At 46.5% G+C, this 108,885-nt stretch carries 109 protein-coding genes; 79 read left to right on the top strand and 30 right to left on the bottom strand.

Annotation, left to right across the window (positions count from 1 at the left end):
* Nucleotides 1–162 precede the first annotated feature (162 nt).
* From MOC09_RS14440 to glxB, 9 genes are all read left to right on the top strand, one after another.
* Nucleotides 163–540, top strand: a complete 378-nt coding sequence (locus tag MOC09_RS14440) for a carboxymuconolactone decarboxylase family protein (protein ID WP_003222796.1) — start codon at nt 163–165, stop codon at nt 538–540.
* Between the two features lie 192 nt (nt 541–732).
* A complete protein-coding gene (locus tag MOC09_RS14435) occupies nt 733–870 on the top strand; it encodes a hypothetical protein (RefSeq protein ID WP_003228600.1) in 138 nt (45 codons plus the stop codon).
* 192 nt (nt 871–1,062) lie between these two features.
* A complete protein-coding gene (gene sufC / locus MOC09_RS14430) occupies nt 1,063–1,848 on the top strand; it encodes a Fe-S cluster assembly ATPase SufC (protein ID WP_003151872.1) in 786 nt (261 codons plus the stop codon).
* 17 nt (nt 1,849–1,865) lie between these two features.
* Nucleotides 1,866–3,179: a Fe-S cluster assembly protein SufD gene (sufD, locus tag MOC09_RS14425; protein ID WP_268362938.1), complete on the top strand. Its 1,314-nt coding sequence runs from the start codon at nt 1,866–1,868 to the stop codon at nt 3,177–3,179.
* On the top strand, nt 3,179–4,399 hold the full coding sequence (gene sufS, locus MOC09_RS14420) for a cysteine desulfurase SufS (RefSeq protein WP_268370947.1): 1,221 nt from the start codon (nt 3,179–3,181) through the stop codon (nt 4,397–4,399). The genes sufD and sufS overlap by 1 nt, the downstream gene beginning before the upstream one ends.
* Nucleotides 4,389–4,832 carry a Fe-S cluster assembly sulfur transfer protein SufU gene (gene sufU, locus MOC09_RS14415; protein WP_268370945.1) on the top strand — a complete coding sequence of 148 codons (444 nt, stop codon included), beginning with the start codon at nt 4,389–4,391 and terminating at the stop codon, nt 4,830–4,832. The genes sufS and sufU overlap by 11 nt, the downstream gene beginning before the upstream one ends.
* A gap of 20 nt (nt 4,833–4,852) precedes the next feature.
* Nucleotides 4,853–6,250, top strand: a complete 1,398-nt coding sequence (gene sufB, locus MOC09_RS14410) for a Fe-S cluster assembly protein SufB (RefSeq protein ID WP_003228608.1) — start codon at nt 4,853–4,855, stop codon at nt 6,248–6,250.
* A 264-nt stretch (nt 6,251–6,514) separates the two neighbouring features.
* A complete protein-coding gene (locus MOC09_RS14405; protein WP_268370943.1) occupies nt 6,515–6,793 on the top strand; it encodes an ArsR/SmtB family transcription factor in 279 nt (92 codons plus the stop codon).
* 109 nt (nt 6,794–6,902) lie between these two features.
* The gene (gene glxB / locus MOC09_RS14400; protein ID WP_003240869.1) at nt 6,903–7,286 is read left to right on the top strand and encodes a methylglyoxalase; all 384 of its coding nucleotides are present in this window, start codon (nt 6,903–6,905) and stop codon (nt 7,284–7,286) included.
* Nucleotides 7,287–7,349: 63 nt separating this feature from the next.
* Here glxB and MOC09_RS14395 read toward each other — a convergent pair whose 3' ends face one another.
* Both MOC09_RS14395 and MOC09_RS14390 read right to left on the bottom strand, forming a co-directional pair.
* Nucleotides 7,350–7,622 (bottom strand): hypothetical protein, encoded by a 273-nt coding sequence (locus tag MOC09_RS14395; RefSeq protein WP_268360966.1) that lies wholly within the window; start codon nt 7,620–7,622, stop codon nt 7,350–7,352.
* Nucleotides 7,622–7,771, bottom strand: coding sequence for a spore protein (locus MOC09_RS14390; RefSeq protein ID WP_268360968.1), 150 nt, complete (start codon nt 7,769–7,771; stop codon nt 7,622–7,624). The genes MOC09_RS14395 and MOC09_RS14390 overlap by 1 nt, the downstream gene beginning before the upstream one ends.
* A 158-nt stretch (nt 7,772–7,929) precedes the next feature.
* Between MOC09_RS14390 and MOC09_RS14385 the strand changes: the two genes are divergently transcribed.
* The 7 genes from MOC09_RS14385 to MOC09_RS14355 all read left to right on the top strand — a co-directional run bounded on the left by MOC09_RS14385 (nt 7,930) and on the right by MOC09_RS14355 (nt 14,782).
* A complete protein-coding gene (locus MOC09_RS14385) occupies nt 7,930–9,048 on the top strand; it encodes an NAD(P)/FAD-dependent oxidoreductase (protein ID WP_268360970.1) in 1,119 nt (372 codons plus the stop codon).
* A 101-nt stretch (nt 9,049–9,149) separates the two neighbouring features.
* Entirely contained in the window at nt 9,150–9,524 is a 375-nt protein-coding gene (locus MOC09_RS14380; RefSeq protein WP_268360971.1) for a nucleotide excision repair endonuclease, read from the top strand.
* 214 nt (nt 9,525–9,738) lie between these two features.
* Nucleotides 9,739–10,725, top strand: a complete 987-nt coding sequence (gene frlB / locus MOC09_RS14375; protein WP_268360973.1) for a fructosamine deglycase FrlB — start codon at nt 9,739–9,741, stop codon at nt 10,723–10,725.
* 80 nt (nt 10,726–10,805) lie between these two features.
* The gene (locus MOC09_RS14370; protein ID WP_268360974.1) at nt 10,806–12,074 is read left to right on the top strand and encodes an ABC transporter substrate-binding protein; all 1,269 of its coding nucleotides are present in this window, start codon (nt 10,806–10,808) and stop codon (nt 12,072–12,074) included.
* A 56-nt stretch (nt 12,075–12,130) separates the two neighbouring features.
* Nucleotides 12,131–13,009 (top strand): carbohydrate ABC transporter permease, encoded by an 879-nt coding sequence (locus MOC09_RS14365; protein ID WP_268370941.1) that lies wholly within the window; start codon nt 12,131–12,133, stop codon nt 13,007–13,009.
* 3 nt (nt 13,010–13,012) lie between these two features.
* A complete protein-coding gene (locus MOC09_RS14360) occupies nt 13,013–13,915 on the top strand; it encodes a carbohydrate ABC transporter permease (protein ID WP_268360978.1) in 903 nt (300 codons plus the stop codon).
* A 12-nt stretch (nt 13,916–13,927) separates the two neighbouring features.
* Nucleotides 13,928–14,782 (top strand): fructoselysine 6-kinase, encoded by an 855-nt coding sequence (locus MOC09_RS14355; protein ID WP_268370939.1) that lies wholly within the window; start codon nt 13,928–13,930, stop codon nt 14,780–14,782.
* 24 nt (nt 14,783–14,806) lie between these two features.
* Here MOC09_RS14355 and frlR read toward each other — a convergent pair whose 3' ends face one another.
* Nucleotides 14,807–15,535, bottom strand: coding sequence for a transcriptional regulator FrlR (gene frlR, locus MOC09_RS14350; RefSeq protein WP_268360982.1), 729 nt, complete (start codon nt 15,533–15,535; stop codon nt 14,807–14,809).
* A gap of 181 nt (nt 15,536–15,716) precedes the next feature.
* Here frlR and MOC09_RS14345 point away from each other — a divergent pair, with 181 nt between their 5' ends.
* Nucleotides 15,717–16,820 (top strand): sn-glycerol-3-phosphate ABC transporter ATP-binding protein UgpC, encoded by a 1,104-nt coding sequence (locus MOC09_RS14345; RefSeq protein ID WP_268360983.1) that lies wholly within the window; start codon nt 15,717–15,719, stop codon nt 16,818–16,820.
* A gap of 32 nt (nt 16,821–16,852) precedes the next feature.
* On the opposite strand, the gene MOC09_RS14340 is transcribed toward MOC09_RS14345, so the two are convergent.
* The 3 genes from MOC09_RS14340 to MOC09_RS14330 all read right to left on the bottom strand — a co-directional run bounded on the left by MOC09_RS14340 (nt 16,853) and on the right by MOC09_RS14330 (nt 18,851).
* Nucleotides 16,853–17,719: an endonuclease gene (locus tag MOC09_RS14340; protein ID WP_268370937.1), complete on the bottom strand. Its 867-nt coding sequence runs from the start codon at nt 17,717–17,719 to the stop codon at nt 16,853–16,855.
* 137 nt (nt 17,720–17,856) lie between these two features.
* Nucleotides 17,857–18,564, bottom strand: a complete 708-nt coding sequence (locus MOC09_RS14335; RefSeq protein WP_268370935.1) for a hypothetical protein — start codon at nt 18,562–18,564, stop codon at nt 17,857–17,859.
* Entirely contained in the window at nt 18,480–18,851 is a 372-nt protein-coding gene (locus MOC09_RS14330) for a hypothetical protein (protein ID WP_268360988.1), read from the bottom strand. Before MOC09_RS14330 ends, MOC09_RS14335 begins: the two co-directional genes overlap by 85 nt.
* 212 nt (nt 18,852–19,063) lie before the next feature.
* Here MOC09_RS14330 and allC point away from each other — a divergent pair, with 212 nt between their 5' ends.
* The 7 genes from allC (at nt 19,064) to pucE (ending at nt 26,983) form a co-directional block, all read left to right on the top strand.
* A complete protein-coding gene (gene allC, locus MOC09_RS14325; protein WP_268370933.1) occupies nt 19,064–20,302 on the top strand; it encodes an allantoate deiminase in 1,239 nt (412 codons plus the stop codon).
* A gap of 16 nt (nt 20,303–20,318) precedes the next feature.
* Nucleotides 20,319–21,569, top strand: a complete 1,251-nt coding sequence (locus MOC09_RS14320) for a pyridoxal-phosphate-dependent aminotransferase family protein (RefSeq protein ID WP_268370931.1) — start codon at nt 20,319–20,321, stop codon at nt 21,567–21,569.
* Between the two features lie 227 nt (nt 21,570–21,796).
* Nucleotides 21,797–22,789: an XdhC family protein gene (locus tag MOC09_RS14315; protein ID WP_268360993.1), complete on the top strand. Its 993-nt coding sequence runs from the start codon at nt 21,797–21,799 to the stop codon at nt 22,787–22,789.
* On the top strand, nt 22,786–23,403 hold the full coding sequence (pucB, locus tag MOC09_RS14310) for a xanthine dehydrogenase accessory protein PucB (protein WP_268360995.1): 618 nt from the start codon (nt 22,786–22,788) through the stop codon (nt 23,401–23,403). The genes MOC09_RS14315 and pucB overlap by 4 nt, the downstream gene beginning before the upstream one ends.
* Entirely contained in the window at nt 23,400–24,233 is an 834-nt protein-coding gene (gene pucC / locus MOC09_RS14305) for a xanthine dehydrogenase subunit C (protein ID WP_268360996.1), read from the top strand. The genes pucB and pucC overlap by 4 nt, the downstream gene beginning before the upstream one ends.
* On the top strand, nt 24,234–26,471 hold the full coding sequence (pucD, locus tag MOC09_RS14300) for a xanthine dehydrogenase subunit D (RefSeq protein WP_268370993.1): 2,238 nt from the start codon (nt 24,234–24,236) through the stop codon (nt 26,469–26,471). It abuts the gene before it with no gap.
* On the top strand, nt 26,462–26,983 hold the full coding sequence (gene pucE / locus MOC09_RS14295) for a xanthine dehydrogenase subunit E (RefSeq protein ID WP_268370929.1): 522 nt from the start codon (nt 26,462–26,464) through the stop codon (nt 26,981–26,983). Before pucD ends, pucE begins: the two co-directional genes overlap by 10 nt.
* Before the next feature lie 216 nt (nt 26,984–27,199).
* On the opposite strand, the gene MOC09_RS14290 is transcribed toward pucE, so the two are convergent.
* Nucleotides 27,200–27,325, bottom strand: coding sequence for a YjcZ family sporulation protein (locus MOC09_RS14290; protein WP_268360998.1), 126 nt, complete (start codon nt 27,323–27,325; stop codon nt 27,200–27,202).
* 290 nt (nt 27,326–27,615) lie between these two features.
* Nucleotides 27,616–28,368, bottom strand: a complete 753-nt coding sequence (locus MOC09_RS14285) for an ABC transporter permease (protein ID WP_268361000.1) — start codon at nt 28,366–28,368, stop codon at nt 27,616–27,618.
* A 422-nt stretch (nt 28,369–28,790) separates the two neighbouring features.
* Between MOC09_RS14285 and MOC09_RS14280 the strand changes: the two genes are divergently transcribed.
* From MOC09_RS14280 to MOC09_RS14270, 3 genes are read left to right on the top strand one after another with little or no spacing between them, the layout of a single operon-like run.
* The gene (locus tag MOC09_RS14280) at nt 28,791–30,014 is read left to right on the top strand and encodes a lantibiotic dehydratase (protein WP_268370927.1); all 1,224 of its coding nucleotides are present in this window, start codon (nt 28,791–28,793) and stop codon (nt 30,012–30,014) included.
* Entirely contained in the window at nt 30,005–30,235 is a 231-nt protein-coding gene (locus MOC09_RS14275) for a hypothetical protein (protein WP_268370925.1), read from the top strand. The genes MOC09_RS14280 and MOC09_RS14275 overlap by 10 nt, the downstream gene beginning before the upstream one ends.
* Nucleotides 30,232–31,116, top strand: a complete 885-nt coding sequence (locus MOC09_RS14270) for a thiopeptide-type bacteriocin biosynthesis protein (RefSeq protein WP_268370923.1) — start codon at nt 30,232–30,234, stop codon at nt 31,114–31,116. The genes MOC09_RS14275 and MOC09_RS14270 overlap by 4 nt, the downstream gene beginning before the upstream one ends.
* Before the next feature lie 34 nt (nt 31,117–31,150).
* Here MOC09_RS14270 and MOC09_RS14265 read toward each other — a convergent pair whose 3' ends face one another.
* From MOC09_RS14265 to pucR, 8 genes are all read right to left on the bottom strand, one after another.
* A complete protein-coding gene (locus MOC09_RS14265; protein WP_268358079.1) occupies nt 31,151–31,786 on the bottom strand; it encodes a hypothetical protein in 636 nt (211 codons plus the stop codon).
* 4 nt (nt 31,787–31,790) lie between these two features.
* Entirely contained in the window at nt 31,791–32,081 is a 291-nt protein-coding gene (locus MOC09_RS14260; protein ID WP_268358078.1) for a hypothetical protein, read from the bottom strand.
* Entirely contained in the window at nt 32,078–32,626 is a 549-nt protein-coding gene (locus MOC09_RS14255; protein WP_268358076.1) for an RNA polymerase sigma factor, read from the bottom strand. Before MOC09_RS14255 ends, MOC09_RS14260 begins: the two co-directional genes overlap by 4 nt.
* A gap of 175 nt (nt 32,627–32,801) precedes the next feature.
* Nucleotides 32,802–33,146: a hydroxyisourate hydrolase gene (gene uraH / locus MOC09_RS14250; protein ID WP_268358074.1), complete on the bottom strand. Its 345-nt coding sequence runs from the start codon at nt 33,144–33,146 to the stop codon at nt 32,802–32,804.
* The gene (gene pucL / locus MOC09_RS14245; protein WP_268370921.1) at nt 33,146–34,630 is read right to left on the bottom strand and encodes a factor-independent urate hydroxylase; all 1,485 of its coding nucleotides are present in this window, start codon (nt 34,628–34,630) and stop codon (nt 33,146–33,148) included. Before pucL ends, uraH begins: the two co-directional genes overlap by 1 nt.
* A 12-nt stretch (nt 34,631–34,642) precedes the next feature.
* Nucleotides 34,643–35,935: a uric acid permease PucK gene (pucK, locus tag MOC09_RS14240; RefSeq protein WP_268370919.1), complete on the bottom strand. Its 1,293-nt coding sequence runs from the start codon at nt 35,933–35,935 to the stop codon at nt 34,643–34,645.
* A gap of 5 nt (nt 35,936–35,940) precedes the next feature.
* Complete coding sequence (locus tag MOC09_RS14235; protein WP_268370917.1) at nt 35,941–37,293, bottom strand: nucleobase:cation symporter-2 family protein; 1,353 nt, start codon at nt 37,291–37,293, stop codon at nt 35,941–35,943.
* Between the two features lie 146 nt (nt 37,294–37,439).
* Nucleotides 37,440–39,035: a purine catabolism transcriptional regulator PucR gene (gene pucR, locus MOC09_RS14230; protein WP_268358056.1), complete on the bottom strand. Its 1,596-nt coding sequence runs from the start codon at nt 39,033–39,035 to the stop codon at nt 37,440–37,442.
* 174 nt (nt 39,036–39,209) lie between these two features.
* On the opposite strand from pucR, the gene MOC09_RS14225 reads away from it, so the two are divergent.
* From MOC09_RS14225 to yunB, 7 genes are all read left to right on the top strand, one after another.
* Entirely contained in the window at nt 39,210–40,550 is a 1,341-nt protein-coding gene (locus MOC09_RS14225; protein ID WP_268370915.1) for an allantoinase, read from the top strand.
* A 96-nt stretch (nt 40,551–40,646) separates the two neighbouring features.
* Nucleotides 40,647–40,994 carry a YunG family protein gene (locus MOC09_RS14220; RefSeq protein ID WP_268370914.1) on the top strand — a complete coding sequence of 116 codons (348 nt, stop codon included), beginning with the start codon at nt 40,647–40,649 and terminating at the stop codon, nt 40,992–40,994.
* Nucleotides 40,995–41,031: 37 nt separating this feature from the next.
* Entirely contained in the window at nt 41,032–41,880 is an 849-nt protein-coding gene (locus tag MOC09_RS14215) for a DUF72 domain-containing protein (RefSeq protein ID WP_268358070.1), read from the top strand.
* A gap of 17 nt (nt 41,881–41,897) precedes the next feature.
* The gene (locus MOC09_RS14210) at nt 41,898–42,719 is read left to right on the top strand and encodes a sulfite exporter TauE/SafE family protein (protein WP_268370912.1); all 822 of its coding nucleotides are present in this window, start codon (nt 41,898–41,900) and stop codon (nt 42,717–42,719) included.
* A 19-nt stretch (nt 42,720–42,738) separates the two neighbouring features.
* Nucleotides 42,739–44,127, top strand: coding sequence for a bifunctional metallophosphatase/5'-nucleotidase (locus MOC09_RS14205; RefSeq protein WP_268370910.1), 1,389 nt, complete (start codon nt 42,739–42,741; stop codon nt 44,125–44,127).
* 64 nt (nt 44,128–44,191) lie between these two features.
* Nucleotides 44,192–44,497: a YunC family protein gene (locus MOC09_RS14200; protein ID WP_268370908.1), complete on the top strand. Its 306-nt coding sequence runs from the start codon at nt 44,192–44,194 to the stop codon at nt 44,495–44,497.
* A 71-nt stretch (nt 44,498–44,568) separates the two neighbouring features.
* Entirely contained in the window at nt 44,569–45,336 is a 768-nt protein-coding gene (gene yunB / locus MOC09_RS14195) for a sporulation protein YunB (RefSeq protein WP_268358049.1), read from the top strand.
* Between the two features lie 27 nt (nt 45,337–45,363).
* Here yunB and lytH read toward each other — a convergent pair whose 3' ends face one another.
* Nucleotides 45,364–46,344: an L-Ala--D-Glu endopeptidase gene (gene lytH, locus MOC09_RS14190; protein WP_268358048.1), complete on the bottom strand. Its 981-nt coding sequence runs from the start codon at nt 46,342–46,344 to the stop codon at nt 45,364–45,366.
* A 234-nt stretch (nt 46,345–46,578) separates the two neighbouring features.
* Between lytH and lipA the strand changes: the two genes are divergently transcribed.
* Nucleotides 46,579–47,475 (top strand): lipoyl synthase, encoded by an 897-nt coding sequence (lipA, locus tag MOC09_RS14185; RefSeq protein ID WP_003222888.1) that lies wholly within the window; start codon nt 46,579–46,581, stop codon nt 47,473–47,475.
* A gap of 15 nt (nt 47,476–47,490) precedes the next feature.
* Here the strand turns inward: lipA and MOC09_RS14180 are convergent, their stop codons facing one another.
* Nucleotides 47,491–48,126, bottom strand: a complete 636-nt coding sequence (locus tag MOC09_RS14180) for a YhcN/YlaJ family sporulation lipoprotein (RefSeq protein WP_268370906.1) — start codon at nt 48,124–48,126, stop codon at nt 47,491–47,493.
* A 113-nt stretch (nt 48,127–48,239) separates the two neighbouring features.
* Here MOC09_RS14180 and MOC09_RS14175 point away from each other — a divergent pair, with 113 nt between their 5' ends.
* The 3 genes from MOC09_RS14175 to nucF are packed head-to-tail and all read left to right on the top strand — an operon-like array spanning nt 48,240 to nt 49,771.
* Entirely contained in the window at nt 48,240–48,515 is a 276-nt protein-coding gene (locus MOC09_RS14175) for a YutD family protein (RefSeq protein ID WP_003228682.1), read from the top strand.
* Nucleotides 48,516–48,538: 23 nt separating this feature from the next.
* Entirely contained in the window at nt 48,539–48,973 is a 435-nt protein-coding gene (locus MOC09_RS14170) for a DUF86 domain-containing protein (RefSeq protein WP_268358045.1), read from the top strand.
* Nucleotides 48,974–49,000: 27 nt separating this feature from the next.
* Nucleotides 49,001–49,771, top strand: a complete 771-nt coding sequence (nucF, locus tag MOC09_RS14165; RefSeq protein ID WP_268370904.1) for a 5' nucleotidase NucF — start codon at nt 49,001–49,003, stop codon at nt 49,769–49,771.
* Nucleotides 49,772–49,799: 28 nt separating this feature from the next.
* On the opposite strand, the gene MOC09_RS14160 is transcribed toward nucF, so the two are convergent.
* Complete coding sequence (locus tag MOC09_RS14160) at nt 49,800–50,300, bottom strand: phosphatidylglycerophosphatase A (RefSeq protein WP_268358043.1); 501 nt, start codon at nt 50,298–50,300, stop codon at nt 49,800–49,802.
* Between the two features lie 152 nt (nt 50,301–50,452).
* Here MOC09_RS14160 and cotNH point away from each other — a divergent pair, with 152 nt between their 5' ends.
* From cotNH to MOC09_RS14135, 5 genes are all read left to right on the top strand, one after another.
* Nucleotides 50,453–51,481, top strand: coding sequence for a spore coat-associated protein CotNH (gene cotNH, locus MOC09_RS14155; protein ID WP_268358068.1), 1,029 nt, complete (start codon nt 50,453–50,455; stop codon nt 51,479–51,481).
* 167 nt (nt 51,482–51,648) lie between these two features.
* Nucleotides 51,649–52,950, top strand: a complete 1,302-nt coding sequence (locus MOC09_RS14150) for a homoserine dehydrogenase (RefSeq protein WP_268370902.1) — start codon at nt 51,649–51,651, stop codon at nt 52,948–52,950.
* Nucleotides 52,950–54,008 carry a threonine synthase gene (gene thrC, locus MOC09_RS14145; protein WP_268358067.1) on the top strand — a complete coding sequence of 353 codons (1,059 nt, stop codon included), beginning with the start codon at nt 52,950–52,952 and terminating at the stop codon, nt 54,006–54,008. Before MOC09_RS14150 ends, thrC begins: the two co-directional genes overlap by 1 nt.
* Nucleotides 54,005–54,934 carry a homoserine kinase gene (thrB, locus tag MOC09_RS14140; protein ID WP_268370900.1) on the top strand — a complete coding sequence of 310 codons (930 nt, stop codon included), beginning with the start codon at nt 54,005–54,007 and terminating at the stop codon, nt 54,932–54,934. The genes thrC and thrB overlap by 4 nt, the downstream gene beginning before the upstream one ends.
* A 106-nt stretch (nt 54,935–55,040) precedes the next feature.
* Complete coding sequence (locus MOC09_RS14135) at nt 55,041–57,014, top strand: alpha/beta hydrolase family protein (RefSeq protein ID WP_268358040.1); 1,974 nt, start codon at nt 55,041–55,043, stop codon at nt 57,012–57,014.
* 41 nt (nt 57,015–57,055) lie between these two features.
* Here the strand turns inward: MOC09_RS14135 and MOC09_RS14130 are convergent, their stop codons facing one another.
* The gene (locus MOC09_RS14130) at nt 57,056–57,391 is read right to left on the bottom strand and encodes a NifU family protein (RefSeq protein ID WP_171017000.1); all 336 of its coding nucleotides are present in this window, start codon (nt 57,389–57,391) and stop codon (nt 57,056–57,058) included.
* Between the two features lie 100 nt (nt 57,392–57,491).
* Between MOC09_RS14130 and MOC09_RS14125 the strand changes: the two genes are divergently transcribed.
* Complete coding sequence (locus MOC09_RS14125) at nt 57,492–57,818, top strand: YuzD family protein (RefSeq protein WP_268358039.1); 327 nt, start codon at nt 57,492–57,494, stop codon at nt 57,816–57,818.
* Between the two features lie 25 nt (nt 57,819–57,843).
* Here MOC09_RS14125 and MOC09_RS14120 read toward each other — a convergent pair whose 3' ends face one another.
* Entirely contained in the window at nt 57,844–58,911 is a 1,068-nt protein-coding gene (locus MOC09_RS14120) for an NAD(P)/FAD-dependent oxidoreductase (protein WP_268370898.1), read from the bottom strand.
* A gap of 261 nt (nt 58,912–59,172) precedes the next feature.
* On the opposite strand from MOC09_RS14120, the gene MOC09_RS14115 reads away from it, so the two are divergent.
* The 4 genes from MOC09_RS14115 to MOC09_RS14100 all read left to right on the top strand — a co-directional run bounded on the left by MOC09_RS14115 (nt 59,173) and on the right by MOC09_RS14100 (nt 62,178).
* Nucleotides 59,173–59,409 (top strand): YuzB family protein, encoded by a 237-nt coding sequence (locus tag MOC09_RS14115; protein ID WP_003222913.1) that lies wholly within the window; start codon nt 59,173–59,175, stop codon nt 59,407–59,409.
* A 136-nt stretch (nt 59,410–59,545) separates the two neighbouring features.
* Nucleotides 59,546–60,760, top strand: a complete 1,215-nt coding sequence (locus MOC09_RS14110; RefSeq protein ID WP_268358037.1) for a NupC/NupG family nucleoside CNT transporter — start codon at nt 59,546–59,548, stop codon at nt 60,758–60,760.
* Nucleotides 60,761–60,882: 122 nt separating this feature from the next.
* Nucleotides 60,883–61,737: a diaminopimelate epimerase gene (gene dapF / locus MOC09_RS14105; protein ID WP_268358035.1), complete on the top strand. Its 855-nt coding sequence runs from the start codon at nt 60,883–60,885 to the stop codon at nt 61,735–61,737.
* Between the two features lie 78 nt (nt 61,738–61,815).
* Entirely contained in the window at nt 61,816–62,178 is a 363-nt protein-coding gene (locus MOC09_RS14100; protein ID WP_268370896.1) for a HesB/IscA family protein, read from the top strand.
* Nucleotides 62,179–62,230: 52 nt separating this feature from the next.
* Here MOC09_RS14100 and guaC read toward each other — a convergent pair whose 3' ends face one another.
* Complete coding sequence (gene guaC / locus MOC09_RS14095) at nt 62,231–63,211, bottom strand: GMP reductase (protein ID WP_268370895.1); 981 nt, start codon at nt 63,209–63,211, stop codon at nt 62,231–62,233.
* Nucleotides 63,212–63,484: 273 nt separating this feature from the next.
* Between guaC and MOC09_RS14090 the strand changes: the two genes are divergently transcribed.
* Nucleotides 63,485–63,625 carry a hypothetical protein gene (locus MOC09_RS14090; protein ID WP_268370893.1) on the top strand — a complete coding sequence of 47 codons (141 nt, stop codon included), beginning with the start codon at nt 63,485–63,487 and terminating at the stop codon, nt 63,623–63,625.
* 36 nt (nt 63,626–63,661) lie between these two features.
* On the opposite strand, the gene yumC is transcribed toward MOC09_RS14090, so the two are convergent.
* Nucleotides 63,662–64,660 (bottom strand): ferredoxin--NADP reductase 2, encoded by a 999-nt coding sequence (yumC, locus tag MOC09_RS14085; protein ID WP_010329948.1) that lies wholly within the window; start codon nt 64,658–64,660, stop codon nt 63,662–63,664.
* Between the two features lie 331 nt (nt 64,661–64,991).
* Between yumC and MOC09_RS14080 the strand changes: the two genes are divergently transcribed.
* The 4 genes from MOC09_RS14080 to spsC all read left to right on the top strand — a co-directional run bounded on the left by MOC09_RS14080 (nt 64,992) and on the right by spsC (nt 67,661).
* Entirely contained in the window at nt 64,992–66,212 is a 1,221-nt protein-coding gene (locus tag MOC09_RS14080; RefSeq protein ID WP_268358030.1) for an NAD(P)/FAD-dependent oxidoreductase, read from the top strand.
* Nucleotides 66,213–66,383: 171 nt separating this feature from the next.
* A complete protein-coding gene (locus tag MOC09_RS14075; RefSeq protein WP_003243733.1) occupies nt 66,384–66,527 on the top strand; it encodes a YuiA family protein in 144 nt (47 codons plus the stop codon).
* A 53-nt stretch (nt 66,528–66,580) separates the two neighbouring features.
* Nucleotides 66,581–66,901, top strand: a complete 321-nt coding sequence (locus MOC09_RS14070; RefSeq protein ID WP_268358029.1) for a YuiB family protein — start codon at nt 66,581–66,583, stop codon at nt 66,899–66,901.
* A 103-nt stretch (nt 66,902–67,004) separates the two neighbouring features.
* On the top strand, nt 67,005–67,661 hold the full coding sequence (gene spsC, locus MOC09_RS14065; protein ID WP_268370891.1) for a stationary phase survival protein SpsC: 657 nt from the start codon (nt 67,005–67,007) through the stop codon (nt 67,659–67,661).
* Nucleotides 67,662–67,882: 221 nt separating this feature from the next.
* On the opposite strand, the gene MOC09_RS14060 is transcribed toward spsC, so the two are convergent.
* Nucleotides 67,883–68,359, bottom strand: coding sequence for a divergent PAP2 family protein (locus MOC09_RS14060; protein ID WP_268370889.1), 477 nt, complete (start codon nt 68,357–68,359; stop codon nt 67,883–67,885).
* 157 nt (nt 68,360–68,516) lie between these two features.
* Here MOC09_RS14060 and MOC09_RS14055 point away from each other — a divergent pair, with 157 nt between their 5' ends.
* Nucleotides 68,517–70,010 carry a leucyl aminopeptidase gene (locus MOC09_RS14055; protein WP_268370887.1) on the top strand — a complete coding sequence of 498 codons (1,494 nt, stop codon included), beginning with the start codon at nt 68,517–68,519 and terminating at the stop codon, nt 70,008–70,010.
* A 143-nt stretch (nt 70,011–70,153) separates the two neighbouring features.
* Nucleotides 70,154–71,482, top strand: coding sequence for a Na+/H+ antiporter family protein (locus MOC09_RS14050; RefSeq protein WP_268358025.1), 1,329 nt, complete (start codon nt 70,154–70,156; stop codon nt 71,480–71,482).
* A gap of 69 nt (nt 71,483–71,551) precedes the next feature.
* On the opposite strand, the gene MOC09_RS14045 is transcribed toward MOC09_RS14050, so the two are convergent.
* A complete protein-coding gene (locus MOC09_RS14045; protein ID WP_268358023.1) occupies nt 71,552–72,154 on the bottom strand; it encodes a biotin transporter BioY in 603 nt (200 codons plus the stop codon).
* Nucleotides 72,155–72,256: 102 nt separating this feature from the next.
* Here MOC09_RS14045 and MOC09_RS14040 point away from each other — a divergent pair, with 102 nt between their 5' ends.
* From MOC09_RS14040 to MOC09_RS14005, 8 genes are all read left to right on the top strand, one after another.
* On the top strand, nt 72,257–72,853 hold the full coding sequence (locus MOC09_RS14040; RefSeq protein WP_268358022.1) for a sulfite oxidase-like oxidoreductase: 597 nt from the start codon (nt 72,257–72,259) through the stop codon (nt 72,851–72,853).
* 213 nt (nt 72,854–73,066) lie between these two features.
* Nucleotides 73,067–73,936 carry a ferri-bacillibactin esterase BesA gene (besA, locus tag MOC09_RS14035; RefSeq protein WP_268358021.1) on the top strand — a complete coding sequence of 290 codons (870 nt, stop codon included), beginning with the start codon at nt 73,067–73,069 and terminating at the stop codon, nt 73,934–73,936.
* 213 nt (nt 73,937–74,149) lie between these two features.
* Nucleotides 74,150–74,935 carry a 2,3-dihydro-2,3-dihydroxybenzoate dehydrogenase gene (locus MOC09_RS14030; RefSeq protein WP_268358065.1) on the top strand — a complete coding sequence of 262 codons (786 nt, stop codon included), beginning with the start codon at nt 74,150–74,152 and terminating at the stop codon, nt 74,933–74,935.
* A gap of 25 nt (nt 74,936–74,960) precedes the next feature.
* Nucleotides 74,961–76,157 carry an isochorismate synthase DhbC gene (gene dhbC / locus MOC09_RS14025; RefSeq protein WP_268358019.1) on the top strand — a complete coding sequence of 399 codons (1,197 nt, stop codon included), beginning with the start codon at nt 74,961–74,963 and terminating at the stop codon, nt 76,155–76,157.
* Between the two features lie 28 nt (nt 76,158–76,185).
* Nucleotides 76,186–77,805: a (2,3-dihydroxybenzoyl)adenylate synthase gene (locus tag MOC09_RS14020; protein WP_268370885.1), complete on the top strand. Its 1,620-nt coding sequence runs from the start codon at nt 76,186–76,188 to the stop codon at nt 77,803–77,805.
* Between the two features lie 27 nt (nt 77,806–77,832).
* The gene (locus MOC09_RS14015) at nt 77,833–78,762 is read left to right on the top strand and encodes an isochorismatase (protein ID WP_268370883.1); all 930 of its coding nucleotides are present in this window, start codon (nt 77,833–77,835) and stop codon (nt 78,760–78,762) included.
* 20 nt (nt 78,763–78,782) lie between these two features.
* The gene (locus MOC09_RS14010) at nt 78,783–85,922 is read left to right on the top strand and encodes a non-ribosomal peptide synthetase (RefSeq protein ID WP_268370881.1); all 7,140 of its coding nucleotides are present in this window, start codon (nt 78,783–78,785) and stop codon (nt 85,920–85,922) included.
* A gap of 14 nt (nt 85,923–85,936) precedes the next feature.
* Nucleotides 85,937–86,146 carry an MbtH family protein gene (locus MOC09_RS14005; protein ID WP_014115006.1) on the top strand — a complete coding sequence of 70 codons (210 nt, stop codon included), beginning with the start codon at nt 85,937–85,939 and terminating at the stop codon, nt 86,144–86,146.
* Nucleotides 86,147–86,189: 43 nt separating this feature from the next.
* Here the strand turns inward: MOC09_RS14005 and MOC09_RS14000 are convergent, their stop codons facing one another.
* The 3 genes from MOC09_RS14000 to adeR form a co-directional block, all read right to left on the bottom strand.
* Nucleotides 86,190–86,867, bottom strand: coding sequence for a YukJ family protein (locus MOC09_RS14000; protein WP_268358013.1), 678 nt, complete (start codon nt 86,865–86,867; stop codon nt 86,190–86,192).
* Between the two features lie 112 nt (nt 86,868–86,979).
* Entirely contained in the window at nt 86,980–88,116 is a 1,137-nt protein-coding gene (gene ald / locus MOC09_RS13995) for an alanine dehydrogenase (protein WP_268370879.1), read from the bottom strand.
* 101 nt (nt 88,117–88,217) lie between these two features.
* On the bottom strand, nt 88,218–89,447 hold the full coding sequence (gene adeR, locus MOC09_RS13990) for a sporulation transcriptional activator AdeR (RefSeq protein WP_268358011.1): 1,230 nt from the start codon (nt 89,445–89,447) through the stop codon (nt 88,218–88,220).
* Nucleotides 89,448–90,014: 567 nt separating this feature from the next.
* Between adeR and MOC09_RS13985 the strand changes: the two genes are divergently transcribed.
* From MOC09_RS13985 to MOC09_RS13945, 9 genes are all read left to right on the top strand, one after another.
* Nucleotides 90,015–90,308, top strand: coding sequence for a WXG100 family type VII secretion target (locus tag MOC09_RS13985; RefSeq protein ID WP_003220661.1), 294 nt, complete (start codon nt 90,015–90,017; stop codon nt 90,306–90,308).
* A gap of 69 nt (nt 90,309–90,377) precedes the next feature.
* Nucleotides 90,378–90,617 (top strand): ESX secretion system protein YukD, encoded by a 240-nt coding sequence (gene yukD, locus MOC09_RS13980; RefSeq protein ID WP_003220663.1) that lies wholly within the window; start codon nt 90,378–90,380, stop codon nt 90,615–90,617.
* 14 nt (nt 90,618–90,631) lie between these two features.
* Nucleotides 90,632–91,996: a type VII secretion protein EssB gene (gene essB / locus MOC09_RS13975; protein WP_268358010.1), complete on the top strand. Its 1,365-nt coding sequence runs from the start codon at nt 90,632–90,634 to the stop codon at nt 91,994–91,996.
* Nucleotides 91,997–92,056: 60 nt separating this feature from the next.
* Nucleotides 92,057–96,544 carry a type VII secretion protein EssC gene (essC, locus tag MOC09_RS13970; RefSeq protein WP_268370878.1) on the top strand — a complete coding sequence of 1,496 codons (4,488 nt, stop codon included), beginning with the start codon at nt 92,057–92,059 and terminating at the stop codon, nt 96,542–96,544.
* Complete coding sequence (gene esaA, locus MOC09_RS13965) at nt 96,541–99,774, top strand: type VII secretion protein EsaA (protein WP_268370877.1); 3,234 nt, start codon at nt 96,541–96,543, stop codon at nt 99,772–99,774. The genes essC and esaA overlap by 4 nt, the downstream gene beginning before the upstream one ends.
* A gap of 31 nt (nt 99,775–99,805) precedes the next feature.
* Complete coding sequence (gene essA / locus MOC09_RS13960) at nt 99,806–100,261, top strand: type VII secretion protein EssA (protein WP_268370992.1); 456 nt, start codon at nt 99,806–99,808, stop codon at nt 100,259–100,261.
* A gap of 63 nt (nt 100,262–100,324) precedes the next feature.
* Nucleotides 100,325–101,056: a (S)-benzoin forming benzil reductase gene (locus tag MOC09_RS13955; protein WP_268370875.1), complete on the top strand. Its 732-nt coding sequence runs from the start codon at nt 100,325–100,327 to the stop codon at nt 101,054–101,056.
* 196 nt (nt 101,057–101,252) lie between these two features.
* Nucleotides 101,253–101,783, top strand: coding sequence for an HD domain-containing protein (locus MOC09_RS13950; protein ID WP_268358004.1), 531 nt, complete (start codon nt 101,253–101,255; stop codon nt 101,781–101,783).
* 190 nt (nt 101,784–101,973) lie between these two features.
* Nucleotides 101,974–102,210 carry a YuzF family protein gene (locus tag MOC09_RS13945; protein WP_010329921.1) on the top strand — a complete coding sequence of 79 codons (237 nt, stop codon included), beginning with the start codon at nt 101,974–101,976 and terminating at the stop codon, nt 102,208–102,210.
* 40 nt (nt 102,211–102,250) lie between these two features.
* On the opposite strand, the gene MOC09_RS13940 is transcribed toward MOC09_RS13945, so the two are convergent.
* On the bottom strand, nt 102,251–102,640 hold the full coding sequence (locus MOC09_RS13940) for a DUF2283 domain-containing protein (protein WP_268358003.1): 390 nt from the start codon (nt 102,638–102,640) through the stop codon (nt 102,251–102,253).
* 114 nt (nt 102,641–102,754) lie between these two features.
* Here MOC09_RS13940 and MOC09_RS13935 point away from each other — a divergent pair, with 114 nt between their 5' ends.
* From MOC09_RS13935 to pdeH, 7 genes are all read left to right on the top strand, one after another.
* Nucleotides 102,755–103,864: an AI-2E family transporter gene (locus tag MOC09_RS13935; protein WP_268358001.1), complete on the top strand. Its 1,110-nt coding sequence runs from the start codon at nt 102,755–102,757 to the stop codon at nt 103,862–103,864.
* A 59-nt stretch (nt 103,865–103,923) separates the two neighbouring features.
* Nucleotides 103,924–104,145, top strand: a complete 222-nt coding sequence (locus tag MOC09_RS13930; RefSeq protein WP_268358000.1) for a spore germination protein — start codon at nt 103,924–103,926, stop codon at nt 104,143–104,145.
* Between the two features lie 73 nt (nt 104,146–104,218).
* Nucleotides 104,219–104,467 (top strand): YueH family protein, encoded by a 249-nt coding sequence (locus tag MOC09_RS13925; RefSeq protein ID WP_268357999.1) that lies wholly within the window; start codon nt 104,219–104,221, stop codon nt 104,465–104,467.
* Between the two features lie 70 nt (nt 104,468–104,537).
* Nucleotides 104,538–104,936: a YueI family protein gene (locus tag MOC09_RS13920; protein WP_268357997.1), complete on the top strand. Its 399-nt coding sequence runs from the start codon at nt 104,538–104,540 to the stop codon at nt 104,934–104,936.
* A gap of 96 nt (nt 104,937–105,032) precedes the next feature.
* Nucleotides 105,033–105,584 carry a cysteine hydrolase family protein gene (locus MOC09_RS13915; RefSeq protein WP_268370874.1) on the top strand — a complete coding sequence of 184 codons (552 nt, stop codon included), beginning with the start codon at nt 105,033–105,035 and terminating at the stop codon, nt 105,582–105,584.
* A 15-nt stretch (nt 105,585–105,599) separates the two neighbouring features.
* Nucleotides 105,600–107,072 (top strand): nicotinate phosphoribosyltransferase, encoded by a 1,473-nt coding sequence (locus MOC09_RS13910; RefSeq protein WP_268357993.1) that lies wholly within the window; start codon nt 105,600–105,602, stop codon nt 107,070–107,072.
* A 136-nt stretch (nt 107,073–107,208) separates the two neighbouring features.
* Nucleotides 107,209–108,438 (top strand): cyclic di-GMP phosphodiesterase, encoded by a 1,230-nt coding sequence (gene pdeH, locus MOC09_RS13905; RefSeq protein ID WP_268357991.1) that lies wholly within the window; start codon nt 107,209–107,211, stop codon nt 108,436–108,438.
* Here the strand turns inward: pdeH and MOC09_RS13900 are convergent.
* On the bottom strand, nt 108,414–108,782 hold the full coding sequence (locus tag MOC09_RS13900) for a hypothetical protein (protein ID WP_268357990.1): 369 nt from the start codon (nt 108,780–108,782) through the stop codon (nt 108,414–108,416). The genes pdeH and MOC09_RS13900 overlap by 25 nt on opposite strands.
* Between the last annotated feature and the right edge of the window lie 103 nt (nt 108,783–108,885).

Raw genomic sequence — 108,885 nt, 5'->3', positions numbered from 1 at the left:
GAGCATTGGAGCGGAGCGAATGTTGCAATTCGTGAGCACCAACGCGCAGGTCTGACAACGAATGCGAGGGTTTGCTGACACGGTGAACCCCGGATGATAAATCCGGGGTTTTTTCGGGTATTTTCCTAAAAGCTGTTCATAATAAAAAGGAATGTTAAACAGATGGAGGGATTTTCTTTGAATCAAGACAGAGGAAGCATGCAGGACGCGCTAAAACAATATAAACTTGGTTTAGGCACATTTGAACAAAAGATGCCGCTGATGGGAAGAAAGTTTAACGAGTTTACTGAACAATGCTTTGCCGGGAATTCCCTGACTGAAAGAGAAAAACAGCTGATCGCCCTCGGAATCGCCATCAATGCTCAGGACGAATATTGCATGATCTATCATACAAAAGGCTGTCTTGATGAGGGAGCGACGGAAGAAAATATTCTCGAAGCCGTCAGTGTGGCAGCGGCGTTTGGAGGCGGCGCAGCTCTCAGCCAAGGCGTGACAGTTGTCCAGCAGTGCATAGAGGAATTCGGAAACACCACGCATTAAGAGAAGGAATATTCCGAAAAACCATTCTCAATTGATCTGAAAGGATGCTTTCGTCTCATCTGCCGCTATTTCAAGCCATATCCTTTTTGCGGCATTCATGGCGACGCTGATACAATAGAAGCAAATAAATGAAGGGATTGATTCATTATTTGCAGCAGCCATGACAGACTGGACCTCGATTATACGTCAGAAATGGAAAAAGCGATGCAGCTGTCACACGGAATAGGATACGAGGAATACGGACGCCGGCTGGAAACAAGAATGAAAGTAGAGCGGCAGAGAGAGCTTGATTATGAAAAAAGCAAGCGGATTTCTGCGGGAGCTTATTGAGAAAATCAATCTTTAAAAAAGGGTGGGAATCCACTCTTTTTCTTTTTCAATCGCTTTAATAAAGTGCTGATCTTTGTTAAACTTGATGAATGTGCAAGGCACGATAAAAAGTTGTATTTACTTTTCATTTGTTATAAAATTAGAATGAGAATAAAATGAGAATAATGATTATATATTTTTGGAGGTATAGATATGGCTGCTTCAACATTAACGATCAAAGATCTTCACGTTGAAATCGAAGGAAAAGAGATCTTAAAGGGTGTAAACCTTGAAATAAAAGGCGGAGAGTTCCACGCAGTAATGGGACCGAACGGAACTGGTAAATCCACTCTGTCAGCTGCTATTATGGGGCATCCTAAATATGAAGTAACAAAAGGCAGCATCACGCTTGACGGCAAAGATGTACTGGAGATGGAAGTGGACGAGCGTGCGCAGGCAGGCTTATTCCTTGCGATGCAGTACCCAAGTGAAATCAGCGGTGTGACAAATGCCGACTTCCTTCGTTCAGCAATCAATGCGCGCAGAGAAGAAGGCGATGAAATTTCTCTTATGAAATTCATCCGCAAAATGGACGAAAACATGGAATTTCTTGAAATGGACCCTGAAATGGCTCAGCGCTACCTTAACGAAGGTTTCTCAGGCGGGGAGAAAAAACGCAACGAAATTCTTCAATTAATGATGATTGAACCAAAAATCGCCATCCTTGATGAAATCGACTCAGGTCTTGATATTGATGCCCTGAAAGTTGTATCTAAAGGGATCAACAAAATGCGCAGCGAAAACTTCGGCTGCCTGATGATCACTCACTATCAGCGCCTGTTAAACTACATCACTCCGGATGTTGTTCACGTTATGATGCAAGGCCGCGTTGTAAAATCCGGCGGTGCAGAGCTTGCACAGCGTCTTGAAGCAGAAGGTTATGACTGGATCAAACAAGAACTTGGCATTGAAGACGAAACTGTTGGCCAAGAAGCGTAAGCGTTAGGGGGATTAACATGACACTAGGTACAAAACTATCCGTAGATCAGGAGTATCTCAAAAGCTTTTCCGAAAAGCATCAAGAACCTGCCTGGCTGAAGAACCTGCGCTTACAGGCTCTTGAAAAAGCTGAGGATCTGCCGATGCCGAAACCTGACAAAACAAAAATCACAAACTGGAACTTCACGAATTTCGCGAAGCATACAGTTGATAACGAACCGCTTTCTTCATTAGAAGATTTGACTGATGAAGCAAAAGCGCTGATCGACGTTGAAAACGAAGATAAAACATTATACGTACAGCGTGACCAGACGCCGGCATACCTTTCTCTTTCTCAAGAATTGAAAGACAAAGGCGTCATCTTCACTGATATTCTGACTGCTGCACGCGAGCACAGCGACTTGGTGGAGAAATACTTTATGAAGGACGGCGTGAAGGTTGATGAGCATAAATTAACTGCACTTCACGCGGCTCTTGTTAACGGAGGAGCATTCCTTTATGTTCCGAAAAATGTTCAGGTGGAGACGCCGGTTCAGGCTGTTTACGTCCATGAAAGCAACGATACAGCTCTATTCAACCACGTGCTGATTGTGGCTGAAGACCACAGCTCTGTAACATATGTAGAAAACTACGTCAGCACTGTAAACCCGAAAGATGCTGTATTCAATATTATCAGTGAGGTCATCACAGGTGATAATGCCAGCGTGACATACGGTGCGGTGGATAATCTGTCCAGCGGTGTGACAACTTATGTGAACCGCCGCGGCGCTGCGCGCGGACGCGACAGCAAAATCGAGTGGGCTCTCGGCCTGATGAACGATGGCGACACAATTTCCGAAAACACAACAAACCTTTACGGTGACGGCACATATGGCGATACGAAAACGGTTGTTGTCGGAAGAGGAGAGCAAACAGAAAACTTCACAACACAAATCATTCATTTCGGTAAAGCTTCTGAAGGATATATCTTGAAGCATGGTGTGATGAAGGATTCCGCTTCTTCTATCTTTAACGGAATCGGCAAAATCGAACATGGCGCTTCTAAAGCGAATGCGGAGCAAGAATCACGCGTGCTGATGCTCAGCGAAAAAGCACGCGGAGACGCAAACCCTATTCTTTTAATTGACGAAGACGATGTAACTGCAGGACATGCGGCATCTGTCGGCCGTGTAGACCCTATTCAGCTTTACTACCTGATGAGCCGCGGAATTCCGAAAGAAGAAGCAGAACGCTTAGTCATTTACGGATTCCTTGCACCGGTAGTAAATGAGCTTCCGATTGAAGGCGTTAAGAAACAATTGGTTTCTGTAATCGAAAGGAAAGTGAAGTAATGAATATCACAGATATTCGTGAACAGTTCCCGATCCTTCATCAGCAAGTGAACGGACATGATCTCGTTTATCTCGATAGCGCGGCGACTTCCCAGAAGCCGCGTGCTGTCATTGAAACACTGGATAAGTATTATAACCAATACAATTCCAATGTTCACCGGGGCGTCCATACACTTGGAACCAGAGCGACAGACGGTTATGAAGGAGCGCGTGAAAAAGTCCGCAAGTTTATTAACGCGAAGTCAATGGCTGAGATTATTTTCACAAAAGGCACGACCACATCACTGAATATGGTGGCGTTAAGCTATGCGCGCGCTAACCTGAAACCGGGTGATGAAGTGGTCATCACCTATATGGAGCATCATGCGAATATCATTCCGTGGCAGCAGGCTGTCAAAGCGACTGGCGCCACATTAAAATATATTCCGCTGCAGAAAGACGGAACGATTTCTTTAGAAGACGTCAGAGAAACGGTCACAAGCAACACAAAAATTGTTGCGGTGTCTCATGTATCTAATGTTCTCGGCACGGTCAACCCGATTAAAGAAATGGCGAAAATTGCTCATGACAATGGAGCTGTCATTGTGGTGGACGGTGCGCAAAGCACGCCTCACATGAAAATTGACGTGCAGGATCTCGATTGTGACTTCTTTGCGCTTTCTTCCCATAAAATGTGCGGCCCTACCGGTATTGGGGTGCTGTACGGAAAGAAAGCCCTGCTGGAAAACATGGAGCCTGCCGAATTCGGCGGTGAAATGATCGACTTTGTCGGACTTTATGAATCAACTTGGAAAGAGCTTCCGTGGAAATTCGAAGCAGGCACGCCGATTATCGCAGGAGCAATCGGTCTCGGTGCTGCCATTGATTTTCTTGAAGAAATTGGTCTTGATGAGATTTCCCGCCACGAGCACAAGCTTGCAGCTTATGCGCTTGAACGCTTCAGCCAGCTTGACGGCGTAACGGTTTACGGTCCGGAAGAGCGTGCCGGGCTTGTTACATTTAACCTTGATGATGTTCATCCTCACGATGTGGCGACTGTGCTTGATGCGGAGGGAATCGCTGTCAGAGCCGGCCATCATTGCGCGCAGCCGCTGATGAAATGGCTGGATGTAACTGCTACTGCAAGAGCAAGCTTTTATCTGTATAATACAGAGGAAGAGATTGATAAGCTTGTGGAAGCTCTTCAAAAGACAAAGGAGTATTTTACAAATGTCTTTTAATGCAAATTTAGATACATTGTACAGACAGGTGATTATGGATCATTACAAAAACCCACGCAATAAAGGGGTTTTAAATGACAGCATCGTCGTGGATATGAACAATCCGACATGCGGCGACCGAATCAGACTGACAATGAAGCTTGACGGAGACATCTTGGAAGATGCGAAATTTGAAGGGGAAGGCTGTTCCATTTCAATGGCGTCCGCTTCGATGATGACTCAGGCGATTAAAGGGAAAGATATTGAAACAGCCCTTTCCATGTCTAAGATTTTCTCGGATATGATGCAAGGGAAAGAATATGATGATTCTATAGATCTCGGGGATATTGAAGCCCTTCAAGGCGTTTCAAAATTCCCGGCCCGTATCAAATGTGCAACCCTGTCATGGAAAGCACTTGAAAAAGGAGTCGCAAAAGAAGAAGGCGGCAATTAAAAGGATTGGAGTGAAAATGGATGGCTAAAAAAATGCCTGATATTGGTGAATACAAGTATGGTTTTCACGACAAGGACGTTTCCATTTTCCGTTCAGAGCGCGGATTAACAAAAGAAATCGTAGAAGAAATTTCTCGCATGAAAGAAGAGCCTCAATGGATGCTTGATTTCCGCTTGAAATCACTTGAGCATTTCTACAACATGCCGATGCCTCAATGGGGCGGAGATTTAAACTCACTGAACTTTGACGAAATTACGTACTACGTAAAACCGTCTGAGCGTTCAGAGCGTTCTTGGGATGAAGTTCCTGAAGAAATTAAGCAAACATTCGACAAGCTCGGTATTCCTGAAGCTGAACAAAAATACCTTGCGGGTGTTTCTGCTCAGTACGAATCTGAGGTTGTTTACCACAACATGAAAGAAGATCTTGAAGCGCAAGGCATCGTCTTTAAAGACACTGACAGCGCGCTGAAAGAGAATGAAGATATTTTCCGTGAGCACTGGGCAAAAGTGATCCCGCCGACTGATAACAAGTTCGCGGCGCTTAACTCAGCTGTTTGGTCCGGCGGATCTTTCATCTACGTTCCTAAAGGCGTGAAGGTGGAAACACCGCTTCAAGCTTACTTCCGCATCAACTCTGAAAACATGGGTCAGTTCGAACGTACGCTGATCATCGTTGACGAAGAAGCAAGCGTTCATTATGTTGAAGGCTGTACTGCCCCTGTTTACACAACAAACTCACTTCACAGTGCCGTTGTTGAGATCATCGTGAAAAAAGGCGGCTACTGCCGTTATACAACGATCCAAAACTGGGCGAACAACGTTTACAACCTTGTAACGAAGCGTACAGTCTGTGAAGAAAACGCAACAATGGAATGGATCGACGGCAACATCGGTTCTAAACTGACAATGAAATATCCGGCTTGTATCCTAAAAGGCGAAGGCGCGCGCGGTATGACGCTTTCTATCGCTCTTGCGGGTAAAGGCCAGCATCAGGATGCGGGTGCGAAAATGATTCACCTTGCACCTAACACATCATCCACAATCGTATCAAAATCGATTTCAAAACAAGGCGGTAAAGTAACGTACCGCGGAATCGTCCACTTCGGACGCAAAGCGGAAGGCGCCCGCTCTAACATCGAGTGCGATACGCTCATTATGGATAACAAATCAACTTCAGACACCATTCCTTACAATGAAATCTTAAATGATAACATTTCATTGGAGCACGAAGCGAAAGTGTCTAAAGTATCTGAAGAGCAGCTTTTCTACTTGATGAGCCGCGGCATTTCCGAAGAAGAAGCAACTGAAATGATCGTAATGGGCTTCATCGAGCCATTCACAAAAGAGCTTCCAATGGAATACGCAGTTGAAATGAACCGTTTGATTAAGTTCGAAATGGAAGGCTCTATCGGTTAATGATGAAAACCCCTTTGTTTATCAAGGGTTTTAGAGATAGTTATCAATTTTAAAATGGCCAGCGTGCCGAATTTGATGTAGAAGACGAACTTTTGAAGTTCGTCTTCTTTTATTTTTCAGATACATATCCACTGTTATTTTGATGGTTTTAATTCCTTATCGATTAGAATATTTCAGACCGCCGGAAGATTCAGTTCCTATATCACGCAACCATACAGTTGCTTATGCTTGACATGCAACTAATGAGTTGCTTATACTCAATATATGAATTGGAACAAAGACGCTATATTCAAAGCACTCGGCGATTCGACTCGGCGGCTTATATTAGACGAATTATCTGAACGCAACGAGCTGACGTTGTATGAACTTACGATACGTCTCATTACGAAGCATAACCTTTCTATTACGCGACAGGCGATAGCTAAACACCTTTCTGTACTGGAGGATGCAGGACTCGTAACATCAAAACGAAAGGGAAAATATCGAGTACTTATATTTAACAACGAACCACTTAAAAATTTGCTGAAAGGATGGATAGAGTAATTTTATAAAACCAGTACTGAGTTTCTGACAAAGGTTGGGTTGTTTTGCTTGAAGCCGGATTGTTTGCATAGTACCATGCAACATAAATATCAAAGGAGGCAACAACAATATGAAAATCATTGTGACCAGTATATTCGTGCAAGATCAAGACAAGGCACTGAAGTTTTATACAGAAAAACTGGGGTTTGTAAAAAAGGAGGATGTTCCCATGGGGAAATTCAGGTGGATAACGCTTGTTTCTCCTGATGATCAAGACGGAACCGAGCTTTTACTTGAACCGAATGAACATCCTGCCGCCAAGGAGTATCAAAAGAAGATATTCTCCGAAGGCTTCCCGGCCACAATGTTTGGCGTTGCAGATATTCAAAAAGAGTACAACCGATTAAAGGAAAAAGGCGTGACGTTTACGATGGAACCGACAAAAATGGGCGAAGTCACAATAGCTGTCTTCGACGATACATGCGGTAACCTTATTCAAATTGTACAGAAGTAACCGATTCAGTCGCGTCCTTTTTGTATGCAGAAGAAAAACCGCTGGCCGAGGGGCCGCGGTTTTTTACTCTTCTTCTATCTCCTGATTGTTGATTTGCTTTACAGATGTTTTGCTGTTATCCCTGTTCATCTCTTGTAATTGTGTATAGGCTGTGTCGAATTCTTCCTTTGTCATCTGCTTTGCGGCTAATGCAGAGCATAATATAGCAAAGGCGATCGGCATTGTATCAATGTGAATGTCGATATAGACCTTTGAGTTCCCGCTGTTTTCAATCATGGATCCATTGTGAGGCATCTCTTGGGTATGTCTGTTGATAGGAATAATATTTTCGTTCATTACTCTTCTCCGTCTTGTGACTGCGCCTGTGCCTGATCCTGATCTGTATTCACGTTGACCACGACTTTTGCATTACCGCTGTTTTGGACTTTTGCGACTGCCGGATTGCGGTCTGTGTTTTCTTCATTTTCATGACGATTTTCGCTCATGGTATCATCCTTTCTCTATTGATAGTGACAGGATATTCGATAGGAGAGTAAAGAGATTGGACGGACTTCGCGGTTTTTCCACATTAGGGCAAAAGGTCGAAGGAAAGCATTCTATTTGGTAAAATGAATAGACATTATAGTAGAAAAGGTGTTTGCATATGAAATCATACATCATCGTTGGCGCAGGGATTCTCGGCGCGTCGACGGCTTATCATCTCGCCAAATCAGGCGCTCGAGTTACCGTCATTGATCGGAAAGAGCCGGGACAAGCGACTGATGCGGCGGCGGGGATCGTCTGTCCTTGGCTCTCGCAGCGCCGTAATCAGGATTGGTATCAGCTTGCTAAGGGAGGGGCACGGTACTATACGGATTTAATCCATCAATTGGAAGATGACGGAGAAACGGATACAGGATATAAACGTGTCGGGGCAATCAGTATTCATACTGATGCGTCAAAGCTTGATAAGATGGAAGAACGGGCGTATAAGAGACGGGAGGATGCGCCGGAGATCGGCGACATTACCCGCTTGTCTGCAAGTGAAACGAAAAAGCTGTTTCCGATTTTAGCTGATGGCTATGAATCGGTTCATATCAGCGGTGCCGCCCGCGTGAACGGAAGAGCGCTGTGCCGGTCGCTTTTAAGCGCTGCAGAGAAACGCGGCGCAAAGATCATCAAAGGAAATGCGTCCCTTCTTTTTGAAAATGGAACGGTCACCGGCGTACAAACAGACACACAGCAGTTTACGGCTGACGCGGTAATTGTGACAGCGGGGGCTTGGGCTAATGAGGTTATGAAGCCCCTTGGGATTCATTTTCAAGTGTCCTTTCAGAAAGCGCAGATCATGCATTTTGAAATGACAGACACGGATACAGGATCATGGCCGGTTGTCATGCCGCCAAACGATCAGTACATTCTTTCTTTTGATAACGGCAGAATCGTAGCCGGCGCCACACACGAAAATGATGCTGACCTCAATGATCTGCGTGTGACAGCAGGAGGCCAGCTCGAAGTATTGAGCAAAGCATTAGCTGTTGCGCCGGGTCTAGCTGATGGCGCTGCCATTGAAACAAGAGTGGGCTTTAGGCCGTTTACACCGGGATTCCTGCCTGTTGTCGGCGCCGTGCCGAATATCCAAGGGCTTTATGCCGCAAACGGTTTAGGCGCCTCGGGATTAACGATGGGGCCATTCCTAGGTTCAGAGCTCGCAAAGCTCGTTCTCGGAAAGCAGACGGAAATCGACCTTGGCCCGTATGATCCAGCCGGAGCGCTTGCATAATAAATAAAGGCTTAACAAACAAATATATAAAGCGATAGTGGCTTTTCTCTTCTGTCTGTGTTAGCATTTATCTTTAATGAAAAAGAGGACGTGAACTGATTTTGATAAAAATTGATATACCCGCACCGAATGTCACCATCACCGAACGACAGCAGTCAGCTGCGCATAACGAGCCGAAAATAAAGCCGATTCACGGATTTATTGACTTTCATCAGATACCACGGGATAAAGGCGGCATCTTCATGTTTTACAACATTCATGACGAGCTGCTGTTTGTCGGTAAAGCCAGAAAGCTAAGACAGAGAATTAAGAAGCATTTTGAAGACACTGTTTCACCGATCAAACATCACAGAGACGAAGTATATAAAATTGAAGTGTGTGTAGTCGATGACCCAATGGAAAGAGATATTTACGAGACATATATCATCAACACACAGCACTCGAAATACAATATAGACAAGGCATTTTTTAAATAAGACGTCAGTCAGCGGACTGAACAGCCGGGCCAGAGCTTATGTTAAGCTCTGGCTTTTGATTTGGGCATTTTTCCGCATTAAGCCCGTTGTCTATCTTCCAAATAAATTATTGAGAAATTTCAGAAAATAATATTGACAATCCCGGCTGTGGACTTTAATATAACAATATATAACGTTATATAACGTTATATAATAAAAATGAGGAGTGAAGGATTTGAGTCAAGCCACAGCAAAAGTTAATCGTGAGGTTCAAGCTTTCTTGCAGGATTTGAAAGGGAAAACCATTGACCATGTATTCTTTGTCGCATGCGGAGGGTCTTCGGCCATTATGTATCCGAGTAAGTATGTGTTTGACAGGGAGTCAAAATCAATGAACTCTGACCTTTACAGCTCTAATGAGTTTATTCAGCGGAACCCTGTTCAGCTTGGTGAAAAGTCTCTCGTTATTTTGTGCTCGCATTCGGGTAATACCCCGGAGACAGTCAAAGCTGCTGCGTTTGCGAGGGGCAAAGGCGCACTTACAATTGCGATGACGTATAAACCGGAGTCTCCTTTAGCGCAGGAAGCGCAATATGTTGCCCAGTACGATTGGGGTGATGAGGCGCTTGCGATCAATACGAACTATGGCGTTCTGTATCAAATCGTTTTCGGAACCCTGCAAGTTTTAGAAAACAACACAAAATTCCAACAGGCAATTGAAGGCTTAGACCAATTACAGGCTGTGTATGAAGAAGCCCTTAAGCAGGAAGCTGACAACGCACAGCTATTCGCAAAAGCTCATGAAAAAGAAAGCATAATTTATACAATGGCAAGCGGTGCAAACTACGGTGTCGCTTACTCCTACAGCATCTGCATTCTCATGGAAATGCAATGGATTCATTCCCACGCCATTCATGCCGGAGAATATTTTCACGGACCGTTTGAAATTATTGATGAATCCGTGCCGTTTATCATCCTGCTCGGTTTAGATGAAACAAGACCTCTTGAAGAGCGGGCGCTTACCTTCTCGAAAAAGTATGGCAAAAAGCTCACAGTGCTTGATGCCGCAACTTATGACTTCACTGCAATTGACGATTCAGTTAAAGGCTACCTTGCTCCGCTTGTTCTCAACCGTGTGCTGAGAAGCTATGCGGACGCGCTGGCAGAGGCGAGAAATCATCCTTTATCTCATAGAAGATACATGTGGAAAGTTGAGTATTGATCTAAAAATGAGGAACCATTATGCATTAGACTATAATGTTATATAACATTATAGTCTAATGTCCAGAGGAGGCCAACCCTTTGAAGAAAATGTTGTTGTTTTTGATCATTGCAGCTGTCAGTATGCTCACCATTGCGGGCTGTTCGAGCCAAAGCAGTTCGGCGGACGGAAAGGTGACATTGAAATTTTTCCACAGATGGCCGAAGGAGCCAGAAAAAAGTTATTTTGAAGAGGTTGTTAAGGAATTTGAAAAAGAACACCCGGATATCGACATTCAAATTGAAGCCGTTTTAAATGACTCCTATAAAGATAAAATTAAGGTCATGCTGGGAACCACCAGCCCTCCTGACATTTACTTCTCTTGGAGCGACGAGTTTGCGTTTAAATTTATCAGAGGCAATAAAGCCCTTGATCTCTCGTCCTACTACAAAAATGATTCAGATTGGTCATCACAGCTCGTTCAATCGCAAATTACACCATTCACTTATGAAAACAAGCAATATGGCGTGCCGTGGCAAATGGATGCTAAATCATTTTTCTATAATAAAGACATTTTTCAAAAGCTGAACCTTGATCCCCCGAAGACATGGGATGAATTAATTGAAGTGTCAAAGAAGCTGAAAGAAAACGGCTATACACCGATCAGCTTCGGAACAAAGGCGACTTGGACAATCTCGCACTATATCGGCACGCTCAATCAGCGGATGGTCAATGAAAAAACGCGAGACAAGGACTATAACGCCAAAACGGGTGAATTTACTGATGAAGGCTATGTAAAAGCCCTTGAAAAGCTTCAGGAGCTGATGCCTTATTTTAATAAACATGTAAACTCCGTCGACCACGAATATGTGAGACAGCAATTTAAGAGTGGAAAGTCGGCGATGATATATGCGGAAACAGCGGAAATCAAGCTGGTTGAACCAGTAAATTTGGGGATGTTCCCATTCCCTGAAATCAGCGGGCAAAAAGGATCTTCAGACGCGTTAACGGGCGCGCCGGAAGGGTTCATGATTTCCTCAAGAACAAAACATCCGAAGGAAGCGATGGAATTTTTGCAGTTTCTGACGTCGAAAAAAATGGGTGAAAAGCTCGTGAAAGAGGTCGGGAAATATAGTGCCGTACAAGGAACGGCTACTGAAGAAAATTCTACAGCCATTCAGCGTGAAGCAGTTCAGCAAATTGTTGATGCCGAATCAATGGTTCCGTGGTTTGATATGGATGTCGATGTTGAAATTGCAGATGCGTACTTAACAAGCGTCCAGCAAATGCTTGGCGGCGACATGACACCGGAGCAGGTCATGAAAGCTGTTCAAAAAGCGGCGAAGCAAGTGAGGGCGCAAGCTGAATAAATCAAAGAAAAGGTGAACCTCGCACCTTTTCTTTTTATAAAGGAGATGAGATATCCTTGGTCAACCAGAATAAGATAATCCCCTATTTGTTTTTGGTGCCCGCTCTCGTTTTTTTACTTTTCGTTTATATCCCGATTTTTGAGAATGTCTTCCTCAGCCTGTTTCAGTGGAGCTCTTTTTCTCCGGAAAAAACGTTTATTGGCTTAAATAACTATGTTGAATTATTTCATGATCCTGTCTTCTACCAGGCACTTACCAATAATGTGCTTTATGCAGTGATCTCAATTGTATGCCAGGTATTTGGCGGTTTGATTTTGGCGGCGGTGCTTGAGGATAAGCTGGTCAGAAAATGGTCGCCGTTTTTTCGCACCGTTTTCTTTTTGCCGGTTGTCATCTCAATGACGGTGATCGCGCTTTTGTTTGATTTTATTTACAACCCGGAGACAGGGCTTTTGAATCAGCTGCTTCAGGCTATTGGCCTTGATCAGCTGACAAGGGCTTGGCTCGGGGATGACAGCACGGCTATGCTTTCTGTCATTTTTGTGTCTCAATGGCAGTCTGTCGGTTATATTGCGATGCTGTACATTGTGTCGATTCAAAAAATACCGGATGAACTGTATGAAGCAGCCCGTCTTGACGGTGCGGGGAAAATTCAGCAGTTTTTTCATATTACCGTTCCCCAGACGAAAGAGATGTCTTTTGTTGCAGTAGTGATGACGCTGACCGGCGCCTTTACGGTATTTAATGAACCGTACATATTGACTGGCGGCGGGCCGGGAAATGCTTCAGAAGTCTTAAGCACGTTTTTATATAAAAGCGCCTTTACAAAGGATATGATGGGCTATGCTTCAGCAATTGCCACTGTGGTGTTAATCATTACGCTCGCATTGTCGCTCATGCAAATGAAGTTCTTTAAAACCGGAAAGGAGGAGTAACAGATGCTGCCTCAGAAGAAGACAGATTCGTTCAGATTGGAGCCTGTGCCTGACCGGCACATTGAGGTAAAAAGAAAGCCTAGACGAAAATGGAACATCGGGGAAACGTCTGTGTGGGTTTTTCTGTTTCTATATCTGATTGCGATTGCCTATCCGCTGTTATGGATGGTCATGAGCGCCTTTAAAAGCTCGGACGATATTTTTGAGCACAGCTGGTCGCTGCCGTCTTCGTGGCATCCGGAAAACTTTGTGTCCGCCTGGAATCAAGGAATTTCTTCTTATTTCATGAACAGTGTGATCGTGACGGCGCTGACGTGTGTGATCACTGTCTTTATCAGTGCATGGGCGGCGTATGGCCTTTCCCGGTTTGAGTTTAAAGGAAAAGGATTCTTTTTGGTGCTTTGTCTTGGCGGTTTGATGCTGACGCCGCAGGTCAGTTTAGTGCCGCTTTATTCTATTATTCAGTCGCTGGGCCTTTACAATACGTATTGGGCGTTGATCCTCCCGTATGCGGCTTACCGGATCCCATTCACCATCATTTTGATCCGCTCTTATTTTCTTTCTATTTCCAAAGAATTGGAGGAGGCGGCTTATTTAGATGGGTGTACGAGTTTCGGAGTATTTTTCAGAATTTTCTTACCAATGAGCGTGCCGATTTTGGTGACATCCGGCATTTTGACGGCTTACCATACGTGGAATGAATTTATGTTTGCGATTATTTTCATAGATGATGAGAATTTGCGGACCATTCCAGCTGGGCTGATGCAGTTCAGAGACGCGCTTCAGACAGATTGGGGAGTCCTGCTGGCGGGATTAACGATTTCAGCCGCGCCGATTATTATTCTATTTTTATTGATGCAGAAATATTTTGTCCGCGGAATTGCAAGCGGAAGTGTAAAAGGATAAGGGGGAAGCATAATGAAATTGATTGCGGTTGGAGATAACGTTGTTGATTACTATCAGGATCAAGAAACGTTCTACCCGGGTGGAAATGCCTTAAACGTTGCTGTGCTGGCCAAACGGCTCGGGCATGAGACTTCCTATATTGGAATCGTCGGCAATGACGAAGCAGCGGCACATCTTTTGAACGTACTGAAAATGGAGAAGGTCAATGCTGATTATATCCGTCAGGCGCACGGAGAAAATGGAATGGCGATTGTCACCCTTGATGAACAGGGGGACCGTATTTTTGTCAGATCAAATAAAGGCGGCATTCAGTCTCGGCTTCGCCTCGTGTTTCAGGAGAAAGATCTAGACTTTATCAGCAGCCATGATCTGCTGCATACGAGTGTGTACAGCCGGCTTGAGAATGATCTTCCGCAGCTGTGCGGGCTGCTTCCGGTCTCATTTGATTTTTCAACCAATCGGAAGGATGATTATCTGAGAAGGGTTTGTCCTTATGTGACGTATGCGTTTTTTTCTGGAAGCGATTTGAGTGAGTCGGAATGCGGCGAGCTTGCGAAAACAGCTCATGGGTACGGAGCAAAGTTCGTTTGTCTGACCCGCGGGGGCCAGGGGGCGATCCTGTCTGCGGGAGACCGAATCTATCATCAGCCGATCGTGGAAACTGATATAATAGATACACTTGGAGCGGGAGATTCATTTATAGCGGGTTTTTTGACAGCGTTTTGCGAGAAGCAGGACATGACACATGCTTTGCGCCAAGCGGCGGAAACGGCTGCAAAAACATGCGGTGTGTACGGGGCATTTGGCTATGGCCATCCTTTTCGCTTGGAGGATGGGGGAAGCAGTGAAAAAACGAGAATACTATAAGCAGTGTCTCGTTTTTTATGCCGGTTATGTGTAGGGGCTGTTGATCGTAAAAGTGACACGGTTCGTGTGCATCAGAAACAGTGAGCAGTAGATTGGCTGGTCGTTTGATGTAAAAGCCGTTTTATCGATTTCAAACAGCGCATCCCCGATATCGCAATCCAGGTATTTGCTTTCCTCCTGCTGGGCATACACAACATTTAGTAGCTTTGTATTGTGGGCGGGAACAACTTGGTATTGCTGTTTCAAAATATCATGCATGGATACGCCGTCAGCAATAAAGGCATCAATGCCGGGAAACAAATCCAGCGGATAATGCGTCACTTCAAAGGAGAGCGGCTGATCATCATTATATAAAATCCGTTTTAATTCAACGACAGGGGACTCAGGATCGATTTGAAGCTTCTCGGCAATGGGTTTTGCCGCCGGAATGATCTCATGGGACAGCACTTGATGCTTCGGTTTTTTGCCGGTTGATTCCATAAATTCTGAGTAGCCGTTTACTGCGATCAGCTCTCGTTTTAATTTAGGGCTTTTAACGAACGTTCCTTTTCCCTGCTGCCTGATCAGATAGCCTTCTTCGACTAAATCAAGAATGGCTTTCCTGACGGTAATGCGGCTGACATTATACTTGCTGCAAAGCTCGTTTTCGGTAGGCAGCTTGGCGGTTGGGGAATACACGCCTTTTTTAATGTCATCAGTGATGATTTGTTTTAGCTGAATGTATAAAGGTGTAGAACTTCCGTTGTTTAACAAGGGGTAGCCTCCTTTTAACCTATTATTCATATTATAATGTATTATGACGTTATAATACAAATTTACATTTTTTATTTTAGAAATATAGCAAAAATAGGAATCGATTACTCTAAAAATAACAGAAAGACCAAGTTGTTTCCAGTGGCGAAATAACAGATCAAAAGATAGGGGGACATTTCTGATGGCTTCATTAACATTTGAGCATATCAAAAAATCATATCACTCACAATTAACGGTGAAGGACTTTGATTTAGATGTAAAGGATAAGGAGCTTTTGGTGCTGGTGGGGCCGTCAGGATGCGGAAAATCGACAACACTGCGGATGGTGGCGGGGCTGGAAAGCATCTCTGAAGGAAACCTCCTCATCGATGGAGAACGGGTCAATGATCTTCCGCCGAAAGAACGTGATATTGCGATGGTATTTCAAAACTATGCGCTTTATCCGCATATGACGGTTTTTGATAATATGGCGTTTGGACTAAAGCTCAGAAAGTTGCCGAAACACGAAATTGCCGAGCGGGTTCATGCGGCAGCCAGAATTTTAGAGATTGAGCATTTGCTGAAGAGAAAGCCGAAGGCGCTCTCCGGCGGGCAGCGGCAAAGGGTGGCGCTTGGCAGATCGATTGTGAGGGAACCAAAGGTCTTTTTAATGGACGAGCCGCTTTCCAATCTGGATGCGAAGCTGAGAGTCACAATGCGGACAGAAATCAGCAAGCTGCACCAGCGTTTAGAGGCAACCATTATTTATGTCACGCATGATCAGACCGAAGCGATGACAATGGGCGATCGGATTGTTGTAATGAATGAAGGGGAAATCCAGCAAGTGGCGAAACCTCATGACATTTATCATTACCCTGCGAATCTATTCGTCGCAGGCTTCATCGGTTCCCCGGGAATGAACTTTCTAAAAGGCACCATTGAGGAGCAGCATGGCGAGCTGTTTTTCACAAACCCTTCGATCCGGCTTCATATTCCTGAAGAAAAAGCGAAGCGGCTGAAGGAAAAGGGATATGCCGGAGAGCAGATGATTGCCGGCGTCCGGCCGGAGCATCTGGCACAATTGACGGGCAGTCATCAGCTGTTTGATTCAGTGTTTAATGCGAAGGTGGAAGTGAGTGAAAATCTGGGGTCGGAGCTGATTGTGCATGTCACGGCTGGGGACGAGCGGCTCACAGTCCGCCTTGATGGAAACACGCGAATCGCCGCAGGCGATTCGATCCAGCTGTCAGTGAAAATGGACCACGTTGTCTTTTTCGATGCGGAGACGGAAGAGGCTGTGTATTAGAAAAGGTGCTCCTTAAGAGGAGCACCTTTTTCTTACGGCCAAATCTCATCTGCCCATTCAGGGTGGTCGATAAATGGATTGCGGTTGTGCTGATATTTCTCATAAATGATTTCATTTCTTTTTCGCTCGCGGTCATCGACCGGGTCCTGCCTGTTCCATTCGAGCAGGGCAGATTGTTTTCCGTGAAATGGGGCTGAGCCGTTGCCAGTTTTATCATTAAGTTCAAGATCAGGGTAGCCGTCATCACCCTCGTAACGGACAGCCATGTAAAACAACATGCGGGCTACATCACCCTTCACATCATCACGGGGCTCCCATGAATCACCGTCATAATAATTTCCGGGTGCCTTCGCATATTCAGTGCCGCCATTGTCAAAATCCATATTTCCTCTTGCGCTGTTCACTTGAACATCAGCCGGACGCAAATGGTGAATGTCTGTGCCAGGCCCCTTGCTCGTACCAAAATCGCCATGGGATTTCGCCCAGACGTGCTCGCGGTTCCAATCGCCGACATTTCCGCCGTTCAGATTTTTTGACCGCGATTCGTTCGTATAGAGCAGGATGACATGATTCGGATTTGCCGGATCTTCATCGGTTTCCTTCAGCGCGTTCCATACTTCACTGTAGGACAGCATTGTATGTCCGCTGATGATGCGGTGCAGGGCACTTTTTAGCGATTCTCCTGTTTTGTTTTCAGCATCTTCATAATAGGTATCTGTGTCAGCGTAGGGTGCAGCGGGAGCGGCTAATGAGAGAAGGCCCTCTGTTCCTGAAGGGGAAGACGCCAATCGGCCGTTCAGGTTCAATGCGGTTTGCGCGCTTGCTGAAGCGGCAGGCGCAAACCATCCGGAAATCAGTAACACACAGACGAGCGGCAGAAACCTTGCTTTTTTTGTCATCACTTGCCCTCCTTTTATCAGATCATGTCTATTATCTAAAATTGAAATAAAGGATAGAAGTGTCATTTTGTATATTTTTCATTAAAATTGTAAATTAGTTCCTTTGGGGGAGGGAGATATCCACTGTTCCAATATCTTTAGGCCCCTTTTTGCTCCAGCTGAGATTTGGCAAGGTCTGCTCCTTCTTCAATTGATGTGGTATGTCCGAATAAATAGTAACGCAGTCCCGCATTCATGATGACTTGTTTTCTCTCATAGTCCAATCCGGATTCCTCGCTGCCGCCGAGGATCGCCGTGATTTTTTCTGCCTGTCCGGCCGGACTCATTGTTTGATCCCATGCTGCTTCGTCCGCTTTCAATCCATAGTCCTCCGGTTTTAAGATGAATGCTTCCATTTCGCTCTCATTGATCGTAAACACGAAGCTGTTGCGGTGGACAGGGACATCCTCAGAGCCTTCTGCTCCTTGAACGATAAACGCCTGCTGATAGCCCAGTCTTTGAAACACGGGAAAGATATGCTGGATGGCTGTCCGGTGAAAGGCGCCCATCATGATTCGAGAGGCTCCGGCATAATTCAGGAGCTTCTCTGCGGTGTTCAAAACGGTTCGCACGCCCATTTCCTCACGAATGGTTTTCAGCCGTTGAAATGGACGGCAACATAACTCGGCTGATGCAAATCCGATGTGTAATTCGGAGAGGAATTCTTCAATATGTTCCTGTGTGCCTTCTGTCTCAATGCCGAGCTCCCGCAAAACGGCTTTTATGTTGTTTGCGTATTTCGGCGGAAGTGCCTCGCTGCTGTGAAGAAATGCCGGTATGCCGCTTTCTGCGAGTAAAAGAGACACTGGAATGGTGGCGAGAAAAGAGTATAAGGTCCGGCAAAATCGACGGCATGCCCGCTGATGTGCGGCGGCAATTGAAGCACCGAAGAATGTGCCCGCATCGCTTCTGTGATGCCAAGCAATTCGTCTGACGTTTCTGTTTTGATCCGTTCCGCGATCAGAAACGCCGCGATCTGCACATCGCTTGCCTCGCCGGAGAACATCGCCTCTCCTGCAAGTTTAGCCTGTTCATATGAAAGGTGTTTTGATCCCCTTTTTCCTCTAGCTGCTTCTTTAATCCATTGCTGCATATTGGCGCTGCATATTGGCTCTCTCCCTTGCTGTGTTTTCTTTTGACTTTACATGAAAAAGGGGACTGAGAGGTAGGAGGTTTTGTGGCCGCTTTGCTGACAGGATAGATACTGTGACTAAAAAATAAACGTTTTTTTGGTTAATCTGCCAATGAACTATCGAGTTCCTCCTTCTATAATGAAGTCACCATAACGGCCAGAGGGGGGAGTACATGGAAAAGCAGAAGCTTTCAGTAAAAAGCGGCATCGCAGATTATATCGAATGGCTCGCCCAATACGGCGCATCCGCTGACGGCGGCGTGACGAGACTTTTGTATACAAAAGAATGGATGGACGCGCAGCTCGCCGTGAAGACGGAAATGTCGGCATTCGGACTTGATACAAGATTCGACGATGTCGGCAATGTGTTTGGAAGGCTTTCGGGCACTCAGTCCCCGGGTGAAGTGATTGTAACCGGTTCACATATTGATACTGTCATCAATGGGGGGAAGTATGACGGCGCCTATGGCGTTCTTGCGGCAATGCTCGCGATAAAGCAGCTTAAAGAAACATACGGAGCGCCGAAAAAAACACTCGAAGCAGTCTCCTTATGTGAGGAGGAGGGCAGCCGTTTTCCAATGACCTATTGGGGATCAGGAAATATGACGGGTGTTTTTTCAGTACAGGATGCAGTCGAACCGAGAGATGAAACAGGCGTCTCTCTGCAAGCTGCGATGTATGAGTGCGGTTTTGGCAAAGGTATGTTTCAGGCGGCGAATAGGACAGATATCAGCGCTTTTGTCGAGCTTCATATAGAACAGGGACAGACATTGGAGATGTCAGGACGGGATCTTGGCATTGTGACTAGCATTGCGGGGCAAAGGCGATATCTCGTCACACTGGAGGGGGAATGCAACCATGCGGGAACCACCTCTATGAAATGGCGCAAGGACCCGCTTGCAGCAAGCAGCCGTATTATTCACGAGCTGCTGCTGCGTTCGGAAGAGCAGCCGGATGAGCTCCGTCTGACATGCGGAAAAATAACGGCAGAGCCTAACGTGGCCAATGTCATACCGGGACGCGTACAGTTTTCAATCGATATTCGCCATCAGCATCAGCACGTGCTGGAGCAATTTCATGAAGACATGGCTGCTCTGATCAACAGCATTTGCCATCAAAAAGGGATTCGCGCATCAATTGATGAATATATGCGGATAGAGCCTGTGCCGATGGACGAAAGGCTGAAGGCTGCGGCTCTTGAAACAGCGGCAGAAAACGGCATCAGCTGTGAAGAAATGGTGAGCGGAGCAGGACATGACGCGCAAATGATCGGAAGGCGCCATCCGGCTTGTATGCTGTTCGTGCCAAGCCGCGGCGGCATCAGCCACTCACCGAAGGAATATACCAGAGCCAGACAGCTTGAGATCGGCGTCCGCGCATTGACTGATTTATTATACAAACTGGCTTACTGATAAAGGAGGAATGGCTGTGTCAGGCAGAAAAGAATTATGTACTCCGTTAAGAACGATTATGACGCCGGGGCCTGTTGAGGTTGATCCGCGTGTATTAAGAGTGATGAGCACCCCGATTCTCGGCCAATTTGATCCGGCGTTTACAGATATCATGAATGAAACGATGGACATGCTTCGGGAGGTATTTCAAACGAAAAATCGCTGGGCATATCCGATTGACGGCACTTCTCGGGCGGGAATCGAAGCGGTGCTGGCGAGTGTGATTGCGCCGGGAGATGATGTGCTTATTCCGATTTACGGCCGCTTCGGTTATTTGCTGACTGAAATCGCTGAGCGGTATGGGGCGAATGTTCATACACTTGAGTGTGAGTGGGGAACGGTCTTTGATCCGGAGGACATTATTCAGGATATAAAAAAAGTGAAGCCAAAAATCGTGGCGATGGTGCACGGAGAAACATCGACAGGGCGGATTCACCCGCTGACATCCATCGGTGAAGCCTGCCGCGCCGAGGATGCATTGTTTATCGTCGATGCAGTTGCAACGATCGGGGGCTGCGAAGTCAAAGTCGATGAATGGAAAATTGACGCGGCCATCGGCGGCACGCAGAAATGCTTGTCTGTGCCATCAGGAATGGCGCCGATTACATATAATGAGCGGGTGGCGGATGTGATTGCGTCCCGAAAAAAAGTGGAGCGCGGGATTGCAACACAAGCTGACAGGTCAACACTTTCAGGAAACCTGCCGATCACAAGCAATTATTTTGATTTGAGCCAGCTTGAGGATTATTGGAGCGAAAGACGGCTCAATCATCATACAGAAGCGACGACGATGCTGTACGCCTTGCGTGAGGGCGTCAGGCTGGTGCTTGAAGAAGGTCTTGAAGCCCGATTTGAGCGGCATCGCCACCATGAGAACGCACTAGCAGCTGGGATTAAGGCGATGGGGCTGGAGCTGTTTGGAGATGCAAGCTGCAAAATGCCTGTCGTCACCTGTGTAGAAATCCCCGATGGTATTGACGGCGAGTCTGTCCGCCGCATGCTGCTGGCGCAATTCGGCATCGAAATCGCCAGCTCATTCGGGCCTCTGGCGGGGAAGATCTGGAGAATCGGTACGATGGGTTACAGCTGCAGAAAAGAAAACGTATTGTTCGTGCTTGCCGGTTTAGAGGCTGTGCTGCTGAGACATGGCGCAGGAATTGAGGCGGGGAAAGCGCTTCAGGCGGCGCTTGATGTGTATGAAACCGCTGGCCGTCAGGCAGCGGTGTAAAGAAAAGCTTGCGGACCTCCGCAAGCTTTTTAAGTTATAATTTCTTGTTTTCTCCAATTTGATTTTCTTCGTTTGACTCTTTTTACAAATCCTCTTTCTATGTGTTTCATTTTCTGACAAATCATGAGTCATTTTCTCTTCCATCATCTATTCTTTATACAAGTTACCTATAAAATCACGCTGAACCTATTGTATCTCACAGTAATTTTTGAGAGGAGGATGCAGCATTGGAAAATTTGCACATGATGTTAGATGTGCTCCTGAAAGATCGTGAGGAGGCTGTGCTGGCGACAATTGTTCAAGTGGAAGGCTCCGCATATCGAAAAGCAGGCGCCTCTATGCTCTTTAAGAAAAATGGCGAGCGGGTCGGCTTGTTGAGCGGCGGGTGTGTGGAAGAAGATTTATTCCAAAGAATTCGTGAAATGGGTGATCAGTTGACATCAGCGCTAATTCCCTACGACATGCGTGCGGAGGATGATCTTTCCTGGGGCATGGGGGCGGGGTGCAACGGCATTATTCATATTTATGTAGAGCGAATCACGCAGGAAAAAAGGCGGCACTACAAAATAGTGAGGGACTGCCTTCATTCAGGCAAAGCTGTTACATCCGTTACGCAGCTTGACTCCTCCCATTATATATTTCTGTCAGATAGTGGGCATTTCGGGAACTGGCCTGACGTGCCTCTGCAAGACATTCAATGTACGGCTTCAACGCTTCATTTACCGCATTTTGATCCATCAACGAACATGTTTATTCAGCGAATTGAACCGAAACCGCGTCTTATTTTGTTCGGAGCGGGACCGGATACGGTGCCGCTTGCCAATTTGGCGGCTGATACAGGATTTTCTGTTATCGTCACTGATTGGCGTCCGGCTTATTGTACATCCTCTCTTTTTCCAAAAGCAGATCAGCTGATCACCGCTTTTCCGGAACAAATGCTCAGCAAATTTCAATTTTTTCCGCATGATGCAGCCGTTGTGGCAACCCATCATTATCAGCACGATCAAGCGATCATCAACTTCTTATTTTCTCAACATCTTCATTATATCGGACTGTTGGGTTCAGCAAGCCGCACGAAGAGACTGCTGAAAGGAAAGCAGCCGCCGTCTCATTTTTACAGTCCGGTCGGGCTGAAAATCGGTGCGGAAGGCCCCGAGGAAATTGCCGTCAGCATTGTCGCGGAAATCATTCAAACAAGAAAACGGCTGGCGGTTGTATGAGAAGCCCTTATTTGATCGGAGTATTTCTTGCTGCCGGAAAAAGCAAAAGAATGGGCCAAAACAAGCTGGCTTTGCCGCTAAAAGGAGAAACGATCGGGTCGCTCTCTTTGAAAACGGCTTTGCTGTCCCGCCTGAATCACGTTCTGATCGTCGAACGGACAGAACGTGATTCCCTTGAGTGGATAGGAGCGCCCTATCATGCTCCGCCCTTCCGAAAACGCTGGAGCCTGCACGTATGCAAAGACGCAGAAAAGGGGCAGGGGCATTCAGTCAGCAGCGGGGTGAGAAAAGCAGAAAGCATGGGAGCGGACGGCGTTGTCATTTTGTTAGCTGACCAGCCGCAGCTTTCCGTCAATCATCTGAACGCCCTTGTGGAGATGGCTTCTGAGTCATTTGTTGTGTCTGCATCTTTAGGCGCGCTCACCCCGCCAATCTATTTCTCATCGACTTGTTTTCCTTATGTAAAGGAGTTAAAGGGAGATGAGGGAGCTCGCAGGCTCCTGAAAAACGGACAGCTTGGAGGAGGAGCGGTTTTGGAGGCAAAGGAAAGCGTGGAGCTGAACGATATTGATACGCCGGAGGAATACGACATGGCAAGGAGGTTGATGGTTTGAACGGCCAAGTGACAAAAGCTAGGATGAATCTTCAATTATGGAGGCCGTCAGCGCTCGATGAGGCCTATTTGCTTTTGCAGCAGCTTGCACCGGATGTGTGTGCCGCATCGGGAAGCACGCTGCTTCAGCTTCAGTGGGACAAAGGGGTTCTTCCGAAACAGCATCTCGTCAGCCTTGAAGGAATTGACGAGATGAGAGGGATCACCGCCAGTGACACCCACCTGTCGATCGGAGCGCTCACAACCCTAAGGGAATGCAGAAAGAATCCCCTGATCAAGAGTGCGCTTGGTTGTTTCAGCGATGCTGTTTCTGCTGTTGCCGCACCCGGAATCCGCAGCCGGGCCACAATTGGCGGCAACATCGCGAGTAAAGTCGGCGATTTGCTTCCGCTCTTGCTTGTGCTTGATGCTGATCTTATGGTGTACCAAAGGGAGCTTGTCAGGGTGCCGCTTGGTGATTGGCTCGTGGATGAAGGCTATGGATCTGCCATTGTGACGCGTGTCATCATTCCGCGTGCGGAGGGAGAGCGTGTGTTTTACCGCAAGCTTGGGAGGCGCCAGGCCTTTACAGGAGCGGCTGCTGTTGCCGCTGGCCATTTTTTGAAAGACGGCGGCATCCGTCTTGCCGCTGGCCATGCCGATATCACACCGAAAAGGTTAACGGAAAGCGAAGCAAAATGGCTGGCACAGGACTGGAATCCGCATGAGCTATACGAGACGCTTATCCATGAACTGCCGTTTTCCGCAGATGCTTTTATGTCAGCGGCATACAGAAAAAAAGCTGCTGCCAACGTCATCATGGCAGAGCTGATGGCTGAGGGAGGGACATAAATCATGATCAACAAACCGTCAAGAGTCAGGCCGGACGGAAGGGGAAAGGTCACAGGGGAATTGAAATATATGACCGATCTCAGCTTTCCCGGAATGCTGTACGGCAAAGTGCTGAGAAGCGCTTATCCTCATGCGGAGATCGTGTCGATTTGCACCAAGGAAGCTGAAGAAATGGAAGGTGTGCGGGCCGTCGTCACGCATAAAGACGTTCCCGGCTTAAACCGATTTGGCATTGTTATCCCTGATCAGCCGGTTTTATGTGAGAACAGGGTGCGGTATGTGGGGGATGCGCTCGCCGCTGTTGCTGCAGAATCGGAGGAAATCGCAGAAGCAGCGCTGGAGCTGATTCACGTTACGTATAAAGAACTGGAGGTCATTGATTCACCCGAAAAAGCGCTTCAGCCGAACGCGCAAAGACTGCATGAGGACGGCAACATTCTACACCGTGCGTTTTTTGCACACGGTGATGTGGAAGAGGGCTTTCGAGCTTGTGACACAGTCCTTGAAGAAACCTACGAGCTGCCACGGCAGATGCATACGTATATGGAAACAGAGGGAGGCGTAGCTGTTCCGGAAGACGATGGGGGCTTTACGATGTATGCAGGAACGCAGCACGGCTATAAAGACCGATTTCAGCTTTCCCGTGTGTTTGACATTTCTGAAGAGAAGATCAGAGTTGTGTCAAGTCCGATGGGCGGCTCGTTTGGCGGGAAGGATGAGCTGAATATCCAACCGTATGCGGCGCTTTTGGCCCTGAAAAGCGGACTGCCTGTCAAAATTCATCAGAGCAGAAAGGAATCTGTACGCTCTGGCATTAAGCGCCATCCGATGAAGATTAGAATCAAAACAGGTGCGGATCAATCAGGAAAAATTTTGGCTCATGATGTGAAAATTGTGGCGGACACAGGCGCTTACGCCACGCTTGGACCCGCCGTTCTTGACTTTTCTGTCGAGCATGCCGCGGGTCCTTACCGTATTCCAAATATCCGGACGGAAGGGATCTCGGTGTTTACGAACAATGGGGTGGCAGGAGAATTCCGAGGATTTGGCGGCAATCAAATCACATTTGCTCTCGAAACCCATCTCGATCGCCTCAGTGATCGGATCGGTATCGACCCGCTGGAGCTGAGAAGAAAAAATATCAGAAAACCGCATGATGTAGGGCCGCTTGAGCATCGGATTGCGCCGACTGACGGAGCGGCGCAAGTATTGAATGCCATTTCTGAATCTCCCATTCTCACAAGAAAACGCAAGCACTCCGGGTATATACGGAGAGGGACGGGAGCGGCCATAACGATGCATGGAGGCGGGCTGGGGTATGGCCGAATGGATTCGGCAGGAGGCCGTTTGTCTCTTTCGAGTGACGGCAAAATCACAGCTTCGTTTGGATTTGAAGAATGCGGACAGGGGATACTGGCGGCAATTGAACAGATTGTCATGGAGGAGCTGGGTTGTGCGGCGGAGGATATATCTATTGTTATTGGAGATACCGCAAAAGTGCCGAAGTCAGGCTCCTCTACTGCATCCCGCGGCACAAGCATGGTGTGGCACGCGATCCAGCGTTTGAAGAAGCCGTTTCTAGCTCAGTTGAAAAAACGGGCGGCGGAACAGAGCGGCTGTTCAGCAGAAAATCTTGCTCTTGGCGCCGGAGGCTTGCATGATCAAAACACAAAGGAAATCGTGGTGACGTATAGAGAGCTGGCTGAAAAAGGCCCTTTGGCAGAGGAAACGGCATTCGATTTCCCGACAACGCCTGATCCTGTAGTGGGCGGCCATTTTCTCTACTCATTTGGAGCGGCTGCCGTTGAAGTGGAGGTAGATCTACTAACAGGCGACGTCAAAGTGATAGATTGTGAGCACGCCATTGCGGCAGGTCCGGTTGTCAGTCCCCAAGGTTATCGAGGTCAAATCGAAGGCGGCGCTGCCATGGCACTCGGCTACACACTGATGGAGGAAGCGAAAATGACGGACGGCCGTTACGCGGCGGATAATCTCGACCAGTATGTCATACCCGGTGTGAAAGATGTTCCTGCTATGAAGCTGACCGTGATAGAAGAGCTGATGGAAGGAGATTCCTACGGCCCGCGCGGTGTTGGCGAAATAGGAACGATCGCCATCACTCCGGCAATTGTAAAGGCAGTACATGATGCGGTCGGCTGCTGGATAAACAAGCTGCCGATTTCAAGAGAAGAGCTGCTTGAAGCAATAGACAGAAAGGGGCTGAAGCAATGGACGTAAAAGAGGCCGGACCATTTCCTGTAAAAAAGGAACAGTTCCGGATGACCGTGAATGGACAGGAGCGGGAGGTTACAGCCGTTCCTACGACACGTCTGAGTGACCTGCTTAGAAAGGAATTTCAGCTGACCGGGACAAAGGTTTCCTGCGGAATCGGCCGCTGCGGAGCCTGCTCTATTTTAATCGACGGAAAGCTGGCCAATGCGTGTATGACCATGGCTTACCAAGTGAACGGCCATTCCATTACAACAATCGAGGGAGTACAAAAAGAAGAACTGGATATCTGCCAAACCGCTTTCCTGGAAGAAGGCGGCTTCCAATGCGGCTACTGCACCCCGGGAATGACAATTGCGCTCAAAGCGCTGTTTAAAGAAAAACCGCATCCCACAGAGGAAGACATAGAAGAAGGGCTGGCGGGGAATTTGTGCCGATGTACCGGGTATGGCGGGATTATGCGGTCAGCTTGGAGGATTAGAAAAGAGTTGAACGGAGATAGACGGGAGTCCGGCTTTTAAAAGCCGAACTTTTTTAGCCTGACATTTTACTATGGAAAAGCAGTCAGACAGCGTATGGGTAAACATACGATAAATTTCTAGAGTTTGATAGCATCATCTTCAGAAAATTAGCCAGGTATCATTAGTGAATCACATAGCAAAGACGCCATAAAAATTTCTTATGGCGTCTGCCGGACAGGGAGGTGCTGATCCGCAGAGGATTAGGCAAAGTCAAACTTAATAGCCACTAAAGAAAGAAGCTCCAACAATGATTAACAAAATGAATAGCACTACGATTAAAGCGAAAGAGCTGCCGAGACCGTTTGAATAACCAGAGTTTCCGCCAGAGTTGTAGAATCCCATAATGTCACCTCCTTTAGTGGAGATAGAATAAGATATGCCAAACGATCATTGTCGACATAGATTTAAGTCTAAAAAAGATAAAATGAATATTTTGTCTAAAGGTGTAAGAAAGATTAAACACTATTAAAACAGACTCAAATGCTGCTGCATACCAGGAGGGTGATGTTTGCGTTCTGTTTGGAAAAAAGTAAATCATAAAGAAGGGCCAACAGGGATTTGTCCTGTCGGCCTGGGTATGGTGGGATTAGGCAGCGGGCTTGCGGCAAGAGATGGTCTGGTTTTTTATGATGTTATCCGCGGATATTATCCCAGCGAAACAAACGGACAGCTGCAAAAGCCAGAAGTGCAGTTGAAGCGATTAAAATAAGATAGCTGAATAACAAGCCAAGAGATGGACTGTCTCCATTTAAATAATAACGAAGAAGTTCTCCAAAGTAGGTGAGAGGGATAAATTTCGACACTGTTTCAAGCCAAGAGGGAAGCAGGTTCATCGGCATAATTAATCCGCACACGATCAGCAGAGGGGCGAGCATGCCACCGGAAAGCCCATTTACAGCTTCAATAGAGAGACGCATGCTTCCCACAGTATAACCAAGTGCAAACAGCATGAGAAGCCCGATAAGTGAAACAAGCATGATTTGAGGGATATTCTGTGCTTGTAACATTCCATTGAAATAAGCGATACTAAGCAGCGCGACTAGCTGAAAAGCTGCTAAAACAAAACGGGCGCATATTTGAGAAAGCACAAAGGTCAGCTTTGATGCTTCAGTTAAACCAATTAATCGCAAAGTTCCCTGGTCCCTCATTTGTATGATAGGAGTGGAAGTTCCGTTTATAGCAAGCGTAAAGAAGGCCATCACAATAATACCAGGAATGATAAACTCAAATAAATCTGTACCGACTCCCGTAGAGCTGGAGAGAACGCCAAACATAATCAGGAATAGAAACGGAAAGGCGAGAACCATAAAAAAGGTTAAAGGATTTCGAATCAGTTCTTTTATATTCATGAATAGAAGCGCAGAAAAAGCACGTTTATTCATCATACCAAAACACCCTCTCGTATTTTCTTTCCCGTAAGCTTAAGAAAAACATCACGATGAATACTAGCCCATTCAGTACGTTTACCAAGATTGGCTTGACCTCTTTTTCAGCTGATAACACGCCTCCTGAAAAGCTCTTACACCATTTTAAACGGATTTGCATGGCGTGAGGATAAGATGGTGTCAGAAGAGATTTTGTCAGAAGAACAATTGAAGGTGATCAACTCTCTCCGTTCAGGGAGTTATGCGGAGATACAGGAATTGCTGAAAAATACTTCTTTTACAATACCTGACTTGTCAGCTGAACAATGGATCAAGCCGGTACTTCCTTTTTCAAGAAAAACAGAAAAGTCTTTGCTCAGTTTATACCATTTTTTACAGCCGATACAAACCAAAACAGCAAGAAGGATAGCAAGAATTGTGAAATGGATGAACCATTGTGTAGAGGAGCTTGCGAAAAGCGGGCCCAAAAAAGACTGCGTTATCATCAGTTCATTTACAGACTGTCAAAACGTGCATTCAGTGAGCTTACGGATAAAATACCGAAAAGTGTAGTAACTGAAAAGCTTGTTTACGAAAATGTGAAATTTATAGAAGATCACCCGCCGTTAGGCCAGCAGGTCCAACGTGATTTAGAACAGCTTTCTGGACAGTTGAGAAAACATCAGTTCCGGACCCATCTCTATGATTTGTTATGTGAGCACTTCATAGAGATGTATGGGGAAGGAGGCGTATGCCATGACATTCAGGAGTTTTTGTATCAGTTTGAAATGAGGAAAGATAGGCCGCGGCTGATTAAAAATGCCTTGCGGAAAGATAAAAAGACAGCTGTAAACCTGGAGGAGTCCAGAGTGTTTGCCCCGTGCAGCGGCAGCTCAGTTCCCCCAAGTGCGGTTGTGTTTTATCAATTAGCAGCAAATAATGGCAGTAAAGACATTTCCGATGGTGACTACCAGCTTGTTATCAACCAGATCAGTTCCGGTTTGGGGCTGGTACTCCGCTTCCAATCAATGTTTAATGAGGATCAGAGAAATTTAAGCAGTATTACAAAGCGATGGATTCACGTGATGAACCCTCACTCAGATATCGTTCATTTTCCGATGATCTCAGATTTCAGCAATTTGCAAACTGATCCAGGTATTACAGCACAGTCCTTAAGGTGGCTTGGTGAAAATCCAACAGCAGATAAAAATGATCTTTTGTTAAAGGATCTGTTATTGGTGCATGATCCGAGCGGTACGCTGGCATTTGGAAACAAAGAGGGGCGTCCTGTTGCTCCTATGTATTTTGGTGCTGTGCCACAGCACATGATGCATGGGCCTGTCTCATATTTATTTACCATTATGAACCCATGGATTAATGCGTACCAAACCAATTGGGTGACATCACCTCTATTTCCTAAATCACCTCCGCCAGAAAAAGTAGAATTTCATCCGCGTATGCAGGAGGGAAGGATTGTACAAAGGCGTGCCCGCTGGCGGATCCCGGTATTCTTATTCCCTTTAAAAGAGAATCGAGAGAGTGACTATGCATACTTTATACGAATGAAAGCATTCCAAAAGAAGTACAGCCTTCCGGATGAGGGGTTTCTTTCTGGAGAGAGAACAAGTGTGATGCTGAATCCAAAACAAGAAAACCAATGTATCTGAATTTCAATAGCTACCATTCTATCGCAGCTGCTGTAAACACGATTGTTGAAGATGACCTTTTGTCTGTAACATTCACTGAAGGCCTTCCTAATCGCCACCAGCATTGGCTGGAAAACGCTGAAGGGCACGTAATTGCTTCTGAGTATATGTCTTTATTCCAATGGCCTGTTGAAAGAAAGCAAGAATCGGCTATAGCAAATGAGAAAGGGGTTTTTATATGAAGGAATGGGTGTTTTACAGCATTTATGTGCCGAAGGCTGAGTATTTGGAAAATATTATCGTCAACATTGTAACGCCCGTTGTTAAGCAGGTAAAAGACAGTGTTCAAGTACATAAGTGGTTTTTTATCAGATACATTAATATGCAAGGGCCTCATATCCGTTTGCGTTTTTTGGTAAATGAAGACGACATTGATATCGTTGAAGAGATTACGGAAGAGCATTTGAACGGCAGTCTATCTAAAGTCCTGGCTGAACCTCTTTCAGAAATGAGCCGTCTGCTGCCTGTCAAAACCGATACTAGAAATTTTGAATCAGGATTCCAACAAGAAGAATATGAGCCAGAGTATGAAAAATACGGCGGCATCCAAGGCGTTAATATAGCTGAAGACATCTTTCAATCTTCCAGTGAATTGGTTCTTTCATTATTGAATGATCCTGTATTTAAAGATAGTGACCGTTTTGATTTCGCTCTCTTTCTTATGAAAAAAACAGCCGAACAAGCTTCTTTATCAGCAGACCAAACACAGGATCTTTGGGAGAGCATGCTGCATTATTGGAGCGGAGCTGATTATACTGATGGAATAACCTATAAAACGAAGCTGAAGGAGGCTGCGGAAAAACGGATTGATGTTATAAATGTTGTCTTAGAAAAAATGTACTCTAACCCTTTTGCCATCAAGTCAACGAATGGGTACCAAAAACAGCTGAAAAGCGCTTTTTCACAGATACAAGAGTCCGATCAGATTAGAATTTCTGCTTCTCATCTATCCTTTCACTATATTCATATGATGAATAACCGTTTAGGGGTGTGGCCGATAGAAGAGGCTTATCTCGGAGCTTTGCTCGCGCAAATATCAAAAAACACAACTGATATAAAATAATAATAAAGAACTTCAGCCTAACAGCTGAAGTTCTTTATTTCCGCTTGTTTTTATGATAAACCGAGGTAAAAGTAAACATAAACAAAAAGTAGGCGCCTGCCAGACTTAAAAAACCGACAGGGTATTGAAGCAGCAGAAGGCCTCCCCCAATAAACAGGATCGTTGCTGCTGAAATAATGATCCAATATAAAGAGAATTTGTTTTTATTTTGCTGTTCTTTGGTCTTGGTAATGGCTGTGTCCTCCTTACTGATATGTTGAATACCGTATTTATAGATGTGAATCAATTGTACAAGCCGTCCTAACAATAAAATAGAGGACACGGAGATCCAGGTGAGAGAGTTAACTAAAAAAGCGAGCTGAAGTGTGTCTTGGAAAGGGGTGCCGCCCGTTTCGAATCTCACAATCAATAATACGCCTGCACCAATTAGAAATAGAATCCCTAAAAAAAAGACAAACACATTATAGCTGTCAAAACGATTCCATTCGCCTAAAAATCTGCAATGTTTAGCAATCAGCGAATATTTCTGTTTAGGGTTCTGTGGAAGTGAATGCACTCCAATTGAATTTAAAATCTGCCGATTAAATGCAGACCCCATGACTCCACCTAGTGTACCGACAGTAAGAGCTGCCGCGCCGCTTATTAGTCCTATCACAGTACCGCTTGTCATATGATCACCTTCCTAAGAATAAGAAAAAAAGTATTTGTGCTGCTATGCTCCCGGATAAAATTGGCAAAATCGTCACTACTTGAGCAACAGAACGGAATGAGAAAAGGTCTGGCAGCTGCCAGCTAGGGTAAGCTAGCCAATGGCTCAAACGGTCAAACCAAGTAATCGGTGGAGAAGGTGGTTTTAACATATGTTCTGGAAGAGACAGGCGGTTGATATCCAGGAATTCATTCAGATCGGGCATGTGTTCTTGTAATCCTTCAATCATGCTTTTAACTTCATCTTGCTCATTCATGAGTCATTCAGCTCCTTTTCAATGGATTTGTTCAGTTTCTTTAGAGAATAATGAAGCTTGGATTTGACTGTTCCTTCCGGTATGTTGAGAATGTGAGAAATCTCTTTGCCTGTAAACCCTTGATAATAGGCGAGAATCAGAATTGATCGTTCTTTTTCAGGCAGCTGTCCCAAATACTGTTGAATCAATATTTTATTTTGTATATTTTGCTCAATGGTGCTCTGGTGCTTTTCCGAATAATCGTCCAATTCCATCTGCTGCCATTTGAATTTAGAATGCTTTCGGTAATAATCAATACATAGCCTGTGAGCAATTTGATGGAGCCAGGTACGAAAGCTCGCTTTTTCGCTTTTGTAGCTGCGGCATTTTACATATACCCGGATAAAAGTTTCCTGCAGAAGATCTTCGGCCGCCTGTTTTTGACGGATGTACAGAAATATAAATTGATATGTTTTTGGAGCGTGACGGGCATATAAACTGTTGTAAGCCTCCATATCCTTTTGTTTAACTTTTTCCATCAATTCTTCGTCAGAAAGAATGTCCATACCCCACCTCGAAACTTGGTTTCGTTACTATATACGGCTGCTGGCTGAAAAGAGTTCAAAAAATGAAAAAATAAAGGAGATAAGTGATGGCAATAGATGTTAGAAGAATGCTGTCTTCATGATTATAACAGGAAAAAAATGAAAGTGCCCGGTCATGAAGACCGGGCTTGACATGTTAACTCCCCCTGTACACCTGATAACCAAAAGGCGACAGCAAAAGCGGGATATGGTAATGCGTATCTGGATCTGCAATGTGAAAACGGACGGTGACGATGGTTAAAAACGGCTGATCGGCTGCGTTCATGTTTTTACTCGCAAAATAGTCTCCTGCATGAAATTCCATCACATATTCTCCGGACACCAGCTCTTCAGCTGCCAGCAGAGGGACATCGACCCTTCCGTCCTTGTTAGTGTATACCTCTTTCATTATACTTTCGCCCAGCCGCTTCAATTCAATTTTGACGTTCGCCGCTGGTTTGCCGCAGGTTAAATCTAAAATATGGGTGGTCAGCTTTCCCATCAGGCCTTCAGGCTCCCTGCGGTTTCAGCGTTTTTCTGTTTTTCTTTCTCGGCGTCTTCTCTAGTCACGGTAAAGCGCTGGAAACCGAATGGCGGGCGCGGTTCGGTGTAGACTTTTCCTTTGGATCCGGGGATTTCTTCGACAACGGTATCCCATGTGTGATTTTGAGATTGGAAGCTGACGTCAGTGAGCTGCGGGAATCTCGTTAATATTCTGCAGCCGATATGATAGATTAAGTTTTGGATTGAAGGGGTTTCAAGCTCGTGGAAAACAGTGCTCGCCAAGTCTCGGACTTGTTCAGCCGCGACGTAGCGGGCGGGCTCAGAAGCGTATGCGTCATTTGTGTTTTCATACTGCCAGCTGATGTTTAAATAGACAAACAGCGGGCGGTTGCCGTCTTCCGGGAGAGTCGTATATTCATCCCGGATAAAGCCGACGAAGGAGTTGCCGCTCACCTTGACCAGCTGAAGGTCCATGATTTCGCTGTATTGCTCTGTAATCGTGATGGCATCCCCGCTTCGCTCTGCCTTCAGCACAGACCGGGCGCGTTCATTGCGCGATCTTCTGAAGACGAGGCGGCTTGTGCCGAGTTCTTGCTCCTCGTATGCAGGCATCGCTTCAAACGGAACGTCTTCGCCTGTCAGAGTAATGGTGTCCATATGAGAATAGGTATCTAAAAATCGGTGAGCTACATAGTGTAAGAACCCCTCAGTTGTCGTCCCTTCGTAGGAAGCGAGATGGCGCTGAATAAAGTTTTTCATTGAATCCGTCGCCACAACGAGGGTGTTATCTCCGTCTGTAAATGATGGCAAGAAGGCATCTCCGCCAATTTCGCATGTCACATCAACGCCGACAACGGTATTGTCTCTCCCAGTAAAAGCTGACTCTGGGATTTGTTTTACTCCTGTGAGCGGCTTTAAAAACGTTCGGTATGCAAATACATTTCCTTTGCCATAAGACATGGTTCTTTTCATTTGTGTCTCTCCTTTTTCAGTTATGATGTCCGCAAGACGAAAGCGGGTGATGCGGTAAATTTCTTCAAGAGCCTGCTGGAACTCCGTTTCCCATTCGTTCTTCAGCCTTGCCAGCAGGGCTTCATGAATATCCTGTTTCGTCTTTCCCTTTACCGCTAAAATGAAAGGGAAGCCGAAGCGTTCATAATAGTGTTCATTCAGCTTGAGAAATTCCTCGTATTCCTGCTGTTTAAGTTTGCTGAGCCCCGCGTTTTGCTGTTCTCTTACTGAGGAAGCGCTCATTGTTTTCTTTGTTCCGAGCCGAGGGTGCTTGTTGATTAAATCAAGCTGTATCTGGCGGTCCGCGGCTTTTACAATGCCAGCCATTTTGTGGTGAAGATCAGAAAGAGAGGAAAACGGCCGCAATGCCGCGGATCTCTCCGCTATCCATGAAGCGTGTTCAAAAATAGAGCCAAGCGTGCCTGTCAGTGTTTGTGTGTCCATTTTGTTCAGGTCATCGATTGTGAACATTGGCATCTTCCTTTACGGTTTTATTTCAGCGCCATTCGGCTGTTTGGTTGAAAAAAAGGCGTGAAGTGCAATGGCCGTTAAACTGCCGATCACAATTCCGCTTCCTGCCAAGACTGAGGCGGCGCCCGGAAGAGATGAAAACAAGGCGGGAACTGTTGTAGCGCCGAGCCCTAAGCTGACGGAAGAGGCGATGGTCAGCAGATTGCCTTGCGAATCAAAGTCAACGCTGGAAAGCATTTTAATCCCGTAAGAAATGACCATGCCAAACATGACGATCATTGCGCCGCCAAGAACTGGATTCGGGATCACTGTTGTCAATGCTGCGGCCTTTGGAACCAGTCCGATCGCGATCAGCATGATTCCTGTGATGGCGATGACGTTGACGCTTTTGATTTTTGAGAGCTGAACAATGCCGACATTTTGCGAGAAAGCTGTATAGGGAAACGCATTAAATAAACCGCCCAGCATCATCGCAAGGCCTTCCGCCCGGTAGCCCTTTTCCAGCTCCTTCTCCGACAGCCTGCGGTTTGTGATATCGGCGAGGGCAAAGTAAACGCCTGTTGATTCAACCAGGCTGACAATGGCAACGAGGAGCATCGTGACAATAGCCGGCAGTTCAAAGGTTGGCGGGCCGAAATAAAACAGAGACGGAACATGAAGCCAAGACGCCTCCATAACGCCAGAAAAATCGACCTTTCCCGTGAAGTATGCAACCGCTGTTCCTGTGATAAGGCCGAGCAAAATCGCTATGGAGCGGATAAAGCCTTTAAAGAAATAAAACAGCAATAAGATAAAAGCTGTGACGCCAAACCCGAGGAGCACGTTGTCCAGTGAACCGAAGTCTTTGCTTCCCTCACCGCCGGCCAGGTTATTCATTGCTGTCGGAACCAGGCTGATGCCGATGATCATGACAACTGAGCCGGTCACGACAGGCGGGAAAAAACGGACAAGCTTTCCAAAGAAGCCAGCGGCTAAGACGACAATCAGCCCTGCGGCGATAATGGCACCATATATCGCAGAAACACCGTAAGTGCTGCCGATGGAAATCATCGGGCCGACTGCGGTGAACGTACATCCGAGCACAACAGGAAGGCCGATGCCGAAGTACCGGTTTTTCCACAATTGCAAAAGAGTCGCTGCACCGCACATAAACAAATCGATCGCAATTAAATATGTCAGCTGCCCTGCGTTCAGCCCGATCGCCGCCCCGACGATCAGCGGAACGAGAATGGCTCCCGCATACATGGCAAGCATATGCTGAAGTCCGAGCATCATCAGCTGAAAGGCATTGTGCTGTTTCTTCACTTTTTTTACACCTCTTTTTCTAGTGCGAGTGTATGGTCTAATACCGGGATTTCTGTTTTCTGAGCTACTGTTTTTTCTTTTCTGTCGCGTAAGCTGAAAAATAGATTCAAAAAGATGGCGGTCAGGCTTCCGGTGATGGTGCCGTCGCTGACCAGAATCCGGATCGGAGCGGGGAATTCAGCAAAAATCCCAGGCGCCGTGCTGGCGCCGATGCCGAGTGAGATTGAGCATGCGATGGTGAGCAAATGATATTGATTGGTGAGATCTGCTGTGCTGAGCATTTTGACGCCGGATGCAATTACCATGCCGAACATGACGACGGTTGCGCCGCCAAGCACAGCAGCAGGAACGGCAGAAGCAAGGGCGGCAATCTTCGGAAGCAATCCGAGACAGACAAGGATACAGCCTGCGGTCACAACGATGTTTCTTGTTTTCACTTTCGTCAGCTGTAGTAAGCCGGCGTTTTGCGCAAAGGTGTTATAGGGGAAGGCGTTAAACAGTCCGCCGATAAGAATGGCGATTCCTTCCGCCCGGTAGCCTTTGACAAGGTCTTTTTCGGTTAACGGTCTGCCGCATATTTTTCCGATTGCGTAGAAGACGCCGGTTGATTCCACAATAATGACGATTGCAACGATCAGCATCGTTAAGATTGGGCCGATTTCAAATGAAGGGGCTCCGAAGTAAAACGGCTTCGGGATTTGAAAGAGCGGGGCTTCAGCGACAGCAGAAAAGCTGACTTTGCCCATGGCGGCTGCTGCCGCTGTCCCGGCAGCGATTCCGATCAGAACGGACAGCGTTCGGGCGAATCCTTTGAGATAGCGGTTGAGGATTAAAATCAGGACAAGGACGCCGACAGAGAGAAGAAGGTTTTCGAGCGAACCGTATTCGGGGTTGGCGCTGCCGTTTATTTTTTCGCCGCCAGCCATATTTTTTACACCTGTCGGCACAAGAGAAAGGCCGATCAAGGTCACAACGGTTCCTGTTACGACAGGAGGGAATAACACAGTCAGCTTGCCGAAAAAACGTGCAAACAAAAAGATAAACACACCTGCCGCGATGATTGAACCGTAAATGGCGTGAACGCCGTAGTTGGCGCCAATTGCAATCATCGGAGTGACGGCCACAAATGAACTGCCAAGCATGACGGGAAGCCCGATGCCGATGTATGCTCCTCGCAAGGTTTGCAAAAGCGTCGCAACGCCGCACGTTAACAGGTCAATTGCCAATAGGTAGGATAGCTGTTCATCTGTCAAATTCAGCGCCCTGCCGACAAGCAGGGGCACCAAAATCGCACCTGCATACATAGCCAGCACTTGCTGAAGGCCAAGAGTAAACACCGCAAACGTTCTTTGTTTCACGTTAGTCCCTCCTTTTATATGTGAACTTTAGTAACATGATAGCGTGCTGATTGTCGGGTGTCATTAGATACAGTAGCCGAAAAAGACAGGGGTTACTGCTGAAAATAACGAAAAACGGTTTAGTTTGTAAGAGAATGTGACAAACATTAGCTGATCAGCTGCTGCATCCGTAAGGCAAGCCGCAAACGCATCGTTGTCTCAGGGTCTTTTAAGCTTTTGCCAAGCAGCTCTTCACATTTTTCAAGGCGATAGATAACTGTATTGCGGTGAACGTACAGACGCTTTGCCGTCTCGGAAATTTGGCAGTGTGTCTCTAAATAGACGGACAGTGTATGAAGCAGGCTTTGATCCTCCTGCTGTTTTTCGGCAAGGCTTTGAAGTGTGGAGGTGTAAAATTTCTTCAAATCCTCAACCGGGAGCAGGCGGAGAAGCTCGGGCACATCCTTGGCGTGATACACCTGAATAAACTCCGTGCTTCTTGACAAATGCCCTGATTGCAGAGCATCAGACGCCTCTGTGAACGCGTCGGGAACATCATTGAGCCTTTGGCATATATTGCTGATGCCAAAGGACACAGTCCGTTTAAATTGGGCTTTCACCTGTGTTTGAAACTGTTCTAAAAAGCTGATCACCGAGGCGTGCATTTCACTCCAGCTGTCAGTCGCTTCGATCAAAATAATGCCGACGTTTCCTTTAATAAAGAGGTGGGGTGGAAACGGGAAGGCCGATAATTCGCCTTCAAGAAATTCGAATACGCCGTCGGAGGCGAGCTGGTTTTCTGTAAAGCTGATCGTTTCGTCATTCCGGTCGAGTTTGCCGGCGATGCACATGTATTTTTGATCCCAGTGCAGCTTGAATTCCTTCGCACGGTTTTTAATTTCATCGTCTGAAGAAAAGGACCGCTCAATAAAATTGCTGAAAAACTCATTGCGGGCCCGCCGGCTGAACTGCTTCAGTGCATTTTCCTTCAGCAGTTCAAAGGAAATCACGTTGGCCGCTTGTTCAATCGTGAGGATCAATCCTTTATCGCCGGCCTGCACCATGTCCGGTATCAGCAGGTATCCGCAGTTTTTTTCGTGATTATAAATAGGCAGGACAGAATATGTTTTCTGATCTGAGATTGTAGAGAAACAAGTGAAAAACGGCCCGGATACGGTATTCAGGGTGCCTTTCAGCTTTTCGGTCTCAACTGAAATCTGATGAGACGCGGACAGCATTTTGGCATGCTGGTCAAGCAGCAGCACGGGAAGCTGAAGAAGGTCTGACACCTTTTTGAGGAGGGATTGCAGCCCCTTGCCGCTCATAATGTGGTTTGTGAATTTTTTGTGCGCGTAAATGGCTTGCTGCAGCTCGTTAGAACGCATATCAAGAATATGGCTGAGTGTTGCATTCACAATATCGCCGAGGCGGATGTGTTCTGGAAGCTCAATGATCGGTAACCTATATGAATCAGCCAATTCAATGATTTCTTTCGGGATATTCTCCAGGTAGCGCTTTGTTTTAATGCCGAGGCCCGCGCAGCCGCGTTTTGCCATTTGCCGAATCAGTTCAGATAATTGGTGCGGGTTATCCTTCAGGTGATACGCAGTGGTGACGAGCAATTCATTCTTGTGCAAAAAGTCTGCGATATCCGGAGCATCCATCATATTCACATGCTGCACCTCTCTTTCTCCTCCTGCTTTTCCCGCAATGAAATTGGCGTTTTCATAGGCCGGTATTTTCATCACATCAAAAATATTCATAGCGCATTCTCCTTTTCTATAAAAACATTGGTTAAGATGAATAATTTTCAATAGGAATTCTAGCGGTTTTGCTGATGTAATACGATCATAGTAGCAGTAAACTGTTGAAAATAGAACTGGTTGTGTTACATAAACTGACATAAAAAATCGTTATCCTTACATGGAGGGATCAATATGGCTTACGATTTGGTGATAAAAGGTGCGAAGGCAGTTACGCCAGGTGGCGTAAAAGAAGCCGATATTGCAGTTCAAAACGGTGTGATTGCCGAGATTGGTTCTTACATTGAAGCAAGCGGAGCAGCAATGATCCAGGCAGACGGAAAATACGTATTTCCCGGTGCGATAGACTGCCATGTTCATTTCAATGAACCGGGCAGAGAGGATTGGGAGGGGATTGAAACAGGTTCGCAGATGATGGCGGCAGGCGGCTGCACCACCTATTTTGATATGCCGCTTAATTGCATTCCATCAACTGTAACGGCAGAACACCTTCTCGCAAAAGCTGAACTCGGCAGGCAAAAATCGGTCGTGGATTTTGCGCTTTGGGGCGGCCTCGTGCCCGGGCATATTGAGGACATCCGCCCAATGGCCGAAGCGGGAGCGATTGGGTTTAAAGCGTTTTTATCAAAATCAGGCACCGACGAGTTCCGCTCTGTTGACGAACGGACATTGCTTAAAGGCATGACAGAAATCGCGGCTGCAGGAAAAATCCTCGCTCTTCACGCAGAAAGCGACGCGATTACAAGCTATTTGCAGATGGTTTTGGCCAATAAAGGAAAAGTGGATGCGGATGCGTACGCCGACTCCCGCCCGGAGGAAGCCGAAGCTGAAGCGGTGTATCGCACGATTCAATATGCAAAGGTGACAGGCTGTGCGGTTCATTTTGTCCATATCAGCACGGCGAAAGCGGTCCGGCTGATCAGAGAGGCGAAACAGGAAGGGCTTGATGTTTCAGTTGAAACATGCCCGCATTATGTCCTGTTCAGCCATGACGATTTACGGGAAAAGGGCTCTGTCGCAAAATGCGCGCCACCGCTCCGGCCACGGCAATCGAAGGAGGCGCTGATCGAGGCGCTCATGGCGGGGCACATTGACATGGTCTCCTCAGACCATTCTCCTTGCCGTCCGTCCTTGAAGCGGGAGGACAATCTGTTTTTATCATGGGGCGGAATCAGCGGCGGGCAGTTTACTTTATTAGGCATGCTGGAACTGGCGCTTGAGCATCAGATTCCGTTTGGAGCTATCGCCGAATGGACAGCGGCAGCACCTGCGAAACGTTTCGGCCTTCAGCGAAAAGGGCGGCTTGAAGCGGGGTGTGATGCAGATTTTGTGCTCGTCAGCATGGAGCCGTACACTGTGACAAAAGAATCGATGTTTGCTAAGCATAAGCAAAGCATTTACGAAGGACATACATTTCCCTGCCGCATATCGGCCACTTACAGCAAAGGCCGTTGCGTGTACAGTGATGGGGAAAAAGTCAGCAGAATTGACGGGGCACTTGTCGTTCCTTCGTAAGCCCGGCGGATTTTCCCGCCGGGTTTTTTGATTTCCGCCGTTCTAGTTTTTAAAATTCCATCAACGTGGTATCTTTTTTAAAAGGAGGCGGGAGCAATGGAGCATGTGAAGTGCATACTGAAGCAATCCTGGTCGCGCCATACGAGCTCTAAATGGACGGAAGAATGCCCGTCATGCGGCCAATGCGGGGTAACTACGTTGGTCATTCAGGACCATTTCGGCGGCGCTATTTTCAAAACAAAAGCCGGTGAAAGCTGGCATTTTTATAACAGCATCAATGGTGTGATGTACGACTTTACGAGTGAACAGTTTCAAACGCCTATTGAATATCAGCATATTCCTTCCTCAAGAGAAGAGGCGTTTTTAGATACAAATGAGGAACAATATCAGCATCTTCGTTCCGCATTTTCCCGCCATATGAACAGCATTTCCGAGGAAACCTGAAAACACGTGTGATAAACTGGAAGAGAGGTGAATGATTGTGATTTATATCGGACTGACGGGATGGGGGGATCATGACAGCATCTATCCGCCAAAGACGGCCAGCCAGAAAAAATTACAGGCCTATTCCTCCCATTTTCCCATCGTGGAATTAGACGCGAGCTTTTACGCGATTCAGCCGGCACGCAATAATGAAAAGTGGGTGAAGGAGACGCCGGAAACCTTCCAATTTATCGTGAAAGCGTATCAGGGCATGACAGGGCATCAGCGCGGCGAAATTCCCTTTGACTCAAAAGAGGAGATGTTTGACGCGTTTAAGGTGTCTTTAACGCCATATTTACATAGCAATAAGCTCGCCATGGTGCTGTTTCAATTTCCGCCGTGGTTTGACTGCAAGAAGGAGAATGTCGCCTATTTGAGATGGTGCAAGCACCAAATGGGAGATATTCCTTGTGCGCTTGAATTCAGAAACCGCTCCTGGTTCTCGCCGCAGTTTTATGAGCAGACGCTTTCATTTATGAAAGCGGAAGGCTGGATTCACAGTGTCTGTGATGAACCGCAAATCGGAGAAGGCAGCGTTCCGACTGTGCTGCGCGCCACCGATGAAAACAAAACGCTTGTCAGGTTTCACGGACGCAACAAGCAGGGCTGGATGAAGCCTGATGGCGGGAAAAACTGGCGTGAGGTCAGGTACTTATACCGCTACAATCAACAGGAGCTGGCGGATTGGAAAAAGCACCTGAATGAATTGCAGCAGCAATGTAAGGATGTTTTTGTCCTGTTCAATAACAATTCCGGCGGAGATGCCGCGGATAACGGCAAGCAGATGCTTGAACTGCTTGATATCGAGTACAGCGGACTTGCTCCGAGACAGCTCGATTTATTTTAGAAAAGAGGTTTTTACTGATGTCGTTTGTGATTTTGGTCGTACTGGGATTAATCGCAGGTACGGTAGGAAGCCTGATCGGGCTTGGCGGCGGAATTGTCATTGTGCCGGCTCTGATGTTTTTGAGCACAGTGACGCCGCTGTTTCAGGATGTAACGCCGCAGGTCGCGATTGGAACTTCGCTTTTGGTCATTATTTTTACGGGTCTTTCTTCAACTTTGGCTTATATTAAATATAAAACCGTTGATTATAAGAGCGGGCTCATTTTCTTTATCGGTTCAGGACCCGGCAGCATTATCGGGGCTTACGTGTCAAAGATGTTCAATTCAAACTCATTTTCCGTTTGGTTTGGCATTTTTATGATTCTGATTTCATTATCTTTAATGCTGAAAGCGAAAGCCCGGCCGATCAACAAAGCGCACAAAGGGATTATTCGGACATTTCAGGATGATGCCGGTGAGCCTTATACGTACTCATATCAGGCCCCTGTCGGAATTGCCATTGCCTTTGTTGTCGGCTTTTTGGGAGGGCTTTTCGGAATTGGCGGCGGATCGCTGATGGTTCCGGCGATGATGCTGTTGTTCCTGTTTCCGCCGAAGGTTGCGGTGGCAACGTCCATGTTTATTATTTTCCTGTCTTCTATGACAGGGTCTGTTTCACATATTATTTCCGGGCACGTCAATTGGCTGTATGCCCTGGCGCTTGTGCCCGGCGCTTGGTTCGGCGGAAAGCTTGGCGCCGCCATCAACAGAAAAATGCAGACGAAAACGATCGTTATGATCATGCGGATCGTATTGATTTTGATCGGCTGCCAGCTCATTTATGAAGGCATGTTCAGCTGAACGATTAGGGAGAGATAATATGAAGGAGAAGCTCCGCTTATATCATACAAATGATTTGCACAGCCATTTTGAAAACTGGCCGAAAATTGTAGATTATATCGAGCAGAAAAGAAAAGAGCATCAATCAGACAGCGAAGAGACGCTCGTTCTTGATATTGGCGATCATCTTGATCGTTTTCAATTCGTGACAGAGGCGACTTTCGGAAAAGCGAATGTCGATCTCTTAAACCGTCTTCACATTGATGGAGCGGCAATCGGCAATAACGAAGGAATTACGCTTCCGCATGAAGAGCTCGCTGCCTTGTATAATCATGCAGAATTTCCCGTTATCGTTTCCAATCTGTATGACAAAAACGGAAACCGTCCGTCCTGGGCGGTTCCTTACCATATCAAAACATTGAAAAACGGAATGACCATTGCGTTCTTAGGCGTAACCGTGCCATATTATCCTGTCTATGACAAGCTGGGATGGACGGTAACCGATGCTCTTGAAAGCATCAAGGAAACCATTCAGGAAGTGAAAGGACAGGCTGATATCATCGTTCTGCTGTCACATTTAGGCATTCTTGACGATCAGGCGGTGGCTGAAGCGGTGCCTGAGATTGATGTGATCCTTGAATCGCACACTCACCATTTGCTTGAAGATGGACAAGTGGTGAACGGCGTGTTGCTTGCCAGCGCCGAGAAATACGGGCATTATGTCGGCTGTGTAGAAATCACGATAGACAGCGAACAGCGAAGCATCATCAGCAAAACAGCGTCTGTGCAGAACATGGCGGATTGGACAGGAGAATCCGCAGAAACAAAAGCATTTCTCAAGGAAAAAGAACGTGAAGCCGAGGAGAAGCTGTCCGATGCCGTTGCGGAGCTTGCGCAGGATGCTGAGGTCAAGTGGTTTGAAGAATCAGAGCTGCCTTTGCTTTTGGCGTATGCGTTAAAGGAATGGTGCGGAACCGACATCAGTATGGTGAATTCCGGTGTCATTCTCGGTCCGCTGAAAGCAGGTCCTGTGACAAAGCTGGATCTGCACCGAATCTGTCCTCATCCGATCAACCCGGTGGCTGTCCGCTTGACGGGAGAAGAATTGAAAGAGACGATTATCCATGCCGCTTCAGAACAAATGGAACAGCTCCGGATCAAAGGGCTCGGCTTCCGCGGAGAAGTGATGGGAAAAATGGTGTACGCGGGTGTTGATGTAGAAACGGAACGGCTGGATGATGGAATCACGCATGTCACACGGATCACCCTGAACGGGGAGGATATTGAAAAACATAAACCATACTCTGTCGCAGTGCTTGACATGTTTACGCTCGGCAGACTGTTTCCGATGATTCGCGACGCCGCAGAAAAAGAATATTTTATGCCGGAATTTTTGCGGGATCTGCTCGCCTGGAAGCTCGCGCATTAAGGCGGTCAGCCCACAACAAGCTGTGCCCTTCATCATAAAGTGATGAATGAAGGGAGTGGTTGACGTGGTAAATCTGACACCAATCATGATAGAAGGACAGCCTTTTACAGCTGTGACAGTGAAGCTTCCAAAAACAAATTTTATGGCCATCACCAATGATCACGGATACATTATGTGCGGTGCGCTTGATGTGGCGCTGCTCAATGAAAAATTAAAGGAGCGTGGCATTGTGGCGGGGCGTGCAGTTGGGGTTCGCACCATTGACCAGCTGCTAGACGCACCTTTAGAATCCGTCACGTACGCCGCGGAAGATCTCGGCATCCATGCCGGAATGAGCGGCAGAGACGCACTTTTAAAAATGGTGAAATAAAATAATTTGGCCCGGCTATTACTATGTCCCCCCTTACAAGCATACATTGTGATATGTAAGGGGGGATTTTCTTGCCAAGATACCGCGGCCCTTTTCGCAAGAGAGGACCTTTGCCTTTCCGGTACGTGATGCTTCTGTCAGTTGTCTTTTTTATCCTGTCAACAACAGTCAGCCTTTGGATGATCAATGGCTCGATCAAACCTGTTTTAATGGACATCGGCGAGATGGAAACGAAGCGTATAGCGACAGAGGTGATCCAGGATTCGATAGAGGATTATATGTCTGACAGTGAGAATATGAAAGATATGTTTCAAATGAATTCTGATGAAAACGGAAACTTAACGACAATCGATTTTAATACACAGATTGTAAACAGTGTGAAAACAAAAGTAACGAAGCAGCTTCAGGCTCATCTGAAAGAGATGGAAACCCACACCGGGCACAGCGGGGCTAGTGAAAACATTTTGATCAACATTCCGCTGGGACAGGTGACCGGCAACAGCCTCCTCGGAAACCTCGGCCCGAAAATCCCGGTTCGGTTCAATTTAATCGGTGACGCTTTTACAGATGTCAAAACCAAAATCAAGCCGTATGGCATTAATAATGCACTTATTGATATCAGCATCTTTGTCGAAATCAAAGTGAAGGTCATCATTCCGTTCGCAAGCAAAACCGCTGTCGTCACAAATAATGTGCCTGTATCGATTAAAGCCGTACAGGGCGAAGTGCCGCAGTTTTATAACGGAAGCGGCGCCTCCGGTGTCACGCCTTCTGTCCAGCTTCCGAGCAGCAAAGAAGAGGACAGTGCCGATTCGAAAAGTGAAAAAAGCAGCAAATAAGCCGCCTGTCGAAGAGGCGGCTTTTCATTATTTCTTCTTTTTGTATTCATAACGCTCCCACGCTCTCAAATGCGGGTATGGATCAAATGACCATTCGGTTTTTCCGTTATCTTTGTACATGCCGTAGTGAAGATGCGGCGGGAATTTCCCGGCGGTTCCCGGCGGGCCGTATCCTGAGCTTCCGACTGATCCGATGACTTGGCCGGGTTCAACAATTTGTCCTGTTTTAATCCCTTTGGCAAACCCATTGAGATGGGCAAAATAATGATACGTATTGTTAATGTCTCTGATGCCGATTCTCCATCCTCCGAAGCGGTTCCAGCCCTTCATTTCAACTATGCCGTAGCAGGTCGATCTGACAGGAAGGCCGTAATGGGCAAAGATATCCGTGCCTTCATGAATCCGTCTCCCCCCGAAGCCGCGGGCATCCCCCCACGTGCTGCGATAGCTGTAATCGGTTCTGATTGGAAGCGGAAATGCATGCTCGCCTAAATCAATATGGCCGTAGGCTTTAAACAGCTTCATGAATTCAGATATGATCCCCACTGTCTGATCACGACGGTAATAATTCCAAAGCCCAATACGGATGTTGTCCTCATCTGTGCCATATGACAGTAAGTATTGGCTGAACGTATACAAAATATCTTCATCGTTGCTGACCTCTGCTTTCCCGTCACCGTCACCATCCATTCCGATTCCGTCAAACACTTTAATGCTTAACGGCGCATCGTCTTTCGGATTCGGGTTTTCAGGCCCGCTCCAGATTTCATCCGGTATATAAATGCTGATGATTCCCGCTTTGTCAGGCAGATCTTTTCGGTTGCTCCGCACGTTTTCCTCGTATTGATCTACAGCGGCGAGCGCATACCAAGGAATCTGCGTTACAGCCTCGACTTTATGATATAATTCCATCCGTTTCGACAGCACTGGATCTGAAAGCTCTTTTCCAGACGCATAAGGCTCACACGCAAACAAAAGGAGAAGAAGGGCGGATAACAAAACTTTCACAAAATAATCTCCTTTCATATTGAATACACATAGTTTGCGGCAGTCTGGCTTAAAAATGTCAGTAATCATCTTCCCTTGTCGAGAAATTTTTCCTATGTTAAAGTGTCTAGAGAAAAGACTTTCTTTAGTTAGAAAAACATTATTTTTGTTGCAGAAATAGAACCTGCACCTTTCTCGTTTTCAGAATGTTTCGTGTCAGAAATTGAGTATATTGGATATTGGAGATGATGGGAATTGGCAAAGAAAGACGAACACCTCAGAAAGCCCGAATGGCTCAAAATCAAATTAAATACAAATGAAAACTATACAGGGCTCAAAAAACTCATGCGGGAAAACAACCTGCATACCGTATGTGAAGAAGCAAAATGTCCGAATATTCATGAATGCTGGGCGGTCAGACGTACAGCTACATTTATGATTTTAGGTTCTGTTTGTACAAGAGCATGCCGTTTCTGTGCTGTCAAAACGGGCCTTCCAACTGAGCTTGATCTGCAGGAGCCGGAACGCGTAGCGGATTCTGTCGCACTTATGAACCTGAAACACGCGGTGATCACCGCTGTTGCGCGTGACGACCAGAAAGACGGCGGGGCAGGCATTTTCGCGGAAACTGTCCGTGCAATCCGCAGAAAAAGCCCATTTACAACAATTGAGGTGCTCCCGTCTGATATGGGCGGAAACTATGATAACCTGAAAACCTTGATGGATACACGCCCAGATATCCTGAATCACAATATCGAGACGGTTCGCCGCCTGACGCCAAGAGTCCGTGCGCGTGCGACGTACGACCGTTCGTTGGAATTCTTGCGCCGTGCAAAAGAAATGCAGCCTGACATTCCGACGAAATCAAGCATCATGATCGGACTCGGCGAAACGAAGGAAGAAATTATTGAAGTCATGGACGACCTCTTGGCAAACAACGTGGATATTATGGCAATCGGCCAATATCTGCAGCCGACGAAGAAACACTTGAAAGTCCAAAAATACTATCACCCTGATGAGTTTGCAGAATTAAAAGAAATCGCCATGCAAAAAGGCTTCAGCCACTGCGAAGCCGGTCCGCTTGTCCGTTCATCTTACCACGCGGATGAACAGGTGAACGAAGCATCTAAAAAGCGCCAAGCACAAGCATAATGCCAAAACGCCAGATCATCTGGCGTTTTTGTCATTCTTATTGATTTTCATGTCCTGGCGGGTTTCTCCGTTGGCATTTTCATTATCTGAGACAGGGCTTCCTTGCGGGGAGGCTTTCATTTCTTGAATCGTCCCAGACAAGATCTCTCTGATGTCTCTTGAACCGGAGCCGAGATTGCTGTAATTTTCAATCGACTGCATATGGTTTGGATTATCGGAAATATACACATGATAGTATCGCGGTATTACAGAAGCCGCCGTTTTCTTCACCTGATCGGCGGTCAGCTCGCGGTTTTTGGAATCGGTTTTGTACACGACAAGCGCTTCTTGATCTGTCACCAGTGTGGCAGCATCTTGAATATGGGGGAGCTGAACCGTTACACTTGATATCATGTGAGCGGTTTCTTCCCGGTTCATCACTGGCGCTTTCTGCTGTTCGCCGTCAAATTGTTCTTTTTGATAGCGGACATAGCCAAATTGTTCGTTTTCATCATGGCGGTTAAAAGCCTCGTTGCGGTCAGACACATGAATGGGCCTGGTTTGATTCTGCGCCTGATTCTGGACATTTTGCTCGGCATTATCGAGTCCTGCACCCCCGCACCCGGATAAAAGCCCGGTGAACAGGCAGAGACTGACAGCAGTTCGTTTCATTTGTAAATCCCTCCTCATATGTAGGGTAGCCAAATCGCATGATTTATTCTTTAGCAATTGATGGGGAACGGGCAATGAATTATGATAGGAATGAGTGAAAAAGAGGTGAGATCATGATTCTTATTCAAAATGCCGAATTTGAATTGGTGCACAATTTCAAAGACGGCTTCAACGAAGAGGCTTTTAAAGCCCGCTACTCCGATATTTTAAATAAATACGATTATATTGTGGGAGACTGGGGGTACGGTCAGCTTAGGCTCAAGGGCTTCTTTGACGACCAGAATCAAAAGGCAACCTTCGAAACGAAAATCAGCACACTAGATGAATACATTTACGAATACTGCAATTTCGGCTGTGCGTATTTTGTCTTGAAACGGATCAGAAAATAAATATACACAAAGGGGATGCTGTCATGTATTTTGTTGACAGAAACAAGATCGAGCAAACACTCGGGTTCTTTGAACAACAGCTTGCGCTTTTCAACTCACAAACAGACTGGGAGACTGAAATCGGGAGACTGGCGCTTCAGCGAATAGGCCATCTGTTAATCGAATGCATTCTTGATACAGGCAATGACATGATTGACGGTTTTATTATGCGGGATCCAGGCAGCTATGATGATATTATGGACATACTTGTCGATGAAAAAGTTGTCACGGAAAAAGAGGGAACTGAGCTCAAAAAATTGATCGCCTACCGCAAAACATTGGTTCAGCAGTATCTGTTTGCTGACAGTGCCGAGCTTTACAGGCTGATCACGGCACATCAGACTGCTCTTCAAGACTTCCCGCAACGGATCAGAAGCTACTTGGAAACAGAGCTTGGCCCTGTTTCTGCGTTTAAATAACAACTGGAAAGCCACAGGAGTGTTGAAATGAAAACATATAAAGGGTATTTAATTGATTTAGACGGAACGATGTACAATGGCACAGAAAAAATCGAGGAAGCGTGTGAATTTGTCAGAACGCTGAAGGATCGCGACGTGCCTTATCTATTTGTGACAAACAACTCTTCGCGCACACCGAAGCAGGTGGCGGACAAGCTCGTGTCTTTTGATATTCCGGCATCAGAAGAACAAGTCTTCACAACCAGCATGGCCACTGCCCAGCATATCGCCCAGCAGAAAAAAGACGCGTCTGTGTATGTGATTGGGGAAGAAGGGATCCGCCAGGCCATTGAAGAAAACGGACTGACGTTTGGCGGGGAAAACGCGGATTTTGTGGTGGTTGGCATTGACCGTTCCATTACATACGAAAAATTTGCTGTTGGCTGCCTGGCAATCAGAAATGGCGCCCGCTTTATTTCTACTAACGGAGATATTGCGATTCCGACGGAGAGAGGCCTCCTGCCAGGAAACGGTTCACTGACTTCTGTTTTAACCGTATCGACAGGCGTACAGCCGGTATTTATCGGCAAACCGGAATCCATTATTATGGAGCAGGCGATGCGCGTTCTTGGCACGGATGTGTCGGAAACACTTATGGTCGGCGACAACTATGCGACAGACATCATGGCCGGCATTAACGCCGGTATGGATACACTGCTTGTTCACACAGGCGTAACGAAAAGAGAGCATATGACAGACGATATGGAAAAACCGACTCACGCCATTGACTCTCTGACTGAATGGATTCCATACATTTAAATAAATAAGGGCACCCCAAAGGGTGCCCTTATTCTGTGTGCCGCGCGCGGTGTGCGAGCCTGCTTGAGGCTGCGGCGGAAATCGCGCCGACGATGTCATCCAGAAAGGTATGGCATTCGCCGGTTGATTTATCATTTAAATGTTTAAGGATTCCGGGTTTTTCTTTGTCAATGTAGCCGTAGTTCGTAAACCCGATCGATCCGTAAATATTCACGATGGAAAATGCCAGAACTTCATCTACTCCATATAGGCTTTCATCTGTTTCAAGCATTGTTTGCAGCGGTTCAGACAGTTTTTTCTGCTCGGCAAGAACATCCAATTCAATGCCCGTTAAAATCGCATTTTGCACCTCGCGTTTTGCGAGAACGCGATTGACATTCAACGTGCACTCATCAATGGTTAAATCCGGATGATATTTTTTCTGCAGAAAAAAGACAAGCTCGGCAATGTCTGATACCTCAACGCCGCGCTCCTTCATCCGTGCTCTTGCTTTTGCTTCCATCTGACTGACTTGTTCTTTTTCTGACATCAGCTTCACCCAATCTTTTTTACTAGTTTATACAAAATGTTTGAGATGTTTACGACTTTTTCCTGCGCCTTCGTCGGATTAAAATATGTATTCATAATTCCGGACGTGTATGACTACGATGTGATGAGCCCTAATTCTACAGGCAGGTGATCATTGTGAAAGGTACAATAAAAGAAAAATACGGTATTCATATCAGGCAGCTTTCCATGTACCAGAACACTTATCAATGCTTTCAGACGCCGAATTCACTCTTTCTGATTGTCCCCGTTTCCCAATTCTCAGATACGGAGCTGGCGGAGCTTTATTACATGAGTCAGTATTTACAAGAACAAAGTGACCCATACGTTTCGGTTTTTATCTTTACAAAAGAAGGTGAGCTGACGTTTGAACATGAAGGAAAAACGTACGCACTGCTGAAGGCGGCACCTCCTTTGTCAAACCGGGCGTTTTCCATTGGGGCGGAGCTGGCGGAATTTCACCGGAAAGGCAGAGGCTACCCGTATGAAGTGAAAGCAGCCGGAAGAATCGGGCAGTGGAAGGATCTGTGGGGAAAACGCATTGATCAGCTGGAAGCGTTTTGGCAGCGAAAGGTTCAGACCCCTCCGCATGAGCCATTCGATAAAAAAATGATCGAATCATTTCCATATTATTTAGGACTGTCGGAAAACGCGATACAATATTTAGTGGACACTGAGCTGGATGACAAGCCCCAAGCCGCTGATTCAGGAACGATATGCCACCAGCGGATGGAAAGACATACATGGTCATTCGAATCGTTGATCAGGATTCCGTCGGATTGGGTATTTGACCACGCCTCACGCGATTTGGCTGAATATATGAGGCATACGTTTTTGCATCACAGACAAGATTTTAACCAGCAGGGCTTTCTTTTTTTACAGGAATACGGGCAAGTCACCCCGCTGTCTTCGTTTTCGAAACGCCTTCTGTACAGCCGCTTGCTCTTCCCGCTTCATTATTTTGAAACCGTGGAGAGCTACTACATGTCGTCAGAATCAGAAAAACATTATTATGAAGAGCAGCTTGACTTCATTCTTGGTGACTGCGGACGCTATGAACAATTTCTCAATACAGCACAGGAATTCATGAATATGCGGGCGCAGAAGCTGTTTGTTCCCCGCGTGGGCTGGCTCGGAAAAGGCAGAAAAATAATTAGAAAATAAAGAATCTTGTCATATCAACGCGTTAAGCGTTTACATTCCCAAAATTCAGCCATTTGCTGTCTTGTCAAAAGGGGGATGGGCTTATATAATGTTTGTAACTTATATGTCTGTGTTGAGTTAACATTTGTCTTTTTAGAGAAGACAATCAAATGAAAGGTGGAGTTTTTTTGAAAGCGATTCGTGTAGGGCTTTTAGGTTTAGGTACCGTCGGAAGCGGTGTCGTTAAAATTATTCAAGACCATCAGGATAAGCTGATGCATCAGGTCGGCTGTCCGGTTACGATAAAAAAAGTGCTTGTCAAAGATCTAGAGAAAAAGAGAGAAGTAGATTTGCCGAAGGAAGTGCTCACAACAGAAGTGTATGATGTCATCGATGATCCAGATGTTGATGTCGTCATTGAGGTGATCGGCGGAGTTGAACAGACAAAACAATATTTGCTCGACGCGCTGAAATCGAAAAAGCATGTGGTCACAGCAAACAAGGATTTAATAGCTGTGTACGGCTCCGAGCTGCTTGCGGAAGCGAAGGAAAATGGCTGCGACATCTACTTTGAAGCCAGTGTTGCCGGTGGCATTCCGATTTTGCGCACGTTAGAGGAAGGCCTCTCATCAGACCGGATTACAAAGATGATGGGGATCGTGAACGGAACAACGAACTTTATCTTAACTAAAATGATTAAAGAAAAAAGCCCTTACGAGGAAGTGCTCAAGGAAGCGCAGGATCTCGGCTTTGCCGAAGCTGATCCGACTTCAGACGTGGAAGGGCTTGACGCCGCACGGAAAATGGCGATATTGGCGCGTCTCGGTTTCTCGATGAACGTGGATCTGGAAGACGTCAAAGTAAAGGGAATCTCCCAAATTACAGACGAGGACATCAGCTTCAGCAAACGCCTTGGCTATACGATGAAGCTGATCGGGATTGCACAGCGTGACGGAAGCAAAATCGAGGTCAGCGTTCAGCCGACACTGCTTCCTGACCATCATCCGCTGTCTGCTGTGCATAATGAGTTTAACGCCGTTTATGTGTACGGTGAGGCTGTCGGTGAGACGATGTTCTACGGGCCGGGAGCCGGAAGCATGCCGACTGCGACATCCGTTGTTTCTGACCTTGTCGCTGTCATGAAAAATATGCGACTCGGCGTAACCGGCAACAGCTTTGTTGGGCCGCAATATGAGAAAAACATGAAATCGCCGTCTGACATTTACGCCCAGCAGTTTTTGAGAATTCATGTAAAAGATGAGGTCGGTTCATTCTCGAAAATTACGTCTGTGTTCTCTGAACGGGGCGTGAGCTTTGAAAAGATCCTGCAGCTGCCGATTAAAGGCCATGATGAGTTAGCCGAAATCGTCATTGTCACACACCATACATCTGAAGCTGATTTCAGTGATATCCTGCAAAACCTAAATGATTTGGAAGTCGTTCAAGAAGTCAAAAGCACATATCGTGTAGAAGGGAACGGTTGGAGCTAATGTGGAAAGGACTTATCCATCAATATAAAGAATTTTTACCTGTAACTGATCAAACACCGGCGCTTACTTTACATGAAGGAAACACACCCCTTATTTATCTGCCGAAGCTTTCTGAGCAGCTCGGAATTGAGCTTCATGTCAAAACAGAGGGCGTCAATCCTACCGGATCATTTAAAGACCGCGGAATGGTCATGGCTGTGGCGAAAGCAAAAGAAGAGGGAAACGACACGATTATGTGCGCGTCAACAGGAAACACTTCCGCGGCTGCGGCTGCTTATGCTGCCCGCGCTAACATGAAATGCATCGTCATCATCCCGAACGGAAAAATTGCGTTTGGAAAACTCGCTCAGGCTGTCATGTACGGAGCTGAGATTATCGCAATTGACGGAAACTTTGACGATGCACTTAAAATTGTCCGTTCCATCTGTGAGAAATCACCGATTGCCCTTGTCAATTCAGTGAATCCTTACCGCATTGAAGGCCAAAAAACTGCTGCCTTCGAAGTGTGCGAACAGCTTGGAGAAGCGCCGGATGTGTTAGCGATCCCGGTCGGAAATGCGGGAAACATCACTGCGTACTGGAAGGGCTTCAAGGAATATCATGAGAAAAACGGCACAGGCCTTCCGAAAATGCGCGGCTTTGAAGCGGAAGGCGCGGCGGCAATCGTGCGAAATGAAGTGATTGAAAATCCGGAAACAATAGCGACAGCCATTCGTATCGGAAACCCGGCAAGCTGGGACAAAGCTGTAAAGGCAGCCGAGGAATCCAACGGGAAAATTGACGAAGTCACTGATGATGAAATCCTTCACGCGTATCAGCTGATCGCCCGTGAAGAAGGCGTGTTTGCAGAACCGGGCTCTTGCGCGTCTATCGCAGGGGTGCTGAAACAGGTGAAATCCGGAGAAATTCCGAAAGGCAGCAAGGTCGTCGCTGTGCTAACAGGAAACGGACTGAAAGATCCGAACACAGCGGTCGACATTTCAGAAATCAAGCCGGTCACATTGCCGACTGATGAAGACAGCATCCTTGAATATGTAAAAGGAGCGGCCCGTGTATGAACGAAGCCGACATGCTGTTCACTGTCACTGTTCCCGGAAGCACGGCTAACCTAGGCCCCGGCTTTGATTCAGTCGGAATGGCGCTCAGCAGATATTTGAAGCTGACCGTCTTTGAAAGCGACAAATGGTCTTTTGAAGCTGAAACAGAAACAGTCGCCGGAATTCCGGCGGGTACAGATAATATGATCTATCATGTGGCAAAACGGACAGCAGATTTGTACGGCAAAGAAATGCCGCCTGTCCATGTGAAGGTGTGGAGCGACATTCCGCTCGCACGCGGCCTTGGCAGCAGCGCCGCGGCGATTGTAGCGGCCATTGAAATGGCTGATGAATTATGCAGCTTAAAGCTGTCTGAAGCGGACAAGCTGCATTTAGCCAGTCTCGAGGAAGGACATCCGGACAATGCGGGCGCTTCTCTCGTTGGCGGACTTGTGATCGGCCTGCATGAAGAAGAAGAGACCCAAATGATCCGCGTCCCGGATGCCGGCATTGACGTTGTCGTTGTCATTCCTTTTTACGAAGTGCTGACAAGAGACGCAAGAGACGTGCTTCCGAAGGAATTTCCATATGCCGATGCCGTAAAGGCAAGTGCTGTCAGCAATATCCTCATTGCTGCGATCATGTCTAAGGATTGGCCGCTCGTCGGGAAAATCATGAAGAAGGATATGTTCCACCAGCCATACCGGGCAATGCTTGTGCCTGAGCTGTCCAAAGTAGAACATGTCGCCGAAATGAAGGGCGCATATGGAACGGCTCTCAGCGGGGCAGGCCCGACGATTCTCGTCATGACCGAAAAAGGAAAGGGAGAAGAGCTAAAAGAACAGCTCGCGCTTCATTTCCCTCATTGTGAAGTAGACGCTTTGACCGTTCCAAAAGAGGGAAGTATCATAGAGCGAAATCCTTTATATCAAGTAAAAAGTGTCTAGATCATGCCAAGCGTCTCTCAGTGTAGCTGAGGGCGCTTTTTTTTGCTGGAGATAAAGGAGTTTTTATTTAGGAAAACGAAATACATGTAAAAAGGAGGAGATGAATATGAAAAAGCTGATAACCGCAGAAGACATCACAGCGATTGTCTCTGTGACCGATCCTCAATACGCCCCTGATGGCACCTATGCCGCATATGTGAAGTCACAAGTAAACCAAGAGAAAGATGCATATACATCAAATATATGGATCTATGAAACAAAAACGGGCGGGTCTGTTCCATGGACACATGGAGAAAAGCGAAGCACCGACCCAAGATGGTCTCCGGACGGGCGAACGCTTGCCTTTATTTCTGATCGTGAGGGCGATACAGCACAGCTGTATATCATGAGCGCTGAAGGCGGAGAAGCGAGAAAACTGACTGAAATCCCGTATGGCGTATCAAAGCCGCTGTGGTCTCCGGATGGTGAGTCGGTGCTTGTCACTGTCAGTTTGGGAGAGGGGGAAAGGATTGATGACCGAGAAAAAACGGAGCCGGACAGTTTTGAACCTGTTGAAGTGCAAGGCCTCTCCTATAAACGGGACGGCAAAGGGCTGACGAGAGGTGCGTATGCCCAGCTTGTGCTTGTCAGCGTGAAGTCTGGTAAGGTGAAGCAGCTGACAAATCACAAAGCCGATCATGGCGACCCTGCTTTTTCTCCTGACGGCAAATCGCTTGTTTTCTCAGCTAATTTGACTGAGACGAATGATGCCAGCAAGCCGTATGATGTGTATATAATGTCGCTGGAGTCTGGAGATCTTAAGCAGATTACACCTCATCGCGGCTCATTCGGACCAAGCTCATTTTCACCGGACGGAAGATATCTTGCTTTGCTTGGGAATGAAAAGGAATATAAGAATGCAACGCTCGCAAAGGCGTGGCTCTATGATATCGAACAAGACCGCCTCACATGTCTGACAGAGATGCTGGACGTTCATTTAGCGGATGCGCTGATTGGAGATTCTTTGATCGGAGGTGCCGAACAGCGCCCGATTTGGACGAAAGACTGCCAAGGGTTTTATGTTATCGGCACAGATCAAGGAAGCACGGGAATCTATTATATTTCGATTGAAGGCCTTGTGTATCCGATTCGTCTCGAAAAAGAGTACATCAATAGCTTTTCCATTTCACCTGACGAACAACACTTTATTGCCAGTGTGACAAAACCGGACAGACCGAGTGAGCTATACAGCATCCCGCTTGGGCAGGAAGAGGAACGGCTGACTGGCGCGAATGACAAGTTTGTCGATGAGCATACGATTTCAATACCTGAAGATATTCAATTTGTCACAGAAGACGGAGTGACGGTGAACGGCTGGCTGATGAAGCCTGCACAGTCGGAAGGTGAGGCATCATATCCTCTTATTCTCAACATACACGGCGGTCCTCATATGATGTACGGGCATACATATTTTCATGAATTTCAAGTGCTGGCGGCCAAAGGATACGCGGTCGTTTATATCAACCCGAGAGGAAGCCACGGCTATGGGCAGGAATTTGTGAATGCCGTCAGAGGAGATTATGGAGGAAAGGACTATGATGATGTGATGCAGGCTGTGGACGAGGCTATCAAACGAGATCCGCAGATTGATCCAAAGCGGCTCGGTGTCACGGGCGGAAGCTACGGAGGCTTTATGACCAACTGGATCGTTGGGCAGACGAACCGCTTTAAAGCTGCCGTCACCCAGCGCTCGATATCAAATTGGATCAGCTTTCACGGCGTCAGTGATATCGGCTATTTCTTCACAGACTGGCAGCTTGAGCATGACGTGTTTGAAGACACAGAAAAGCTCTGGGACCGCTCCCCTATAAAGTACGCAGCAAACGTTGAGACACCGCTTTTAATTCTGCATGGCGAGCGAGATGACCGGTGCCCGATCGAGCAGGCCGAGCAGCTGTTTATTGCCTTGAAGAAAATGGGCAAGGAAACCATGTTCGTCCGTTTTCCGAAAGCGTCGCACAATTTATCACGCAGCGGCCACCCGGGACAGCGGATCAAGCGTTTGAATTATATCAGCTCATGGTTTGACAACTATCTCTAATAAAAAAGCCAGGCTGATCAAATTTCAGCCTGGCTGCTTTATTAAAAGACTTGTTCTACTTCAACGACACCCGGCACTTCTTCAAGAAGAGCGCGTTCAATTCCGGCTTTCAGCGTAATTGTTGAACTTGGGCAGCTGCCGCATGCGCCTAGTAGGCGAAGCTTAACGATACCTTCATCTACATCTACAAGTTCACAGTCACCGCCGTCACGAAGTAAAAACGGACGAAGTTTGTCCAGTACTTCCTGCACCTGTTCTTTCATTTCAACTTCAGTCATGACATTCGCTCCTTTCGTCATCATAAAACCATTATATTCAGTGTAACAATAAAAATCTATTGTTTGGTTTGCAAAGTTGCTTTCCCTATTATAGCACATTCAGACTTGAACACAAAAACGGTTTTTTTCTATAAAAATGTGTATTCGCTCTGTATACTGAAAAGAAAGGACTTACATAGGGAGAAGGGGGCGTTTATCAGTGACGAAACCAGTCATGCTTAGCATATACGGGGCAGAAGCCGTTTGTGCAAGCTGTGTCAATATGCCGACAGCTAAGGATACATACGAATGGCTTGAGGCTGCGCTCAAAAGAAAATATCCAAATCAGCCTTTTTTGATGCAATATATCGATATTTATGAGCCGCCTGACAATGAACATGCGAAAGAGCTTGCAGAAAAAATCAGAAATGACGAGTATTTTTATCCGCTTGTGCTCGTAGAAGACAAAATTGTCGGTGAAGGCAATCCAAAATTAAAAGATGTTTATGAGGCAATGGAGAAGCATGGGTATACAGAAAACCGCTGATGTGATCAGCGGTTCTTCTCTATCATTACCCGTTATGGTGTTTGTACATCCACAGCAAGCCGGATTTCAGCATACGCGGAACACGGCCGATCAGCGGTCGGTCAGCAACAAGACCAAAGCCGGCTTTTTTTCCGAGTGAACCGAGAACGCCTTTTAGCTTGAACTCAGGCATTGATTCCGGAAGGGCTTCTCCATTCCAGCGTTTTTGCAAGATTTGGACAATCTGCTCTGCTTGAGCCTCTGCCAGCTGGGCGCTCGGTGCATGAGGAAGGCTCGCGCAGTCGCCGACTACGTACAGATGTTCATCACCAGGAAGATTGTGATGAGGCGTTAATACGACACGCCCTTGTGCATCCTTCTCCACATCTAAGTCCTTGACGACTTTGTTTGGCTGGATGCCGGCTGTCCACACGATGGCGTCTGCAGAAATCGGATCATCGTGATTATACACAACGCCTTCTTCTACTTTTGTGATATTTGCCCTGTTAATAATGCGGACACCGTGCTCTTCGAACCATTTTTGCACATATTTGCTCAAACGTTCGGGAAAGCTTGATAAAATGAGATTGCCGCGGTCGAACAAGATAATGTTCAGGTCATCACGGCTTTCTCTCAATTCACTTGCAAGCTCAACGCCGCTTAAGCCCGCTCCGACAATGGCGACAGTAGCATTAGCGCTTAGGTTATTCAGCTTTTGGTAGGTTTCACGGGACTGGTCGATGGTTTGAATGCTATAGGTGAATTCAGGCGCTCCCGGCACATTGTGGTATTTATCCTCACAGCCGAGCCCGATCACGGCGTCATCGTAAGAAATCGGTTCACGATCATGGAACAGCACTTGTTTTTGTGCAATATCAATTGAGGAGATATCACCGTACTGGATATCCAGGCGAGGGTGCTCTGGAAATGACACTCTGATATGATGGTCAGAAATTGTGCCTGCGGCAAGGGCATAATATTCTGTTTTCAGGCAGTGATAAGGATTTCTGTCAATTAACGTGATTGAAACATCTTCAGGCAGCTGGTTTGGCAATAAGCGATGAAGAACACGCATGTTCCCGTAACCTCCGCCGATCAAGACCAATTTTTTCATTTGAATTCCCCTTTAATCCGAAGAGTATGATAGACACATTGAAGAAACTACGAACTATGTAAAATAACATCTAGAATTATATCGAATTTGATCTAAAATCACAATAATAGATTCAAAATAACCTACAAATTAGCTTCAAATTGCAAAATAGTAAAACGTTATTAAGAAAATGATATGTTACGATAATAAATTTCGATAAATCTGTGTCTTTGACGAATCATGTAAAATTCGCGATAATGGACATATGTGAGGTGAAACCGCATGAATCCAATGATTGAATTTTGTGTCAGCAATTTGGCTCACGGCTCTCAGGAAGCCCGGGCGATTTTGGAGAAAGATCCCAACTTGGATGTCCTCGAATACGGCTGCTTAAGCTACTGCGGGACATGCATGGAATCGCTCTTCGCTCTGGTAAACGGAGAAGTTGTCATGGGTGAAACGCCTGCTGAGCTTGTTGAGAATATATATACCTTTATTGAAGAAAACCCAATGTTTTAAATGAAAAGGGCCTGTGCAGGCCCTTTTTTATTATGCCGTACAAAAGAACTAAAAAATGTGTAGACATCAAAAAATATTATTGTTATCGTATAAAAGATCTTTTTTAAATAAAATTTTAAGAGGTGTAGGTGTATTCATGAGTGTTCTGTGGGGACTGCTGGGCGCAGTTGCGGTCATTGCTATCGCGTTTTTATTTTCAGAAAAGAAAAGCAATATTAAGATAAGAACCGTCATCGTTGGTTTATGCATACAGGTGGCGTTTGGATACATCGTGTTGAAATGGGAAGCGGGACGCGCTGTTTTTTTATGGTTTTCAAGCCGCGTACAGCTTCTGATTGATTATGCGAATGAGGGCATCAGTTTTATTTTTGGACCGCTTCTAAAAGTTGGTGACAGTCCGGCATTTGCATTAAGTGTACTGCCTGTTATCATTTTCTTCTCAGCGCTGATTGCTGTTTTATATCATTTGAAAATCATGCAGCTCATTTTCCGTGTCATTGGCGGCGGCTTGTCGAAGCTCCTTGGGACAAGCAAAACGGAATCTCTTGCAGCTGCTGCTAATATTTTTGTAGGCCAATCTGAATCTCCGTTAGTGATCAGGCCCCTTATTGCAGGACTGACGCGCTCTGAATTGTTCACGATTATGACGAGCGGTCTATCGGCTGTAGCGGGTTCAACCTTGTTTGGGTACGCGCTTCTTGGCATCCCGATTGAATACTTGCTTGCGGCAAGCTTTATGGCTGCTCCGGCGGGTCTTGTCTTTGGTAAATTGATTATTCCCGAAACCGAAAAGCCGCAAACCGTCAAAAGCGACTTCAAAATGGATGAAGGCGAAGGCGCAGCCAATGTCATTGACGCAGCTGCAAAGGGAGCGTCAACAGGCCTGCAAATTGCCTTAAACGTTGGAGCGATGCTGCTTGCGTTCGTTGCATTAATCGCGGTAGTAAACGGTATTCTCGGCGGGTTTTTCGGCTTGTTCGGCTTAAAAGGTGTCACATTAGAATCCATTCTCGGCTATGTGTTTTCTCCAATCGCCTTTTTGATTGGCGTGCCTTGGCATGAAGCGTTGCAGGCGGGAAGCTATATCGGCCAGAAATTGGTGCTGAATGAGTTTGTTGCTTATTCTAACTTCGGTCCGCACATTGGCGAGTTTTCTAAAAAAACCGCTACCATTATCAGTTTTGCTTTATGCGGATTCGCCAATTTTTCATCAATTGCAATTATGCTCGGTACGCTTGGCGGTTTAGCGCCGAGCCGCCGTTCAGATATCGCGCGCCTCGGCCTGAAGGCTGTCCTTGCGGGAACATTAGCCAATCTGCTCAGCGCAGCCATTGCCGGCATGTTTATATAAACGATAAAAGCTCCTTGCGTCAGTGCAAGGAGCTTTTATGTATGAAAAACGGGGGATAATTGTATTGTGTCCGCTTATAATAGCTTTTATACTAAGAAAAAGAAAAAAAGTTGGAGGCACCTATGAACTCATTTCGATTTACCAAAATGCACGGACTGGGAAACAGCTATATCTATGTGAATCAATTTGAAGAACAGCTTCCAGAAGAAAAACTGTCTGAGATTGCCGTTCAGGTTTCTTCTGTATATACAGGGATCGGTTCCGACGGGATGATCTTAATATGTCCTTCAGATCAAGCGCCTGTCAAAATGCGGATTTTTAATAATGACGGGTCCGAAGGGAAAAACTGCGGCAATGGCCTGCGCTGCGTTGCAAAATACGCGTATGAGCATAAGCTGGTTGAGGAAACATCTTTTCTGATTGAAACCCTCTCCGGGCTCGTGAAAGCAGAGGTGCAAGTTGAAAACGGGAAAGTGAATGTTGTCACTGTCGACATGGGAGAGCCGCGCCTGACAAAAGCCGAGCTTCCGATGCTTGGCGGCGGGGGAGAGCATACAATCAATGAAACGATGGCATTTGGTGAAGTAGAACTAACAGGCACTGCCGTTTCAATGGGGAATCCGCATATCGTTTTTCCGATCGCTGACATTGAACAGGCACCACTGACGACACTGGGACCAGTGATTGAGAAGGATCCGAGATTTCCGGAAGGCGTCAATGTAGAATTCGTTGAAACCGTGAACGACCATGAACTGCATTTCCGCGTCTGGGAACGGGGATCTGGCATTACCCAGGCATGCGGAACAGGCGCATGTGCGGCGGCCGTCGCCTCTGTGTTAAACGGCGTATCAAAACGAAATCAAGACATCACAGTGCATTTAGCAGGCGGAGATTTGGTGATTAATTGGAAAGATAACGGCCATGTCATGATGACAGGACCGGCTGAAACCGTTTGTGACGGTGTCTATTTTTTGTAAGACACCTTGTTTGAGAATTGAACCGATCATGTTTATAATAAAAGAAAGCATCCGGTTTTTAAAAGGAGGTTCACAATGATGAGCAACCCGGTAACAATTACAGAAGCAGCAGCTTTGCATATAAAAGATATGATGAAAGAGCATGAAGAAGAAAACGCGTTTCTGCGTGTCGGCGTCAAAGGCGGCGGCTGCAGCGGCCTTTCTTACGGCATGGGCTTTGAGCATGAAAAGGGTGAAACAGACAGTGTGTTTGATCAGCACGGCATCACTGTTCTTGTTGACAAAGAAAGCCTTGATATCATGACCGGCACCGTGATTGATTATAAGCAATCCATGCTCGGCGGCGGCTTCACCATCGACAATCCAAACGCCATCGCTTCATGCGGCTGCGGTTCTTCGTTCAGAACAGCGACGAATGCAGGTACACCAGAAGAGTGCTAAACAGAAAAAAAGCCAAGTCAAGCGGCAAACCGCTGACTTGGCTTTTTTATTATTAATATTTATCTCCATTAAAAATGGAATTCTTTACAATCACATAATCCACATTACGGATCGCATCAAGCTTCGTTCCGCCAGCATAAGAAATAGAAGATTGAAGATCCTGTTCCATTTCAATCAGCGTATCCTTGATTGAGCCCTTATGCGGCACGTGCATTTTTTTGCCTTCTACATTTTTCTTTTCGCCTTTTTGGAATTCAGAGGCTGAGCCGAAGTACTCTTTGTAAAGCTTTCCATCTTTTTCGATCGTTTGGCCTGGTGATTCTTCGTGTCCGGCAAATAGTGAACCGATCATGACCATCGTTGCGCCAAATCGGATTGATTTTGCGATGTCGCCATGTGTGCGGATGCCGCCATCCGCGATAATCGGTTTGCTGGCTGCTTTTGCACACCAGCGCAACGCCGCTAATTGCCAGCCGCCTGTGCCGAAGCCGGTTTTGATTTTCGTAATACATACTTTTCCCGGTCCGATGCCGACTTTAGTGGCATCCGCTCCCGCATTTTCAAGCTCTCTGATCGCTTCCGGCGTTCCAACGTTGCCAGCAATGACAAAGCTGTCCGGCAAATGCTTTTTGAGGTGCTGAATCATTTCAATGACCGCATTTGAATGACCGTGTGCAATGTCGATTGTCACGTATTCAGGGGCCAGGTTTTCTTCTGCCAGCTGGCGGACAAATTCATACTCCTCATCTTTCACTCCTACGCTGATAGAAGAGTATAACCCGCGTGCGTTCATATCTTTAATAAAATCAATTCGTGTTTCAGGCTCAAATCGGTGCATCACATAAAAGTAGCCATTTTCGGCTAATTGAATGGCCAGCTTTTCATCTATAATCGTCTGCATATTGGCAGGAACGACGGGCAATTTAAAGGTACGTCCGCCTAAACGTACGGATGTATCACATTCTGTACGGCTATTTACAATGCATTTTGCAGGAATTAGCTGAATATCTTCGTAATCAAATACGTTTTCCATGGTTTTCACTCCTAAAAACGAATATTTAAAATTATATTACATGAAATGTTCGCCTTCTATAATGTACTCTGTTTTATTTAGGATGTCAAACATTATTATTTGCTTGCACGTATGTACAAGTGCCGAAGCTTGTCATGCTCAGTGAGTTTGGGTATCATAGTCTTAACGAAAAGTCTTAGAGAGCGGATCAAAACGCGAATGATATACGTTCAGCAAAGCTTGGTTGTTCAGCACCAGGCTTTCTTTATGATTTGGAAAGAAGGAGCGAATGAGATGACACAAAATGAAGAAAAAACAACGAAATCCCAAAAGATCCAAGACCGCATTATTATGGCAATGATCTGGATTGTCGCAGCCCTTGTGATTGCGCTTGTTCTTGGAACTGTGTTGAATTATATAAATATCTTCAAATAAAAAAGGAGCTGTGTCGCTGACACAAGCTCCTTTTTGTTATTTATTTTCAAACAGACTTGTTGAGTGAAGAGGCTGTACACGGGCTTTTGGATCCATGTAAGCTTTCGCGTTGTTTACTGCTGTCGGTGCTTCGCCGAAGCCGCTTGCGATCAGGTTGACTTTTCCTTCGTATGTGCAAATGTCACCTGCTGCAAAGAAGCCTTCGATGTTTGTTTCCATTGTTGATTTTACGACAATAGAGTTTTTCTCGATGTCCAGACCCCAGTTTTTGATCGGGCCAAGAGATGAAACGAAACCGTAGTTGACGATTAAGTCATCAATTTCTAAAATCTCTTTGCGGTCGCCTTTCACTTCTTCAAGCACAAGCTGTTCAATTTTGTCTTCGCCGATCAGCTCTGCAGGGACGAATGGTGTCAGGACATTAACCTTCGATGCATGAAGGTTTTCCACACTGTGCTCGTGCGCGCGGAACTTATCGCGGCGGTGAATGATGGATACTTCTTTTGCGATTGGCTCGAGCATAAGAGCCCAGTCTACCGCTGAATCTCCTCCGCCAAGGATGGCAACGCGTCTGCCGGCGAATTTTTGCAAATCGTCAACGAAGTAATGAAGGTTTTTGCCCTCATACTGCTCGGCATTTTCAAGCTCCAGCTTTCTTGGTTTGAATGCGCCGTTTCCTGCAGTGATGATAACTGTTTTGGAGTAGTGGATTTCTTCATTTGTCACAAGCTTAAACACACCGTCCGCTTGTTTTTCAACAGATTCAACCGCTTGCTCCAGACAAATGGTTTGGTCGAATTTCGCCATTTGCTCCTTTAGGTTGTTGATAAGCTCTTGTGCGCGGATTTTCGGGAATCCCGCTACATCGTATATATATTTCTCAGGGTATAGGGCGCTAAGCTGTCCGCCGAGCTGAGGCAGGCTTTCGATAATTTTGACGCTTGCCTGTCTCATGCCTCCGTAAAAAGCGGTGAATAAGCCGACCGGTCCCCCGCCTATAATTGTAATATCATAAACCTTTGTATCCTCTCGCATACGAAAATTGCCTCCTAAATGAAAATTGTTATTAATTATACCATATTGCCGTTCAAATTGACGAGTCAGCAGAAAAAATCGTAAGTGTTTGGCGTGCGCATCCGTTCTTGAAAATATTTCCGCCGGCCGCTACGATGATAACCAAATGAATTGATCTTTTTCTGAATGTTTCTCGGGCCAGCCGGATAAATATGATAGTAGTGCTTTGGGTAAGGACTTCACAAAAAACTTTTCAATATATTTCATAAAATCCTGCCAATAAGCTGAAGCTAACACAAATGATAATTTTATTATGCGTCTAACAAAAGCAAAAAAAGAGAAGGTGGATGTGATGGCATTGAATAAGCCCAAAATCGTGATTTTAGGTGCAGGATATGGCGGATTGATGACGGTAACTAGGCTGACAAAGTTTGTCGGACCGAATGATGCTGATATTACGCTTGTGAATAAACACAATTATCATTATGAAACGACATGGATGCATGAGGCGAGCGCGGGTACGCTCCATCATGACCGCTGCCGTTATCAGATAAAAGACGTAATCAACCAGTCGCGGGTCAATTTTGTACAGGATACTGTAAAGGCAATCAAAATTGAAGACAAAAAAGTTGTGCTTGCAAATGGAGAGCTGCAGTACGATTATTTAGTCATCGGACTAGGCGCAGTGCCTGAAACGTTCGGCATTAAAGGGTTAAAAGAATATGCGTTTCCGATTGCCAACATCAACACGTCACGCCTGCTGCGGGAACATATCGAGCTGCAGTTTGCAACTTACAATACGGAAGCGGAAAAACGGCCGGACAGGTTAACGATTGTTGTAGGCGGAGCCGGATTTACGGGGATTGAATTTCTTGGCGAGCTGGCAGCCCGCGTGCCTGAGCTCTGCAAGGAGTATGACGTGGACAGAAGCCTTGTCCGCATCATTTGTGTGGAAGCGGCGCCGACCGTTTTGCCGGGCTTTGATCCTGAGCTTGTCGATTATGCGGTTCATTATCTTGAGGAAAATGGAGTTGAGTTTAAGATCGGCACGGCTGTACAAGAATGTACACCGGAGGGAGTCAGAGTCGGGAAAAAAGATGAAGAGCCGGAGCAAATCAAATCGCAAACTGTTGTGTGGGCGGCAGGTGTCCGCGGCCACCCGATTGTGGAGGAAGCCGGCTTTGAAAATATGCGCGGCCGGGTCAAAGTGAATCCGGATCTGCGCGCACCCGGACATGACAACGTCTTTATTCTTGGCGACAGCTCACTGTTTATGAATGAAGATACAGAGCGCCCGTATCCGCCGACTGCCCAAATTGCAATGCAGCAAGGGGTAACGGTTGCCAAAAACCTTGGCAGGCTCATTAAAGGCGGAGAGCTTGAGCAATTCAAGCCGGACATTAAGGGAACAGTGGCATCACTAGGCGAGCATAACGCGGTCGGAGTCGTTTATGGCAGGAAGCTGAAAGGCACACCGGCTTCATTTATGAAAAAAGTCATCGACAACCGCTCGCTGTTTTTGATCGGCGGACTAGGACTGACGCTGAAAAAAGGAAAGTTTAAGTTTTTCTAAAAACCCGCATTTGCGGGTTTTTTTATTAAAAAACGCCAAAATATAAAGAGAACGAGAGGAAAACAGGCATGTTTCCGCTTACATCAAACGATTTGTCACATGATCTGACTTTATTGTTGACAGCTCGATATGTTATATTATCAGAAAATTAAGAAAAAGGGTGATGATCAGATGAAAACTGCAACGACAACCGCTTCGCATGCATGCCCATTTTGCTCAGGAAAAGGGTATTTTCAATTGATCCTCGGCGGTTCAGAGACTTGTCCGTCTTGCCAGGGGACAGGAAAAGACAGTCATTCTTTTTCCAGCCGTTGACTTTAATTCAGCCTCCGCGTTACACTAAAAACAACGCAGGGGGGTGGGATAGGTTGATTAGTCTGCCAGTCGTAATCATCTCAATAGTTTTGTTTTTTGTCTTGTTTTTTGGAATCGGTTTCTTATTAAACATGCTGCTGAGAATGTCCTGGATTATGGCTGTGATTTATCCGATTGTATGCCTTTTCATTATCAGCAAGGAAAAGCTGATCAGCTATGTCCAGTCACCTGGAGAATCCTTTGCCAGCCTGTTTCATCGTGTCGTATCATTAGCGGCTGCCGATGTGCTGATTTTGGCCAGCGGTTTGGCTGGTGCCATCGTGTCCGGTATAGCGATCAACATGCTCAGAAAAAGAGGATATCAAATGTTTTAAATGCCGCTTTCTTCTAAAGAAAGCTTTTTTTATGCTTTCCGCTCATTCACCATTTTGAATATTGCTCTCTCCAATTGGGAACAATGATTCGGAGGAGAGGTGAATGATGTTGAATATGATCAGACGTTTGCTGATGACCTGTTTATTTCTGCTTGCATTTGGCACGACATTTTTATCAGTGTCAGGAATCGAAGCGAAGGACTTGTCAAAATGGGTGCGGGACCATCAAGAAAAGCACTTAAAGCATGCAGGACTGACATTAAAAGCATTGCAGCAGAAAAAAACACAAACCATGTCAGCGGACAAGGATAAAACAAAACCGTTAGAAGAAGCATTTGATTGGGACGAGTATCCGGTCCAAAGAGTAACCGCAACAGGCTACACAGCAGGAGCTGAGTCGACGGGTAAGGAGCCCGGTGATCCATTATACGGGCTTACATATTCAGGTGTGAAAGTGAAACGGGATTTATACTCCACGGTTGCCGCTGATCCGTCCGTTTTCCCGATCGGCACGATTTTATTTATCCCGAACTACGGTCTCGGAGTGGTGGCCGACACAGGATCCGCGATTAAGGGAAACCGCCTTGATCTGTACTTCGAAACCGTCAAAGATGTGTACAATGAATGGGGCAAAAAAACCCTTAATGTATATGTAATTAAAAAGGGAACGGGAAAGGTTACCGAGGATGAGCTTGAGAAGCTCAATGAGACAAAATCTTTGCAAGTGTTCAGAAATCAATATAAAACTGTGAAAGAATAAAACGCTCCAGCGGAAGCAGAGGCGTTCAGCATGTTGACAAACCCTCGCATTCATTGTCACGTCTGTGCTCACGAATTAGAACATTCGCTGTGCTCCGATGCTCGCCCTTCCTAGACTTCAAGGGTTTTCAATCACGTGAAAAGATAACAAAAACCTAAAACTTAAATCGTTTTAGGTTTTTGTCAGCAATCTGAGCGCTCCAGCCGCGGCTGGGGCGTTTTTTACATGAAAAAGTAAGCGAGTATCAATGTCAGAAAAATACCGGTTAAGCCTCCGAAAAAGACCTCGATCGGCTGATGTCCGAGAAGCTCCTTCAGCTTTTTTTGCTTTTCTTTATCTTCGGCTTTTGGGAAGTCCTTTGCTTCATTTACAAAGCGGTTAAAATCAATGACGAGCTTATTGATGACTGTTGCCTGCTCGCCGGCATGACGTCTGACGCCGGTTGCGTCAAACATGGTTATGACGGCGAAAATCGCGGAAACCGCAAAGAGAGAGGAGCCTAATCCATGATCTAGGGCTACGCCAGTTGAAAGTGCGGTGACCGCCGCGGAGTGCGAGCTCGGCATGCCGCCTGTGCTTGTCACCAGTGACCAGTCCAGTTTTCTGGACACGATAAACTGTATGGGCACTTTGATGACCTGAGCAAAAAAAATCGCAGCCAAGCTTGATAATAAAGGGAAATTCGTTAAAAGTTCCATAGGCGACATCCTTTCTATTTGAAAAATCCTTCGTGTTTCAAAAGAAAAAAGCAAGTCTTAGACTGTTGTTTGATAAAATAAGTGTAATGGAAAGAATGTTTTTCCTATTATACCATTGTTCATTACAAATACCCATTACGTTAGGAGTGTAAGCCTCATGTTTTATGCGGTTCAGCAATTAGAGCATACGGAAACCCTTGTGATCGGGCTTTTTCAAAAAAGCCAGCTGACAGGCAAAGCATTGGAAATTGATGAGATGCTGGAAGGCCATCTGACACAGCTTTTAAAAGATGGCGATGTCTCTTCGAAACCAAATCAAGTATCAAAAGTATTCCCTCCATCTTCTGCGGGTATGAAACGGATTTATTTCGTTGGTCTGGGGAGAGAAGCGAATTATTCGTTTGAACAGGCGAAGGAATGTTTTGCCCATGTTTTTCAAGCCCTTCATAAAGACCGGAAACAAGAAGCAGCTGTCCTGCTTGACACGTTTATTTCGGAAGACGTGCCAGCAGCCGACGCCGCTCATGCTTTAGCTGAGAGCTGCCTGCTTGCTTCCTATGAGGTGCAGGATTATAAGCACAAATCAAATGAACCTGACAAACAAATTGAAACCGTGTACGCCGTCACAGATGAAGATACACAGGAAGTGCAGGCGGGGCTTCGCGTCGGCCAGGCATACGGGCAAGGGACAAATTCGGCAAGAACGCTTGTGAATATGCCTGGGAACATGCTGACAGCGACTGACCTCGCTTCTTATGCGGAAGAGCTTGCGGCGAAATATGATTTTGAGTGTGAGATATTGGAGAAATCAGAGATGGAAGAGCTCGGCATGGGCGGAATACTTGCGGTAAACCAAGGCTCCGCAGAACCGCCAAAGATGATTGTGTTGAAATACCAGGGCAAAAAGGAATGGGAAGACGTCGTCGGACTTGTCGGGAAAGGCATTACCTTTGACACAGGCGGCTACTCCATTAAAACGAAATCTGGAATTGTCGGCATGAAATCAGATATGGGAGGAGCAGCTGCGGTACTCGGCGCTATGGAAACAATCGGGGAGCTTCGTCCCGAGCAAAACGTTCTGGCGGTCATTCCGTCCACTGATAACATGATCTCCGGCGGGGCAATGAAGCCTGATGATGTGATTGTATCATTAAGCGGAAAAACAATTGAAATTCTCAACACGGATGCTGAAGGAAGGCTTGTGCTTGCGGATGGCATTACATACGCGAAACAGCATGGTGCGTCAGTTCTTGTTGATGTGGCTACGCTGACCGGCGGCGTCGTTGTGGCATTAGGCACAGAAACGACTGGCGCTATGACCAATAACCAAAGCTTTTACCAGCAGGTAGCTGAAGCTGCACAAGAGTGCGGTGAGGCGATCTGGCAGCTGCCGATCACGGAGAAGGATAAAAAGCGTGTGAAAAGCAGCCAAATGGCGGATCTCAGCAATTCGCCGGGACGCGAAGGGCATGCGATTATGGCTGGAACGTTTCTTGGTGAATTTGCTGAAACCACGCCTTGGGTGCATCTTGATATTGCGGGCACTGCGACTTCCAATAATGCAACCTGCTTCGGGCCGTCCGGGGCCACCGGTGTTATGGCAAGAACATTGGCCACACTGGCGGAACGATTTACATTGGAAAAAGAATAAGGAGATAGCCCTGCTGCATCATGCGGCAGGGATTTTTTCTTCCAAAATCTTTAGTTGACTAAAGCGCATCGATTATGATACGATACGTTCATACTTTATTTATCTACTACATTAGCAAACTAAAGGATTTTTGGAGGGGTATCATGAATGCAGTCGTCATCGCGGTGCTGCTTATGCTTGTCTTAAGCCTGCTGCGTGTCAATATTGTTATCGCATTAATTATAGGCGCCCTGGCCGGCGGGTTAACAGGCGGACTCGGTCTTGGCGAAACGGTTAAAGCTTTTACGGACGGACTCGGCGGTAATGCCACCGTTGCAGTCAGCTATGCCATGCTAGGCGCGTTTGCTGCGGCTTTAACGAAAACGGGTCTTCCGGACGCAATGGTGGAGGCCTCTGTTAAATTAATAGGAAATAAAGAAGATTCTCGCAAAAAAGCACTGTCTAAAGTGCTGATTGTGCTGATTATTTTAATTGTATCCTGTTTTTCGCAAAACGTGGTTCCGGTTCACATTGCATTTATCCCGGTTCTGATTCCGCCGCTTTTGAAAATCTTTAATGAACTTGAAATGGACCGCCGTCTGATTGCGTGTGTGATTACATTCGGTTTAACGGCGCCTTATATATTGCTGCCGGTCGGTTTCGGCCAAATCTTCCAGGGAATGCTCAAGGATAATATGGCAGATGCAGGATTAAACGTTCCGCTCGGTGACATACCTTATGCAATGATTATTCCTGTTGCAGGTATGGTTGTCGGTCTTATTTTATCAGTGATTGTATTCCGTAAACCGAAAACATACGAAACAAAAGAAATATCTGGTACGAAAGCTTCTCCATATACGAAAAGAAGCCTGGCTATCGCTGTTCTCGCCATTATTGTGTCACTCGGCGTCCAGCTCTACTTATCCCAGACCTTGGGAGTAGAAGGGATGATTATGGGGGCGCTGGCAGGCCTGATTATCCTGTTTGTCAGCGGTGTGATGAAGCGTGATGAAGCGGACTCACTGATTACTGACGGAATGGTCCTAATGGCCTTTATCGGTTTTGTTATGCTCGTTGCTGCCGGATTTTCAAATGTGTTGACGAAAACCGGAGATGTCGAGTCGCTGGTCAAAACGTCAGCTGGTTTTATCGGACACAGTCAGTCCTTAGGCGCATTGCTGATGCTCATTGTCGGCTTGTTAATTACAATGGGGATCGGTTCATCTTTTGCGACAATTCCAGTTATTACAACGATCTTTGTGCCACTTTGCATGCAGCTCGGATTCAGCCCGATGGCGACAATTGCGATTATAGGCGCAGCCGCTGCGCTAGGCGATGCCGGCTCACCTGCAAGTGATAGTACACTTGGGCCGACTTCAGGTTTGAGTGCGGACGGCCAGCATCACCACATTTGGGACACTTGTGTGCCGACATTTATATTTTATAATATCCCGCTTGTCATCTTTGGCTGGATTGCAGCGCTTGTTTTATAGGAAAAAGGCTCCCCTTTACTGGGGAGCCTTTTCTCCGTTATGATAAAAAAACCGTCCAAAGAACGGTTTTTACGTGGACGATATGTGATGTCGGTTAAAGCCGGTTGCTTTATGAATAGAGCGGTAGATCGCAGGTGCGATAAACGCCAATATCACGGCCAGCGCTGTATCTTTTACCATAAACCAAGCCATAAAGCCCCAAGCCGTACCGTAGCTCACTGGCGTATGAATCCACAGCTTCAGTGCAAGATACATATAAGTAGTTCCAATAATATACATGATGGCCGTTCCGATAAGAGAAGCAATCAGAAACCGGATTTTGCTTGGCTGCATTTTGCGTTCTAAAAACCATCCAGCTGCAAATGCTGCTGGGATGTATGAGATAATAAACCCGCCGCTTTTTCCTGCAAACGGTGCGAAGCCTGCTGAAAATTGAGCAAACACAGGCGCCCCGGCCAATCCGACTAGTGCATAGACCATCATGGCAATCGCTGCTCGTTTGCTGCCGAGAAGCAAGGCTGCCAAGAGACAGAAAAACGGCTGCATCGACAGCGGAATGCCGGCTACTTGTAAAAAGGGTGCGACTGATGTAATGTTGGCGCCGACAGCCATAAGTGCGGCGAACATGCCAATCAGCGCCATATCTCCCGCACGAAGTTTACGTTGTTTCATCGTTGTTCCCCCTTAGGTTGACATACACAATCATAGCGTAATAAAGAACAAATGGATTGTCAACATAAATTAAAATAAGGTTAACAAAAGGGAGGGTTCTGTATGTATTTCGGAAAAACAAAACAGTCCGATCAATCTGGTAGAGTGCCGCCGAATCAAAACGTCACCACTTCATTTCCTGTGCTTCATACCGGAAATGTCCCATATTACGAAGATATGGCGAAATGGAATCTTCAAGTATACGGATTGGTTGACCATCCGATGCTGCTAAACTTTGAAGATGTCAAAGCCTTTCCTCAGTATGAATCCAAAAATGACATTCATTGCGTCACTGGCTGGTCAAGGCTTGATAATGTGTGGCAAGGCGTGCGGGCTCGTGATATAGCGGAAAAAGCGGGTGTGAAAAAAGAGGCTGGCTACGTCATTTTACATGCAGAGGAAGGCTGGACGACCAATCTGCCGCTTGATGATTTTTTGGCTGAAACCTCACTTCTTGCTTATGCACATAATGGCGAGCCTTTAACGCCCGAACACGGCTTCCCGCTGCGAGGCGTGTTTCCGCATCTGTATTTTTGGAAAAGCGCCAAGTGGCTGCGAGGCATCCAATTTACGAAAGAGAATCACCCCGGCTTTTGGGAGCAGAACGGCTATCACATGAGAGGCGATCCTTGGCAAAATCAAAGATTTACATGGGATTAAGGTTCTATTTTAAGCGGGACAATCCGCATCTTTATCAGGTTTTTATTTCCATATGGATAGTCTTCAGGTACCTTATTTGATGAAGGTGCCTTTTTTATTTGGGAAAAAGTTGACTTTCTCTGGAAGAAAACCTATTATTTGAGTTGTCTAGTTGATAGTGAAAATCATTATCATAAATTGCGGTTTAGTTTAAGGAGAGGAATGTCGTACTGCATGAATGAGAAAACAACAGACCGGGCGAAAGGCGGGATACAAAACGCATTTACCATTCCTGGTACAGAAGTGCGCCTGATGTCTTCACGCACTGAAAACCGTGCCTATCAAATTTTCATCTCAAAACCGAGTACGCCGCCGCCGTCCGCAGGTTATCCGGTTATTTATCTGCTGGATGCCAATTCGGTCTTTGGAACAATGGCGGAGGCCGTTCGAATACAGGGGCGCCGTCCTGAAAAAACCGGGGTGATTCCTGCAGTGATCGTCGGCATCGGCTATGAGACAGCAGAGCCATTCTCCTCAGCGCGCCACCGGGATTTTACCATGCCGACAGCTCAGTCAAAGCTGCCGGAAAGGCCCGACGGCAAAGAATGGCCGGAGCATGGCGGAGCAGAGGGCTTTTTCAGATTTATTGAAGAGGATCTGAAACCGGAAATAGAACGAGATTACCAGATTGATAAAAATAGACAAACAATCTTTGGCCACTCGCTTGGCGGACTGTTCGTGCTGCAGGTGCTGTTAACGAAGCCGGATGCGTTTCAAACGTATGTCGCGGGAAGCCCGTCCATTCATTGGAATAAACCATTTATTCTCGAGAAAGCGGACCATTTCGCTGCCCGCTTCAAGAAAAACAATCAGCCTATCAATATCCTCCTTGCCGCAGGAGAATTGGAGCAGCATCACAAGAGCCGAATGAATGCTAACGCGAGAGAGCTTTACGAGCGGATGGCCGTTTTATCTGAACAAGGCATACGGGCAGAATTTTGCGAGTTTTCAGGAGAAGGGCATATTTCGGTTCTTCCTGTTTTGGTCAGCCGGGCGCTGCGTTTTGCGCTTCACCCTGACGGACCGCATAGGTCAATGGGCTGAGACATTCATTCTCAGCCTTGCTTCTAAAAATAAAATATTCGTCTTCGTCACTGAAATTATATTTGACTGTCACATGACATTTGGATATGATTATTTTTATAATTGATAATGATAATCATTATCAATAAAAAAGCGCTCTTTCTTTTCGGGGCGCAGCAGTCTTTTTCGCTGGATGCCCGTTCGGCGTCTGAGGCGAAGAAAGGAATTGATGACATGAATGCTATGGGTATAAAGGGAAAAATTGCTTTGATAACAGGAGCTGCCCAAGGGATAGGTGAAGCTGTTGCGCGGACGCTTGCCGATCAAGGCGCACACATTGCGGCAGTAGATTATAATCCTGAAAAGCTGGAAAAGGTTGTGAGCAGCCTTAAAGCGGAAGGCTGCCATGCGGAAGCCTTTCCTGCGGATGTAAGAGACAGCGCGGCGATTGACGACATGACGGCGCGCATCGAACGTGAAATGGGGCCGATCGATATTCTGGTGAATGTAGCGGGTGTCCTCCGCCCGGGACTGATCCATTCACTCAGTGATGAGGAATGGGAAGCCACGTTCTCAGTGAATGCGACAGGTGTATTTAACACCTCTCGCTCAGTCAGCAAATATATGATGGAGCGGAGATCAGGTTCGATTGTAACGGTCGGATCAAATGCTGCGGGTGTGCCGAGGACATCTATGGCGGCGTATGCCTCTTCAAAGGCTGCGGCTGTGATGTTTACGAAATGCCTTGGCCTTGAGCTTGCAGAATACAATATTCGCTGCAATATTGTGTCTCCCGGATCAACGGAAACAGACATGCAGTGGTCATTATGGGCTGATGAAACTGGAGCAGAGCAAGTCATAAAAGGATCACTTGAGACCTTTAAAACCGGGATCCCTCTCAAAAAACTGGCTCAGTCTTCAGATATTGCGAATGCCGTGCTCTTTTTGGTTTCAGGCCAGGCAGGGCATATTACGATGCATAATTTATGTGTTGATGGCGGCGCGACCTTAGGCGTGTAACTCAATTTAAAGGAGGTTCATAAGAATGTTGGAACAAAACGTTATATCACAAACAAAAGCGGAGCATTTGCTTCATGAGTATCAGCCGGGGGCTTTTTTCCTAGCATCTCCTCAGCGCGTTCTGTTAGCGAAAGGCGTAAGTCAAATCGTACCGGAAGCAGACGGGCAAAACCAAATAGAAACCCTATCCGGCCGTATTGCAGAGACGCTGAATCAAGCAAAGCAATCGGGGCACAGCCGTCCGCTTGTTGTCGGCGCTGTTCCTTTTGATCATGTACAAGCAGCTCGGCTCGTTGTTCCTGTAGAAGTGCGCTGGTCAGGACCGCTTCAATTTGACCATGCGGAGAAGGAACAGCAGGCTGAGCATACATACCAGATAGAGCCTGTTCCTGCACCAGAGGATTATATAGATGGTGTGGCGCAAGGACTGGCACGCATTGCCGATGGGACTCTCAGTAAGATTGTCCTATCCAGATCGCTGCATTTGACATCATCTGAACCGATTCACACGGATGAGCTGCTTCGGCATCTGGCGCAGCACAACACGCATGGCTACACGTTTGCCGCGGACGTGTCCGGCGAAGCGGAAACGTCCTCCCGCCGAACATTGCTCGGTGCAAGTCCGGAGCTTCTCGTTTCAAGAATGGGCACGCAGGTCGTTTCCAATCCATTAGCCGGATCAAGGCCTCGCAGTGACAATCCTGCTGAAGACCAGCGCCGGGCTAACGAATTGCTTTCTTCCGCAAAGGATCTCCATGAGCACGCGGTTGTGGCTGACGCGGTTGCAGCAGCGCTGCGGCCTTTCTGCCGGACGCTGGAGGTTCCGGAAAAGCCCTCGCTGATCAAAACGGAGACGATGTGGCATCTGTCCAGCGTAATTAAGGGAGAGCTTTCCGATCCGTCTGTAACCTCACTGGAGTTAGCAGCGGCGCTCCACCCGACACCGGCCGTCTGCGGAACACCGACTGACCTTGCAAGAGAAGCAATTCTCAGCATTGAACCGTTTGACCGCGGTTTCTTTACTGGCATGGTTGGCTGGTGTGACGATGCGGGTGACGGAGAATGGGTCGTAACGATCCGTTGCGCAGAGGCAGAAGAACGCTCACTCCGCCTGTATGCAGGAGCAGGTGTGGTTGCTGGATCAAAACCTGAGGACGAGCTTCAGGAGACATCCGCGAAGTTTCGGACAATGCTGCGGGCAATGGGCGTGAATCACATATGATCAGAATGAATTGCTGGAGGGATGCAACATGCTGAATGGATTTACTCCTTGGCCTGAAGAGTTAGCTGAGACATATCGGAAGAACGGCTGCTGGGCCGGCGAGACGTTTGGAGATTTGTTAAGGGACCGGGCAGCCAAACATGGTGACCGCATCGCCATTACTTGCGGAAACACCCATTGGAGCTATCATGAGCTTGATACGAGGGCTGATCGTCTGGCTGCTGGATTTCAGAAGCTCGGCATTAAACAGATGGATCGTGTCGTAGTGCAGCTGCCGAATATCGCAGAGTTTTTTGAAGTCATTTTTGCGCTCTTCCGCTTAGGTGCGCTCCCGGTCTTTGCACTGCCTTCACATCGAAGCAGTGAAATTACATATTTTTGCGAGTTTGCTGAAGCAACTGCTTATATCATTCCCGACTCTTATTCCGGTTTTGACTACCGTTCACTTGCCAGACAGGTTCAAAGCAAGCTGCCGTCTTTGAAACACATCATTGTGGCAGGTGAGGCAGAAGAATTTTTGCCGCTAGCGGATTTGCATACAGAACCTGTACAACTGCCTGACGTCAAGTCTTCGGATGTAGCGTTCCTTCAGCTGTCTGGCGGAAGCACCGGCCTATCGAAACTGATTCCGAGAACCCACGATGACTACATTTACAGCCTGAAGAGGAGTGTGGAGGTCTGCTGGCTCGACCACAGCACAGTGTACCTGGCTGCATTGCCGATGGCGCACAATTATCCGCTGAGCTCGCCTGGGGTTCTCGGTGTATTATACGCTGGAGGAAGAGTGGTATTATCTCCTTCTCCAAGTCCTGATGACGCATTTCCTTTAATTGAACGGGAAAAGGTCACGATAACCGCTCTTGTTCCGCCTCTTGCGATGGTATGGATGGATGCGGCATCCTCACGTCAAGACGATCTATCCAGCCTTCAAGTGCTGCAGGTCGGCGGCGCCAAGTTCAGTGCTGAAGCCGCGCGCAGGGTAAAAGCTGTTTTCGGCTGCACGCTGCAGCAGGTGTTCGGAATGGCAGAGGGGCTCGTCAATTATACGAGACTGGATGACCCTGAGGAAGTCATTGTCAACACCCAAGGAAAACCGATGTCTCCATACGATGAAGTCCGTGTTTGGGATGATCAGGATCGCGACGTAAAACCCGGTGAAACAGGGCATCTGCTCACGCGGGGACCGTATACAATTCGAGGTTACTATAAGGCAGAAGAGCATAATGCTGCTTCATTTACTGAGGACGGTTTTTACCGCACGGGTGATATCGTCAGGCTGACATCAGACGGCTATATCGTCGTTGAAGGCCGGGCGAAGGATCAAATTAACCGCGGAGGAGAAAAAGTTGCGGCTGAAGAGGTGGAAAATCATTTGCTGGCGCATCCGGCTGTCCATGATGCCGCGATGGTCTCTATGCCTGACCAGTTTCTTGGCGAAAGATCTTGTGTGTTCATTATCCCCCGGGATGAAGCCCCGAAAGCCGCAGAACTCAAAGCGTTTTTGAGAGAGCGCGGACTGGCGGCATATAAAATCCCTGACCGTATAGAATTTGTCGATTCCTTCCCGCAAACAGGGGTAGGAAAAGTCAGCAAAAAAGCGCTTCGTGAAGCGATTTCCGAGAAGCTTCTTGCAGGATTAAAAAAATAAAACAACAATTCGAGAGGAAGTGTTCAAATGGCTATACCTGCCATTCAGCCGTATCAAATGCCGACAGCGTCAGATATGCCGCAAAACAAAGTCTCATGGGTGCCTGATCCAAGTCGGGCAGTTCTGTTAATACACGATATGCAAAACTATTTTGTCGATGCTTTCACAGCTGGAGCGTCTCCGGTAACAGAGCTTTCGGCGAATATACGCAAGCTGAAGGATCAATGTGCTCAGCTTGGGATACCTGTCGTCTATACCGCACAGCCGGGAAGTCAAAATCCGGCAGACCGGGCGCTGCTGACAGACTTTTGGGGTCCGGGATTAAACAGCGGCCCTTATGAGGAGAAAATTATAACCGAGCTCGCCCCTGAAGATGATGATCTCGTGCTGACAAAATGGAGATACAGCGCGTTCAAGAGAACGAATCTGCTTGAGATTATGCGCAAGCAGGGACGCGACCAGCTGATCATTTCCGGCATTTACGCCCATATCGGCTGTCTCGTTACAGCATGTGAAGCATTTATGGAGGACATCGAAGCATTTTTTGTAGGAGACGCAGTTGCTGATTTTTCATTAGAAAAACATCAAATGGCGCTGGATTATGCGGCTGGGCGCTGTGCGTTTACCGTGATGACTGACAGTCTTCTCGACCAGCTGAAGCAGGCTCCTGCTCAGAAAACGTCAGTAACTACTGGCAAAGAAGTGTTTACATGTGAGAACATCCGTAAGCAAATTGCTGAGCTTCTTCAAGAAACACCTGAGGAGATTACAGATCAAGAGGATTTACTGGAACGGGGGCTTGATTCGGTAAGAATCATGACATTGGTAGAACAATGGCGCCGTGAAGGAGCCGAGGTGACCTTCGTGGAACTGGCAGAACGCCCGACGATCGAAGAATGGCAGAAATTGCTCACCATCCGCAGCCAGCAAGTGCTGCCAAACGCGGATTATTTATAAAAAGGAGGGTCAACAAACGGATGCCTGATACAAAAGATCTTCAATATTCTTTGACCGGAGCGCAAACCGGCATATGGTTTGCCCAGCAGCTTGATCCGGACAATCCAATCTACAATACTGCGGAATATATAGAAATCAATGGACCAATCAATCTTGCTCTTTTTGAAGAAGCTTTACGGCACGTGATCAAGGAAGCGGAATCGCTGCATGTCCGCTTCGGTGAAAATATGGACGGGCCTTGGCAGAAGATGAACCCGTCTCCGGATGTACAGCTGCATGTCATTGACGTCAGCTCTGAGCCTGATCCGGAAAAAACAGCATTAAACTGGATGAAAGCAGATTTGGCAAATCCGATCGATTTAGGACATGACCCCTTGTTCAATGAAGCGCTGTTTATAGCCGGGCCTGATCGTTTCTTTTGGTATCAGCGCATTCACCATATAGCGATCGACGGCTTCGGTTTTTCCCTGATTGCCCAGCGTGTGGCAAGTACATATACCGCGCTTATGAAAGGACAATCAGCTAAAGATCGTTCCTTTGGGTCTCTCCAGGCCATTTTGGAGGAAGATGCTGATTATCGCAGCTCAGAGCAGTATGAAAAGGATCGCCAATTCTGGCTGGACCGTTTTGCAGATGAACCTGAAGTTGTGAGTTTGGCAGATCGGGCGCCAAGAACATCTAACAGTTTTCTTCGCCATACGGCATACCTGCCTCCGTCTGATGTAAACGCGTTAAAAGAAGCGGCACGCTATTTCTCGGGTAGCTGGCATGAAGTCATGCTTGCAGTGTCAGCTGTTTATGTGCAACGTATGACCGGCTCTGAGGATGTTGTGCTCGGCCTGCCTATGATGGGGCGAATAGGGTCCGCATCACTGAATGTGCCGGCTATGGTGATGAATCTTCTCCCGCTCCGGCTGTCAGTAAGCTCTTCGATGAGTTTATCAGAGCTTATTCTGCAAATTTCCCGGGAAATCCGCAGTATTCGGCGACATCATAAGTATCGCCATGAAGAGCTTCGGCGCGACCTGAAGTTAATAGGAGAAAATCATAGATTATTTGGCCCTCAAATCAATCTCATGCCGTTTGATTACGGTCTCGACTTTGCCGGAGCCCGGGGCACGACGCATAATCTTTCAGCCGGTCCTGTCGATGATCTATCAATCAATGTATATGACAGGACGGATGGCAGCGGGCTGCGAATTGATGTTGATGCGAATCCTGAGGTATACAGCGAATCTGATATTAAGCTGCATCAGCAGCGTATCTTGCAGCTGCTGCAAACAGCTTCGGCCGGGGAGGACATGCTGATTGGGCAAATGGAGCTCCTGTTGCCAGAGGAGAAAGAACAAGTCATTCATAAATGGAATGAGACGGCAAAATCGGAGAAACTGCTCAGCCTTCAGGAGATGTTCGAGAAGCAGGCGGCTCTTACGCCAGAACGTATCGCTCTCATATGCGATGATGTCCAAGTCAACTATCAAGAGCTCAATGAAGAGGCAAACCGCCTCGCGCATCTGCTGATCGAAAAAGGAGTTGGGCCGGAGCAATTTGTCGCTTTGGCGCTGCCGCGTTCTTCAGAGATGGTAGCTTCGATGCTCGCTGTGTTAAAGACTGGTGCAGCGTATCTTCCGCTAGATCCGGAGTTTCCGGCCGACCGAATTTCCTACATGCTGGAGGATGCGAATCCTTCATGCATCATAACGACTGAGGAAATAGCATCCCGTCTGCCAGATGGCCTTGCTGTTTCGCAGCTTGTGCTTGATCAGGCTGTCACACAGGAGGTTGTAAAACGCTATTCGCCTGACAATCCGAATGTATCGGTTTCACTTGCCCATCCTGCGTATATCATCTATACCTCAGGATCAACAGGAAGACCGAAGGGTGTCGTTGTAACACTGAAAAGCTTAAGCAATTTCCTGCTGTCCATGCAGGAGGCATTTTCTCTAGGAGAAGAAGACAAGCTGTTGGCTGTGACGACTGTCGCTTTTGATATTTCGGCATTAGAGTTATATCTTCCGCTTATCAGCGGGGCGCAAATCGTGATCGCACAGAAAGAAACGATCCGTGAGCCACAGGCATTAGCTCAAATGATTGAATATTTCGATATCAATATCATGCAGGCGACACCGACACTGTGGCATGCCTTGGTGACGAATGAACCTGAGAAACTTCGGGGGCTTAGAGTGCTTGTCGGAGGCGAGGCGCTGCCAAGCGGACTTTTACAGGCGCTTCATGAGCTTCATTGTCCAGTCACGAATTTATACGGTCCGACTGAAACAACGATTTGGTCTGCAGCAGCTTTTCTTGAAGAAGGACTGAAGGGCGTTCCGCCAATTGGCAAACCGATTTGGAATACGCAGGTGTATGTGCTTGATAACGGTTTGCAGCCGGTGCCGCCGGGAGTTGTCGGAGAGCTTTATATTGCAGGAACCGGCTTGGCTAGAGGTTATTTCCGCCGCCCTGATTTAACGGCTGAGCGTTTTGTTGCAGATCCATACGGACCGCCGGGGGCTCGGATGTATCGGACCGGAGATCAGGCCCGCTGGCGCGCTGATGGGTCTTTGGATTATATCGGACGGGCGGATCATCAAATCAAAATTCGCGGATTCCGAATTGAACTTGGAGAAATTGATGCCGTGCTTGCTAAGCATCCGGACATCGAACAGGCCGCGGTTGTCGTTCGGGAAGATCAGCCGGGAGATAAAAGATTGGTGGCATATGCAGTCGCTGCTTCAGCTATTGATACTGCCGAGCTTCGCCGTTATGTGGGTGCCAGTCTTCCTGATTATATGGTGCCGGCGGCATTTGTAGAGATGGACGAACTGCCATTGACACCTAATGGCAAGCTCGATCGGAAAGCATTGCCGGCGCCTGATTTAAGCACATCTGTCAGCGATAGGGGACCGCGAACTCCTCAGGAAGCGATATTGTGTGACTTGTTTGCCGAGGTTCTCGGTTTGGCACGGGTCGGCATCGATGACAGTTTCTTCGAGCTTGGCGGTCACTCTCTTCTTGCAGCCCGTCTGATGAGCCGCATTCGCGAGGTAATGGGAGCCGAACTTGGTATTGCCAAGCTCTTTGACGAACCGACAGTAGCCGGACTTGCTGCCCACCTTGATCAGGCGCAGAGTGCACGTCCTGCATTGCAAAGAGCTGAGCGGCCTGAAAAGATTCCGCTATCTTTTGCCCAGCGCCGTCTATGGTTCCTCCATTGTTTGGAAGGCCCAAGCCCTACTTATAATATTCCGGTTGTTGTCCGTTTGTCAGGTGAGCTGGATCAAGGTGTGCTGCAAGCGGCACTTTATGATCTCGTCTGCCGCCATGAAAGCCTTCGGGCGATCTTCCCTGAATCACAAGGGACATCCTACCAGCATATTTTAGACGCCGATCAAGCCCGGCCTGATTTACATGTTACAGAAATTGCTGAGAAGGAGCTTTCTGAGCGGCTCGCTGACGCTGTGCGCTACAGCTTTGATCTTGCAGCTGAACCTGCTTTTCGTGCCGAGCTTTTTGTGATTGGCCCAGACGAGTACGTGCTACTTCTCCTCGTACATCATATTGTAGGGGACGGCTGGTCCTTAACGCCGCTGACCCGCGACCTTGGGGCGGCTTATGCGGCCCGCTGCCGCGGAAGAGCTCCTGAATGGGCGCCCCTTGCTGTGCAGTATGCAGACTATGCGCTTTGGCAGCAAAAACTGCTTGGAAGCGGGGAGGATCCAAATAGTTTGATTGCCGGACAGCTTGCGTTCTGGAAAGAAACCTTGAAGAACCTGCCTGATCAGCTTGAACTGCCAACCGATTATTCACGTCCGGCTGAGCCGAGTCATGAGGGGGATACAATTCTTTTCCGCATTGAGGCAGAGCTTCACAAGCGATTGCAGGAGCTGGCTCGTGCAAATAGGGTGAGCCTGTTTATGGTGCTTCAATCCGGTCTCGCCGCTTTATTGACAAGACTTGGGGCGGGCACTGACATTCCGATCGGCAGTCCGATCGCTGGGCGGAATGATGATGCGCTAGGCGATCTTGTGGGGCTGTTTATCAATACATTGGTGCTCAGAACCGATACGTCCGGTGATCCAAGCTTCCGTGAGCTTCTAGATAGAGTGAGGGAAGTGAATTTGGCAGCCTATGAAAATCAGGATCTGCCGTTTGAGAGACTTGTAGAGGTGCTCAATCCGGCTCGTTCGCGTGCGACGCATCCTTTATTCCAAATCATGCTTGCGTTTCAAAATACACCAGACGCTGTACTGTATCTTCCTGACATGGAAAGCAGCCTGCGGATCCACAGTGTCGGTTCTGCCAAGTTTGATTTGACGTTAGAAATCAGTGAAAACCGTCTTGCTGACGGGACACCAAACGGATTGGAAGGACTGCTCGAATACAGCACTGATCTTTTCAAGCGGGAAACCGCTCAGGCTCTTGTTGACCGTCTGATGCGCCTGCTGGAGGCTGCCGAGTCTGATCCCGACGAGCAAATCGGAAATCTGGACATCCTTGCACCGGAGGAGCGCAGCAGCATGGTGACAGATTGGCAAAGTGTTTCTGACAAGATTCCGCACGCGTGTTTGCCGGAGCAGTTTGAGAAGCAGGCTGCTTTAAGTCCTGATGCCATTGCCGTTGTTTATGAAGATCAGGCGCTGAGCTATGCAGAACTGAATGAACGGGCAAATCGGATTGCGCGAATGCTGATCAGTGAAGGCGTCGGACCGGAGCAATTTGTGGCCTTGGCACTGCCGCGGTCATTGGAGATGGCTGTGGGGCTATTGGCGGTGCTGAAATCTGGAGCGGCTTATCTCCCTCTTGATCCGGATTATCCAGCTGACCGAATCGCCTTTATGCTGGAAGATGCCCAGCCTTCAGTTATCATGACGAATACAAAAGCTGCAGAGCACATTCCGCCAGCGGAAAACGTGCCGAAAATCGTGCTGGATGATCCCGAATTGGCAGAGAAGCTAAACAGATACCCTGCTGAGAATCCGAATAATACAGATAGAATCCATCCGCTTTCTCCTTTGAATACGGCGTACGTCATTTATACATCCGGCTCAACGGGTGTGCCAAAAGGTGTGATGATTCCTCACCAAAACGTCACGCGTTTATTTGCAGCGACTGATCACTGGTTCCATTTCAGCTCAGCCGATATCTGGACCATGTTCCATTCCTATGCGTTTGACTTTTCAGTGTGGGAGATTTGGGGTCCTCTGCTGCATGGCGGACGTCTTGTGATCGTGCCTCACCACGTCAGCAGGTCACCAGAAGCCTTTCTGCGCCTGCTGGTAAAAGAGGGTGTGACAGTGCTGAATCAGACACCTTCCGCATTCTATCAGTTTATGCAGGCGGAACGGGAGCAGCCGGATCTCGGAAAGGCGCTCAGCCTGCGCTGTGTCATTTTTGGCGGAGAAGCGCTTGAACTCAGCCGCCTTGAGGATTGGTATAACCGCCACCCCGAAAATAGACCGCAGCTGGTCAATATGTATGGTATTACAGAAACAACGGTTCATGTAAGTTATATCGAATTAGACCGTAGCATTGCAGCTTTACGGGCAAACAGCTTGATTGGCTGCGGCATTCCGGATCTTGGCGTATATGTGCTGGATGAGCGCTTGCAGCCGGTTCCGCCGGGTGTTGCCGGAGAGCTGTATGTATCAGGAGCTGGTTTGGCACGAGGCTATCTAGGTCGGCCAGATTTAACAGCGGAACGCTTTATAGCTGATCCGTTCGGTCCCCCGGGCACTCGGATGTATCGCACTGGAGATGTGGCCCGCCTTCGCGCTGACGGTTCTCTCGACTATGTCGGCCGTGCCGATCACCAAGTGAAAATTCGGGGCTTCCGGATTGAACTGGGAGAAATTGAAGCTGCGCTAGTGCAGCATCCACAGCTTGAAGACGCAGCAGTAATCGTGCGTGAGGATCAGCTGGGAGATAAACGTTTGGCAGCTTATGTCATCCCTTCTTCGGAAGAAACGTTTGATACGGCAAAACTGCGCAAATTTGCTGCTAAGAGATTGCCGGATTACATGGTGCCTTCTGTCTTTGTGGTGATGAAAGAATTGCCGCTGACACAGAATGGAAAGCTTGACCGTAAAGCGCTGCCCGCTCCGGACTTCGCTGCGGCAGTGACGGGGCGCGGACCGAGAACGCCGCAGGAAGAAATCCTCTGTGACCTGTTTATGGAGGTGCTTCACTTGCCGCGTGTCGGCATTGATGACCGTTTCTTTGATTTAGGCGGACATTCCTTGCTTGCTGTTCAGCTGATGAGCCGCATTCGTGAAGCGCTCGGCGTTGAACTCAGCATCGGCAACTTGTTCGAGGCACCGACCGTAGCCGGGCTTGCCGAAAGACTTGAAATGGGCTCAAGCCAAAGCGCACTCGACGTTCTGCTGCCGCTCCGAACAAGCGGAGACAAGCTTCCTTTATTCTGTGTTCATCCGGCAGGGGGACTCAGCTGGTGCTATGCCGGTTTGATGACCAATTTAGGAACAGATTATCCGATCTACGGCTTGCAAGCACGCGGAATCGGGCAGCGCGAGGAGCTTCCAAAAACGCTTGATGACATGGCAGCTGATTACATTGAACAAATCAGAACAATCCAGCCGAAAGGACCGTATCATCTGCTGGGCTGGTCCCTTGGTGGGAATGTCGTTCAAGCGATGGCCACCCAGCTGCAAAATCAAGGAGAAGAGGTATCCCTATTGGTGATGCTGGACGCCTATCCGAATCATTTCCTTCCTATAAAAGAGGCGCCGGATGATGAGGAAGCGCTTATTGCCCTTCTGGCGCTAGGCGGGTATGACCCGGACAGCTTAGGAGACAAACCGCTTGATTTTGAAACAGCGATCGAGATTCTTCGCCGTGACGGCAGCGCGCTTGCGAGCCTGGAGGAATCGGTCATTTTAAATCTGAAGAATACGTATGTTAATTCTGTCGGCATTTTAGGCTCCTATAAGCCGAAAGCCTTCCGGGGAGATGTCTTGTTTTTCAGATCAACGATTATTCCTGAATGGTTTGATCCAATTGAACCTGATGAATGGAAGCCATATATTCACGGACAAATTGAACAAATCGACATCGACTGCCGTCATAAAGACCTTTGTCAGCCGGAACCGCTTGCTCAAATTGGCAAGGTTCTCGCTGTCAAGCTGGAAGAGATGAATAAATAAGGGGGAAGCAATAGATGGCAAATCCTTTTGAAAATGCGGATGGCACATATTTGGTGCTGATCAATGAAGAGGGCCAGTATTCCCTATGGCCCGGTTTTATCGATGTGCCGAGCGGCTGGACAGTCGTTCACGAGCAAAAAGGGCGTGAAGCTTGTCTGGACTATATCCAATCGCATTGGAGCGATATGAGGCCAAATAGCTTAAAGCCTGTTGAAAATGTGTAATCGAATAAAAAAGAGACTGCTTGCTGCAGTCTCTTTTTTTATCTTACGCAGGTGTTTGGGTATGATCACAATCTCTGACCGGGTTTCCGTTTTCATCCGTACACCAAGATTGGGATAAAAACGCTAAAAACACAGCGGCCCACTGATCGGCAAATTGAATCAGAATGCCTCCGTCATGCCAAGAGCCGTTGTCTTTTTTCCAGCGGGTATCCATTGCATTCCCTTGATTCATATGGATATTGTGCATGCCGTTGGTCGGGGTAAAACCGAATATCTTATCTGGAGCCTGTTCGGGCCCGAATTTTGAGCCGAAAATATAAACTGGCGCTTTCTCGTCTTTCGCTTTCTTCATATACGTTTCAATAAAATCATTTAAATCATTATCAGGCCCCGTGATTTCATGCGGCAAAGGCTTCATGTCCCGCGGGTCGAACAAATTCCCCCGCACATAATCCAGCGCCACTTCACGATTTGCTTCATTGATCCTGGTATATCCATACGGCATGTTCGGAAGGATCGTAATCGAGCTTGAATCAAACTGATCGTCAGCCAAATACAATACTTCAGATTCCTCAGAACTTGACATCACATTGATGGCGCACCTGTAATACGTATTCTCTTCACCGAGCACCTTGACTTGGAAATGAGGACTGTCATCATCGGTTTCACGCTTCATGTCTAAGACAATGCCTTTTAACACGCCATATTGCTGAACAGCCATATGAATCCTCCTTTATGATCAACTTCATAGCTTTAGTTCGTGAAATGGTCTCTTTTTTCCTTTTAAAAGATAAAAAAAGCCTGCAGAAATCTTTCTGCAAGCTCAATGTGAATTAAGCACCTGCCACAGATGACTCATCTTGTAAAGCTTTCTCGGCAGGGACATACTCATATCCTAAATCTTTTGCGACAGCTTCATAGGTCACGTGTCCGTTTGCTGTGTTTAAACCTGCTCTCAGTGCCGCATTGTCTGTGAGCGCTTTCAATGCCCCTTTGTTAGCGATTTGCAGCGCGTATGGAACAGTAACGTTAGTCAGCGCGATGGTTGATGTGCGAGGGACAGCACCCGGCATGTTTGCCACAGCGTAGTGAACAACACCGTGTTTTTCATATGTCGGCTGATCATGGGTCGTAATGTGGTCGACAGTTTCGACGATGCCGCCTTGGTCGATCGCAACATCGACAATCACTGAACCAGGTTTCATTTGTTTTACCATTTCCTCAGTCACAAGAGTCGGAGCTTTAGCCCCCGGAATTAAAACCGCGCAAATGAGAAGATCCGCTTCTGCCACAGCATCTGCAATATTGACCGGATTCGAAATTAACGTTTTGATTTGATGGCCGAAGATGTCATCAAGCTGGCGCAGGCGGTCTGCGTTTAAGTCGATGATGGTCACATCTGCACCGAGGCCGACAGCCATTTTGGCCGCGTTTGTGCCGACAACGCCTCCTCCGATAATCGTTACTTTTCCGCGGGAAACGCCTGGCACGCCGGCAAGGAGAATGCCTTTTCCGCCTTTAGGTTTCTCTAAAAATTGCGCTCCGATTTGCGCTGCCATTCTGCCTGCAACCTCTGACATTGGCGTCAGGAGCGGCAATGTCCGGCCGTCACTAACCGTTTCATAGGCGATGGCCGTAACCCCTTTATCTTTCAAGGCCTGTGCAAGCTCAGGCTCAGCAGCTAAATGAAGGTACGTAAACAGCACAAGTCCTTCGCGGAAGTAGACATATTCTTCCGGCAGCGGTTCTTTGACCTTCATGACCATTTCGGCGTCCCACACCTGTTTAGCATCAGCGATGATTTCCGCTCCAGCTGACTCATAGGCTTCATTTTCAAATCCGCTTCCAAGGCCCGCGCCTGTTTCAACCAGCACCCGGTGGCCGTTTGAAATAAGCTGAGAAACGCCCCCAGGTGTTAGTGCGACGCGGTTTTCATTGTTTTTTATCTCTTTAGGAACCCCTATGATCATATCTGTCTCCTCCTGTATCTGTGATGTTTTTAGTGTAGCTTGATTTTTTGGAAAATTCTTTGTTTGAATAAGAAAATAAAAAAACATGGATTTGTGAAATTTCACAAATCCATGTGCCGAAGCTTGATATCTAAATAGATAGTGAATTTTTGATTGATATTCTTCAAATCGATTTCAGCGATCTGGCTGATGCGCTTGAGGCGGTAATTTAACGTATTAACATGAATATTTAACACCTTGGCGGCTGTATTCACGTTGCTGTCTGCTTCAATAAAACGCTCTAGCGTTTCTACCATATTTGACTGGTGGTCTCGGTCATACTGTTCCAGCTTAGAAAGCGCATAATTGAAATATCCTGTCTGCTTCCGTTTTTCATCCAAGACATCCAAGTATTGATAAATGCCTAACTCAGAAAAACTGAACAGATGTTTTGTCTCTTCTGCGAACCGCTCCTTTGCTTTTAAGACGGACAATGCTTCCTGATAGGAGCGGGAGACAAAAGAAATAGAGTTGTATATTCCGCCAAAAGCGATAGACACGTCTTCTATTTTATAACGCTCCTTCAGCTGTTTTTGCGTACTTAAAGCAAATTGCTTTAAATCTTGAAAAGGGTGGTCTGTTTTGGGCGCAGTTAAAATGATGAGTTCATTGGAATCCACTGTCGTCAGCAGAACGTGAACCTGCTGGGTCGTTTCCTGCAAATATTGCAGCTGCTGTTCGATTTTTTCCGTCAGCTCGCCGTTTATCCTGATGATCATAACGGAAAACTCAGAAGGGGCGGCCATTCCAAGCTTGTGGAACCCATCTGCCATGTCCTGCTCATGATGAATGTGACCGGTCAGCATTTTCCAGAAAAACTCTTGGCTGCGTTCTTCATTTTTCGTCTTCCTGATTTGGAGTTTGAGAAGCTTGTTTCTCACTGCTTTTGCCGCCATTTGCAATGTCATCAAATCATCGTCAGACAATGTTTTTTGAATCTCAAGCGCCCATATGAAGCCAAGCACTTGGTTGTTTTTCCAAATGGAAATTGCAACGCGATTGCTTAGTCCGACTTCATCTATTTGCTTTACTCTGATCGGCTGGTCCGTTTTTAAAAGAGCTGGAATCGTCCCGTCTTTCCACAGCTTGTTAATGACCTTCTCCGGTACTCTTCTGCCAATGATTGTAGCCGTTCGGGCAGGGTCTGTGCAGTCGCTGTGTGTGCTGTAGGCAAGCAGTTTGTGGTTGAAATCCTCTATGGTAATCGGGCAGCGCAGAACGTCGCTGATATGATCAGCCACATCTTCAAGTCTATCAAAACTGTATTTAAACGGATCATTGGGTATGGTCATAAATCTCCCTACTTTTCATGCTTGATTTCTCTTTGACATCTCATCTCCTTCCTTTTATTATGATTGTTGTTGTTTGTGAAAATCAACAACAAAGAGCGGAAGCCAAAAAACAATTATAGGACATACTGAGAGAAACACCTTACATATGATTGACAGTGTAATCGTCTTTTTACAGCGTAGTTGTATCCTTATATGATATAAAATCTTATCCTATTATTCTTCTAAGAAAGTCATCGGAGGCGAGACTGATTAAGGAAATAAAAAACAGAGCCTTTCAGAAATGGTGCTGTAGCATCAAATTTTCTGAAAGGTTTTTTTTGGGAGTTGGGGAATCATTTGGGTCTTTTGGATTATTCGGCGAATGAAGAGAAGATTAAGAAAATAAACCTACTTGTTTTACAGTATATGTCATTTTTAAGTGATTTGGGGTAAACCATTGGACTCATTTTGTAAAATTAAAACATATTTGTTTGACTGTACCGAAAAACTGTTTTTATAATAATGACGTTCTAAAAATAAGTGAATTAGCCCATATTTAGGCTGATGGCACAGGAGGTAATGAGGAATATGGCAGGATTAATTCGTGTCACACCCGAAGAGCTAAGAGCGATGGCGAAGCAATACGGCGTTGAAAGCCAAGAAGTATTAAATCAGGTTGATCGCTTAAACCGAATGATCTCTGATTTGAAAAGCATGTGGGAAGGTGCTTCAAGCGAAGCGTTCGCAGATCAATACGAGCAGCTCAAACCTTCATTTATCAAAATGTCAGATTTGCTTCAAGATGTGAATCAGCAGCTTGATCAAACAGCAAATACACTTGAGTCTACTGACCAAGACATCGCAAATCAAATCCGCGGATAACAGTATGAAAGGGAAGGAGCGCCTGATTCACAAGAAGACGGCGCTTTTTCTATGTAAGGGTGATCCTAAATGTATATTGATATTACAATAGATTTGAAACATTATAACGGCAGTGTCTTTGATCTCAGATTGTCAGATTACCACCCGGTGAAAAAAGTAATTGATATTGCTTGGCAGGCTCAAAGCGTAGCTATACCTCCGCGCGAAGGGCACTGGATCAGAGTGGTTAATAAGGATGCGGTGTTTTCCGGAGAATGCAAGCTGTCTGATTGCGGCATTACAAACGGAGACCGGCTTGAAATATTATGAAAGGATCTGGTTGAATGTCAGGTAAACAAAAATCATATTTAGAAAACCAATTAGAAGCCGTTGCCGAGAAAACAGATGCCGGCTATACATTTACCTTTCAGCGGGAAAAAATAAAGCTTCTGGACGGTCTCGAAGCCAACGTGATCAAAGATGTAAATCCATTTTTTCATAAAGAGATCGATGTGACGGATGATGAAGTAATCATCACAATCCAACCTCCTCCCTCCTATAAAGCATTCCGCTTCATGAAAGCTAAAGATAAAAAAAGCAAATGGCAGTTTGCCTATCAGCTTGTTCAAGCAGTGCAGCAGCACAATCTGTCGAGGCTGAATGTAATTGTCGCTCCTGAAAACATTGTATTTGATAAAGGGCTTACGCCTTATTTTCTCCATTATGGAGTAAAAGAAAGCATTCCTCCTTACGGGCGTGATGAGGAAAGAGTGTGGCGGGAACTGAAAGCTACAGCGGCTTTGGCAGTTGACGGCGCTTTTGCGTTTGAAGACTACCTGAAATTCAATGAAACGCTGACGTTCTCCGCAGAGGCTAAGGCGATATTGGATGCGGCGTCCTATGATGACCTGCTCGAGCTGATTCAAACCCATATTGACGAGCTTGAAGCCAAAGCAAAAACATACATACATATTCCGAGAAAGAAGTGGAACATCCAGCGGTATATCGGCCTGGGGCTCATAGTTTTGCTTGTGCCGGCCCTTATTTATTCAATGTATGCCTTATTTTTCGCCCAGCCAAAGCACCAGGCGATAGTGGACAGCAACCGCGCTTTCCTCAACAAGCAGTACAGTGAAGTCATCAGCACACTGTCGAAGTACGATGCGGAAAGCCTGCCTGAATCGGTGCAGTATCAGCTGGCTTATTCCTATGTAGAAGTTGAAAAGCAGCTTTTGGATTATCAACGAGATAATATTGAAAAGCTAGTAACTTTGCAATCTGAACCACAGCATTTTCTTTATTGGATTGATATTGGTAGAGGGGATTATAAAGAAGCAATTAGTATTGGACATAAGCTCGAATACAACCCATACATTTGGCTTGGTCTTTATAAATATAAACAGCAGCTTTTAGCTGAGGACAGTAACGATGAAGCTACTCAAAAAGAACTTGAATCTGTAGAAAGCGAACTTGATAAAGTAAATAAAGATAACGCTGAACAGAAAAAAGAATCGAACACTGATGCTTTAACAACTGAAACATCTGGAGAACAAACACAAACAGACGAAGAAAAACAGCAAGCTGAAGAGAAAGCGGCAGAAGAAAAAGCCGCAGCCGAGGAAAAAGCGAAAAAAGAAGAACAGAAGAAAAAAGAAGAACAAGAGAAGAAAGAAACAGAAAAGAAAGATGAGAAAAAAGATGACAAATAACGTGAGACATGAAACACAGGTCATCGCATGCTGCCATTTGGCCGTTAGGGGGTTCGCCATTTGAGTCTATTATGGGTTTTTTACCAAAATAACGTTCAAAAACTGAAACTATCTGACCTCCCATCGTCCCATCCGGTGACCATAGGGCCTGACGTGAAGGATTCCGTTACGATCGGCACCATTCCGTTTAAGAACGGAGTGATTTCTCTTCAAAGAAAGGATTCCGGCGGCCAATACGAAGTTTTCCTGGGAAATGATTGTCTCGGTACGATTGAGCCCGATACATCCTTTTCTCTCCAAACGGACGATCAGGATGTACGCTTGATATTGACGGGCAGTGAGCCTGAGAAATCCGTTTATTTTATGGGAAATCGAGATGAAATTGTATGTTCTTCTGAAAAAACGAATGCAGATATTTATCTAAATCCGCAAGATTTTGCTTTTGCAACACAAAGCACGTTTTCTTTGCTTCGCGTCGGCGGAAGCTGGTTGGTTCAGCCTGAAAGCGGGACAATCTTTTTGAACGGAGAGAGGATCACCGACAATACAAGGCTGCAGCCGGGGGATGAAATATTCTGGAACTTTACGCAAATGAGAGTGACAGACCAAGACCTTTTAGAAATTGTTCATTTCCCCTCATTTGAAACATCATTAACAGAAACGGTCAAACCTAGCACAGAGATGCAGAAAAAATATCCGCAGTACAGAAGAACGCCTCGTATGGTATACGATCTGCCGGATGACCGCGTTTCTTTCAGTTTTCCCTCTCAGGAGAGCGATCAAACCAACAGAGGGCTGTGGCTCGTCATTCTGCCTCCGCTTGTGATGCTGATCGTGATGGGCGTTGTCGCCATCATTCAGCCGCGAGGCATATTCATACTCGTTTCTCTGGCGATGTTTATGATGACCCTCATTACCTCGACAGTGCAATATTTCCGGGATAAAAACCAGCGGAAAAAACGCGAGGAAAAACGGGAGCGCGTGTATAAGCTTTACCTGGACAATAAGCGGAAAGAGCTTCAGGCGCTTGCTGAAAAGCAAAAGCAGGTTCTTGAATTTCATTTCCCTTCATTTGAACAAATGAAATACTTAACTAGTGAAATCAGTGACCGAATCTGGGAAAAGTCACTTGAAAGCAAGGATTATCTCCAGCTGCGTCTGGGGACGGGAACAGTCCCTTCAAGCTATGAAATCAATATGAGCGGCGGAGACTTAGCCAATCGTGATATCGATGACCTTATGGAGAAATCGCAGCATATGCAGCGTGTCTATAAGGACATCCGCAATGCGCCGGTTACGGTCGATTTGGCGGAAGGCCCGATGGGGCTCGTCGGTAAATCGCAAATTGTAAAAAATGAGATTCACCAGCTGATCGGACAGCTGTCGTTCTTCAACAGCTATCACGATTTGCGTTTTGTATTTATTTTTCATGAAGAAGAGTATAAAGACTGGGAGTGGATGAAATGGCTGCCGCAATTTCAAATGCCCCATATTTATGCAAAAGGATTTATTTATAATGAGCAAACCAGAGATCAGCTCCTGTCTTCACTTTACGAATTGATCAGAGAGCGCGATCTCGAAGATGACAAAGAAAAACTGCAGTTCAAACCGCATTTTGTATTTGTCATCACGAATCAGCAGCTGATCTCAGAACACGTCATTCTCGAATATTTAGAGGGACAGCATGAGCATCTGGGCATCTCTACAATTGTCGCTGCAGAAACAAAGGAAAGCTTGTCGGAAAACATTACAACACTTGTCCGCTACATCAATGAGCATGAAGGCGACATTTTAATCCAAAAGAAAAAAGCGGTCAGAATTCCGTTCCGCCTCGATCACCATCAGCGAGGGGACAACGAACGATTCTCACGGACGCTGCGGACGCTGAATCACCAGGTCGGCATTACGAATTCCATTCCGGAAACGGTATCGTTCCTGGAGCTCTTCCATGCGAAGGAAGTAAAAGAAATCGGCATTCAGCAAAGATGGCTCACGAGTGAATCGTCGAAGTCGCTGTCTGTGCCGATCGGCTATAAAGGGAAAGATGACATTGTGTATCTAAACCTTCACGAAAAAGCCCACGGTCCGCACGGGCTGCTTGCAGGAACAACGGGGTCAGGGAAGAGTGAATTTCTCCAAACCTACATTTTGTCACTTGCGGTGCATTTTCACCCGCATGAAGCAGCTTTCTTATTAATTGACTATAAGGGCGGAGGGATGGCGCAGCCATTTCGCAATATTCCCCACCTGCTCGGCACGATCACAAATATTGAAGGCAGCAAAAACTTCAGTATGCGGGCGCTTGCTTCCATTAAAAGCGAGCTGAAAAAAAGGCAGCGCCTGTTTGACCAGTATCAAGTCAATCACATCAATGACTATACAAAGCTGTACAAGCAGGGGAAAGCAGAAGTCGCAATGCCTCACTTGTTCTTAATTTCTGATGAATTCGCCGAGCTGAAAAGCGAGGAGCCTGATTTTATCAGGGAGCTTGTCAGTGCAGCGCGTATCGGGCGAAGCCTCGGCGTGCATTTGATTTTGGCGACACAGAAGCCGGGCGGCATCATCGACGACCAGATCTGGAGTAACTCGCGCTTTAAAGTAGCGCTGAAGGTTCAGGATGCTACCGACAGTAAAGAAATTTTGAAAAACAGCGATGCCGCAAACATTACCGTGACAGGACGCGGTTATTTGCAGGTCGGCAACAATGAAGTATATGAGCTGTTCCAATCCGCCTGGAGCGGGGCGCCTTACTTAGAGGAAGTCTACGGAACTGAGGATGAAATCGCGATCGTCACGGATACGGGCCTGATCCCGCTTTCTGAAGTGGATACCGAAGATATTGCGAAAAAAGACGTTCAAACAGAAATCGAAGCTGTAGTTGACGAAATCGAACGCATCCAAGATGAAATGGGAATTGAGAAGCTGCCAAGCCCTTGGCTGCCGCCGCTTGCGGAACGTATCCCGCGCACTCTCTTCCCTTCAGACGAAAAAGACCATTTCCACTTCGCGTATGTCGATGAACCTGATCTGCAAAGACAGGCGCCGATTGCTTATAAGATGATGGAAGACGGAAATATCGGTATATTCGGCTCTTCCGGCTACGGAAAATCAATTGCAGCCGCAACATTCCTGATGAGCTTTGCGGACGTATACACACCTGAAGAGCTTCATGTCTATATCTTTGATTTCGGAAACGGAACGCTGCTTCCATTAGCGAAGCTCCCGCACACCGCGGATTACTTCCTGATGGATCAGTCAAGAAAAATTGAAAAGTTCATGATTCGAATCAAAGAAGAAATTGACCGCCGTAAGCGTCTGTTCCGGGAAAAAGAAATCAGCCACATCAAAATGTATAATGCGCTGAGCGAAGAAGAGCTTCCGTTCATTTTCATCACCATCGACAACTTTGACATTGTCAAGGACGAGATGCATGAGCTTGAATCGGAATTTGTCCAGCTTTCCAGAGACGGACAGAGTTTGGGTATCTACTTCATGCTGACAGCAACGCGTGTGAATGCTGTCCGCCAGTCATTGTTAAATAACCTGAAAACAAAGGTAGTCCATTATCTCATGGATCAATCCGAGGGATATTCCATTTACGGACGGCCGAAGTTCAATCTCGAACCGATTCCGGGTCGCGTCATCATTCAAAAGGAAGAGCTTTATTTCGCGCAAATGTTCCTGCCTGTTGACGCCGATGATGATATCGGCATGTTCAACGGGCTGAAAGCAGACGTCCAGAAACTTCAGGATCGCTTTGCTTCAATGGAGCAGCCGGCGCCGATTCCGATGCTGCCTGAGAGCCTGTCGACGAGAGAATTTTCACTCCGCTTCAAGCTGGAACGCAAGCCTTTATCTGTACCGATCGGGCTTCATGAAGAAACAGTCAGCCCAGTCTATTTTGATTTGGGCAAGCATAAGCACTGCCTGATTTTAGGCCAGACCCAGCGCGGAAAAACGAACGTCATAAAAGTAATGCTTGAACACCTGATTGATGATGACACCGAAATGATCGGCCTGTTTGACTCGATTGACCGCGGCTTGTCCCAATATGCGAAGGAATCAGACGTCTCATACTTGGAAACGAAAGAAGATATAGAGCAGTGGATCGAAACAGCAGAAGACATTTTCAAAACAAGAGAAGCCATGTATGTAGAAGCTGTCCGCCAGGGAGACGCGCAAAATCTGCGATTCTCTCAAGTGGTGCTGATGATTGACGGGATTACAAGATTCCAGCAGACGATTGATACGAGAATACAAGACCGTCTTGCAAACTTCATGAAATCATATGCGCATCTTGGCTTCAGCTTTATCCCGGGCGGAAACCACAGCGAATTCTCAAAAGGCTATGACTCCTTGACGACAGAGATGAAGCAGATCCGCCACGCGATTCTGCTGATGAAAAAATCTGAGCAAAATGTCATTCCTCTCCCGTACCAAAGACAGGAGCCGGAGATTCAGCCGGGCTTCGGATATATTGTGGAAAACGGGAAGGAGCAAAAAGTTCAAATTCCTTTATGTTCTGCTGAAAGGGAGAGTGCTAGATGACAGAACAACGAAAAAACTTGATTAAGTTAATATCCGCCGTCATCATCATTTTGCTGCTGCCGGTTTTGTTTTTCCGTTTTATCGGAGACGATCCGACAAAAAAAGCAGTCAATTCTACGCGGCAAATTGCGGTGGTGAATGAAGACACAGGCGTATTGAGTGATGAGGTGAAGTCTGATGAAGAGGACAAATCCGCCCAGTTCGGCAAGGAAGTTGCGGCCGTTCTGGGTGAACGTCCCGATTATTCATGGACGGTCGTAAACCGAAGCGCGGCTGAAAGTGGTCTCGCATCAAAGAAATATGATGCGATCGTCTATATTCCCTCCGATTTCTCAAAAAACATTTTAAGCTATGACAAGGACCATCCTCAAAAAGCAACGCTCGAATTCAGCATTCAAGATAACCTGAATGCCGTCAACAAAGAAAAAGTGCAGCGTGAGCTTGAGGATGCCCAAAAGACAATGAACAAAAAAATGTCGGCATTATACTGGAACTTTGTTTCACAAAAGGTGGACAACATTAGAGGAGAATTTGACAACATCGTCAATAAAGAATCTGAATTCCAGAATGTCATGTACAACTTTTACAAACCAAGCTCTAATGATTTAGCCGGTGAAATCAAACAGCAAAAAGACTTAATCGACGAGCTGAAGAAATCAATGAACGAAGCGCAGGGCACGACAAAAGAAAAAGCTTCCACAGCGGAGGAAGCCAAAAACACGCTGAAAGAATTCATTGATACAGTTGAAAGATACAAAGAATACCAAGAAAACCAGAAAAAGCTGCTTTTGGCAGCCCAGGATTCAACACAGCAGCAAATCCACACAGGTCTGGATGCCATCCAAGCACAGCAAAAGGCGAATCAGTTCAGCGAACGCATGAGCGGATTGGCAACTGGGATCAGCCAAGCGAAGTCACAGCTTGCACAAACAAGTACAGTGTTGACAGATGCCCAGCAAATTAGGGAAGGGCAAGTGTCCCAGCAGGAACTTGGCATGGCGAAGATACAAAGCGATCTAATTAATCAATATCAGGCCGTATCAAGACAAACAGCATTAAAACAATTGTATGTTGAGCTTATTGAATCTCGTAAGGAACTCACTGTTGAGATAGGGAATCCAAACCCAGGGAAAGATGATGGCTCTGATAATGATGATAAAGATAAAGATAAAGACCCTAAAGAAGAAGATCCTGAAGAACTCAAAATTGATCTTGAAAAACAGCGTGAAGAACTGAAAAATATAGCTGCTGATGTTCAGGATATTTCAGACAATCTGAAGGAGCCTGAAAAAGAGGACACTACTCCAGATCCGGATACAAATTCCGGAAATAATGATGGAGACGGGACGATTCCAAATGATCAAAATGATAATTCTGGAGAAGACAATAACAGCAGTGATACCGGAAATGACGGACAAACGGACGGCAGTACTCAGGATCAAGACCAGCAGAAGGGAGCAGACGGTCAGGAGCAGAACGGCGATGCCTCTGATGGTGCGTCCGACAGCGGACAAACCGAAACGGGTACATCTGCCGAACAGACTGCATCTTCTGATTCAGCCCTTCAATTTATCAAGCTGGCAAATGAAGGCGGAACCGGAGATTCAGGTGATACCGGTAGCGGCGGAGATACGACGGAGCCTGGGGACCAAGATCAACCAGGAAACGACGACATTTCTGATATCGCCAAAGCAAAAGAACAGCTCAGCAAAGCGTCTGAGCGAATCAAGCAAATTGAAGAAGAGCTCAAGGAAAAAGAAACTGCCCATAATGAAGAGCTGAAAAAGAAGTTAGAGGAACTAAAAAAACAAATGGAAGGTCTTAATGATGAAATTGAAGACCTGAAAGACCAAGTGAAAACGCTCGAAGATAAACTTGAAAATCTTGAAGCGAAACGGAAGCGAGAACTTGAAGGTATTTATAGTGATATGTATAACGCCATTCAAGAACTTGAAAATAAAGATCAGCTCACATTTACCAAAGCAATCTATATAAGTAAAGAAAATATAGATACAGCAATGAAATACTATAAATATTTGTCTGTTTATGACTCTGTATTATCCGGTACGATTGACAGTGCTGCAAAAGCCGGCGCCATTAACGGCCAGCAGAGCAACGTCCAATCAGTCCTGGCTCTCTCACCTGCAGAATCAGCCAGTTGGGAAGATCTCAAAAACAACACAATGAAAACTGATGAAGACATCAATAGCTTCATCGACGGCATGACCAAATTTGCGGACGATTACAGCGGCTTTATCCGTGACTCTCAAGCAGGTGTTCTCGACGAGCTGACAAAAATCTCTGAAAGTGCCGCAAAAGCGTCAGAACAGCTAGTAACGGGCACCACGCAAGAAGCTGCGACGTTCAGCAACGACGGGCTGTCTGGCACTATGGCGCTTAGTGTTCAAGATACGGTAGGCCAAGAAGTGCTGCAAATGTCGGACATGATGGGTTCATTGTCTGATCGCCAGTCAGGCATTATTGAATACACGACCAACATGCAGCAAAGCGTCAATGATGTTCAAACGAAAGCCGACACCTTAAACAACAACTGGGGGAAAAATGTCGCTGCCACGAAACTCGTGCGCAAGGACGTATACGGCATACTCGGAAATACATTAGTAGACGGACAGAACAACGGCTATGTATATGATTACTTGGCGAATCCGCTTAAAATCAGCGGAGAGGTTCCAGAAGAAAAAATTCAGACGGTGCCGCCGGTCGTCATCCTTGTTATTGTGTTGATCAGCAGTCTGTTAATCGGCTATTTCAGCTCCTATTACCAAAATGCGCCGCTTCTCGTCAAAGGAGCGCTATTCGGAATTCTGAATATCCTTGTCGGATTGATGATCAGCTTGTTCGGTTTGAATATTTATTCACTGCCGGACGATCAGACGATTAAGTGGTCGGTGTTTACGATTCTATTGCTGGTCGCAAGCTCTGCCTTCATCCGGACAGCATTCAGGTTCGGATCGATCCCTGGATGGGCTGCTTCAGCGGCCATGATTCTATTCTACGTCGCGCCGCTTATTGATTTGATTATGCCGAACTTTACATTTGAAGATCCGGTATCGAAAGTATATATCGACATCCAGTATGGCACTGGGCATTTATTTGCAATGGGAATATCGGTTCTGCTGATCATTACGGTGATAGCCGCGGCTCTGCCGCTTATTATCCGGCTGATGGCAGAAAAAACAGCAGAAAGCGATGAAACGTATGAAGCGTAATCGCAGCATGGAAAAGGGGATCATGATTTGTATGCTCTCCTTTTCCCTTTTCATACCCTCTGCCGCCGCTGCCGAAACCGAAGACACTACAGATGTCGCGCCAAACCAATATGAGAAAAAAGACATTGAAATCGATACGAATTATTTGCATGAAGATACCTACTATGAGGAGAAAACAGAACTGCCTGAGGAACAAAAGGATATTACCTTTGATAAGCCGAAGGATGAGGATGCCGAGCTGATAAAAGATTTGTTTACATCAACGGATCCCGAGGAATCCAACACGATTACCGCCCAATCGAAACAGCTCGGAATTACCTTTGCTGAAAAACCAATGACAAAGGCATCCTCAACGGAAACAGAGGAAGAACAAGAAACATCTTCACTGCTGCTCCCGATGATTTATGTCGTGCTGATCCTGCTCGGAATTGCAGGCATTGTGTTCCTCATCCCAAAAGTCACAGCGCAGGAGAACAAAAAGGCATAGGCTCCCGTGCTTGTATTGAGTGTAAGCGGTACGTACAATAATAACGGAAGGAGGAGGTTTCCAATGGAACTTTTTATCATCACCGGAGCGTCAAAAGGACTGGGTGAAGCCATTGCATGGCAGGCTTTAGAGAAAGGTCATGAAGTCCATGCCTTATCCAGAACAAAGGCTGATGTCTCTCATGAAAAACTGACGCAGCATCAGATAGACCTCATCAATCTTGAAGAAGCTGAACAGCAATTTGAAACATTGCTTTCATCCATCAATCCGGATCGTTACTCGGGTATTACCCTAATCAATAATGCCGGAATGGTAACGCCGATCAAACGCGCCGGCGAAGCATCTCTTGATGAACTGCAGCGCCATTATCAGCTGAACCTGACAGCACCCGTGCTTTTGAGTCAGCTGTTTACAAAACGGTTGGCTTCATACAGCGGCAAAAAAACGGTTGTCAATATTACGTCAGGCGCCGCCAAAAACCCATACAAGGGATGGAGCGCGTATTGCAGCTCAAAAGCCGGGCTCGACATGTTTACGAGGACTTTCGGATTTGAACAGGAGGACGAAGAACTGCCGGTGAACATGATTTCTTTCTCACCGGGTGTTATGGACACTGAGATGCAAGCCGTCATCCGTTCTTCATCGAAAAAGGATTTCCACGACATTGAACGATTCCGGACATTAAATGAAACAGGAAGCCTTCGCAGTCCGGCCTTTATTGCCGGCACATTGCTTTCTTTATTAGAAACAGGCACGGAAAACGGCCGCATTTATGATATAAAAGAGTTTTTGTAGAGCAGATATTTTCTGCTCTTTTTTTTATAAAAAAGGCAACAGCCTGCGCATTTTATTGAACAGCCGCATATACTGACTGAAACTCTGCTTTTAGGGTATAACAATGATGATATGAAGATAAAATGATGTGACATAAGAATTGAGTTTCTCTGCAAATTATGTTAGGATGCTAAAAATATCTAAAGGAGGGGTTTCCATGAGAAAGGTTACATTAATGGATGTTTTCACCCATCCAATTGCACAAAAGTATCTACAGCGTTCAGGTGTGGCACATGCGATTGCCTGCGCTTATCATGCATACAGGATGTCTGTAAAGGCTGACATCAACCCTGATTTAGCTGCCAAAGCGGCACTGCTGCATGACATTGGCCATTATGAATGGTATACAGACGGAAAATGGGATTATGAGAAATACAAAAGAAATGACATTCATGCCATCAAAGGGGCGGAACGGGCACATAAGCTTTTGATTCGGCTTGGCGAGGAACCGAAAGCGGCCAAAGAGATTGCCCTTGCCATTTTGCTTCATACCGATTCCTATTTGCCTGAAGGCGAATTAGATAAAAACACGCTGCAGCAGATTGTCAAAAAAGCGGACGAACTTGATGAAGAGCCGGGCGGCCACCATCATTACCGCCAAATTGATCCTTCGACTGCACGCAAAAAAATAGAAAAGCTGGACCGATTAATCGACCAAGCCCAGAGCTCCATGATAAAACCCGTATAAGTCCCGCAGCTTACCCGGAACAGCGTCCAGCTTTCTCCGCTGTCTCCGCTTCTTGGCCATTTCCTAATACCCGCTTCAAAACATATTCTCCTAAAGTCTGTCCCCGCCCCCTCGTTTTATCAGGGAAGCCTGTGTCATTATCCATAATTACGGCATAAGCTGAGAGAAAACACACAAAGGGGATAAAAGTATGGTCAACCAAGGTAGTCCGCAACTGGTCTCTTTAGTCGATCCTTATGTCTATCAGACCATTAAAAAGCTCATCGGCTCAAGGTTCGTTATACAGACAGTACGAGATACGGTCAGAGGCAGACTGATCGATGTCAACCCTGACCATATCACAATTGAAGGAGCCCGAAACTCTGTTTGTTTGATCAGAATCCAGCACATGATTTCCGTCACCCCAGATTACAGTGAGCGGGTCTAACAGTGCTTGCGCATGAAAAATAGGCGTACACCAGGACGTCCTATTTTTCAGTTAAGCGCTGTAAAAACACACTGCGATACATCATTTCGTCAAGGTCAAAACCGGCGAATTCCTGATAGTCACCATCTGAAAAACAGAAAGTGACGCCGTACACTGTATAGCAGGAGCGGACTGCAGCATGCTGACGGACACGAAAATGATAACCGTCTGAATCTTTTACATACAACTGTGATTTCCCGGTAAATGGGGCACAGAGGTGTGCTGCCTCACCAAAACATTCGAATCCGGCAATTTTGCCGTCTTGGTCGATATCCAGCAGGATACAATCATTGACTTTAATCTCCTCAGACCGTATATTCCTGTTCCTTTTCGGAGGAAGAACATAGATATAAGCCAGTTCTGAATCTGTATCGTATGTCACTGCCTTCATCACCAACACTCCTTTCATTATATTAAGAGTTCTGATATGAGTTCATTTTTGTTACAATGATGGGGTATAAGTCCTTTTATCTGACAGACAAAGAAAAACTAGGAGGAACAAAGCTTGTTGAAATCAAAAGTCCATTTTTGGACATTGCAGATTTTATTTGTTTTGCTGATTATTTATGTAGCAACAAAAGTTTCATTTGTATTTCAGCCGTTTATTGTCTTTATCTCGACACTGTTTTTCCCGATGCTGATTGCGGGGATTTTGTATTTCATTTTTAATCCGGTCGTCCGTCTGCTTGAGAAAAAAATTCCGCGGACATTATCCATTCTATTGATCTATTTACTCTTTATCGGTTTGCTTGCCTTTGTTTCAGCGTCCGTCGGACCTGTCATTACATCGCAAGTGACCGGACTGTTTAACAATCTTCCTGATTATATAAAACAGATTCAGGCGCTGACAAAAGATTTGTCCCATTCTCAATGGTTTACCTGGATGATGAATCAGGATTATGTATCGATATCAAAAATTGAACAGTCATTGACTAGCTTTCTCCAAAACCTGCCGCAAAATATCACGTCCAGTTTATCTGCGGTGTTTGGCGTCGTGACAAATATCACGCTTGTTATTATCACTGTTCCATTTATCCTTTTTTATATGCTGAAAGACGGACACCGCTTTCCGCACTTAGCGGTGAAAATTCTTCCGGCTTCTTATCGGACAGAAGGCTTAAAGATTTTCAAGGATTTATCCGATACGCTTGCGGCTTATTTTCAGGGGCAGCTGTTAATCTGTCTTTTTGTCGGAACAGCGTGTTTTATCGGCTACTTAATTGCCGGGCTCCCGTACGCCCTGATTCTCGGGATTGTCATGGCGATTACCAATATCATTCCTTATGTCGGGCCTTTTCTCGGCGCTGCGCCGGCTGTCATTGTCGGTTTTATGGACTCACCGGCCAAAGCGCTGTTTGCGATTATTGTGGTTGTCGTCGTTCAGCAGCTCGACGGGAACCTGCTGTCTCCTCTCGTAATCGGAAAGCGGCTGAATACACACCCGCTTACGATTATTTTGCTGCTGATCGGAGCAGGAAGCTTCGGCGGAATTCTCGGCATGATTTTAGCAGTGCCAGCCTACGCGGTATTGAAGGCCTTCTTCCTGAATATTGTCCGATTAATCAAGCTGCGCCAGCGGTCACGCCTTGACGGAAACGAAAAGCCTGCCGAATAGGCGGGCACCAATTGCGCCTCTTTGCATATGATGCTGTAAATCAATGCGGAGGTGGGGAAATGCCTGCAATTGTAGGTCCGATTTATATTATGTCCATATCAGGTGATGCAGCGGCCAGCTTTGGAGATGTGTTTGCAATTTCACCAAAGAGCGTTGATCACACAGGCGCTGGATCGGGCGCGTTTCAATTAGGTGATTATATAAAGATCAATAATGAACACAGTAAAACCATCCTCAATGATGCTGATATCATTGATGAAACAGTGTCCTTTAACGGGTAACAGCCTTTTCAGAGAGGCTGTTGCTTTTTTTATTGTATAATATGGTTAGTCTTGAAATAGTGAGGTTATGTTTATGAAAATCAGAAAAGCAAATATCAATACGCAAACCGGAATGATCACGGACGTGTATCTGCATGAAAACAGAAAAGAACTGCGCACGCTTGTAGCGGTTCCGCAGCTGGAGTGGAGCACGATCATTTCTTATGAAGAAGATAAAGCATCTCTGCCTGAACGGCTGGAAGCTTCTTTGCGCCGGCATACAGAGGAAGGCCCGGCTGGTGAGCTGGCCAAAAAAATCATTCATTGGGTAACAGAAATGTAACGGCCTTTGAAAGTTTAGCTCCTGCCTGAACAGGTGATAATGAAGACAAACAAGACGGGAGGACGAGCCTTTGAGTGATGAAAAAATGGATCTCTATTTGCAGCAAGGAATGTATGGACCCTTGGAGACAAAGCCTGACGAGCGCCATTTGTTTTTAGGCTCATTAAGGGAAAGAGTGGTTTTGGCACTGACGAAAGGGCAGGTGCTCAGACACAAGCCGTATGAAGAAGCGGAGCATGCGCTCAAAAACAGCAAAAACATCACTCTTTTGATTAATGGAGAGCTGCAGTATCAGTCTTACTCTCCCTATATCCAAATGGCGAACCGGAACGGAGTGCACTTCAAGATCGTATCTGATCTTCAGTTTCATACGCCTTTAGGCCTTGTGATTGCTGCTGACATCGCTGTAAATCGTGAATCGATATATATTCAGGACGACATTTTTAACCGGTCAGTGCTGAAACCTTAAGAGACAAACGGACCGTTTGTCTTTTTATTCATGGCAATTCACTTACAACTGGAGATAAGATATAATGTTCTCATACTGATGGCGGGGAGGCCGGCTATGAAAAAAGCACTTATTTGTATTGATTATACGAATGATTTTGTGGCGAGTGACGGAAAATTGACCTGCGGGGAGCCCGGCAGAAGGATTGAAGAGGCGATCGTCAATTTGACTGAAGAATTCATCACAAACGGTGATTACGTCGTATTAGCAGTAGATTCTCATGAGGAAGGGGATCAATATCACCCTGAAACCCGTCTTTTTCCTCCGCATAATTTGAAAGGAACGGAAGGAAAAGATCTGTACGGAAAGCTTTTGCCTCTATATCAGAAACATGAACATGAACCAAATGTATACTACATGGAAAAAACAAGATATTCTGCTTTTGCGGGAACTGATTTAGAGCTTAAACTCAGAGAGCGGCAGATTGGCGAACTGCATCTTGTCGGCGTCTGCACAGATATTTGTGTGTTGCATACAGCGGTTGACGCATACAACAAAGGCTACCGGATTGTTGTGCACAAACAGGCTGTTGCCAGCTTTAATCAGGAGGGGCACACGTGGGCTCTTTCCCATTTTGCAAACAGCATCGGAGCGCAAGTGGCAGAGTAAGGAAGGGGAAAAACAGTGTTAGAGTACGGATTTAAAGATGACAGCCTGTCATTACATACAGACCTTTATCAAATCAATATGGCAGAAACTTACTGGAGAGACGGCATTCATGAAAAGAAAGCGATTTTTGAGCTTTTTTTCAGAAAGCTTCCGTTTGAAAATGGCTATGCGGTATTTGCGGGCTTAGAAAAAGCCATCGAGTATCTGGAAAATTTCAAGTTTACGGAGAGCGATCTGACTTATTTACAGGATGAACTCGGGTATCAAGAAGACTTTATTGAATATTTGCGCGGTTTATCGTTTACAGGTTCACTTTACTCCATGAAAGAAGGAGAGCTCGTTTTTAACAATGAGCCGATTATGAGGGTGGAAGCCCCCCTAGTAGAAGCGCAGCTGATTGAAACGGCTTTGCTCAACATTGTGAACTACCAAACATTAATCGCTACAAAGGCGGCCCGGATTAAAGGCGTCATCGGCGATGAAGTTGCGCTTGAATTTGGAACAAGACGGGCGCATGAAATGGATGCGGCCATGTGGGGAGCGAGAGCAGCATTAATCGGCGGCTTCAGCGCAACAAGCAATGTAAGAGCTGGAAAGCGCTTTAATATCCCGGTATCCGGCACACATGCGCATGCGCTTGTGCAGGCTTACCGCGATGAATATACAGCTTTCAAAAAATACGCAGAAACGCATAAGGATTGCGTCTTCTTAGTCGACACGTATGACACGCTTCGTTCAGGCATGCCGAATGCGATTCGGGTTGCCAAGGAATTCGGAGACCGTATCAACTTCATCGGCATCCGCCTGGATAGCGGGGATTTGGCCTATCTGTCTAAAAAAGCCCGGAAAATGCTCGATGAAGCAGGGTTTACAGACGCGAAAGTCATTGCTTCAAGCGATTTGGATGAGCATACCATTATGAATTTAAAGGCCCAGGGAGCGCGCATTGATGTCTGGGGTGTCGGCACAAAGCTGATTACAGCCTATGACCAGCCGGCTCTCGGCGCGGTTTATAAGCTCGTTGCCATTGAAGAAAACGGGAAAATGGTCGATACAATCAAAATTTCATCCAATCCTGAAAAAGTAACGACGCCGGGCAGAAAGAAAGTATACCGCATTATCAATCAGTCCAATCATCATTCTGAAGGCGACTATATTGCGCTTTATGATGAGCAGGTGAATGATCAGAAGCGGCTCAGAATGTTCCACCCGGTTCATACATTCATCAGCAAATTTGTTACGAATTTTTATGCGAAGGATCTTCATGAGCTGATTTTTGAAAAGGGTATTCTTTGCTACCAAAACCCTGAGATCTCAGACATACAGCAGTATGTACAGGATAATCTCAGCCAGCTGTGGGAGGAATATAAGCGAATCAGCAAGCCGGAGGAATATCCGGTTGATCTAAGCGAGGACTGCTGGAGCAATAAAATGCAGCGGATCCACGAAGTGAAAAGCAGAATTGAAGAAGAGCTTGAGGAAGAATAAAGAAAACTGGCCTTTCGTTCGCGAAGAGGCCAGTTTTCTTTATGGTTATATTATTTTTCATGTTTAGACAATTTTCGTCAAATTATTTGATATACTTAGGGGTGAATGCCGCGCGTATTGTAAGGGGGATAAACCAATGAGGGTGTTTGTTGCAAGACAGCCTATTTTTAATAGAAAAGAACAGGTTGTTGCTTATGAACTGCTGTATAGAGAGAGCGAAGAGAATGTGTATAGCGCTAAAGACGGCGACCAGGCAACAACAGATTTGGTGATCAACAGCTTTTTAAACATCGGAATTGAGAAGCTGACGGAAGGGAAACGCTGTTTTGTGAATTTCACGGAAAGCCTGATGTTTTCGAATCTTCCTACCTCCTTCAATCCGAAACAGCTTGTCATTGAAATCCTTGAAGATATACCGATCACGCCGGCCCTCATCTCAAGATGCAAAGAGCTGAAAAAAATGGGGTATATGCTGGCGCTCGATGATTTTTATGCAATAAACCCGCAAAATGAAGACTTACTGGAAAAGCTCATGAGCTATATTGATATATTGAAAATTGATTTCCTCAAAACAACACGAATGGAACGCAGAAAAATTTTGCAAACCTACGGCTGCAGCGGCTTGATTTTTTTAGCGGAAAAAGTAGAGACCAGAAAAGAATATAAACAGGCTGCCCAAGACGGCTTTCATCTATTCCAGGGCTACTTTTTCAGCGAACCGCGCATCATCAGCGGGCATGACCTGTCGACTCATTTCTATTCTTACTATGAACTGCTAAACGAATTGAGCAAAGAGCAGCCCAACATAAAACGTGTGACAGAGTACATAGAACGGGATTTATCATTGTCCTATCAAATCTTAAAATTTTTAAACTCATCTCACAGCCGGCTGAGCCAGAAAATTGAAAGCATTCAACAGGCCATCATGCTGCTTGGATTTAATGAAATCAAACGATGGATCTACATTCTTTCCTTTAAGGATTTAAGCAGAAAAGGGAATTCCAGCAAGCACGAAATCATTAAGATTTCTCTGATGAGAGCAAAGCTTTGTGAACTGCTGGCGAGAAAAACTGCCCGGCCGCAGCCTGCCTCTTATATGCTGATTGGCATGTTTTCTCTCATTGACACCCTGCTGCATAGAGAGATAGAGGAGATTATTCAAGAATTGCCTTTAATAGATGAAGTCGGGCAAGCGTTATTAGGCCATCAAAACGACTACTATCAAATGCTTGAGCTTGTGAAATTAATTGAAAGCAACAACTGGGACACTTGCACAGAATTAGGCAAAGAACTGGACAAAGAAGAAGCGTACGAATGTTATCTTGAGGCTCTGGAATGGTGTCATAAGCTTATGGACGCAAAATAATTGCGGTCTTCAGACCACCGCAAAGCAAGAATGATTCGGCTTTGCGTTCCGATAAGGCTGATGTAGATGCCGTCGGGATTAAAGACCGCATCCACTTCATGCCGGACGCCCATTTGTTTGACCAGGCGCTTTACAGATGGTTTATCTGACTGCTCGGCTGCGGTCAGGATGCGGCGCGAGAGCTCCCGCGAGCCCGCAATGCGGCTGAGAACGAGCTGCGCATCGGTGAAGAGCCCTGCTGCCTCCCGTGCTGAGCGGATAAAGGTATCTGTATTGACTGCGGGAGCAGGAGGGCGGCGTATCTCATACGGATAGGCGTAAAACCAAGGATAACGATATCTCATGGGAGCACCTCACACAAAAGGATGTTTCTATATATATAGATCTCAAATAGCCGAATATGACAAAGCGAAAAGGCCACAACTTTGATATTATCCCCTCTAAGTA

The organism is Bacillus sp. N12A5, assembly GCF_026790125.1.
Taxonomy (GTDB): domain Bacteria; phylum Bacillota; class Bacilli; order Bacillales; family Bacillaceae; genus Bacillus.
This window is presented reverse-complemented; position numbering and strand designations above follow the sequence as displayed.

Coding starts and splice junctions, on each gene's coding strand:
- MOC09_RS14220 (WP_268370914.1), top strand. CDS start 40,647: ATGGAGCATGTGAAGTGCATACTGAAGCAATCCTGGTCGCGCCATACG.
- pucR (WP_268358056.1), bottom strand. CDS start 39,035: ATGAATATTTTTGATGTGATGAAAATACCGGCCTATGAAAACGCCAAT.
- MOC09_RS14040 (WP_268358022.1), top strand. CDS start 72,257: ATGTATTTCGGAAAAACAAAACAGTCCGATCAATCTGGTAGAGTGCCG.
- essA (WP_268370992.1), top strand. CDS start 99,806: ATGCTCTCCTTTTCCCTTTTCATACCCTCTGCCGCCGCTGCCGAAACC.
- MOC09_RS14160 (WP_268358043.1), bottom strand. CDS start 50,300: ATGTCAGAAAAAGAACAAGTCAGTCAGATGGAAGCAAAAGCAAGAGCA.
- adeR (WP_268358011.1), bottom strand. CDS start 89,447: ATGACCATACCCAATGATCCGTTTAAATACAGTTTTGATAGACTTGAA.
- essB (WP_268358010.1), top strand. CDS start 90,632: ATGTCAGGTAAACAAAAATCATATTTAGAAAACCAATTAGAAGCCGTT.
- MOC09_RS13950 (WP_268358004.1), top strand. CDS start 101,253: ATGAGAAAGGTTACATTAATGGATGTTTTCACCCATCCAATTGCACAA.
- MOC09_RS14345 (WP_268360983.1), top strand. CDS start 15,717: ATGGCTTCATTAACATTTGAGCATATCAAAAAATCATATCACTCACAA.
- pucL (WP_268370921.1), bottom strand. CDS start 34,630: ATGTTCACAATCGATGACCTGAACAAAATGGACACACAAACACTGACA.
- MOC09_RS14030 (WP_268358065.1), top strand. CDS start 74,150: ATGAATGCTATGGGTATAAAGGGAAAAATTGCTTTGATAACAGGAGCT.
- MOC09_RS14360 (WP_268360978.1), top strand. CDS start 13,013: ATGCTGCCTCAGAAGAAGACAGATTCGTTCAGATTGGAGCCTGTGCCT.
- MOC09_RS13945 (WP_010329921.1), top strand. CDS start 101,974: ATGGTCAACCAAGGTAGTCCGCAACTGGTCTCTTTAGTCGATCCTTAT.
- MOC09_RS14340 (WP_268370937.1), bottom strand. CDS start 17,719: ATGACAAAAAAAGCAAGGTTTCTGCCGCTCGTCTGTGTGTTACTGATT.
- MOC09_RS14075 (WP_003243733.1), top strand. CDS start 66,384: ATGAAAACTGCAACGACAACCGCTTCGCATGCATGCCCATTTTGCTCA.
- sufD (WP_268362938.1), top strand. CDS start 1,866: ATGACACTAGGTACAAAACTATCCGTAGATCAGGAGTATCTCAAAAGC.
- MOC09_RS14390 (WP_268360968.1), bottom strand. CDS start 7,771: ATGAGCGAAAATCGTCATGAAAATGAAGAAAACACAGACCGCAATCCG.
- MOC09_RS13955 (WP_268370875.1), top strand. CDS start 100,325: ATGGAACTTTTTATCATCACCGGAGCGTCAAAAGGACTGGGTGAAGCC.
- MOC09_RS14170 (WP_268358045.1), top strand. CDS start 48,539: ATGTATTTTGTTGACAGAAACAAGATCGAGCAAACACTCGGGTTCTTT.
- MOC09_RS14290 (WP_268360998.1), bottom strand. CDS start 27,325: ATGGGATTCTACAACTCTGGCGGAAACTCTGGTTATTCAAACGGTCTC.
- yukD (WP_003220663.1), top strand. CDS start 90,378: ATGTATATTGATATTACAATAGATTTGAAACATTATAACGGCAGTGTC.
- MOC09_RS14385 (WP_268360970.1), top strand. CDS start 7,930: ATGAAATCATACATCATCGTTGGCGCAGGGATTCTCGGCGCGTCGACG.
- ald (WP_268370879.1), bottom strand. CDS start 88,116: ATGATCATAGGGGTTCCTAAAGAGATAAAAAACAATGAAAACCGCGTC.
- dapF (WP_268358035.1), top strand. CDS start 60,883: ATGAACTCATTTCGATTTACCAAAATGCACGGACTGGGAAACAGCTAT.
- thrC (WP_268358067.1), top strand. CDS start 52,950: ATGTGGAAAGGACTTATCCATCAATATAAAGAATTTTTACCTGTAACT.
- MOC09_RS14440 (WP_003222796.1), top strand. CDS start 163: ATGGAGGGATTTTCTTTGAATCAAGACAGAGGAAGCATGCAGGACGCG.
- MOC09_RS14100 (WP_268370896.1), top strand. CDS start 61,816: ATGAGCAACCCGGTAACAATTACAGAAGCAGCAGCTTTGCATATAAAA.
- sufU (WP_268370945.1), top strand. CDS start 4,389: ATGTCTTTTAATGCAAATTTAGATACATTGTACAGACAGGTGATTATG.
- esaA (WP_268370877.1), top strand. CDS start 96,541: ATGACAGAACAACGAAAAAACTTGATTAAGTTAATATCCGCCGTCATC.
- nucF (WP_268370904.1), top strand. CDS start 49,001: ATGAAAACATATAAAGGGTATTTAATTGATTTAGACGGAACGATGTAC.
- MOC09_RS14010 (WP_268370881.1), top strand. CDS start 78,783: ATGCCTGATACAAAAGATCTTCAATATTCTTTGACCGGAGCGCAAACC.
- MOC09_RS14265 (WP_268358079.1), bottom strand. CDS start 31,786: ATGACAAGCGGTACTGTGATAGGACTAATAAGCGGCGCGGCAGCTCTT.
- MOC09_RS13940 (WP_268358003.1), bottom strand. CDS start 102,640: ATGAAGGCAGTGACATACGATACAGATTCAGAACTGGCTTATATCTAT.
- MOC09_RS14135 (WP_268358040.1), top strand. CDS start 55,041: ATGAAAAAGCTGATAACCGCAGAAGACATCACAGCGATTGTCTCTGTG.
- spsC (WP_268370891.1), top strand. CDS start 67,005: ATGATGTTGAATATGATCAGACGTTTGCTGATGACCTGTTTATTTCTG.
- MOC09_RS13915 (WP_268370874.1), top strand. CDS start 105,033: ATGAAAAAAGCACTTATTTGTATTGATTATACGAATGATTTTGTGGCG.
- allC (WP_268370933.1), top strand. CDS start 19,064: ATGGAAAAGCAGAAGCTTTCAGTAAAAAGCGGCATCGCAGATTATATC.
- guaC (WP_268370895.1), bottom strand. CDS start 63,211: ATGGAAAACGTATTTGATTACGAAGATATTCAGCTAATTCCTGCAAAA.
- MOC09_RS14120 (WP_268370898.1), bottom strand. CDS start 58,911: ATGAAAAAATTGGTCTTGATCGGCGGAGGTTACGGGAACATGCGTGTT.
- MOC09_RS14355 (WP_268370939.1), top strand. CDS start 13,928: ATGAAATTGATTGCGGTTGGAGATAACGTTGTTGATTACTATCAGGAT.
- sufS (WP_268370947.1), top strand. CDS start 3,179: ATGAATATCACAGATATTCGTGAACAGTTCCCGATCCTTCATCAGCAA.
- MOC09_RS14270 (WP_268370923.1), top strand. CDS start 30,232: ATGAAGGAATGGGTGTTTTACAGCATTTATGTGCCGAAGGCTGAGTAT.
- MOC09_RS14115 (WP_003222913.1), top strand. CDS start 59,173: ATGAATCCAATGATTGAATTTTGTGTCAGCAATTTGGCTCACGGCTCT.
- MOC09_RS14330 (WP_268360988.1), bottom strand. CDS start 18,851: ATGCAGCAATGGATTAAAGAAGCAGCTAGAGGAAAAAGGGGATCAAAA.
- MOC09_RS14060 (WP_268370889.1), bottom strand. CDS start 68,359: ATGGAACTTTTAACGAATTTCCCTTTATTATCAAGCTTGGCTGCGATT.
- MOC09_RS14015 (WP_268370883.1), top strand. CDS start 77,833: ATGGCTATACCTGCCATTCAGCCGTATCAAATGCCGACAGCGTCAGAT.
- thrB (WP_268370900.1), top strand. CDS start 54,005: ATGAACGAAGCCGACATGCTGTTCACTGTCACTGTTCCCGGAAGCACG.
- MOC09_RS14435 (WP_003228600.1), top strand. CDS start 733: ATGGAAAAAGCGATGCAGCTGTCACACGGAATAGGATACGAGGAATAC.
- MOC09_RS14205 (WP_268370910.1), top strand. CDS start 42,739: ATGAAGGAGAAGCTCCGCTTATATCATACAAATGATTTGCACAGCCAT.
- uraH (WP_268358074.1), bottom strand. CDS start 33,146: ATGGGAAAGCTGACCACCCATATTTTAGATTTAACCTGCGGCAAACCA.
- besA (WP_268358021.1), top strand. CDS start 73,067: ATGAATGAGAAAACAACAGACCGGGCGAAAGGCGGGATACAAAACGCA.
- MOC09_RS14260 (WP_268358078.1), bottom strand. CDS start 32,081: ATGAATGAGCAAGATGAAGTTAAAAGCATGATTGAAGGATTACAAGAA.
- sufC (WP_003151872.1), top strand. CDS start 1,063: ATGGCTGCTTCAACATTAACGATCAAAGATCTTCACGTTGAAATCGAA.
- MOC09_RS13925 (WP_268357999.1), top strand. CDS start 104,219: ATGAAAATCAGAAAAGCAAATATCAATACGCAAACCGGAATGATCACG.
- MOC09_RS13930 (WP_268358000.1), top strand. CDS start 103,924: ATGCCTGCAATTGTAGGTCCGATTTATATTATGTCCATATCAGGTGAT.
- MOC09_RS14090 (WP_268370893.1), top strand. CDS start 63,485: ATGACACAAAATGAAGAAAAAACAACGAAATCCCAAAAGATCCAAGAC.
- glxB (WP_003240869.1), top strand. CDS start 6,903: ATGAAAATCATTGTGACCAGTATATTCGTGCAAGATCAAGACAAGGCA.
- MOC09_RS14020 (WP_268370885.1), top strand. CDS start 76,186: ATGCTGAATGGATTTACTCCTTGGCCTGAAGAGTTAGCTGAGACATAT.
- MOC09_RS14225 (WP_268370915.1), top strand. CDS start 39,210: ATGGCTTACGATTTGGTGATAAAAGGTGCGAAGGCAGTTACGCCAGGT.
- MOC09_RS14275 (WP_268370925.1), top strand. CDS start 30,005: ATGTATCTGAATTTCAATAGCTACCATTCTATCGCAGCTGCTGTAAAC.
- pdeH (WP_268357991.1), top strand. CDS start 107,209: ATGAGGGTGTTTGTTGCAAGACAGCCTATTTTTAATAGAAAAGAACAG.
- yumC (WP_010329948.1), bottom strand. CDS start 64,660: ATGCGAGAGGATACAAAGGTTTATGATATTACAATTATAGGCGGGGGA.
- sufB (WP_003228608.1), top strand. CDS start 4,853: ATGGCTAAAAAAATGCCTGATATTGGTGAATACAAGTATGGTTTTCAC.
- MOC09_RS14280 (WP_268370927.1), top strand. CDS start 28,791: ATGGATGAACCATTGTGTAGAGGAGCTTGCGAAAAGCGGGCCCAAAAA.
- dhbC (WP_268358019.1), top strand. CDS start 74,961: ATGTTGGAACAAAACGTTATATCACAAACAAAAGCGGAGCATTTGCTT.
- MOC09_RS14210 (WP_268370912.1), top strand. CDS start 41,898: ATGTCGTTTGTGATTTTGGTCGTACTGGGATTAATCGCAGGTACGGTA.
- pucB (WP_268360995.1), top strand. CDS start 22,786: ATGAGAAGCCCTTATTTGATCGGAGTATTTCTTGCTGCCGGAAAAAGC.
- MOC09_RS14180 (WP_268370906.1), bottom strand. CDS start 48,126: ATGAAACGAACTGCTGTCAGTCTCTGCCTGTTCACCGGGCTTTTATCC.
- MOC09_RS14255 (WP_268358076.1), bottom strand. CDS start 32,626: ATGGACATTCTTTCTGACGAAGAATTGATGGAAAAAGTTAAACAAAAG.
- MOC09_RS14285 (WP_268361000.1), bottom strand. CDS start 28,368: ATGATGAATAAACGTGCTTTTTCTGCGCTTCTATTCATGAATATAAAA.
- MOC09_RS13900 (WP_268357990.1), bottom strand. CDS start 108,782: ATGAGATATCGTTATCCTTGGTTTTACGCCTATCCGTATGAGATACGC.
- pucE (WP_268370929.1), top strand. CDS start 26,462: ATGGACGTAAAAGAGGCCGGACCATTTCCTGTAAAAAAGGAACAGTTC.
- MOC09_RS13985 (WP_003220661.1), top strand. CDS start 90,015: ATGGCAGGATTAATTCGTGTCACACCCGAAGAGCTAAGAGCGATGGCG.
- MOC09_RS14080 (WP_268358030.1), top strand. CDS start 64,992: ATGGCATTGAATAAGCCCAAAATCGTGATTTTAGGTGCAGGATATGGC.
- MOC09_RS14045 (WP_268358023.1), bottom strand. CDS start 72,154: ATGAAACAACGTAAACTTCGTGCGGGAGATATGGCGCTGATTGGCATG.
- MOC09_RS14175 (WP_003228682.1), top strand. CDS start 48,240: ATGATTCTTATTCAAAATGCCGAATTTGAATTGGTGCACAATTTCAAA.
- MOC09_RS14000 (WP_268358013.1), bottom strand. CDS start 86,867: ATGGCTGTTCAGCAATATGGCGTGTTAAAAGGCATTGTCTTAGACATG.
- MOC09_RS14050 (WP_268358025.1), top strand. CDS start 70,154: ATGAATGCAGTCGTCATCGCGGTGCTGCTTATGCTTGTCTTAAGCCTG.
- MOC09_RS14130 (WP_171017000.1), bottom strand. CDS start 57,391: ATGTGCTATAATAGGGAAAGCAACTTTGCAAACCAAACAATAGATTTT.
- MOC09_RS14055 (WP_268370887.1), top strand. CDS start 68,517: ATGTTTTATGCGGTTCAGCAATTAGAGCATACGGAAACCCTTGTGATC.
- MOC09_RS14110 (WP_268358037.1), top strand. CDS start 59,546: ATGAGTGTTCTGTGGGGACTGCTGGGCGCAGTTGCGGTCATTGCTATC.
- MOC09_RS14005 (WP_014115006.1), top strand. CDS start 85,937: ATGGCAAATCCTTTTGAAAATGCGGATGGCACATATTTGGTGCTGATC.
- MOC09_RS14395 (WP_268360966.1), bottom strand. CDS start 7,622: ATGAACGAAAATATTATTCCTATCAACAGACATACCCAAGAGATGCCT.
- MOC09_RS14405 (WP_268370943.1), top strand. CDS start 6,515: ATGAATTGGAACAAAGACGCTATATTCAAAGCACTCGGCGATTCGACT.